The organism is Pseudomonas neuropathica (genome assembly GCF_015461835.1).
GTDB lineage: Bacteria > Pseudomonadota > Gammaproteobacteria > Pseudomonadales > Pseudomonadaceae > Aquipseudomonas > Aquipseudomonas neuropathica.
Window position 1 is genome coordinate 1 of record NZ_JACOPX010000019.1, and the last position, 114,442, is coordinate 114,442.

Annotated in this window: 106 protein-coding genes (1 of these 106 cut by a window edge); 40 read left to right on the forward strand and 66 right to left on the reverse strand. The window is 60.3% G+C overall.

The annotated features are described in order from the left end of the window. A partial coding sequence (locus tag H8F23_RS24450) for a DUF3392 family protein (RefSeq protein ID WP_194936103.1) occupies positions 1-219 on the forward strand: 219 nt, incomplete at its 5' end. Between the two features lie 118 nt (positions 220-337). Here H8F23_RS24450 and trmB read toward each other — a convergent pair. The 4 genes from trmB to H8F23_RS24470 all read right to left on the reverse strand — a co-directional run bounded on the left by trmB (position 338) and on the right by H8F23_RS24470 (position 2,580). After that, a complete protein-coding gene (trmB, locus tag H8F23_RS24455) occupies positions 338-1,063 on the reverse strand; it encodes a tRNA (guanosine(46)-N7)-methyltransferase TrmB (protein ID WP_194936104.1) in 726 nt (241 codons plus the stop codon). Positions 1,064-1,072: 9 nt separating this feature from the next. After that, entirely contained in the window at positions 1,073-1,867 is a 795-nt protein-coding gene (locus tag H8F23_RS24460; protein WP_007913621.1) for a thiazole synthase, read from the reverse strand. Positions 1,868-1,927: 60 nt separating this feature from the next. Further along, positions 1,928-2,128, reverse strand: a complete 201-nt coding sequence (gene thiS, locus H8F23_RS24465; RefSeq protein ID WP_122604433.1) for a sulfur carrier protein ThiS — start codon at positions 2,126-2,128, stop codon at positions 1,928-1,930. Positions 2,129-2,199: 71 nt separating this feature from the next. Continuing rightward, complete coding sequence (locus H8F23_RS24470; RefSeq protein WP_194936105.1) at positions 2,200-2,580, reverse strand: DUF423 domain-containing protein; 381 nt, start codon at positions 2,578-2,580, stop codon at positions 2,200-2,202. A gap of 74 nt (positions 2,581-2,654) precedes the next feature. Between H8F23_RS24470 and mtgA the strand changes: the two genes are divergently transcribed. Continuing rightward, positions 2,655-3,377, forward strand: a complete 723-nt coding sequence (gene mtgA, locus H8F23_RS24475; protein WP_007913618.1) for a monofunctional biosynthetic peptidoglycan transglycosylase — start codon at positions 2,655-2,657, stop codon at positions 3,375-3,377. 180 nt (positions 3,378-3,557) lie between these two features. Here the strand turns inward: mtgA and rpoH are convergent, their stop codons facing one another. The 4 genes from rpoH to ftsY form a co-directional block, all read right to left on the reverse strand. After that, positions 3,558-4,412, reverse strand: a complete 855-nt coding sequence (gene rpoH / locus H8F23_RS24480; RefSeq protein ID WP_003229146.1) for an RNA polymerase sigma factor RpoH — start codon at positions 4,410-4,412, stop codon at positions 3,558-3,560. 115 nt (positions 4,413-4,527) lie between these two features. Beyond that, positions 4,528-5,553 carry a permease-like cell division protein FtsX gene (gene ftsX, locus H8F23_RS24485; RefSeq protein ID WP_099757424.1) on the reverse strand — a complete coding sequence of 342 codons (1,026 nt, stop codon included), beginning with the start codon at positions 5,551-5,553 and terminating at the stop codon, positions 4,528-4,530. Further along, positions 5,550-6,221, reverse strand: coding sequence for a cell division ATP-binding protein FtsE (gene ftsE, locus H8F23_RS24490; RefSeq protein WP_008065082.1), 672 nt, complete (start codon positions 6,219-6,221; stop codon positions 5,550-5,552). Before ftsE ends, ftsX begins: the two co-directional genes overlap by 4 nt. After that, on the reverse strand, positions 6,218-7,744 hold the full coding sequence (ftsY, locus tag H8F23_RS24495; RefSeq protein WP_194936106.1) for a signal recognition particle-docking protein FtsY: 1,527 nt from the start codon (positions 7,742-7,744) through the stop codon (positions 6,218-6,220). The genes ftsE and ftsY overlap by 4 nt, the downstream gene beginning before the upstream one ends. 344 nt (positions 7,745-8,088) lie before the next feature. Between ftsY and H8F23_RS24500 the strand changes: the two genes are divergently transcribed. The 5 genes from H8F23_RS24500 to H8F23_RS24520 all read left to right on the forward strand — a co-directional run bounded on the left by H8F23_RS24500 (position 8,089) and on the right by H8F23_RS24520 (position 13,444). Further along, positions 8,089-9,444, forward strand: coding sequence for a M16 family metallopeptidase (locus H8F23_RS24500; protein ID WP_007913612.1), 1,356 nt, complete (start codon positions 8,089-8,091; stop codon positions 9,442-9,444). Further along, positions 9,437-10,924: a M16 family metallopeptidase gene (locus H8F23_RS24505; RefSeq protein ID WP_194936107.1), complete on the forward strand. Its 1,488-nt coding sequence runs from the start codon at positions 9,437-9,439 to the stop codon at positions 10,922-10,924. Before H8F23_RS24500 ends, H8F23_RS24505 begins: the two co-directional genes overlap by 8 nt. After that, positions 10,924-11,538, forward strand: a complete 615-nt coding sequence (gene rsmD / locus H8F23_RS24510; RefSeq protein ID WP_093429823.1) for a 16S rRNA (guanine(966)-N(2))-methyltransferase RsmD — start codon at positions 10,924-10,926, stop codon at positions 11,536-11,538. Before H8F23_RS24505 ends, rsmD begins: the two co-directional genes overlap by 1 nt. Positions 11,539-11,600: 62 nt before the next feature. Further along, a complete protein-coding gene (locus tag H8F23_RS24515) occupies positions 11,601-12,596 on the forward strand; it encodes a hydrolase (RefSeq protein ID WP_194936108.1) in 996 nt (331 codons plus the stop codon). Next, positions 12,593-13,444 (forward strand): AraC family transcriptional regulator, encoded by an 852-nt coding sequence (locus H8F23_RS24520; RefSeq protein ID WP_194936170.1) that lies wholly within the window; start codon positions 12,593-12,595, stop codon positions 13,442-13,444. The genes H8F23_RS24515 and H8F23_RS24520 overlap by 4 nt, the downstream gene beginning before the upstream one ends. 98 nt (positions 13,445-13,542) lie before the next feature. Here H8F23_RS24520 and H8F23_RS24525 read toward each other — a convergent pair whose 3' ends face one another. Then, entirely contained in the window at positions 13,543-14,397 is an 855-nt protein-coding gene (locus H8F23_RS24525) for a sulfurtransferase (RefSeq protein WP_194936109.1), read from the reverse strand. 32 nt (positions 14,398-14,429) lie between these two features. Continuing rightward, positions 14,430-15,101 carry a TetR/AcrR family transcriptional regulator gene (locus H8F23_RS24530; RefSeq protein ID WP_007913599.1) on the reverse strand — a complete coding sequence of 224 codons (672 nt, stop codon included), beginning with the start codon at positions 15,099-15,101 and terminating at the stop codon, positions 14,430-14,432. Positions 15,102-15,229: 128 nt separating this feature from the next. On the opposite strand from H8F23_RS24530, the gene H8F23_RS24535 reads away from it, so the two are divergent. The 5 genes from H8F23_RS24535 (at position 15,230) to H8F23_RS24555 (ending at position 19,962) form a co-directional block, all read left to right on the forward strand. Then, positions 15,230-16,678 (forward strand): coniferyl aldehyde dehydrogenase, encoded by a 1,449-nt coding sequence (locus H8F23_RS24535; protein ID WP_324187898.1) that lies wholly within the window; start codon positions 15,230-15,232, stop codon positions 16,676-16,678. A 29-nt stretch (positions 16,679-16,707) separates the two neighbouring features. Next, positions 16,708-17,253: a twin-arginine translocation pathway signal protein gene (locus H8F23_RS24540; RefSeq protein ID WP_194936111.1), complete on the forward strand. Its 546-nt coding sequence runs from the start codon at positions 16,708-16,710 to the stop codon at positions 17,251-17,253. Between the two features lie 119 nt (positions 17,254-17,372). Further along, complete coding sequence (locus H8F23_RS24545) at positions 17,373-18,968, forward strand: GMC family oxidoreductase (RefSeq protein ID WP_194936112.1); 1,596 nt, start codon at positions 17,373-17,375, stop codon at positions 18,966-18,968. 115 nt (positions 18,969-19,083) lie between these two features. Continuing rightward, positions 19,084-19,563 carry a pantetheine-phosphate adenylyltransferase gene (gene coaD / locus H8F23_RS24550; protein WP_003229157.1) on the forward strand — a complete coding sequence of 160 codons (480 nt, stop codon included), beginning with the start codon at positions 19,084-19,086 and terminating at the stop codon, positions 19,561-19,563. A 147-nt stretch (positions 19,564-19,710) separates the two neighbouring features. Next, positions 19,711-19,962: a YfhL family 4Fe-4S dicluster ferredoxin gene (locus H8F23_RS24555; protein WP_003195146.1), complete on the forward strand. Its 252-nt coding sequence runs from the start codon at positions 19,711-19,713 to the stop codon at positions 19,960-19,962. Positions 19,963-20,087: 125 nt separating this feature from the next. Here H8F23_RS24555 and H8F23_RS24560 read toward each other — a convergent pair whose 3' ends face one another. From H8F23_RS24560 to H8F23_RS24570, 3 genes are all read right to left on the reverse strand, one after another. Further along, positions 20,088-20,411 (reverse strand): multidrug transporter, encoded by a 324-nt coding sequence (locus H8F23_RS24560; protein WP_194936113.1) that lies wholly within the window; start codon positions 20,409-20,411, stop codon positions 20,088-20,090. 69 nt (positions 20,412-20,480) lie between these two features. Next, positions 20,481-21,293, reverse strand: a complete 813-nt coding sequence (gene mutM, locus H8F23_RS24565; RefSeq protein WP_095125836.1) for a bifunctional DNA-formamidopyrimidine glycosylase/DNA-(apurinic or apyrimidinic site) lyase — start codon at positions 21,291-21,293, stop codon at positions 20,481-20,483. A 12-nt stretch (positions 21,294-21,305) separates the two neighbouring features. Next, a complete protein-coding gene (locus H8F23_RS24570) occupies positions 21,306-22,118 on the reverse strand; it encodes an HDOD domain-containing protein (protein WP_177413922.1) in 813 nt (270 codons plus the stop codon). Between the two features lie 227 nt (positions 22,119-22,345). Here H8F23_RS24570 and H8F23_RS24575 point away from each other — a divergent pair, with 227 nt between their 5' ends. The 6 genes from H8F23_RS24575 (at position 22,346) to ilvD (ending at position 30,066) form a co-directional block, all read left to right on the forward strand. Continuing rightward, positions 22,346-22,885, forward strand: a complete 540-nt coding sequence (locus H8F23_RS24575; RefSeq protein WP_194936114.1) for a type 1 glutamine amidotransferase domain-containing protein — start codon at positions 22,346-22,348, stop codon at positions 22,883-22,885. Positions 22,886-23,057: 172 nt separating this feature from the next. Beyond that, entirely contained in the window at positions 23,058-24,254 is a 1,197-nt protein-coding gene (locus tag H8F23_RS24580; RefSeq protein WP_093429813.1) for a class I SAM-dependent rRNA methyltransferase, read from the forward strand. Positions 24,255-24,694: 440 nt separating this feature from the next. Then, positions 24,695-25,768 carry a SagB family peptide dehydrogenase gene (locus tag H8F23_RS24585; RefSeq protein WP_194936171.1) on the forward strand — a complete coding sequence of 358 codons (1,074 nt, stop codon included), beginning with the start codon at positions 24,695-24,697 and terminating at the stop codon, positions 25,766-25,768. Then, positions 25,765-26,742 carry a diiron oxygenase gene (locus H8F23_RS24590; protein ID WP_194936115.1) on the forward strand — a complete coding sequence of 326 codons (978 nt, stop codon included), beginning with the start codon at positions 25,765-25,767 and terminating at the stop codon, positions 26,740-26,742. The genes H8F23_RS24585 and H8F23_RS24590 overlap by 4 nt, the downstream gene beginning before the upstream one ends. Further along, entirely contained in the window at positions 26,735-27,967 is a 1,233-nt protein-coding gene (locus H8F23_RS24595; RefSeq protein WP_194936116.1) for a multidrug effflux MFS transporter, read from the forward strand. Before H8F23_RS24590 ends, H8F23_RS24595 begins: the two co-directional genes overlap by 8 nt. Positions 27,968-28,224: 257 nt before the next feature. Further along, on the forward strand, positions 28,225-30,066 hold the full coding sequence (ilvD, locus tag H8F23_RS24600; protein WP_099757433.1) for a dihydroxy-acid dehydratase: 1,842 nt from the start codon (positions 28,225-28,227) through the stop codon (positions 30,064-30,066). Positions 30,067-30,230: 164 nt separating this feature from the next. Here ilvD and H8F23_RS24605 read toward each other — a convergent pair whose 3' ends face one another. Then, positions 30,231-31,292 carry an HAD family hydrolase gene (locus tag H8F23_RS24605; RefSeq protein WP_064116295.1) on the reverse strand — a complete coding sequence of 354 codons (1,062 nt, stop codon included), beginning with the start codon at positions 31,290-31,292 and terminating at the stop codon, positions 30,231-30,233. Between the two features lie 241 nt (positions 31,293-31,533). On the opposite strand from H8F23_RS24605, the gene H8F23_RS24610 reads away from it, so the two are divergent. After that, positions 31,534-32,925: an L-cystine transporter gene (locus H8F23_RS24610; protein WP_095049438.1), complete on the forward strand. Its 1,392-nt coding sequence runs from the start codon at positions 31,534-31,536 to the stop codon at positions 32,923-32,925. 88 nt (positions 32,926-33,013) lie between these two features. Here the strand turns inward: H8F23_RS24610 and H8F23_RS24615 are convergent, their stop codons facing one another. Next, positions 33,014-33,526, reverse strand: coding sequence for a dihydrofolate reductase (locus tag H8F23_RS24615; RefSeq protein ID WP_194936117.1), 513 nt, complete (start codon positions 33,524-33,526; stop codon positions 33,014-33,016). Positions 33,527-33,611: 85 nt separating this feature from the next. On the opposite strand from H8F23_RS24615, the gene H8F23_RS24620 reads away from it, so the two are divergent. After that, on the forward strand, positions 33,612-34,991 hold the full coding sequence (locus H8F23_RS24620; RefSeq protein WP_194936118.1) for a DUF2868 domain-containing protein: 1,380 nt from the start codon (positions 33,612-33,614) through the stop codon (positions 34,989-34,991). Beyond that, positions 34,984-36,369, forward strand: a complete 1,386-nt coding sequence (locus tag H8F23_RS24625) for a GTPase/DUF3482 domain-containing protein (protein WP_194936119.1) — start codon at positions 34,984-34,986, stop codon at positions 36,367-36,369. Before H8F23_RS24620 ends, H8F23_RS24625 begins: the two co-directional genes overlap by 8 nt. A gap of 171 nt (positions 36,370-36,540) precedes the next feature. On the opposite strand, the gene H8F23_RS24630 is transcribed toward H8F23_RS24625, so the two are convergent. The 7 genes from H8F23_RS24630 to H8F23_RS24660 all read right to left on the reverse strand — a co-directional run bounded on the left by H8F23_RS24630 (position 36,541) and on the right by H8F23_RS24660 (position 45,594). Further along, positions 36,541-37,101: a phosphonate degradation HD-domain oxygenase gene (locus H8F23_RS24630; RefSeq protein WP_194936120.1), complete on the reverse strand. Its 561-nt coding sequence runs from the start codon at positions 37,099-37,101 to the stop codon at positions 36,541-36,543. Beyond that, positions 37,101-38,234 (reverse strand): TIGR03364 family FAD-dependent oxidoreductase, encoded by a 1,134-nt coding sequence (locus H8F23_RS24635; RefSeq protein ID WP_194936121.1) that lies wholly within the window; start codon positions 38,232-38,234, stop codon positions 37,101-37,103. Before H8F23_RS24635 ends, H8F23_RS24630 begins: the two co-directional genes overlap by 1 nt. A 118-nt stretch (positions 38,235-38,352) precedes the next feature. Then, positions 38,353-39,378 carry a putative 2-aminoethylphosphonate ABC transporter substrate-binding protein gene (locus H8F23_RS24640; protein WP_007912988.1) on the reverse strand — a complete coding sequence of 342 codons (1,026 nt, stop codon included), beginning with the start codon at positions 39,376-39,378 and terminating at the stop codon, positions 38,353-38,355. A 36-nt stretch (positions 39,379-39,414) separates the two neighbouring features. Continuing rightward, positions 39,415-41,139, reverse strand: a complete 1,725-nt coding sequence (locus H8F23_RS24645; protein ID WP_194936122.1) for a putative 2-aminoethylphosphonate ABC transporter permease subunit — start codon at positions 41,137-41,139, stop codon at positions 39,415-39,417. Next, positions 41,139-42,215, reverse strand: a complete 1,077-nt coding sequence (locus tag H8F23_RS24650) for a putative 2-aminoethylphosphonate ABC transporter ATP-binding protein (protein ID WP_194936123.1) — start codon at positions 42,213-42,215, stop codon at positions 41,139-41,141. The genes H8F23_RS24645 and H8F23_RS24650 overlap by 1 nt, the downstream gene beginning before the upstream one ends. Before the next feature lie 192 nt (positions 42,216-42,407). Beyond that, entirely contained in the window at positions 42,408-43,271 is an 864-nt protein-coding gene (locus H8F23_RS24655) for a LysR family transcriptional regulator (RefSeq protein WP_194936124.1), read from the reverse strand. Between the two features lie 13 nt (positions 43,272-43,284). Then, a complete protein-coding gene (locus tag H8F23_RS24660) occupies positions 43,285-45,594 on the reverse strand; it encodes a heavy metal translocating P-type ATPase (protein WP_194936125.1) in 2,310 nt (769 codons plus the stop codon). A gap of 84 nt (positions 45,595-45,678) precedes the next feature. On the opposite strand from H8F23_RS24660, the gene cadR reads away from it, so the two are divergent. Next, complete coding sequence (cadR, locus tag H8F23_RS24665; RefSeq protein ID WP_016983204.1) at positions 45,679-46,128, forward strand: Cd(II)/Pb(II)-responsive transcriptional regulator; 450 nt, start codon at positions 45,679-45,681, stop codon at positions 46,126-46,128. 126 nt (positions 46,129-46,254) lie between these two features. Here cadR and H8F23_RS24670 read toward each other — a convergent pair whose 3' ends face one another. From H8F23_RS24670 to H8F23_RS24680, 3 genes are all read right to left on the reverse strand, one after another. After that, positions 46,255-47,226, reverse strand: a complete 972-nt coding sequence (locus tag H8F23_RS24670; RefSeq protein ID WP_034153704.1) for a thymidylate synthase — start codon at positions 47,224-47,226, stop codon at positions 46,255-46,257. Positions 47,227-47,276: 50 nt separating this feature from the next. Next, positions 47,277-48,092 carry a prolipoprotein diacylglyceryl transferase gene (gene lgt, locus H8F23_RS24675; RefSeq protein ID WP_007913003.1) on the reverse strand — a complete coding sequence of 272 codons (816 nt, stop codon included), beginning with the start codon at positions 48,090-48,092 and terminating at the stop codon, positions 47,277-47,279. A gap of 79 nt (positions 48,093-48,171) precedes the next feature. Then, a complete protein-coding gene (locus H8F23_RS24680; protein ID WP_016983201.1) occupies positions 48,172-48,954 on the reverse strand; it encodes a sulfite exporter TauE/SafE family protein in 783 nt (260 codons plus the stop codon). 132 nt (positions 48,955-49,086) lie between these two features. On the opposite strand from H8F23_RS24680, the gene H8F23_RS24685 reads away from it, so the two are divergent. Further along, on the forward strand, positions 49,087-49,833 hold the full coding sequence (locus H8F23_RS24685; RefSeq protein WP_194936126.1) for an NRDE family protein: 747 nt from the start codon (positions 49,087-49,089) through the stop codon (positions 49,831-49,833). Positions 49,834-50,241: 408 nt separating this feature from the next. Here H8F23_RS24685 and ptsP read toward each other — a convergent pair whose 3' ends face one another. Both ptsP and H8F23_RS24695 read right to left on the reverse strand, forming a co-directional pair. Then, a complete protein-coding gene (ptsP, locus tag H8F23_RS24690; protein WP_194936127.1) occupies positions 50,242-52,521 on the reverse strand; it encodes a phosphoenolpyruvate--protein phosphotransferase in 2,280 nt (759 codons plus the stop codon). Between the two features lie 22 nt (positions 52,522-52,543). Continuing rightward, on the reverse strand, positions 52,544-53,023 hold the full coding sequence (locus tag H8F23_RS24695; protein WP_003229203.1) for an RNA pyrophosphohydrolase: 480 nt from the start codon (positions 53,021-53,023) through the stop codon (positions 52,544-52,546). Positions 53,024-53,166: 143 nt separating this feature from the next. Here H8F23_RS24695 and H8F23_RS24700 point away from each other — a divergent pair, with 143 nt between their 5' ends. Then, on the forward strand, positions 53,167-53,823 hold the full coding sequence (locus H8F23_RS24700) for a histidinol-phosphatase (RefSeq protein ID WP_194936128.1): 657 nt from the start codon (positions 53,167-53,169) through the stop codon (positions 53,821-53,823). Positions 53,824-53,928: 105 nt separating this feature from the next. Here the strand turns inward: H8F23_RS24700 and H8F23_RS24705 are convergent, their stop codons facing one another. Continuing rightward, positions 53,929-54,342, reverse strand: coding sequence for a DUF2269 family protein (locus H8F23_RS24705; protein ID WP_194936129.1), 414 nt, complete (start codon positions 54,340-54,342; stop codon positions 53,929-53,931). Between the two features lie 40 nt (positions 54,343-54,382). Continuing rightward, a complete protein-coding gene (ilvA, locus tag H8F23_RS24710; RefSeq protein ID WP_041072159.1) occupies positions 54,383-55,897 on the reverse strand; it encodes a threonine ammonia-lyase, biosynthetic in 1,515 nt (504 codons plus the stop codon). Positions 55,898-56,045: 148 nt separating this feature from the next. Here ilvA and rpiA point away from each other — a divergent pair, with 148 nt between their 5' ends. Then, the gene (gene rpiA, locus H8F23_RS24715; protein ID WP_007913886.1) at positions 56,046-56,720 is read left to right on the forward strand and encodes a ribose-5-phosphate isomerase RpiA; all 675 of its coding nucleotides are present in this window, start codon (positions 56,046-56,048) and stop codon (positions 56,718-56,720) included. A gap of 114 nt (positions 56,721-56,834) precedes the next feature. Here rpiA and H8F23_RS24720 read toward each other — a convergent pair whose 3' ends face one another. The 4 genes from H8F23_RS24720 to H8F23_RS24735 form a co-directional block, all read right to left on the reverse strand. Further along, positions 56,835-57,752: an SdiA-regulated domain-containing protein gene (locus H8F23_RS24720; RefSeq protein WP_194936130.1), complete on the reverse strand. Its 918-nt coding sequence runs from the start codon at positions 57,750-57,752 to the stop codon at positions 56,835-56,837. A 193-nt stretch (positions 57,753-57,945) separates the two neighbouring features. Next, a complete protein-coding gene (locus H8F23_RS24725; RefSeq protein WP_194936131.1) occupies positions 57,946-58,869 on the reverse strand; it encodes an SdiA-regulated domain-containing protein in 924 nt (307 codons plus the stop codon). Positions 58,870-59,137: 268 nt separating this feature from the next. Then, the gene (locus H8F23_RS24730; RefSeq protein WP_194936132.1) at positions 59,138-59,803 is read right to left on the reverse strand and encodes a fumarylacetoacetate hydrolase family protein; all 666 of its coding nucleotides are present in this window, start codon (positions 59,801-59,803) and stop codon (positions 59,138-59,140) included. A gap of 41 nt (positions 59,804-59,844) precedes the next feature. Next, the gene (locus H8F23_RS24735; RefSeq protein WP_194936133.1) at positions 59,845-61,239 is read right to left on the reverse strand and encodes an FAD-binding oxidoreductase; all 1,395 of its coding nucleotides are present in this window, start codon (positions 61,237-61,239) and stop codon (positions 59,845-59,847) included. Positions 61,240-61,445: 206 nt separating this feature from the next. On the opposite strand from H8F23_RS24735, the gene serA reads away from it, so the two are divergent. Then, a complete protein-coding gene (gene serA, locus H8F23_RS24740; protein ID WP_008085296.1) occupies positions 61,446-62,675 on the forward strand; it encodes a phosphoglycerate dehydrogenase in 1,230 nt (409 codons plus the stop codon). A gap of 63 nt (positions 62,676-62,738) precedes the next feature. Here serA and H8F23_RS24745 read toward each other — a convergent pair whose 3' ends face one another. Next, positions 62,739-63,164: a DUF4399 domain-containing protein gene (locus tag H8F23_RS24745; RefSeq protein ID WP_102901377.1), complete on the reverse strand. Its 426-nt coding sequence runs from the start codon at positions 63,162-63,164 to the stop codon at positions 62,739-62,741. 135 nt (positions 63,165-63,299) lie between these two features. Here H8F23_RS24745 and H8F23_RS24750 point away from each other — a divergent pair, with 135 nt between their 5' ends. Further along, on the forward strand, positions 63,300-63,863 hold the full coding sequence (locus H8F23_RS24750) for a transporter substrate-binding domain-containing protein (RefSeq protein WP_194936134.1): 564 nt from the start codon (positions 63,300-63,302) through the stop codon (positions 63,861-63,863). A gap of 255 nt (positions 63,864-64,118) precedes the next feature. Here the strand turns inward: H8F23_RS24750 and H8F23_RS24755 are convergent, their stop codons facing one another. Further along, complete coding sequence (locus H8F23_RS24755) at positions 64,119-64,604, reverse strand: DUF523 domain-containing protein (RefSeq protein WP_194936135.1); 486 nt, start codon at positions 64,602-64,604, stop codon at positions 64,119-64,121. A gap of 1 nt (position 64,605) precedes the next feature. Continuing rightward, positions 64,606-65,238 carry a 2OG-Fe(II) oxygenase gene (locus tag H8F23_RS24760; RefSeq protein WP_093429787.1) on the reverse strand — a complete coding sequence of 211 codons (633 nt, stop codon included), beginning with the start codon at positions 65,236-65,238 and terminating at the stop codon, positions 64,606-64,608. 108 nt (positions 65,239-65,346) lie between these two features. Here H8F23_RS24760 and H8F23_RS24765 point away from each other — a divergent pair, with 108 nt between their 5' ends. Further along, the gene (locus tag H8F23_RS24765; RefSeq protein ID WP_007913867.1) at positions 65,347-66,078 is read left to right on the forward strand and encodes a DUF2059 domain-containing protein; all 732 of its coding nucleotides are present in this window, start codon (positions 65,347-65,349) and stop codon (positions 66,076-66,078) included. Between the two features lie 133 nt (positions 66,079-66,211). Here the strand turns inward: H8F23_RS24765 and H8F23_RS24770 are convergent, their stop codons facing one another. Further along, positions 66,212-67,159 carry a phospholipase BipL gene (locus H8F23_RS24770; RefSeq protein WP_194936136.1) on the reverse strand — a complete coding sequence of 316 codons (948 nt, stop codon included), beginning with the start codon at positions 67,157-67,159 and terminating at the stop codon, positions 66,212-66,214. A gap of 99 nt (positions 67,160-67,258) precedes the next feature. Between H8F23_RS24770 and H8F23_RS24775 the strand changes: the two genes are divergently transcribed. Both H8F23_RS24775 and H8F23_RS24780 read left to right on the forward strand, forming a co-directional pair. Next, complete coding sequence (locus H8F23_RS24775) at positions 67,259-67,837, forward strand: DUF6436 domain-containing protein (protein WP_194936137.1); 579 nt, start codon at positions 67,259-67,261, stop codon at positions 67,835-67,837. Positions 67,838-67,939: 102 nt separating this feature from the next. Further along, positions 67,940-70,351 (forward strand): penicillin acylase family protein, encoded by a 2,412-nt coding sequence (locus H8F23_RS24780; RefSeq protein WP_194936138.1) that lies wholly within the window; start codon positions 67,940-67,942, stop codon positions 70,349-70,351. A gap of 194 nt (positions 70,352-70,545) precedes the next feature. Here the strand turns inward: H8F23_RS24780 and H8F23_RS24785 are convergent, their stop codons facing one another. Beyond that, positions 70,546-71,511, reverse strand: coding sequence for a GlxA family transcriptional regulator (locus tag H8F23_RS24785; protein ID WP_194936139.1), 966 nt, complete (start codon positions 71,509-71,511; stop codon positions 70,546-70,548). Between the two features lie 154 nt (positions 71,512-71,665). On the opposite strand from H8F23_RS24785, the gene H8F23_RS24790 reads away from it, so the two are divergent. Beyond that, positions 71,666-72,307: an HD domain-containing protein gene (locus H8F23_RS24790; protein ID WP_194936140.1), complete on the forward strand. Its 642-nt coding sequence runs from the start codon at positions 71,666-71,668 to the stop codon at positions 72,305-72,307. Positions 72,308-72,447: 140 nt separating this feature from the next. Here the strand turns inward: H8F23_RS24790 and H8F23_RS24795 are convergent, their stop codons facing one another. From H8F23_RS24795 to H8F23_RS24825, 7 genes are all read right to left on the reverse strand, one after another. Further along, positions 72,448-73,338 carry an ABC transporter permease subunit gene (locus tag H8F23_RS24795; RefSeq protein ID WP_093429780.1) on the reverse strand — a complete coding sequence of 297 codons (891 nt, stop codon included), beginning with the start codon at positions 73,336-73,338 and terminating at the stop codon, positions 72,448-72,450. Next, positions 73,335-74,216: an ABC transporter permease subunit gene (locus H8F23_RS24800; RefSeq protein ID WP_177413063.1), complete on the reverse strand. Its 882-nt coding sequence runs from the start codon at positions 74,214-74,216 to the stop codon at positions 73,335-73,337. Before H8F23_RS24800 ends, H8F23_RS24795 begins: the two co-directional genes overlap by 4 nt. A gap of 35 nt (positions 74,217-74,251) precedes the next feature. Further along, positions 74,252-75,394 carry an ABC transporter ATP-binding protein gene (locus tag H8F23_RS24805; protein ID WP_194936141.1) on the reverse strand — a complete coding sequence of 381 codons (1,143 nt, stop codon included), beginning with the start codon at positions 75,392-75,394 and terminating at the stop codon, positions 74,252-74,254. A 67-nt stretch (positions 75,395-75,461) separates the two neighbouring features. Next, positions 75,462-76,559 carry a polyamine ABC transporter substrate-binding protein gene (locus H8F23_RS24810; protein WP_099757457.1) on the reverse strand — a complete coding sequence of 366 codons (1,098 nt, stop codon included), beginning with the start codon at positions 76,557-76,559 and terminating at the stop codon, positions 75,462-75,464. Positions 76,560-76,746: 187 nt separating this feature from the next. Further along, entirely contained in the window at positions 76,747-77,856 is a 1,110-nt protein-coding gene (locus H8F23_RS24815; RefSeq protein WP_194936142.1) for a polyamine ABC transporter substrate-binding protein, read from the reverse strand. A gap of 171 nt (positions 77,857-78,027) precedes the next feature. Next, positions 78,028-79,392, reverse strand: coding sequence for an aspartate aminotransferase family protein (locus H8F23_RS24820; protein ID WP_194936143.1), 1,365 nt, complete (start codon positions 79,390-79,392; stop codon positions 78,028-78,030). 56 nt (positions 79,393-79,448) lie between these two features. Then, a complete protein-coding gene (locus H8F23_RS24825; protein ID WP_099757459.1) occupies positions 79,449-80,807 on the reverse strand; it encodes a glutamine synthetase family protein in 1,359 nt (452 codons plus the stop codon). A 729-nt stretch (positions 80,808-81,536) separates the two neighbouring features. Here H8F23_RS24825 and H8F23_RS24830 point away from each other — a divergent pair. Further along, a complete protein-coding gene (locus tag H8F23_RS24830; RefSeq protein ID WP_038358985.1) occupies positions 81,537-82,913 on the forward strand; it encodes a glutamine synthetase family protein in 1,377 nt (458 codons plus the stop codon). 134 nt (positions 82,914-83,047) lie between these two features. After that, a complete protein-coding gene (locus H8F23_RS24835) occupies positions 83,048-83,686 on the forward strand; it encodes a TetR/AcrR family transcriptional regulator (RefSeq protein WP_194936144.1) in 639 nt (212 codons plus the stop codon). A gap of 177 nt (positions 83,687-83,863) precedes the next feature. On the opposite strand, the gene H8F23_RS24840 is transcribed toward H8F23_RS24835, so the two are convergent. The 8 genes from H8F23_RS24840 to H8F23_RS24875 all read right to left on the reverse strand — a co-directional run bounded on the left by H8F23_RS24840 (position 83,864) and on the right by H8F23_RS24875 (position 91,144). Next, positions 83,864-84,079, reverse strand: coding sequence for a TOBE domain-containing protein (locus tag H8F23_RS24840; RefSeq protein WP_003229256.1), 216 nt, complete (start codon positions 84,077-84,079; stop codon positions 83,864-83,866). A gap of 27 nt (positions 84,080-84,106) precedes the next feature. Then, positions 84,107-84,913 (reverse strand): aliphatic sulfonates ABC transporter ATP-binding protein, encoded by an 807-nt coding sequence (gene ssuB, locus H8F23_RS24845; protein ID WP_007913838.1) that lies wholly within the window; start codon positions 84,911-84,913, stop codon positions 84,107-84,109. Continuing rightward, positions 84,910-85,692: an aliphatic sulfonate ABC transporter permease SsuC gene (gene ssuC, locus H8F23_RS24850; RefSeq protein WP_093429771.1), complete on the reverse strand. Its 783-nt coding sequence runs from the start codon at positions 85,690-85,692 to the stop codon at positions 84,910-84,912. Before ssuC ends, ssuB begins: the two co-directional genes overlap by 4 nt. Before the next feature lie 8 nt (positions 85,693-85,700). Continuing rightward, entirely contained in the window at positions 85,701-86,849 is a 1,149-nt protein-coding gene (gene ssuD / locus H8F23_RS24855; protein WP_018928626.1) for an FMNH2-dependent alkanesulfonate monooxygenase, read from the reverse strand. Between the two features lie 25 nt (positions 86,850-86,874). Beyond that, positions 86,875-87,840: a sulfonate ABC transporter substrate-binding protein gene (locus H8F23_RS24860; protein ID WP_194936145.1), complete on the reverse strand. Its 966-nt coding sequence runs from the start codon at positions 87,838-87,840 to the stop codon at positions 86,875-86,877. 89 nt (positions 87,841-87,929) lie between these two features. Next, a complete protein-coding gene (gene ssuE, locus H8F23_RS24865; protein WP_034151973.1) occupies positions 87,930-88,523 on the reverse strand; it encodes an NADPH-dependent FMN reductase in 594 nt (197 codons plus the stop codon). A 317-nt stretch (positions 88,524-88,840) separates the two neighbouring features. Continuing rightward, positions 88,841-89,479 carry a peroxiredoxin gene (locus H8F23_RS24870; RefSeq protein ID WP_077574963.1) on the reverse strand — a complete coding sequence of 213 codons (639 nt, stop codon included), beginning with the start codon at positions 89,477-89,479 and terminating at the stop codon, positions 88,841-88,843. Positions 89,480-89,776: 297 nt separating this feature from the next. Then, the gene (locus tag H8F23_RS24875; protein ID WP_194936146.1) at positions 89,777-91,144 is read right to left on the reverse strand and encodes an OprD family porin; all 1,368 of its coding nucleotides are present in this window, start codon (positions 91,142-91,144) and stop codon (positions 89,777-89,779) included. A gap of 418 nt (positions 91,145-91,562) precedes the next feature. On the opposite strand from H8F23_RS24875, the gene tauA reads away from it, so the two are divergent. After that, positions 91,563-92,495 (forward strand): taurine ABC transporter substrate-binding protein, encoded by a 933-nt coding sequence (tauA, locus tag H8F23_RS24880; RefSeq protein WP_401046535.1) that lies wholly within the window; start codon positions 91,563-91,565, stop codon positions 92,493-92,495. A gap of 131 nt (positions 92,496-92,626) precedes the next feature. On the opposite strand, the gene argA is transcribed toward tauA, so the two are convergent. Beyond that, positions 92,627-93,928, reverse strand: coding sequence for an amino-acid N-acetyltransferase (gene argA / locus H8F23_RS24885; RefSeq protein WP_194936147.1), 1,302 nt, complete (start codon positions 93,926-93,928; stop codon positions 92,627-92,629). A gap of 238 nt (positions 93,929-94,166) precedes the next feature. Further along, a complete protein-coding gene (gene argE, locus H8F23_RS24890; RefSeq protein WP_194936148.1) occupies positions 94,167-95,312 on the reverse strand; it encodes an acetylornithine deacetylase in 1,146 nt (381 codons plus the stop codon). Between the two features lie 156 nt (positions 95,313-95,468). Here argE and H8F23_RS24895 point away from each other — a divergent pair, with 156 nt between their 5' ends. Beyond that, positions 95,469-96,839, forward strand: a complete 1,371-nt coding sequence (locus H8F23_RS24895) for a CYTH domain-containing protein (protein ID WP_194936149.1) — start codon at positions 95,469-95,471, stop codon at positions 96,837-96,839. Between the two features lie 88 nt (positions 96,840-96,927). On the opposite strand, the gene H8F23_RS24900 is transcribed toward H8F23_RS24895, so the two are convergent. Next, positions 96,928-97,398, reverse strand: coding sequence for an Lrp/AsnC family transcriptional regulator (locus H8F23_RS24900; protein ID WP_007913818.1), 471 nt, complete (start codon positions 97,396-97,398; stop codon positions 96,928-96,930). 126 nt (positions 97,399-97,524) lie between these two features. Between H8F23_RS24900 and H8F23_RS24905 the strand changes: the two genes are divergently transcribed. The 3 genes from H8F23_RS24905 (at position 97,525) to H8F23_RS24915 (ending at position 100,127) form a co-directional block, all read left to right on the forward strand. Then, positions 97,525-97,863, forward strand: a complete 339-nt coding sequence (locus H8F23_RS24905) for a hypothetical protein (protein ID WP_194936150.1) — start codon at positions 97,525-97,527, stop codon at positions 97,861-97,863. Between the two features lie 92 nt (positions 97,864-97,955). Continuing rightward, positions 97,956-99,740 carry a GspE/PulE family protein gene (locus H8F23_RS24910; RefSeq protein WP_186620096.1) on the forward strand — a complete coding sequence of 595 codons (1,785 nt, stop codon included), beginning with the start codon at positions 97,956-97,958 and terminating at the stop codon, positions 99,738-99,740. Positions 99,741-99,806: 66 nt separating this feature from the next. Further along, a complete protein-coding gene (locus H8F23_RS24915) occupies positions 99,807-100,127 on the forward strand; it encodes a DUF2388 domain-containing protein (RefSeq protein ID WP_171057234.1) in 321 nt (106 codons plus the stop codon). A 187-nt stretch (positions 100,128-100,314) separates the two neighbouring features. On the opposite strand, the gene gcvP is transcribed toward H8F23_RS24915, so the two are convergent. Beyond that, positions 100,315-103,188 carry an aminomethyl-transferring glycine dehydrogenase gene (gene gcvP, locus H8F23_RS24920; protein ID WP_194936151.1) on the reverse strand — a complete coding sequence of 958 codons (2,874 nt, stop codon included), beginning with the start codon at positions 103,186-103,188 and terminating at the stop codon, positions 100,315-100,317. Positions 103,189-103,344: 156 nt separating this feature from the next. Between gcvP and H8F23_RS24925 the strand changes: the two genes are divergently transcribed. Further along, positions 103,345-104,484 (forward strand): DegT/DnrJ/EryC1/StrS family aminotransferase, encoded by a 1,140-nt coding sequence (locus tag H8F23_RS24925; RefSeq protein ID WP_194936152.1) that lies wholly within the window; start codon positions 103,345-103,347, stop codon positions 104,482-104,484. A gap of 93 nt (positions 104,485-104,577) precedes the next feature. Here the strand turns inward: H8F23_RS24925 and gcvH are convergent, their stop codons facing one another. The 9 genes from gcvH to H8F23_RS24970 all read right to left on the reverse strand — a co-directional run bounded on the left by gcvH (position 104,578) and on the right by H8F23_RS24970 (position 114,151). Beyond that, complete coding sequence (gene gcvH / locus H8F23_RS24930) at positions 104,578-104,961, reverse strand: glycine cleavage system protein GcvH (protein ID WP_194936153.1); 384 nt, start codon at positions 104,959-104,961, stop codon at positions 104,578-104,580. A 50-nt stretch (positions 104,962-105,011) separates the two neighbouring features. Continuing rightward, on the reverse strand, positions 105,012-106,094 hold the full coding sequence (gcvT, locus tag H8F23_RS24935) for a glycine cleavage system aminomethyltransferase GcvT (RefSeq protein ID WP_116254279.1): 1,083 nt from the start codon (positions 106,092-106,094) through the stop codon (positions 105,012-105,014). A gap of 156 nt (positions 106,095-106,250) precedes the next feature. Then, entirely contained in the window at positions 106,251-107,867 is a 1,617-nt protein-coding gene (locus tag H8F23_RS24940) for an ABC transporter permease (protein WP_194936154.1), read from the reverse strand. A 246-nt stretch (positions 107,868-108,113) separates the two neighbouring features. Then, positions 108,114-109,118: an extracellular solute-binding protein gene (locus tag H8F23_RS24945; protein WP_016772637.1), complete on the reverse strand. Its 1,005-nt coding sequence runs from the start codon at positions 109,116-109,118 to the stop codon at positions 108,114-108,116. Positions 109,119-109,339: 221 nt separating this feature from the next. Next, positions 109,340-110,557: a 2-octaprenyl-3-methyl-6-methoxy-1,4-benzoquinol hydroxylase gene (locus tag H8F23_RS24950; protein WP_194936173.1), complete on the reverse strand. Its 1,218-nt coding sequence runs from the start codon at positions 110,555-110,557 to the stop codon at positions 109,340-109,342. A gap of 9 nt (positions 110,558-110,566) precedes the next feature. Further along, positions 110,567-111,052, reverse strand: a complete 486-nt coding sequence (locus H8F23_RS24955) for a DUF4442 domain-containing protein (RefSeq protein WP_095049393.1) — start codon at positions 111,050-111,052, stop codon at positions 110,567-110,569. Further along, complete coding sequence (ubiH, locus tag H8F23_RS24960) at positions 111,045-112,232, reverse strand: 2-octaprenyl-6-methoxyphenyl hydroxylase (RefSeq protein WP_095049392.1); 1,188 nt, start codon at positions 112,230-112,232, stop codon at positions 111,045-111,047. Before ubiH ends, H8F23_RS24955 begins: the two co-directional genes overlap by 8 nt. After that, entirely contained in the window at positions 112,229-113,563 is a 1,335-nt protein-coding gene (gene pepP, locus H8F23_RS24965) for a Xaa-Pro aminopeptidase (protein ID WP_194936155.1), read from the reverse strand. Before pepP ends, ubiH begins: the two co-directional genes overlap by 4 nt. Before the next feature lie 27 nt (positions 113,564-113,590). Next, positions 113,591-114,151 (reverse strand): YecA/YgfB family protein, encoded by a 561-nt coding sequence (locus H8F23_RS24970; RefSeq protein WP_093429755.1) that lies wholly within the window; start codon positions 114,149-114,151, stop codon positions 113,591-113,593. A gap of 125 nt (positions 114,152-114,276) precedes the next feature. On the opposite strand from H8F23_RS24970, the gene H8F23_RS24975 reads away from it, so the two are divergent. Then, positions 114,277-114,442: the 5' portion of a TIGR02449 family protein gene (locus tag H8F23_RS24975; RefSeq protein ID WP_007911197.1), read on the forward strand. The gene runs 44 nt beyond the window's last position; the window shows 166 of its 210 coding nt (coding positions 1-166); its start codon is at positions 114,277-114,279; the stop codon falls past the right edge of the window.

Sequence of the window (114,442 nt, forward strand, 5' to 3'; positions counted from 1 at the left end):
GCTGACTTCAATGGCTGGGTCGAGCAGCGCCTGGGCAGCATAGCCGGCGCCTTGCGCATACCGCTGATGTCGCTACTGTGCGTGATCGGCAGCGGCGCCGCGCTGATCTACGCCACGCCTTGGGTGATCAAGGGTTTGAGCCAGTTCAACAACTACAGCCTGGCGCCAGTCCTGCTGGTAGTCCTTGTCCTCATCGGCGTAGTCGCCGACCGCCGCTGATCTTTCAGTACACCCAAAACGACTGTAGGAGCTGCGGCACGCTGCGATCTTTTGATCTTGATTTGAAGATCAAGAGATCGCAGCGTGCCGCAGCTCCTACAGGGGTATTGCGTGATGCTTAGGACTGCTTTTCGAACTTCAGGTCCCACACGCCATGGCCAAGACGTTCGCCGCGGCGTTCGAACTTGGTGATCGGGCGTTCGGCCGGGCGTGGTACGCACTTGCCGTCTTCGGCGAGGTTGCGATAGCCCGGGGCGACGTTCATCACTTCCAGCATGTATTCGGCGTACGGTTCCCAGTCGGTAGCCATGTGCAGAATGCCGCCAACCTTCAACTTGCTGCGCACCAGTTCAGCGAACGAGGCCTGAACGATGCGACGCTTGTGGTGACGGCTCTTGTGCCACGGGTCCGGGAAGAACAGCATCAGGCGATCGAGGCTGTTGTCGGCGATGCAGCGGTTGAGCACTTCGATCGCGTCGCAATCATAGACCCGCAGGTTGGTCAGGCCCTGCGTCAGCACGCCATTGAGCAGCGCGCCAACACCCGGACGGTGCACTTCAACACCGATGAAATCCTGCTCCGGGGCCGCCGCAGCCATTTCCAGCAGCGAGTGGCCCATGCCGAAACCGATCTCCAGCGAGCGCGGTGCCGAACGGCCGAACACTTGATCGTAATCCACCGGGGCGTCGGCCAGCGGCAGCACGTACAGCGGCGCGCCCTGATCCAGACCGCGTTGCTGGCCTTCGGTCATGCGCCCGGCGCGCATCACGAAGCTCTTGATGCGGCGGTGTTGGCGCTCGTCGCCTTCTTCCGTCTGGACAGGCGTGTCGTTCGATTCAGTCATCAATGGCTCTTACTTGATCAGACCATCCAGCGGCGAAGAGGCGCTGGCATAGAGTTTTTTCGGCATACGGCCAGCGAGGTAGGCCAGACGGCCTGCAACGATGGCGTGTTTCATGGCTTCAGCCATCATCACCGGCTGCTGGGCGTGGGCGATGGCCGAGTTCATCAGCACCGCATCACAACCCAGTTCCATGGCGATGGTTGCGTCGGAGGCAGTGCCGACACCGGCATCGACCAGCACAGGGATTTTGGCTTCTTCGAGGATGATCTGCAGGTTGTACGGGTTGCAGATCCCCAGACCGGAACCAATCAAACCGGCCAGCGGCATGACCGCGATGCAGCCGATTTCCGCCAGTTGGCGGGCGATGATCGGGTCATCGCTGGTGTACACCATCACGTCGAAGCCTTCCTTGACCAGCGTTTCTGCGGCCTTAAGGGTTTCGATGACGTTAGGGAACAGGGTCTTCTGGTCAGCCAGGACTTCCAGCTTCACCAGGTTGTGGCCGTCGAGCAGCTCACGGGCCAGGCGGCAGGTGCGCACGGCTTCGATGGCGTCGTAGCAACCGGCGGTGTTCGGCAGGAAGGTGTAGCGTTCCGGCGACAGCACGTCGAGCAGGTTCGGCTCGCCTTCGATCTGACCCAGGTTGGTGCGGCGCACGGCGAAGGTGACGATCTCGGCACCCGAGGCTTCGATGGCCTGACGGGTTTCTTCCATGTCACGGTACTTGCCGGTACCGACCAGCAAACGCGACTGGTAAGTACGACCGGCCAGCACAAAAGGCTTGTCGCTACGAACGATGCTCATGGGGAATCCTCTTTAGGAGTGAGGGTCTTGCAGAATTCTGTGCCCTCGCGGGCCGAACGATCAGCCGCCGCCGATGGCGTGCACCACTTCAACGTTGTCGCCATCGTTGAGCGTGGTGTCGGCATGCTGGCTGCGCGGGACGATATCCAGATTGAGTTCGACTGCCACCCGGCGTCCGGTCAGTTCCAGACGGGTGATCAGGGCCGCAACGGTCTCGCCGTCGGGCAGTTCAAGGGATTCGCCGTTCAACTGAATGCGCATGCGTAACGCCGCCATCATTTTTAGGGGCTGGCATTCTAGCCCGATCATGACCTAAAGGTCAGCACCAAGCGTCAAGCGGTTGGTTGCAAGCGCCAGGCGGCGAGGCCAAGGCACACCCAGCCGATCAGAAACGCCAGGCCACCGAACGGGGTAATGATGCCGAGCTTGCTGATGCCGGTGGTGGTCAGCACATACAGGCTGCCGGAGAACAGCAGAATACCAATGGTGAATGACACGCCGGCCCAAGTGACCAGTCGGCCCTGAATCTGTGTGGCGAGCAGCGCCACACCGAACAACGCCAGAGTGTGCACCAGTTGATAGGTCACGCCGGTATGGAAGATCGCCAGATACTCGGGCGTCAGGCGGTTTTTCAGGCCATGGGCAGCGAATGCGCCCAAAGCGACCCCGGTAAAACCGAAAAAAGCGGCCAGCATCAAAAAGCCACGCAGCATTGGGAACTCCAGTCAGACGCGATCGGCAGGGTCTGTATAATGGCCCGCTCCACCGGTTCGGCCAAGCCATCTCTATGCTGCGTACTATTTTCCGTCGTCTCACGAAGGCCCTGCTCTGGTTCGCCGGTGGCAGCGTCTTGCTGGTGCTGGTGTTTCGCTTCGTGCCGCCGCCGGGAACGGCGTTGATGGTCGAGCGCAAGGTCGAATCCTGGGTCGATGGCGAGCCGATTGACCTGCAACGCACGTGGAAGCCGTGGGACGAGATCTCCGATGACCTCAAAGTCGCGGTCATGGCCGGTGAGGATCAGAAGTTTCCCGAGCATTGGGGCTTTGATTTCAGTGCGATCCAGGCAGCGTTGGCCCACAACGAGCTTGGCGGGTCGATTCGCGGCGCCAGCACCTTGAGCCAGCAGGTGTCGAAAAACCTGTTTCTGTGGGCCGGCCGCAGCTATCTGCGTAAAGGCCTGGAGGCGTGGTTTACCGCGCTGATCGAGGTGTTCTGGCCCAAGCAGCGGATTCTTGAGGTGTACCTGAACAGCGTCGAGTGGGATGACGGGGTGTTTGGCGCCGAAGCCGCAGCCCGCCATCATTTTGGTGTCAGCGCCAAGTCGTTGTCGCGGCAGCAGGCGAGTTATCTGGCGGCTGTTCTGCCCAACCCTCGGGTGTGGAGCGCTAGCCATCCGACCGCTTATGTCTCGCGCCGGGCCGGGTGGATTCGCCAGCAGATGAGTCAGTTGGGTGGGGATAGCTATTTGCTGGGGCTCAATGATTCGCGCCGGGCGCCTTGGTCTCGATGACACCGAGGATCTAAATGTAGGAGTGAGCCTGCTCGCGATAGCGGTACATCAGTGACGGCAATGCTGACTGTCACACCGCTATCGCGAGCAGGCTCACTCCTACATTGGTTTGTGGCGAAGCAGAAATGAAAACGCCCCGATCATCGCTGATCGGGGCGTTTTTTATTGCCGAGGCGCCGGTTATGCGGCGATCGACAACTTGAGCTTGTTCATCGCGCTCTTCTCGAGCTGACGGATCCGCTCGGCCGACACGTTGTACTTCTGCGCCAGATCGTGCAGCGTGGCTTTCTCTTCTGCCAGCCAGCGCTGGTAGAGGATGTCGCGGCTACGTTCATCCAGCACTTCCAGCGCTTCGTGCAGGTTGTGGTTGGAGTTGTCGCTCCAGTCGGCATCTTCCAGTTGACGCGCCGGGTCGTACCGGTGGTCTTCCAGATAGTTGGCCGGCGACTGGAAAGCGCTGTCGTCGTCGGCTTCAGCAGCCGGGTCGAAAGCCATGTCATGGCCGGTCAGGCGACTTTCCATCTCGCGCACTTCACGCGGTTCAACGCCGAGGCTTTCCGCCACACGGTGGACTTCCTCGTTGTTCAGCCACGCCAGACGTTTCTTCTGGCTGCGCAGATTGAAGAACAGCTTGCGCTGGGCCTTGGTGGTCGCGACTTTCACAATGCGCCAGTTGCGCAGGATGAACTCGTGAATTTCCGCCTTGATCCAGTGCACGGCGAACGACACCAGACGCACACCCATTTCCGGGTTGAAGCGCTTCACCGCCTTCATCAGGCCGACGTTACCTTCCTGGATCAGGTCAGCCTGAGCCAGACCGTAGCCGGAATAGCTACGGGCGATATGTACAACAAAACGCAGGTGGGCGAGCACCATCTGCCGAGCCGCCCCCAAATCCTGCTCATAGTAGAGACTCTCGGCCAGTTCACGCTCCTGCTCCGGCGTCAGCAATGGAATGCTGTTGACGGTGTGCACGTAGGCTTCCAGGTTCGCACCCGGAACCAACGCATACGCAGGTTGCAAAGAATTGGTCATACGAAAAAACCTCCCACTTACATACTCGTGCCTCTCGGCACTGCGAAAAATTGACCGGGAATTCAAGTGCAAGTTCCCAAAAAAACCGCGAGGTCAATCACGCGCAAAAAAGATTCTACTTCGGCGCCAGCTCCCTGAGATGGCGTGCGACTGCAATCCATGCACCGATATAACCCAACAGCACCGCGCCAAGCAAGAGCGACAGACCGTCGGCAACTGGCACTCCGGCCAGCGCGAAATCACTGCCGTACAAGCCGGCCAGTCCAACCACCGCATCGTTCAGCCAGTTCAGGCCGAACGCCAATACACCCCAGGACAGTAGCCCCGCACCGAAGCCATACAACGCGCCCATATAAAGGAAGGGACGACGCACATAGCTGTCAGTGCCGCCGACGAGTTTAATCACTTCTATCTCGGTGCGGCGGTTTTCAATATGAAGACGAATGGTATTGCCTATCACCAAAAGTAATGCAGAAACCAGCAGCACCGTCAGACCGAAGACAAAACGATCGCCAAGCTTGAGGATCGCGGCCAAACGCTCGACCCAGACTAGATCAAGTTGCGCCTGTTGTACCTTGGGCAATTCGGAAAGTTTTTGTCTTAATGCTTCCAGCGTCGGCTTGTCGACCTCGTTCGGGGTGACCAGCACCACGCCCGGCAACGGGTTCTCCGGCAGCTCGCGCAGGGCTTCGCCCAACCCGGATTGTTGCTGAAACTCTTCCAGCGCCTGATCGCGGCCGACATATTCAGCATCCGCTACGCCGGGCATGCCTTTGATCTGCTCGCGCAACGATTCGCCCTGCTCCGGGCTGGCGTCGAGTTGCAGATACAGCGAAATCTGCGCCGCACGCTGCCACGAACCGCCAAGACGCTCGACGTTGTTGAGCAACAGGGACAAGCCCATTGGCAGACTCAGCGCGACCGCCATCACCATGCAGGTGAAGAAGCTGCCGATCGGCTGCTTGCCGAGACGACGCAGGCTGTCGAGCAGGCTGGCGCGATGGCTTTCGATCCACGCGCGGAACAGCGTGGCGAAGTCCGGGCCATCGTCTTCGTCGTGTTTTTTCTTCTTCGGTGGCTGCGGATCGGCGGCTTTCGGGGCCACGCGCTCGGAAACCTTGGGACTGCGTGTCGCACTCATTCTCCGGCCTCCCCGTCGCCAATCAATCGGCCGCGTTGCAGGGTCAGCATGCGGTGACGCATGCGTGCGATCAGCGCCAGGTCGTGACTGGCGATCAGCACGCTGGTGCCCAGGCGATTGATGTCTTCGAACACGCCCATGATTTCAGCCGCCAGACGCGGGTCAAGGTTACCGGTCGGTTCGTCGGCCAGCAGCAAGGCCGGGCGGTGCACGATGGCGCGGGCAATGCCGACACGCTGTTGTTGACCGGTGGACAGATCGCCGGGGTACAGATCGGTTTTATCCGACAGCGCCACGCGCTCCAGCGCCGAATCGACACGCTTGGCGATTTCGGCCTTGGACAGCCCGAGAATCTGCAGCGGCAAGGCGACGTTGTTGAACACCGTGCGATCGAACAGCAGCTGGTGATTCTGGAACACCACGCCGATCTGCCGACGCAGGAACGGAATCTGCGCGTTGCTGATGGTGCTCAGGTCTTGCCCGGCCAGCAGCAGTTTGCCGCTGGTCGGACGCTCCATCGCCAGCAACAGGCGCAACAACGTGGATTTACCGGCGCCGGAGTGGCCGGTGACAAACAAGAACTCGCCACGACGGACTCGAAAGCTCAGCTCATGCAAGCCGACGTGACCGTTCGGGTAGCGTTTACCGACCTGTTCGAAACGAATCATGAACGCTCCCGCTCGGCAAACAGTGCCTGGACAAAGGGTTCGGCTTCAAAAGTGCGCAAGTCGTCGATGCCTTCACCGACGCCGATGTAGCGGATCGGCAGGCCGAACTGCTTGGCCAGGGCGAAAATCACGCCGCCCTTGGCGGTACCATCGAGCTTGGTCAGCGCCAGGCCGGTCAGTTCGACGGTCTGGTTGAATTGCTTGGCCTGGTTGATGGCGTTCTGGCCGGTGCCGGCGTCGAGCACCAGCAGCACTTCGTGCGGCGCGTCGGCGTCGAGCTTGCCGATCACCCGGCGAACTTTTTTCAGTTCTTCCATCAGGTTGTCTTTGGTGTGCAGACGACCGGCAGTGTCAGCGATCAATACATCGATACCACGGGCCTTGGCGGCCTGCACGGCGTCGAAGATCACCGAAGCCGAGTCGGCGCCGGTGTGCTGGGCGATCACTGGAATCTTGTTGCGCTCGCCCCAGACTTGCAGCTGTTCCACGGCAGCGGCGCGGAAGGTGTCACCGGCGGCGAGCATGACTTTCTTGCCTTCCAGTTGCAGCTTCTTCGCCAGCTTGCCAATGGTGGTGGTCTTGCCAGCGCCGTTGACGCCCACCACCAGAATCACGAACGGCTTGTTCTGCGAAACGATTTTCAGCGGTTGTTCGACCGGTTTGAGCATCGCGGCCAGCTCGGCCTGCAGGGATTTGTACAGCGCGTCGGCGTCGGCCAGCTCTTTACGGGCAACCTTCTGGGTCAGACGCTGGATGATCTGCGTGGTGGCTTCGACACCGACGTCGGCGGTGAGCAGACGGGTTTCGAGGTCATCGAGCAGATCGTCATCGATGGTTTTGCGGCCGAGGAACAGGCTGGCCATGCCCTCGCCGATGCTGGCGCTGGTTTTCGACAGGCCTTGCTTGAGGCGGGCGAAGAAACCGGCTTTGGTTTCTTCGGTGCGCGGGGCTTCGACTGGGGCCTCGGTAACCACTTCAACCGGCACAACTGGCGCAGCGACGACCGATGCAGGTGCAGGTGCAGGTGCAGGTGCAGGTGCAGGTGCAGGCTCGGGTTGTTGAACGACCGGAGCAACAGGCTCAGCAACAACCGGCGCAGGCTCGACAACCGGCTCAACCACAGGCGCCAGAGCCACCTCGGGCACCAACGCAGCAGGCGCTGGAATTTCCGGGGTGATGTGTGGCGCAGCTTCTTCAACCAACGCCACCGGCTCTTCCGCCACCGGCAAGGTCAGCCACGGTTCAGCTGCAGGAGTCAGCGGTAGCTCAGCCGCCACAGGCGCTTCAGGCTCTGGCTCTGGCTCTGGCTCAGGCTCAACCGGTTGCAACACCGGCTCGGCAATCGGCAGCACAATCGGTGCCGGCTCTTCTTCTATGACTGGAGCCGGCGCAGGCGCTGGCTCAGGAATCACCGGCGGCTGTTCGACGACGGGTTCCTGCGGTTTCTTACGCAGCCATCCGAACAGGCTTTTCTTCTCGCCAGCCGCAGCTGGGGTCTTCTTGTCGTCGTTGGAACCAAACATGGAGGACGGCTATCTCACGGTAGCGACGCGCCATAAGGGCGCCCCGGCAAATAAATATTCGATGCAGAACAGACTGTGTTTCATCCAGCTTGTTCACGCGCAACATTTTGTCGAGGCGCCAGCGGCACCTCAAAGAATCGTATAAACGAAGGACTAAACCGGCAAATTCGGCGAAACAGCGAAGTTTAGTCGATAAACCGTAGCTTTCTGCCGCAAACCCATTCAGCCAGATCAGGTCTGAAAACCTGATAGGCGTGGTCGCCGGTAAAACGGATCAGTATCCTAGCACCCTCTCGCCCGCCGACGCTAAGACCAAGCGGGCAGCCCAACAGGTTAAAAAACGAATGAATGCTCTAGCCCGCCGCGCTGCAGGCCTGCTGCTCAGCACAGTCTGCCTGCCCCTTTCGGCCCTGGCGGCCGACCCGCAACCGACCCACGAGTTCACCCTCGACAACGGCCTCAAGGTCGTCGTGCGCGAAGACCATCGCGCGCCAGTGGTGGTGTCGCAGGTCTGGTACAAGGTCGGCTCCAGCTACGAAACCCCGGGCCAGACCGGTCTGTCCCACGCGCTTGAGCACATGATGTTCAAGGGCAGTGAAAAAGTCGGTCCCGGCGAAGCCTCGCTGATCCTGCGTGACCTCGGCGCCGAAGAGAACGCTTTCACCAGCGACGATTTCACCGCTTATTACCAGGTGCTGGCCCGCGACCGTCTGGGCGTCGCCTTTGAACTGGAAGCCGACCGCATGGCCAATCTGCGCCTGCCGGCCGATGAGTTCGCCAAGGAAATCGAAGTCATCAAGGAAGAGCGCCGCTTGCGCACCGATGACAAGCCGATGTCCAAGGCCTACGAACGCTATAAAGCCATGGCCTACCCGGCCAGCGGTTACCACACGCCGACCATCGGCTGGATGGCCGACCTCGACCGCATGAAGGTCGAAGAGCTGCGCCACTGGTACCAGTCCTGGTACGTGCCGAACAACGCCACACTCGTCGTAGTCGGCGATGTGACCCCGGACGAAGTGAAAACCTTGGCCCAGCGCTATTTCGGCCCGATCGCCAAGCGCGACGTGCCGCCGGCGAAAAAACCGCTGGAGCTGGCCGAACCCGGCGAACGCCAGATCACCCTGCACGTGCAGACGCAATTGCCTAGCCTGATGCTCGGTTTCAACGTACCAAGCATTGCCACGGCTGAAGACAAACGCTCGGTCAACGCCTTGCGCCTGATCTCGGCGTTGCTCGACGGCGGTTACAGCGGGCGTATCCCGACGCAACTGGAGCGCGGCGAAGAGCTGGTCTCCGGCGGTTCGTCGAGCTACGACGCCTATACCCGTGGCGACAGCCTGTTCACCCTGTCGGCAACCCCGAACACCCAGAAGAAAAAGACCATCGCGCAAGCCGAGGCCGGTCTGTGGAAGCTGTTGGAACAGCTGAAAACCACCGCGCCGTCCGCTGAAGAACTGGAGCGCGTGCGAGCACAAGTGATTGCCGGTCTGGTCTTCGAACGTGATTCGATCACCAGTCAGGCCACCGCCATCGGTCAACTTGAGACCGTCGGTCTGTCGTGGAAACTGATGGACACCGAACTCGCCGATCTGGAAAGCGTGACCCCGCAAGACATCCAGAACGCCGCCAAGCTGTATTTCACCCGCGAACGTCTCAGCGTCGCCCACGTCCTGCCACTGGAGACGACTCATGAGTAAGCGCAAATCCCCACGCCTGCTGCTCGGCCTGATCGCCGTGACGGTGATCGGCTCTGCCGCGCTCTACCTGTCGCCGGGCGCTGACAGCAATGCCAGCGAAGCCCTCGACAACGCCAAAACCAGCCAGAAGCTGCAATCACTGACCGAACTCGACGGCAAGGCCCCGGCCAGCCGCAAACTCGACGTGCAAACCTGGAACACCGCCGAAGGCGCCAAAGTATTGTTCGTCGAAGCCCATGAGCTGCCGATGTTCGACATGCGCCTGATCTTCGCCGCCGGCAGCAGCCAGGACGGCAGCGCGTCGGGTCTGGCGGTGCTGACCAACGCAATGCTCAACGAAGGTGTCGCCGGTAAAGACGTCGGCGCCATCGCGCAAGGCTTCGAAGGCCTCGGTGCGGATTTCGGCAACGGTGCTTTCAAGGACATGGCGCTGGCTTCGCTACGCAGCTTGAGTGCCACCGACAAGCGTGAACCGGCGCTGAAGCTGTTTTCGGAAGTGGTTGGCAAACCGACCTTCCCGGCCGATTCGTTCGCACGCATCAAGAACCAGCTGCTCGCCGGTTTCGAATACCAGAAACAGAACCCCGGCAAACTCGCCAGCCTTGAGCTGATGAAGCGCTTGTACGGCGATCATCCGTACGCGCATTCGAGTGACGGTAACCCGCAGAGCGTGCCGAAGATCACCCTCGCGCAGTTGCGTGAGTTCCACGCCAGGGCCTACGCCGCTGGCAACGTGGTGATCGCGCTGGTCGGCGACCTGTCGCGGGCGGATGCCGAGGCGATTGCCAATCAGGTCTCTTCTGCCCTGCCGAAAGGCCCGGCGCTGGCGAAGATCGCTCAGCCACAGGAACCGAAGGCCAGCACAGGCCATATCGAGTTCCCGTCGAAGCAGACCAATCTGATGATCGCGCAACTGGGTATCGACCGTGACGATCCGGATTACGCCGCGCTGTCGATGGGCAACCAGATCCTCGGTGGCGGCGGTTTCGGCACGCGCCTGATGAGCGAAGTGCGCGAAAAGCGCGGCCTGACCTACGGCGTGTACTCGGCGTTCAGCCCGATGCAAGCGCGTGGCCCGTTCATGATCAACCTGCAGACTCGCGCGGAAATGAGCGAAGGCACCCTGAAACTGGTGCAGGACGTGCTTGCCGATTACCTGAAAACCGGGCCGACGCAGAAGGAACTCGACGACGCCAAACGCGAACTGGCCGGCAGTTTCCCGCTGTCCACCGCGAGCAATGCCGATATCGTCGGCCAACTCGGCGCGATGGGCTTCTATAATCTGCCGCTGAGCTACCTGGATGACTTCATGCGTCAGTCGCAAAGCCTGACCGTGGAACAAGTCCGCGACGCTCTGAACAAACACCTGAGCACGGACAAAATGGTCATCGTCACCGCTGGCCCGACCGTGCCGCAAAAGCCGTTACCGGCCCCATCTGATAAACCTGCCGAGCAACCGCTCGGGGTTCCGGAGCATTAATGGCGACTCGAGCACCCAAGAAACCTGCGCAAAACGTTCACAACGGTGTGAACCAGTTGCGCATCATTGGCGGCCAATGGCGCAGCCGCAAGCTGAGCTTCCCCGACGCACCGGGCCTGCGCCCGACGCCGGATCGCGTGCGTGAAACCTTGTTCAACTGGCTCGCACCGTACGTTGAAGGGGCCAAGGTGCTCGACCCGTTCGCCGGCAGTGGCGCGCTGTTTCTCGAAGCGCTGTCCCGTGGCGCGGCCATGGGTCAGGCGCTGGATGCCAGCAACATTGCGGTGTCCAGCCTGAAAGAACACCTCGGCACCCTGCGCTGCACCAACGGTCAGGTGCAGACCGCCGACGCCCTGCGTTATCTGGAAACCCAGACCGCGACACCGTTCGACCTGGTGTTCCTCGACCCGCCGTTCAACCAGAACCTGCTGCCTGCCGTCTGCACCTTGCTCGAAGAGCGCCAGTGGCTGGCGCCGGACTCGTGGATCTACACTGAAAGCGAAACGGCGCCATCGACGCTGGGCCTGCCGGGCAACTGGCGCCTGCACCGCGAGCAGAAATCCGGCCGGGTTTACTACGCGCTGTGGCAACGTACGGCAGAGATCGCCGGTTAACCGACCGGCCTGAACAAGCGGCGCGCCTCGACCGAGGCCGCCGCGCTGCATCGAGAACCATCGTGTCCGCCTCTTCAGAACGCTTCAACCCCGCCTTCGGCCTCGGCAATCCGCACCTGCAAACCCTGTGGGGGCCGCTGTGGCGTAAAACCGTGCATATCGAACGTGAACGCGAACGCCTGTGGCTTGAGGATGGCGACTTTCTCGATCTCGACTGGCACGGCCCGCACACCGCCGATGCGCCATTGGTGCTGGTACTGCACGGGTTAACCGGTTCCTCCAATTCACCCTACGTGGCGGGCATCCAGAAGGCGTTGGCCGATCAAGGTTGGGCCAGTGTTGCGCTGAACTGGCGCGGCTGCTCGGGCGAACCGAATCTGCTGCCGCGCAGTTATCACTCCGGCGCCAGCGAAGACCTCGCCGAAACTGTCAGACACCTGCGCGCCAAGCGACCGCTGGCACCGCTGTATGCCGTCGGCTACTCCCTGGGCGGCAACGTGCTGCTCAAACACCTCGGAGAAACCGGCAGCGCCAGCGGTGTGCTCGGCGCGGTGGCGGTGTCGGTGCCGTTTCGCCTCGACCAATGCGCCGACCGCATCGGCCAGGGATTTTCCAAGGTCTATCAGGCGCACTTCATGCGCGAGATGGTCGCCTACATCAAGAACAAGCAACGCCAGTTTCAGCATGACGGTCGCGAAGACGGACTCGCCGCGCTGGCCGCCCTCGGCTCGCTGGAAAACATGCGCACCTTCTGGGATTTCGATGGCCGAGTAACCGCGCCGTTGCACGGGTTCGAGGATGCCGAGGATTACTATCGCCGCGCTTCTAGCCGCTATTTCCTCGGCGAGATCCGCACGCCGACCCTGATCATTCAGGCGGCGGACGATCCTTTCGTGTTCCCGCACAGTTTGCCGCAGGCCAATGAGCTATCGGCGTCAACCGTCTTCGAATTGCAGGCACGCGGTGGGCATGTCGGCTTTGTCGACGGTTCGATTCGTCAGCCCGGCTACTACCTGGAACGGCGCATCCCGCAATGGCTGGCGCGCGTGCCCACATGAGCGATCAGGGCGAGTCGATCCGCTTCTGGCAAACCGCGCCGCTGGCCGGGGTCGAGTTGCTGTCGGCGCGCTACATCGATCATCGTTTCGCCCCGCATGTGCATGACGGCTATGTGATCGGCATGATCATGGCCGGCGCCCAGCGTTATCGTTATCGCGGCGCCGAGCATCTGGCTGGCAGCGGTACGCTGGTGTTGATCAATCCCGACGAACTGCACACCGGACACAAGGGCACCGAGGATGGCTGGCTGTATCGGGCGTTTTATCCCGATAGTTCACAGATCGTTTCGTTGCTGGATGAGCTGGAACTGTCCACCACGAATCTGCCGGCGTTCGGCGCCACGTTGTATCGCGATGCGGATCTGGTCAACGGCTTTGCGCAGTTGCACCGTTTGCTCGAAAGCCCGGCCACCGCGCTGCAACAGCAAACGGTGTGGCGCGAGATGATGTTGCGGCTGTTGCAGCGCCATGCCGCAGTGCCCGTGCCCGGCCGAGCCGGCAAGGAACACCGCGCGGTGCTGTTGGGCAAAGAACTGCTGCGCGCGCAACTGGCGGCGCCGCCATCGCTGGAAGAGCTCGCGGCGGCGGTGAATCTGTCGCCCTTCCATTTCGCCCGAGTATTCCGTCGCGCCACCGGCATGCCGCCGCACACCTGGCTGATGCAGCAGCGCATCGCCCAGGCCCGCGCACTCCTGCAGCACGGCTGCTTGCCGGTTGAAGTCGCCACGCAACTGGGCTTTGCCGATCAGAGCCATTTGAGCCGGCAGTTCAAGCAGGCTTATGGTGTCGGACCCGCCGCCTACCGTAGCGCCCGACAGCTTCCTTCAGATACCGCCGTTCCCTTGTAGGAATGAGCCTGCTCGCGATAGCGGTGTGTCAGTAACGGTAAAGGTGACTGACACACCGCTATCGCGAGCAGGCTCACTCCTACAGGGATGTGTGGTGGTTATTCGCCGGTGGCGATACCGCGCGAAGGCTCGTTGATCCACTCGCTCCACGACCCGGCATACAACGATCCCAACGGATAACCCGCCAGACACAAGGCAAACAGGTTGTGACACGCCGTCACGCCGGACCCGCAATACGCAACCAGATCCGCTGGCGAACGCTCACCGAGCTTCGCGGCAAAACGCTGCTTGAGTTGATCCACCGGCAGGAATCGTCCATCGCCGCCGAGGTTGTCGGTGAACGCCGCGCATTGCGCACCGGGAATATGCCCGGCAACCGGATCAATCGGCTCGACCTCACCTTTGAAACGCGGCAAAGCCCGGGCATCGATCAACGTCAGCGCCGGTTGACCAAGCCGCTGTTGCAGTTGCTCGGCGCTGAGCAGCAGGCGGGTGTCCGGCTGGCCACTGAAATTGCCACGGGTAACCGTCTGCGCATCCAGGCTCAACGGGAGCCCCGCCGCATGCCACGCCTTGAGCCCGCCATCGAGAATGAACACACCGTCGCGCTTGCCCAGCCACGCCAGCAACCACCACGCCCGCGCCGCGTAGGCACCGGGACCGTCGTCGTACAAAACCACGTCGCTGTCGTTGTTGATGCCCCACGCCTGCAGCCGCTCGATCAACGCCGCAGGTTCGGGCAACGGGTGACGGCCAGTCACGCCTTTGACCACTTTACCGCTGAGGTCACGCTCTAGGTCAGCAAAGCTCGCCCCGGCAATGTGCCCTTCGGCATAGCTGCGCTGACCGTAGTCCGGGTCTTCGAGGGCAAAACGACAATCGAGAATCACCAGCCCTGACTGTTCCTTGCGGTTATCCAGCGTTTGCGGGCTGATCAGTTGCGCAATCGGCATAACGGGCTCCTGAGGTATTTCAACAGAACGGTTTATTTCACGTCTTCGAGGGCCTGGGCCAGCGGCACGTAGAATTCCTCGAACAACGCATTGACCTCGTCACGCGCCTGCTCGGTGACAAACCCGGCTTCAAGCACCAGCACCTGATACACGCCACGTTTAATAGCTTGTTCACTGAGGTGGTTGGAGTTCTCGCGGGTGGTGCACAGGAAGCGCACCCAGGACGTCAGGATGATCCAGGCATTGAGGGTCAGGGACTCGATCTGCACGCGATCCATATCAAGGATCCCGGCGGCAACAAAACCTTCGTAGATCGCCGCGCCCTGAATCACGCAGCGCTGTGAAAAGCGCCGATAGCGGGCGGCCAGTTCCGGATCGCTGTCGAGCAGATGCTCCAGATCGCGGTGCAGAAAGCGGTAGCGCCACATCGCCGAGAGCAATTCCTTGAGATAGAAACGCTTGTCCTCGACCGTCGCCGCGCGCCCCTGCGGCGGACGCAGAAAGCTGTCCACGAGGCTTTCATACTCACTGAACAACACGGCGATGATCGCCTGCTTGTTGGGGAAGTGGTAGTACAGATTGCCCGGAGAAATCTCCATGTGGGCGGCAATATGATTGGTGCTGATGCTGCGCTCGCCCTGCTGATTGAACAGCTCAAGGCTGTTCAGCACGATACGCTCGCTGGTTTTTATTCGTGGGGCCATGGCTTGAGCTTTAATTCAGAGTGCGTTGGGGGGCATCTTACGACCTAACCGGAAATGGATAAAACACTGCCGTGCAAGGAAGTCATTTGACTTTCTAGAGCATAGACTCTAAAAAGTTCATCACTACAATAAATCCGGAGCAGACCATGACTGCCGACATTGCCTACCTGCAAACGCTGCAACAACCGCTAGCCGAACTGGACCGGTTGTTCGAGGCGCAGCGGGCTGCGTATGCCGCCAATCCGATGCCACCCGCCGCCCAGCGCCAGCAATGGCTCAAGGCCCTGAGTGATTTGCTCAGCAACGAGCGTCAGGCCTTGATCGAGGCGATCAGCTCCGATTTCAGCCATCGCAGCGCCGACGAAACCTTGCTCGCCGAACTGATGCCGAGCCTGCACGGCATTCATTACGCCAGCCGCCATCTCAAAGGCTGGATGAAAGCCTCGCGGCGCAAGGTTGGTGTGGCATTCCAGCCGGCCTCGGCGAAAGTGGTGTATCAACCATTGGGCGTGGTTGGCGTCATCGTGCCGTGGAACTACCCGTTGTATCTGGCCGTCGGCCCACTGGTCGGCGCCTTGGCGGCGGGTAACCGGGTGATGCTCAAACTCAGTGAATCAACCCCTGCCACCGGCCTATTGCTCAAGGAACTGCTGGCGCGGATCTTCCCCGAAGACCTGGTCTGCGTGGTGCTCGGTGAAGCCGACATCGGCGTGGCGTTCTCGCGCTTGCGCTTCGACCACTTGCTGTTTACCGGCGCCACCAGCATCGGCAAACACGTGATGCGCGCCGCCGCCGAAAACCTGACCCCGGTCACCCTGGAACTGGGCGGCAAGTCGCCGGCCATCGTCTCCCGCGATGTGCCGCTCAAAGATGCCGCCGAGCGCATAGCCTTCGGTAAAACCCTCAACGCCGGTCAGACCTGCGTTGCCCCGGATTACGTGCTGGTGCCGGAAGACCGGGTCGGTGCTTTTGTCGAAGCCTATCGCCAGGCGGTGCAGGGCTTTTACCCGACACTCACCGACAATCCGGACTACACGGCGATCATCAACGAACGCCAACTGGCGCGGCTCAACGGCTATGTAAGCGACGCCACCAGCAAGGGCGCGCTGTTGATTCCGCTGTTCGAGCAGGGCCAGGGCCGGCGCATGCCGCACAGCGTGCTGCTGAATGTCAGCGATGAGATGACGGTGATGCAGGACGAAATCTTCGGCCCGCTGCTACCGATCGTGCCGTATCAGGACCTGGAGCAGGCATTTGCTTACATCAATCAGCGGCCACGTCCTCTGGCTCTTTACTACTTTGGCTACGACAAACGCGAACAGAACCGGGTGCTACACGAAACTCATTCCGGCGGTGTGTGCCTGAACGACACCTTGCTGCATGTGGCTCAGGACGATATGCCGTTCGGTGGCATCGGCGCTTCGGGCATGGGCCACTACCACGGTCACGAAGGCTTCCTGACCTTCAGCAAAGCCAAAGGCGTGCTGATTAAACAGCGCTTCAACGCAGCCCGACTGATTTACCCGCCCTACGGCACATCGATTCAGAAACTGATCCAGAAGCTGTTCATTCGCTAAACCTTTGTCACCGCCGGGTAATAACAACAATGCACCCAAGCCTGACCGAAACACCTGCACTGTCGCGCCGTAGCCTGCTGAAATTCAGCCTCGGCGCCACGGCGTTTCTCGCCACCGCCGGACTCGGCGCCAGCCTCAGCGGCTGTTCGTCGAGCGTCGCGGCCAACGGCTTTGTCTCATTGCGCGACGGCGATCTGCTGTTCCTGCGCGCACTGATTCCGGTGATGCTCGACGGCGCCGTGGCAGCCGAGAGGATGCCAGGCGCGGTTGATGGCACGCTCAAGTCGCTGGACTACAGCCTCGATCACCTGTCGCCGGAAATGCTCAAGCTCACCCGGCAACTGTTCGATGTACTCGGCATGGCCGTGACGCGCGGGCCACTCACCGGGATCTGGGGCAGTTGGGAGAACGCCAGTGCCGAGGCCATGCGGCATTTCCTTGATCGCTGGGAAAACAGCTCATTGAGTTTGTTGCGCATGGGACATAGCTCGTTGCAGCAGATGGTGATGATGGCTTGGTACACCCGCGCCGAATCCTGGGCGCATTGCGGTTATCCCGGGCCGCCTTCGGTCTGAGACCGAGTCGCGCCTATCGCGAACAAGCTCACTCCTACAGGGGATCGCATTTCAAATGTAGGAGCGAGCCTGTTCGCGATGAGGCCCGCCAGAACAACAAAAACAAGAGAACCTGATCGATGCCCGTACCCGACCCGTTCCGCGAAGGCCTCGCCCGAGGCTGGAAAACCTACAACGGCGCACAGCTGAGCGACGACCTCACCCTTGAGGCCGACGTCGCCATCATCGGCAGCGGCGCCGGTGGCGGCACCACGGCAGAAATCCTCAGCGCCGCCGGCTACAAAGTGTTGCTGATCGAAGAAGGCCCGCTGAAAACGAGCTCCGACTTCAAAATGCTCGAAGACAAGGCCTACAGCAGCCTTTATCAGGAAGGCATCGGGCGCATGAGCAAGGACGGCGCGATCACCATTCTTCAGGGCCGCGCGGTCGGCGGCACGACGCTGATCAACTGGACCTCGAGCTTTCGCACCCCAGAGCCGACCCTCGAACACTGGGCCAAGGAACACAACGTCAAAGGCCACAGCCCTGCCGAGATGGCGCCGTGGTTCGAGAAAATGGAGCAGCGCCTCGGCGTCGCCCCGTGGAGGGTGCCACCCAATGCCAACAACGACGTGATCCGTAAAGGCTGCGAGCAACTGGGCTATAGCTGGCACGTGATCCCACGTAACGTGCGCGGCTGCTGGAACCTTGGTTACTGCGGCATGGGCTGCCCGACCAACGCCAAGCAATCGATGATGGTCACGACCATTCCAGCGACCCTGGAAAAGGGCGGCGAGCTGCTTTATCTGGCCCGCGCGGAGAAGCTGCTGATCAACGGCGACAAGGTCACTGGCCTGCAATGCGTGGCGATGGACGAACGTTGCGTCACGCCGACCGGACGCAAAATCACGGTCAAGGCGCGGCATTACGTGCTCGCCGGCGGCGGCATCAACAGCCCGGCACTGCTGCTGCGTTCGGATGCTGCGGACCCACATAAAACCCTGGGAAAACGTACCTTCCTGCACCCGGTGAACATGTCCGCAGCGCGCTTCGACGAAGTCATCAACCCGTTTTACGGGGCGCCGCAGTCGATCTACTCCGACCATTTCCAGTGGAAGGACGGCACCAGCGGGCCGATGGCCTTCAAGCTCGAAGTGCCGCCGTTGCATCCGGCCTTGGCTGCCACCCTGCTCGGCGGCTTTGGCGCAGAGAGCGCGCAACACATGGCGGACCTGCCGCACACCCACGCCATGCTGGCCTTGCTGCGTGACGGTTTTCACCCGGACAGCACGGGCGGTGCAGTCGAGCTGCGTGGCGATGGTTCGCCGGTACTCGACTATCAGGTGTCACCCTATGCCTGGGAAGGCCTGCGCCGGGCCTTTCACGTCATGGCCGAAATCCAGTTTGCCGGCGGCGCAAAAGCGGTGATGCCGATGCACGCCGACGCCCGTTACGTGAAAACCCTGGCCGAAGCGCGCCCGCTGATCGATGGTTTGAGCCTCGAGTTGTATCGCACGCGACTCGGCAGCGCTCACGTCATGGGCGGTTGCGCAATGGGCGAAGAGCCGAAAAGTGCAGTCACCGACAGTCTCGGCCGGCATCATCAACTGGCTAATCTGTCGATTCACGACGGCTCGCTGTTCCCTACCAGCATCGGCGCCAACCCGCAGCTATCGGTGTATGGCCTGACCGCGCAACTGGCGACTTCCCTCGCCGATCGGCTGAGAAACCCGTGAAAAAACCGATTAATCGCCTCGTCTATAGTGCTTTCTTACCCAACAGGCGACTTGGCCGACCGGGACGGCTGCGATACCATCCGACTCCCCAACGGACTCCCGCCAGGACGACGCGATGAACCGAGTGTTGTACCCAGGTACCTTCGACCCTATTACCAAGGGCCATGGCGATCTGGTCGAACGCGCCTCGCGCCTGTTCGACCACGTGATTATTGCAGTCGCTGCCAGCCCGAAGAAAAACCCGCTGTTCCCGCTGGAACAACGGGTAGAACTGGCTCGCGAAGTGACCAAACACCTGCCGAACGTGGAAGTGGTCGGTTTCTCGACACTGCTGGCGCATTTCGCCAAAGAGCAGAATGCCAACGTGTTCCTGCGCGGTCTGCGTGCGGTGTCGGACTTCGAATACGAATTCCAGCTGGCCAACATGAACCGTCAGTTGGCCCCGGATGTGGAGAGCCTGTTTCTCACGCCGTCCGAGCGTTATTCGTTCATTTCCTCGACGCTCGTGCGGGAAATTGCCGCGCTGGGCGGCGATATCAGCAAGTTCGTCCACCCGGCCGTGGCTGATGCGTTGACCCTACGCTTCAAGAAGTAGGAGCTGCCGAAGGCTGTGATCTTTTGCTTTTAAAAGATTGCAGTCTCGTGCCCTTGATCGCAGCCGCGTGCACTGCGCTCGCCAATGCGGCACAATTGCGCGCATTGATTTATAGCGCCCGGGCCTGCCGCCCCGGCTGGAGTTAGCATGTCCCTGATCATCACCGACGATTGCATCAACTGCGACGTCTGCGAACCCGAGTGCCCGAACGCCGCCATCTCCCAAGGCGAAGAGATCTACGTGATCGACCCGAACCTGTGCACCCAGTGCGTCGGCCACTACGACGAACCACAATGCCAGCAGGTCTGCCCGGTGGATTGCATTCCGCTGGACGAAGCGCATCCGGAGACTGAAGAACAGTTGATGGAGAAATACCGCAAGATTACCGGCAAGGCTTGAGTCTTCCAGCGCCTGTACAGACGCCATCGCGAGCAGGCTCACTCCTACATTGGAACGCATTTCAACTGTAGGAGTGAGCCTGCTCGCGATGAGGCCGTCAGCCACACAGGAAATCCCTGATCAGCTTACTCGCGCTGCTCAAACCCCTCCCCGATACACCCCAGGCACCGCACAAAAGCGGCTTTAGCCGGATCAACTACCAGCGCCTGCCCGGCATCGCCCACCCCGCCGCCCAGTGCGGTAAACGGCAACGACACGACGAACGCCCCCGCACCGATCACCGTCGCCACCACCAATAAAGGTCGGGCAATCAGCAAGTCGCCGATCATCGCGTAGGCCGGTGGATTCTGGATGGTGTAGCGCGGGTCACCGCTGCCGTTTTCCGTGGCCTGAACAGCCAGACTGGAACACAGCAGCAGCGCAACAAAGAGGATTTGCAAGGATTTCATGGCACGATCCTTCGGGCTGAACAGTGAGAGCACTCACTATAGACCGTAGGACTTTTTCAGCCTGTTGTCTCAGGTCTGGCAGCGCGGGCAGAACACACTGGCACGCTGGCCGAGCTTCACTTCACGCAAACCGGTACCGCAGACCTTGCAGTGTTCACCGCCACGGCCATAGACAAACAGTTCCTGTTGGAAATACCCCGGCTGACCGTCGCCGCCAATGAAATCGCGCAGCGTCGTACCTCCGCGCTCGATGGCAGCGGCCAGAATGCGTTTGATCTCGATCGCCAGCTTCAGATAGCGCCCCCGGGAAATGCCCCCGGCCTCGCGGCGCGGATCAATCCCGGCGGCGAACAGCGCTTCGGTCGCGTAAATATTGCCGACCCCGACCACCACTGCGTTGTCCATGATGAACGGCTTGACCGCCATCGACCGCCCGCGTGATAGCTGAAACAAGCGCTCGCCATCGAACAGATCGGTCAGTGGCTCAGGCCCCAAGCGAATCAGCAGTTCATGGTTGAGCGGGTCGTTGCTCCACAGCATCGCGCCGAACCGGCGCGGATCGGTGTAGCGCAGCGCCAGCCCTGACTCCAGCTCGATATCGACATGTTCATGCTTGAGCGCCGGCAAACCGGCTTCGACCAGACGCAAATTACCCGACATGCCCAAGTGGCTGATCAGCGTGCCGACTTCGGCGTTGATCAGCAGATACTTGGCGCGACGCTCGACCAGCACGATGCGCTGCCCCGACAGGCGCACATCAAGGTCTTCGGGGATCGGCCAGCGCAACCGCCGGTCACGCACGATTACCCGACTGACACGCTGGCCTTCCAGGTGCGGAGCAATCCCGCGACGGGTGGTTTCGACTTCCGGCAGTTCAGGCATAGCGTCCTCGAATCAATGCGCGCCGAGGTCGCGGATCGTTTGTTTGAGGGTTTCGAAGTCGTAATCCGACAGCCCTACATAATCGAGTACCAACGGCCCGACGGCGTTCCATTCGAAATCTTCGGTCTGGTTGCCCAACACGCGGTAAGACGCACAAATGTGCTCGGCCATTTTCAGGATTGCCAGCAGGTTTTTCAGCTGACTGTTGCGCGACGACTCATCACTGAAGATCGCCAGGGCATTGTGGTGATTGGCAATCGCCGCACTGACATGCTCCGGCAGACGCCAGGACTTGGCGGTGTAGTAGCCGACCACGGCGTGGTTGGTGTTGAACTCGCTGTTCTCGGTGTCGACGACACGACATTCGGCGCTGGCATTGGCGTAGGCGGTTTCCAGCACCGACATGTAGTTAGGAAAGCGCTGCAGCATCAGCGGCACGCCACAGTCGTGGAACAGGCCCAAGGCATACGCCTCATCGCCGGCCTGAGTGCCGACACGCTTGGCCAGCGTCAGGCAGGTCATCGCCACGTCCTGGGCGGTGTCCCAGAAACGGTTGAGGGTGACGATGGTGTCGTCGTTCATCTCGCCCTTGATCGACTGCGCGTTGATCAGGTTGATGATCGAGCGGCTGCCCAACAGGTTCACCGCACGCTGGATCGAGGTGATCTTGTTGCTCAAGCCGTAATACGGCGAATTGACGATCTTCAGCAACGAGCCGGACAGGCCAGGATCCTGGGCGATCAGCTTGGCGATCACCTCCAGGTCCGGGTCGGGCATGTACTGCTCCATTTGCAGATCCACCATGATCTGCGGTTGCGCAGGCACGCTGATGCCTTGCAGCGATTGTTGAATCTGTTCGGTGGTCAGCTCTTGGGACATAAGTACACACTCTGGGACAGGCGGCGATTCTAACCGCTGAAACCGCAGGGCGACACACCGATGGGCACATCGCAGGAACTTTCATTCAAGCTCAGGCTTCGGATTTTGTAAGGCCCGCTGGACAGTTTCTGTCCGACGCGGCAACAAATTCCCGCAGACTCAGGAGCTTATCGATGGCCACTTCCCTAAACGGCAAGCGCGTCGCTTTTTTGGTAACCGATGGTTTCGAACAAGTTGAATTGACAGGTCCCAAGCAAGCGCTGGAACAGGCTGGCGCGCAGGTCGACATCCTTTCGGCCGAGGCTGGCAAGGTCAAAAGCTGGAATCACGACAAACCGGCAGACGATTTCAAGGTCGACCAGACCTTCCAGGCCGCCAGCAGCGAGCAGTACGACGCGATCGTCCTGCCGGGCGGCGTGCAGAACTCCGACACCATCCGCATTGATCAGGACGCCCAGCACCTGGTCAAGACCGGCGCCTCTGCCGGCAAACCGATTGCGGTGATTTGCCATGGCGGATGGCTGCTGATTTCCGCCGGGCTGGTCAACGGCAAGACCATGACCAGTTACAAGACACTCAAGGATGATCTGGTGAATGCCGGGGCCAACTGGGTCGATAAAGAAGTGGTCAAGGATGGTCACCTGATCAGCAGCCGTCAGCCGGATGATATTCCGGCGTTCAGCAAGGAGCTGATCACCGCGCTGTCGGCGTAGCATTCGAGGCCGCCTCGCGTGCAAGCTCGCTCACACATTAGATGTTGGATCGACACAAGGTCCCTGTGGGAGCGAGCTTGCTCGCGAAGAGGCCATCAGCGTTTCATCGCTCATCAAACCCGGCACAAGTCGCAACACGCTATACTCCCGCTCTTTTTTCCGGAGCGACGTCATGTCCCTGCCTAGCTTGCGCCTCAAAGCCAACGCCGACCGTCGCCTGCGCGCCGGTCACTTGTGGGTCTACAGCAACGAAATCGATGTAGCCGCCACCCCGCTGCACGGCTTCAATGCCGGCGACCAGGCCATCCTCGAAGCCGCTGGCGGCAAGCCGTTGGGCATCGTGGCGATGAGCCCGAACAACCTGATCTGCGCCCGCCTGCTGTCGCGCGATATTAAAGTTGCGCTGGACAAGTCGCTGCTGGTGCACCGTCTGAACGTGGCCCTGTCACTGCGCGAGCGCCTGTTCGACAAACCGTTCTATCGTCTGGTCTACGGTGACTCCGACCTGTTGCCAGGCCTGGTCGTTGACCGTTTCGGCGACATCCTTGTGGTGCAGATTGCCTCGGCGACCATGGAAGCGCACAAAGATGACGTGATCGCGGCCCTGACCCAAGTGCTCAAGCCAAGCGGCATCCTGTTCAAGAACGACTCCGCCGCCCGTGATGCCGAAGGCCTCAACCGCTACGTCGAAACCGTGTTCGGCCTGGTGCCGGAGTGGGTGGCGCTGGAAGAGAACGGCGTGAAATTCGAAGCCCCGGTCATTCAGGGGCAGAAAACCGGCTGGTTCTACGACCACCGCATGAACCGTGCACGCCTGGCCCCTTATGCCAAAGGCAAACGCGTTCTCGACCTCTATAGCTACATCGGTGGCTGGGGTGTGCAGGCTGCGGCATTCGGCGCCAGCGAAGTGTTCTGCGTCGATGCTTCGGCTTTCGCTCTCGACGGTGTTGAGCGCAACGCTGCGCTGAACGGTTTCGCCGACAAAATGACCTGCATCGAAGGCGACGTCTTCGAAGCCTTGAAAGAGCTGAAAGCCAGCGAAGAGCGCTTCGACGTGATCGTGGCTGACCCGCCAGCGTTCATCAAACGCAAGAAAGACATGAAAAACGGCGAAGGCGCCTACCGTCGCCTGAACGAGCAAGCCATGCGCCTGCTCAACAAGGACGGCATCCTGGTCAGCGCGTCGTGCTCGATGCACCTGCCGGAAGATGACCTGCAGAACATCCTGCTGACCAGCGCCCGTCACCTGGATCGCAACATCCAGTTGCTCGAGCGTGGTGGCCAGGGTCCGGATCACCCGGTGCACCCTGCCATCGCCGAAACACGCTACATCAAGAGCATCACCTGCCGCCTGCTGCCAAACAGCTGATTTTATGCGGATAACGGGGAGCCAGCAGGCTCTCCGTTCTGGTTTCTGGCATCGCCCTTCCCTTCGCTATCTTCCTGGACTTCCTACAACTATATTCCCGCAGACATGCAGGACATTTCCTTACGTCTTTTAATTACTGAAACTTGCCCTACAAGTTTATTTCCAGCTAAAGATTGCTCCGACAAAATTACTGGAAATTTCCTACCTAATATCCCCTTGCCAATAATCCATTACAAACTATTATGAAGTTGTCACCACGAGGTGACTTCAACTATCAATGAACAAGGAGTTCACATCATGAAAAGTATTTCTCTGGAAAGTAAAAAAATCGCAAACCTGGCTTTTCTGGTTGCCCCTAAAGCCCGTTAAGTAAGTCAGGACGCTGGGGAGTGCCGGCAACCCGGCGTCCTTTTGACTTCTTCCAGAGTGAAACGATCAATATGCACATCAATCCTTACTTGTTTATATTGCCGCGCCAGACCGGACAAGTTGTGTGGAATTATAAAAACCATACACAACACGAACTTGATCTGAACTATGCAACTCGCCTTGCGCAACTAATCAACGACCCTCAACTTTTCGACGCGCACAACATAATAGACACACAACTATTGAGCGCAGATATTCTGACCGTTTCAAAAATAGACAATCCGCCATGGGGCTGGGATGAGTTGTCGAAGATTTATCACATCGGCACACAAAATATTCCCTGCGAACATACCCCACAGAATATTCACGAGTGGTCCAGGCAATATCTGGCGCACTGCAACGAAGTACTGGCCACCCCACAGCCTGCTGCAGACCGCCCGACGCCAGCACCCGAGCAGCGTATCGCCCTGCCTGCGCCGTGCGCTTTGAATAACGACCGCCTGGGAAATGTTCTGCTCCAGCGCAAAACCTGCCGCTCCTATACAGGTGCAGCGATAACGCTGAAGGACGTCGGCACCCTGCTTTACCTTTCCCTCGGTTATCTCCATGAACGAGACAATGATCGCGACGACAGCATCGCCCAAGGACTAAGCGCACGGCGAAGCAGTCCTTCCGCGGGGGGCCTGAACGCTTGCGAAGGCTTCCTCCTGGTGCAGAACGTCGATGGCCTGGAGCCCGGCATCTATGCCTATCATCCGGCCGACCACACCCTGAGCCGGATCAATCCGCTGCCTCAACCAGCGCTGGGCCAATTGCTCGGCGGTCAGCACTTCATCAACAACCTGCCGCTAGGGTTGTTCATCACCGCCCGTTTTGACCGGCTCTGGTGGAAGTACGAACATTCGCGGGCCTATCGCATGGCCTTCGTTGAAGCGGGCCACTTGTCGCAAACCTTTCAACTGGTCGCCACGGCACTGGGCCTCAACACCTGGCTGACCGGCGCATTTGCCGACCAGCAGGTCGAAGCACTGCTCAATCTCGAGGGCAGCGCTGAACAACCGCTGTTCTTTGTTGGCTGTGGACAAAGCGACGGGCAAGTGATGTGCCACGAGATGCGCGAGCTGTTGCGCGAGGGACAGGCATGACCCTGTCGATGGCCGACTCTGATCAAGCGCCGGTCTCCTGGGCGCTCAAATTCACCTTGGGAGACTGGGAAAGCCGGGCCTCGGTGCGCAGCAGTACCCATGACTATCAATTGCCCGACGATGTGCCGCTGCAACTGCAAACCCGCCACTGGTTCCCGCCGGCATTTCTGCCTTATCTGGCACATCCGGCCATCCAGGCGGCGGGGCGCGACGTACAGCATCGACTGGCAGCCAACCATCTGGTGCATTTTCTCGATTACACCACCTTGCTTGAACACCGCATCGTCAATCGTGCAGTGGAAGTCATCGTGCACCGGGAACTGCCTCTTTATGTGCCTCTGCCGATGAAGCACGCCGCGCTGCAGCTCTACACCGACGAGGGTTATCACGCGCTGTTCTCCAATCGCCTCGCCGAACAGATCGCCGCGTTCTACGGGTTCACCGGACGTCCGACGATTCCGAAGCGCATCAGCCGCCTCAACGCACTGATCGCCCGCACCCCGGAAAACAACCGGCCACTGGCATGGTTTCTGCTCGGTTTCGTCTCGGAAACCATCATTGCCCGCGAACTGCTGGACGTCTGCCGCGACAGCCTGGTGTCCAGCGTCAACGACATGCTGCGCGACCACCTGACTGACGAAGCCCGCCACAGCCGCTACTTCAGCGAGGTGTTCCATTATTTCTGGCTGTCGATGAACAGCCGCCAGCGTGCGTTTGTGAGCCGGACACTGCTGGAGATCATCGGGATTTTTTTCGAGGCCGACGAACGCTGGCTGCAACAGAGCCTGCGAGGGGCAGGCATCGCCGACAGTGACGTGAAACAAATCGTCGGCGGCATGGCAACGGTGCAAGCCAACCGGGCCCGTGCACGATCAGGCGCCATCGCAACGCTGGACGCACTACGCAAGGCCGGTTTTTTCGCACTTCCCCATAACCAGAAACTTTTCGCCAAGGCGGGACTGATCGATGGATAAAGGACAATCCTTGGCAACCACCAGGCAGCGCCGCGCCGCTGTCAGCCTGTTGCTGGCCATGGTGCTGCTGGGTGTGTTTCCACTGGACGTGCTGCTGCCCTCCTTTCCGGCAATGGCGACGCACTTTCTCCGTTCACCGGCAGACATCGCACTGTCCATCAGCCTGTTCGCCGTGGGGATCGCGTTTGCCCAGCTCTTGATCGGCCCCCTCTCGGACGTGATCGGGCGCAAGGGCCTGTTACTCGCCGGCATGAGCGTATCGATGCTGGGTGCGTTCGGTTGCGTGATGACCTCCGATTACACGCTATTCCTGGTGTTTCGGGTGATGCAGGCCTTGGGCTGTGGATGTTTCGTGCTGTCGCAGGCACTGGTGCAGGATCTGTTCGAAGGTGAAGAGCGCGACCGGTTACGGATCCTGATGGTCACGGCGACCGGGATATTCATTTCGGTATCGCCGCTGGCCGGGACTTTTCTCCAGGCGACACTTGGTTGGCGCGGCAGCTTCTGGATCTTTTCCGCACTGTCCGCCATGGTGCTGATCAAGGCCTGGCTGTTTTTACCGAGCAGCCGTCCGGCCTCAGGTGGTCCGCCGACCGGCTTCATTCAATCCTACCGGCGCGTGCTGGGGGACTTCGAGTTTGTCGGCTACTGGCTGATTTCGGCGTTTGCCTTCGCCTGCCACTTCTCGTTCATCGTGATTTCGCCGCTGATTTTCATGGACCAACTGCAACTCGCGCCTTACGACTTTTCGCTGATCCTGCTGGTTTACGGTGCGGCATATGTTGTCGGCGGGATCATCGCCGCGGTACTCAATCGACGCATCACCCCGGTTCAGCAAATCTTCACCGGGCTGAGTCTGATACTGCTGTCGGGACTGGCAATGCTGTACCTGGCAGCCAATCATGTGTTGGCGCCGGCCACGGTGTTGATCCCGATGCTGATCTGCACCGCCGGCACCACCATTGCCCGCCCAGCCGCCACCTCTAGGGCCATGGGCCTGTTTCCTGAGAACGCCGGCACATCGGCCTCGGCGGGCAGTACGATCATCTTTATTTGTGGCGGCCTGATCAGCGCATTGATCAGCCTCAGTCCGGCCAATCTGCAATTGACGCTGGGCTACAGCTTTGTGCTGCTGAGCGCGATCGCGCTGGTGCTCAACAACCGGCTCAGCCGTCGCGCGAAAAACCTTGAAGGCAACGTCATGGCGCAGACCGGCGGTGATTAAACCCGCCGATCGTCATCCCATACACGCCGTCGGCACTGGAACAACGCTTTGCGCCATTCCCTCCAGACGCCAGCGGTGTAGAATCGGCTGATTCATCGCCATTCATCCCCCGGCGGGTTTATGAGCTCAGGCTGAGACCAGCGGCGATCCCGCAACGTCATCGGCAACTTCACGGACACACGGCCATTTCTGAGTGTTCCAGACGTCAATAGAAGCTCACTCCCCTTTGATACCTGATTAGCCGCCCGGAGTGCTCCATGCCAGATTACCGCTCGAAAACATCCACCCACGGCCGCAACATGGCCGGTGCCCGCGCACTGTGGCGCGCCACGGGGATGAAAGATGACGACTTCAAAAAGCCGATCATCGCCATTGCCAACTCGTTTACCCAGTTCGTACCGGGCCACGTGCACCTGAAGGACCTCGGTCAATTGGTCGCCCGTGAAATCGAACGCGCCGGTGGCGTGGCCAAGGAATTCAACACCATCGCCGTGGATGACGGCATCGCCATGGGCCACGACGGCATGCTGTATTCGCTGCCGAGTCGCGAAATCATCGCCGACTCCGTCGAGTACATGGTCAACGCCCACTGCGCCGACGCCATCGTCTGCATCTCCAACTGCGACAAGATCACCCCGGGCATGCTGATGGCTGCCTTGCGCCTGAACATTCCGGTGATCTTCGTTTCCGGCGGCCCGATGGAAGCCGGCAAGACCAAACTCGCTTCCCACGGCCTCGACCTTGTCGATGCCATGGTGATCGCCGCCGACGCCAGCGCTTCTGACGAGAAAGTCGCTGAGTACGAGCGCAGCGCCTGCCCGACCTGCGGTTCGTGCTCCGGCATGTTCACCGCCAACTCGATGAACTGTCTGACCGAAGCACTGGGTCTGGCATTGCCCGGCAACGGTTCGACCCTCGCCACCCACAGCGACCGCGAACAACTGTTCCTGCAGGCCGGCCGCACCATCGTCGAGCTGTGCAAACGCTACTACGGCGAGAACGATGAGTCGGTATTGCCGCGCAACATCGCCAACTTCAAGGCGTTCGAGAACGCGATGATGCTCGACATCGCCATGGGCGGCTCGACCAATACCATCCTGCACTTGCTCGCTGCCGCTCAGGAAGCCGAGATCGATTTCGACCTGCGCGACATCGACCGTCTCTCGCGCAGCGTCCCGCAACTGTGCAAAGTGGCGCCGAACATCCAGAAGTACCACATGGAAGACGTGCACCGCGCTGGCGGTATCTTCAGCATCCTCGGTTCGCTGGCCCGTGGTGGCCTGCTGCACACCGACCTGCCGACCGTGCACAGCCGCAGCATGGAAGAAGCCATCGCCAAGTGGGACATCACCCAGACCGACGATGAAGCCGTGCACCACTTCTTCAAGGCCGGCCCTGCCGGTATTCCGACACAGACGGCGTTCAGCCAGTCGACCCGTTGGGAAACCCTCGATGACGACCGTGAGAACGGCTGCATCCGCAGCTTCGAACACGCCTATTCGCAAGAAGGTGGTTTGGCCGTGCTGTACGGCAACATCGCGCTCGATGGCTGCGTGGTGAAAACCGCCGGCGTTGACGAGTCGATCCACGTCTTCGAAGGCAACGCGAAGATCTTTGAAAGCCAGGACAGCGCCGTACGCGGCATCCTCGCTGACGAAGTGAAGGAAGGCGACATCGTCATCATTCGCTACGAAGGCCCGAAAGGCGGCCCGGGCATGCAGGAAATGCTCTACCCGACGTCGTACCTGAAATCCAAAGGTCTGGGCAAAGCCTGTGCGCTGCTCACCGACGGTCGTTTCTCCGGCGGCACGTCGGGTCTGTCGATCGGCCACGCTTCGCCAGAAGCAGCAGCCGGCGGCGCGATCGGTCTGGTGCAGGACGGCGACAAGGTGCTGATCGACATTCCGAACCGCTCGATCAACCTGTTGGTCAGCGACGAAGAACTGGCCGCACGCCGTGCCGAACAGGACAAGAAAGGCTGGAAACCGGTCGAGGTGCGTCCACGCAAAGTGACCACCGCCCTCAAGGCCTACGCCCTGCTGGCGACCAGTGCCGACAAGGGTGCTGTGCGTAACAAAGCGATGCTCGACGGGCTGTAAGCGTCAAATCGCCGAAACAAAAATGCCCCGCCAAGTGCGGGGCATTTTTTTGTTTGAAGAATGAAAACCCGATCCCTGTAGGAGCTGCCGAAGGCTGCGATCTTTTGATCTTGCCCTTAAAACAAGATCAAAAGATCGCAGCCTTCGGCAGCTCCTACAGGGGATTATTGGATTTCCTCAGGCTTGACGATCACCCAGTTCTTGTCCGCCGTCACCGGCAAACCTTCCTTGGCCTGCGCCGCCGCATGCTTGGCCATCATGCCGTTCAACTGCGTCATGTACTTGTCCTTGCGGTTGATCCACAAGTGAATACCGCCCTTGGCCACATCGACATCGTGGAACAGCATGTAACCGTCGCTGGTCGGGGTATCGCCACCGACCAATACCGGTTTTTTCCATTCATCGATGTAGGTCAGAATCGCTGCGTGCTTGCCGGCCATCCACGTCGCCGGCGTCCACAGATACGGCGTCAGTTCGAGCCCAAGGTTGGCCTTCTCGTCATATTTGCCGGCGGTGATCTGCTTGCGTGCCGTGGTCAGTTCGTTGGTTTCGCGGTTCTTCAGCAGCGTGGTCACGCCAATGACGTTCTGCGGTTTGACGTTGTAGCCATACTTCGGATCCGCCGCGACCATACGCACCAGCTCCTCAGAGGCGGCGGTCATCACATAGACCTCGATGCCGTTCTCCATCAGCTTGTTGTACAGCTCTTGCTGGCCGGTGAAGATCTTCGGCGGATTGACGTCGAGTTTCTTGACCACATCGCCTTCGTAGTAAGTCGCTGGCACCGGCTTGCCCGAAGCCATCAGCTCATCGACGTAGCCTTTGAGTTCCTTGAGGGTGAAACCGGAGAACACCTGCGCCACCCACGGGTAGCAGACCATGTCGTCGACTTCGCAGAGGCGATAGTAGTAACTGAACAGGCTTTCCTTGTGGTCGGCGGTGTCCTTGAACGGCATCAGTTTCAGGGAAGGGTCGAGTTTGTCGCGGGTGATCAGGCCCTTGTTTTCCATGAACGGCAACAAGGATTCTTCGAGGTCGTAGCGGTAACTGGTGTTGTCCATGTCGAACACCGCGTAGTTACCCTTGTTGGCGTTGGCGGCGATCATCGCGTCCAGCGCCTTGGCCTGATCGGCCGGCCAGTGTTTCAGGTCAGTAGCGAACGCCTGAGTGGCCAGACCCATGCCCACAGTCAGTGCGACAGCCAGAAATTTCGGTGCGAACTTCATAAGCCTCTTCTCCCTGATTCAAAGAGATCGACGCTAACAAATTAGTGTGACAGTCCTCGTCTGACAGCGACCGTCCGCGTCCCTATCGCGCCAGATGCATTGCCGAGAGCGACACGGGCTTATTCCAAAAACGACGGTTGCCCTAAGATTTCGGTATTAAATCATTGCAAATCAAGCTGTTAGGCTTGCCGGTTCGCAGCAGCCCCGGAAGGCTGTTGGCACAGTCTTTCCTGGAGATATCATGAATCTACCGTTGATTCTCAACCTGCTGGTGTTCCTCGCCCTGCTCTTCGGTCTGGCACAAACCCGCCACACCACGTGGAGCCTGGCGAAAAAAGTCCTGCTCGCGCTGGTGCTGGGTGTTGCGTTCGGCGTAGCCCTGCACACCGTTTACGGTGCCGGCAACCCGGTGCTGAAAGCGTCGATCGGCTGGTTCGATCTGGTCGGCAACGGCTACGTGCAGTTGCTGCAAATGATCGTCATCCCGTTGGTGTTCGCCTCGATCCTCAGCGCCGTGGCACGCCTGCACAATGCTTCGTCGCTGGGCAAGATCAGCTTCCTGACCATCGGCACCCTGCTGTTCACCACTGCGATCGCGGCGCTGATCGGCATCGGCCTGACCAACCTGTTCGGCCTCACCGCTGAAGGTCTGGTCGCCGGCACCCAGGAAATGGCCCGTCTGCAAACCATTCAGACCGACTACGCCGGCAAGGTCGCCGACCTGAATGTGCCGCAACTGCTGCTGTCGTTCATCCCGCAAAACCCGTTTGCCGACCTTGCACGGGCCAAGCCAACCTCGATCATCAGCGTGGTGATTTTCGCCGCGTTCCTCGGAGTCGCAGCGCTGCAACTGCTCAAGGATGACGTTGAGAAAGGTCAGAAAGTGATCAACGCCATCGACACCCTGCAAGCCTGGGTGATGCGTCTGGTGCGTCTGGTGATGAAACTGACCCCGTACGGCGTGCTGGCGCTGATGACCAAAGTAGTCGCCGGTTCCAACCTGCAAGACATCATCAAACTCGGCAGTTTTGTGGTGGTGTCGTACCTCGGTCTGGGCCTGATGTTCGTCGTGCACGGTTTGCTGGTTTCCGCGGCGGGTATCAACCCGTTGCGCTTCTTCCGCAAGATCTGGCCGGTGCTGACGTTCGCGTTCACCAGCCGTTCCAGCGCCGCGAGCATTCCGCTGAGCATTGAAGCGCAGACCCGTCGTCTGGGCATTCCACAATCGGTGGCGAGTTTTGCTGCGTCGTTTGGTGCGACGATTGGCCAGAACGGTTGCGCCGGTCTGTACCCGGCGATGCTGGCAGTGATGGTTGCGCCGACAGTTGGTATCAACCCGCTGGATCCGCTGTGGATTGCGACGCTGGTGGCGATTGTGACCTTGAGTTCGGCGGGTGTTGCCGGTGTCGGTGGCGGCGCGACGTTCGCGGCGCTGATCGTGCTGCCGGCGATGGGCTTGCCGGTGTCACTGGTGGCGTTGCTGATTTCGGTTGAGCCGCTGATCGATATGGGCCGCACGGCGTTGAACGTGAGTGGTTCGATTACCGCTGGGGCGATTACCAGTCAGGTGATGCAACAGACTGATAAAGAATTGCTGGATGCGGATGAGCATGCGGAGCTGGCTCAAGCGTAATGTAAAGCAAGATCAAAAGATCGCAGCCTTCGGCAGCTCCTACAGGGAACGCGGATACCGTGTAGGAGCTGCCGCAGGCTGCGATCTTTTAAGCTTTTTCCCAGACTTCGAAGTTGTACGCGGGTTTGTCGCCTTCAGCCGGATTCGGCAGATTCGACACCAGTTTCCACTGCTCCAAATCAAACTCTGGAAACCACGCATCCCCTTCCGGGCTCAACGCGACACGGGTCAGATACAGACGATCCGCCTGCGCCAGCCCTTGCGCGTACAACTGCGCGCCGCCAATCAGCATCAGCTCATCAACGCCCTGTTCCTTCGCCCATTCCTCGGCGCGAACCACGGCAGCTTCCAGCGACGGATAAACTTCCGCACCTTCGAGCACCAGACCGGTCTGACGGCTGACCACGATGTTCAAGCGCCCCGGCAATGGCCGGCCGAGCGAATCCCAGGTCTTGCGACCCATGATGATCGGCTTGCCCAAGGTGGTGGCCTTGAAGTATTTGAAGTCCCCCGGCAGGTGCCAGGGCATGCTGTTGTCGACGCCGATCACGCGGTTTTCACCGAGGGCTGCGATCAGGCTGAGGGGGAGTGATTTAGTCATGCCGGCGAGGATACCAGAGCCTCGCTTACCCGGATAAGCGCCACAGCGGTTATGCTCTTCAATCAATTAAGCGACGGGATGCCGCGTGACTGAACTGACTCCACTGCAAAATCTCTGGCTCACCGAGACCGTGCGCCTGCGCGAAGAACACGCAGGCCCATTGGATGATCTGGAAGCCAACCGACAGGCGCGCACGGCCGGCGGCGATCTGCCGAGCCGCATTCAGCGCCGGGCTTTATGGCTGGCCGAGCGTGACGGGCTGACGGCGGCCCTCAAACACTGGCTGCAAGGTGCGCGTCTGGCGCTGGTGCTGATGGCGCTACTGGCCTGCGTCACTGGTGCAGGTATGGCATTTTCTGCGCTCGGCGACGGCACACGAGCGGTCAATATTTTCTGGGCGCTGGGCACCTTGCTCGGGGTCAATCTGATCCTCCTGCTGAGCTGGGCGCTGGGCCTGCTTTTCGCTGGCGAACACGGAGCAGCGCTCGGCCGCCTGTGGCTGTGGCTCAGCGAAAAATTTGCCCGGGACGCCAAAGCCGCGCAATTACCCCCCGCATTACTGGTCTTGCTGCAACGCCACAAACTCAATCGCTGGGCGATTGGCACGCTGGTCAATGGCCTGTGGCTGCTGATCATGTTCAGCGCGCTAAGCATGCTGATATTGATGATGGCCACTCGGCAATATGACTTCATCTGGGAAAGCACGCTGCTGGGCGCGGACTTCTTCGCGGCACTGACTGATGCGTTGACCGTCATTCCCCATGCGCTGGGCTGGAGTGCGCCGAGCGTGGACATGATTCGCGTGACGCTGGACACCGATTACAACCGCGTCCTGGTTCGCCAGATGTGGGCGATATGGCTGGTCGGCGCGGTGCTGATCTATGGCGTGCTACCCCGTCTGCTGCTGATGCTGTTCTGCCGTTGGCGCTGGAAGCGTGGTCGGGATCGCTTGCGTCTGGAGCTGAATCTGCCCGGCTACGCGCAACTGCGCGAACGTCTGATGCCGACCAGCGAACGCCTCGGCGTCAACGACCCGGAGCCGGCACAATTGCACCGCGTCGAAAGCGCCGTCGGCGAATTCGCCAGTGAAGGCGCATTGCTGGTGGCCATCGAACTTGACGAACAACGCCCATGGCCGCCCGCGCTGCCAAAGAATGTCAGCAACGCCGGCATCCTCGACAGCCGCGAATCACGCCACAAACTCCTCGAACAACTCAGCCGCTTCCCGCCGGCACGTCTGGCGATTGCCTGCGACCCACGGCGTTCACCGGATCGCGGCAGCCTCGCCTTGATCGCTGAACTGGCGCGTAGCGCGGGCGAGACTCGCGTCTGGCTGCTGCAAGCACCGCCCGGTGAAGCGCTGGATGCCGAGCGCCTCGGCGACTGGCACATCGCGCTGCAACAGCTGGATCTGCAGTTTGCCGATTGCGCACCGTTGAACTGGCTGGAGAGTGGCCATGACTGATGCCTGGAAAGCGCCGCTGAAACTCGCGGTAGTCGGCCACACCAACGTCGGCAAAACCTCGCTGCTACGCACGCTGACCCGCGATGTCGGCTTCGGCGAAGTCTCCCATCGCCCGAGTACCACGCGGCATGTCGAAGGTGCGCGGTTGTCGGTGGACGGCGAGCCGTTGCTCGATCTCTACGACACGCCAGGGCTGGAAGATGCCATCGCTCTGCTCGACTTCCTCGAACGACTGGAGCGGCCCGGCGAACGCCTCGATGGCCCGGCGCGGCTGGCGCGGTTTCTCGACGGCAGCGAAGCGCGCCAGCGTTTCGAGCAGGAGGCGAAAGTGCTACGGCAACTGCTCGCCTCCGACGCCGGTTTGTATGTGATCGACGCCCGCGAACCGGTGTTGGCCAAGTATCGCGATGAGCTGGAAGTACTCGCCAGTTGCGGCAAACCGCTGCTGCCGGTACTGAATTTTGTCAGCAGCGCCAACCATCGCGAGCCAGATTGGCGTGAAGCGCTGGCGCGGCTTGGGCTGCATGCGCTGGTGCGTTTCGACAGCGTGGCGCCGCCGGAGGATGGCGAGCGGCGGCTGTATGAAAGCCTCGCGCTGCTACTGGAAAATGCCCGACCGCAACTGGAACGCTTGATTGCTGATCAACAGGCTCAGCGCCTCGCGCGTCAGCAAAGTGCGGCGCGATTGATTGCTGAATTGTTGATCGACTGTGCCGCGTGCCGGCGCAGTGTGGTCAGCGACGTTGAGCAGGAACAGCAAGCGATCAGCGAGCTGCGCAAGGCTGTGCGCCAGCGTGAGCAGAAGTGTGTTGAGGCGCTGCTCAAGCTGTATGCGTTCCGCCCGCAAGATGCGGCGGCGAGTGATTTGCCGCTGCTGGATGGGCGCTGGGGCGATGACTTGTTCAATCCGGAAACCTTGAAGCAACTCGGCGTGCGCGTGGGTGGCGGCATTGCTGCCGGTGCGGCGGCAGGGGCTGGTGTGGATTTGCTGGTCGGCGGGATTACCCTTGGCGCGGCGGCGCTGGCGGGTGCAATTGCCGGTGGTGCGCTACAAACGGCGCGCAGTTATGGCAGCCGGTTGCTGGGCAAGATCAAAGGGCAACGCGAGCTGACAGTGAATGACGGGGTGTTGCGGCTGCTGGCGTTGCGTCAGCGGCAGTTGGTGTTGGCGCTGGATCAGCGTGGGCATGCGGCGATGGATGCGGTTCAGGTGGCAACGCCGCAAGATAAAACCTGGCGTGAGGGCAAGTTGCCTGAAGCGCTGAACAAGGCGCGGGCGCATCCGCAGTGGTCGTCGCTCAATCCGCAGGCGAAATTGAATCAAGCGGAAAGGCAGGAGCAGATTGAGGCGTTGGTTGATCGGGTGCTTGAGCTTTAGATCGCTACCCCCTCACCCCAGCCCTCTCCCCCAAGGGGTAGAGGGGGAAGGGAGCAGATCTCCAGGCTTTTCAAACCTGAGTTCGACTGGATATTTCAGGTCGGCGTATGACAGAAGATCACTCGGTCGGCCCCCTCTCCCTCCGGGAGAGGGCTGGGGTGAGGGTTGCAATCACCCGGCCGACAACAAAACTTCAGCCTTACGCTTGAGCACCGCCAGATCAATCACCGGCACCGCCCTCTCCTTCGCCAACTCATCCCACTGCCGCATCCGCAGGCTGACCGCACACAACGGATCCCGCGCAAACGCATCCGCCTCAGCCTCGGTCATCACCCCGCCCTGATATTCCAGGGTCCGCCGACTCGCCTCACTCAAGCGTTCGTAATACCCCGGCTCACGCAACGTCAAATACCGCTTGGCCTGCACGTGATATTCCACCAACCGCGCCATACGCTCGCTGAACCCGGCCTCACGCAAATAATCCGCACCCAGTCGCTCATGACTGACCACGCCATACCCGCCCATGTTCTCCGCCCCCTCGGCACACAAATGGCCGATGTCATGGAAGAACGCCGCGAGCACCACTTCATCATCGAAGCCTTCGGCCATCGCCAGCTCGGCAGCCTGGGACATGTGCTCGATCTGCGACACCGGCTCGCCGATGTAATCGCTAGTGCCAAAGCGTTCATACAACCCGAACACCCGGGCGACGACTTGCCCGTGACCTGTCATCAAGCTTCCTCCAGCAACTGCGCGATATTGCGCTCAGCCAACGCCGGGCCGACGCTCATGCCGACGCCGGTGTGCATCAGCGCCACACTTAGCCCCGCTGCCGGGCGCAGGAACGAGAACGGCCCCGGCCCCCGGGAACCATAGACGCCCTGCCAGCGCTCGACCACTTGCACCTTGCAGCCCAGCGTCTGCTCGGCCAGTTCGAGCATCCAGTTGTCCACTTGCTCGGCGTTGAACGGGGAAGGATCGCTGCCGTAATGGTGCGAGTCGCCGATGATCAGTTCGCCGTAAGGCGTCGGGCTGATCAGCAGGTGGATGCCGTTGTCGTGCAGGTGCGGTTGCTCACGGAGGATTTGCGCCTGCACCGCCGCCGCTTCCGGCAGATCGGCGAAGGCGCCGTAGTGCACGCAGCTGAGGCCGGTGAGCAAGGCGTGTTGCAGATTCAGGTTGATCTGCGGTTTGGCGCGGAGCATTTGCAGACGGCAGATTTGCGGGTCGAGTGCGGCAATCGGCTCGGCCAGCAAAGTCTGATAATCGTGGCCGGAGCAGACGATAATCTGCTTCGCCGTGAAACTGCCGACGGTGCTGCGCAGACGTCCCGGTTCGACATCGCGCACCAGCGTGGAGAAATGAAACTCCACACCAAGGTCGCGGTGCAGATAATCGATCAGTGCCGGAATCGCTTCGCGCGAATACAGCTGTTGATCGTCCATACCGTGCAAGGCGGCACGGTGGTGGCTGAACTGACCGTGATACAGATCGCGCAAGGCAGCGCCGCGCAGCAACTGGATGTTGTAACCGTGTTCCACGGCGCGACCGTTGCAGAAGGTTTCGAGCAGGTGTTCTTCGGCTTCGGTTCTTGCGAACAGGTAGGAGCCATTGCGCTTGATTTGCAGGCCGGCGAGTTGCGCCCAATCGCCCCAGATGTCGCGGCTGGCCTTGGCCAGTTCGAGCATGGTGCCCGGTGGCTGGCCGGTGACCAGCGCCTGGCCGAAGTTGCGCACCGAGGCGCCAAGGGGCGTGGCGGTACGTTCGAAGACGGCGACCTTGAGGCCGCGTTTGGCAGCGGCGTAGGCGTGCGATAAGCCGAGAATGCCGGCGCCGACGATCAGCAGGTCTTTGTGTTGTGTCATCTGGATGCTGTCCTGCATGGGAGACCGCTTTCGCGAGCAGGCTCGCTCCTACAGTTGGAATGCGTTCCCCTGTAGGAGTGAGCCTGCTCGCGATGAGGCCCGGTCAGACTACGAAGATTTACTTGGCAGCCACTTTCTCGGACTTGCCGTCATAACGCTTGCGCCACTCGGTCAGGATCTCGTCGCGGTTCTTCGACGCCCAGGCAAAGTCGTTCTTGATCAAGCGCTGCTCGTAATCTGCCGGTAATTCGGTCTGCGGCTTGGCGATCCCTGGCTGCGCAAGGACGGCGAAGTTCTCCTTGTACAGATCCATCGCCTCAGCGCTGGCAGAGAAGTCAGCCAGTTTCTTGGCTGCCTCTTCATGCGGCGTACCTTTGATCACCGCCGTCGCTTCGATCTCCCAACCCAGGCCTTCCTTCGGCAGGATGATGTCCAGCGGCGCGCCCTGACGCTTGAGCTGTACCGCCGGGTATTCAAAGGAAATACCAATCGGGAACTCGCCCGCCGCTGCCAGTTTGCAAGGCTTGGAACCGGAGTGAACGTACTGCCCGATGTTCTGGTGCAGACCGTCCATGTAGGCCCAGCCCTGCTTCTCGCCGAAGGTTTGCAGCCAGGCGCTGACGTCAAGGAAACCGGTGCCGGACGACGCCGGATTCGGCATGACGATCTTGCCCTTGTACTCAGGTTTGGTCAGGTCCTGCCAGCTCACGGGCTTGGTCAGGCCCTGCTTCTCGGCCTCGACGGTGTTGAAGCAAATGGTCGCGGCCCAGACATCCATGCCGACCCAGGCTGGCGGGTTGGCGGCGTCGCGGTAGTTCGCGCCGATCTTGCCGAGGTCCTTTGGTGCGTAGCTCTGCAACATGCCTTGCTGATCGAGGATCGCCAGGCTCGAAGCCGCGAGGCCCCACACCGCATCAGCCTGCGGACGAGCCTTCTCGGCGAGCAGTTTGGCAGTGATGATCCCGGTTGAATCGCGCACCCACTTGATTTCGACGTCCGGATTGGCCTTTTCGAACGCTTCCTTGTAGGACTTCAGTTGCTCGGCTTCGAGGGCGGTGTACACCGTCAACTCGGTTTTTGCCGCGAAGGCATTCAGGCTGAAAGTAGCGAGCACAGCAGCGGCCAGGGCCATAGGCTTGAACATGATCGTTTTCCTGTAATGAGTTGAACGGGGTTGGAATCAGTGACCGGGCGCGGTTTGCCGCCAGGCTTGAGAACGGCGCAGCAAGCCGCGCGAAGCCCACGCCAGCAGCAAGGACACGCCCGCCGAGGTGAACAGAATCAGGGTCGACATCGCTGCCGCACCGCCAACGTTGCCAGCGTCATCCATGTTCAGCACTGCCACCGCCGCAAGGATGGTGTCGGGGCTGTAGAGGAAGATCGCCGCCGACACCGTGGTCATCGCCGAGACGAACAGGTAGCGCACGATATCCAGCAGCGCTGGAAGGCAGATCGGTACGGTGACACGCAGGTAGTGGCGGTACAGCGGCGCTTTGAGCGACAGCGCGGCGGCTTCGAACTCGGCATCGAGTTGGCGCAGCGCGGTGGTCGCGGTCATTTGTGCGGTGGTCAGGTAGTGCGCAATCGTGCAGACGATCAGCAGCGTCATCGTCCCGTAGAGCACATGCAGCGGGTTACCCGTGAGGTTGAAGAAGAAGACGTAACCCAGACCGAGCACCAGCCCCGGCACCGCCATCGGCACAAAACTGAGCATGCGCAGGGCCAGGTTGAGTCCGCGTTGGCTGCGGGTTTTCTCCATCAGGTAAGCGCCGGTGAAGATCAGCACGCTGCCGATCAGCGCCGTGCCCAACGCCATTTTCAAACTGTTGCTGTAGGCCAGCCAGCCACCGCCAGCAGTTTCGTTGAACTGGTAATGATTGAGTGACAGCGACAGGTTGTACGGCCAGAACTTCACCAGCGAGGAAAACACCGCCATGCCGAACACCAGAATCAACGCAGCGCTGATCAATAAGACGATCGCCAGATAGCAGCCATCGCGCAGCTTCGACGGCGCCGGTTTGAACACCTGCGCCCGACCGCTCATGGAGTCACCGTGACGGCGGCGCAGCCACGCATCGACGCCGAAGCTGAACAGTGCCGGCAGCAACAGCACCATGCCGATCAACGCGCCGCGACCAAATTGTTGTTGGCCGACCACGGCTTTGTAGGCCTCCAGCGCCAGCACTTGATAGTCGCCACCGACCACCACCGGCACGCCGAAATCGGTGATGGTCAGGGTGAACACCAGACAGAACGCGGCGAATACTGCTTGCCGAGTGGCCGGCCAGGTGATGCTGCGGAAAGCCTTGGCGGGACTGGCGCCCATGCTCGACGCGGCATCAAACAGACGCGCATCGGCCAGCGACAGCGCCGAGAGCAAAATCATCAATGCATGCGGGAAGGTGTAAATCACCTCACCCAGCACAATCCCCCAGAACCCGTAGATGTTGTCCGAGAGCAGGCCGCGCAACATACCCTGGTTGCCGAACAGATAAACCAGCGCAATCCCCGGCAGCATCGACGGCGCCATCAGCGGCAGCAGGGAAATCCCGCGCCAGATGCCCTTGGCCGGAATCAGCGTGCGTTGCAACGCATAGGCAAACAGGTAAGCCAGCGGTACGACGATGGCCGCGACGCTGAGGGAAACTTTCAGGCTGTTGCCGAGCAGCCAGTGGAAATTCTCGCTGGTCACCAGCTCCTTCGCCGCGACCCAGCCACCGCCCTGCCCGGCTTCACTGCTGAAGCCACGCCAGAAGATCGCCAGCAACGGCAGCAACACCGCGATACCGAGCAGCACCAGCAAGAGGACTTTGCCGCCGACGACAAAAATGCGATCGCCGATCTCGGCTTTCGAAGTCTGGCGCACCTGCTTGTGCGGTAGCGGCAGCGCGAGGTTGCTGTTCATCAGGCAAACACCTGCAGGCTGCGCGGCGGCAAGGCGACCATGATTTGCTGGGCGCCGAGGCGCGGCATGGCTTCCGGGGCGAGTTCGGCGAGCAAGGCGTGGCCAGGCAATTGATCGAGTTCGAAGCTCATGCGACAGCGGTTGCCGAGGAAGGTGATTTCGCGGACTTTGGCCGGGAACAGGTTTTCTTCGTGCACCGGCGGGTTGACGTTGATCGCTTCCGGGCGGCAGAACAGACGGCCCGAGGCGCCGCTCACACTGCCATCCGCCAGACGCACATCCATCCCGCCAACCCTGGCGTGGCTGTCGCTGCTGCGCTGGAATGGCAACCAGTTGCCCTGCCCGACGAACTCGGCCACAAACGGCGTGGCCGGACGGTTGTAGATTTCCTGCGGGGTGGCGTACTGCTCGACGCGGCCGTTGTTCATCACGGCGATGCGGTCGGCCATCAGCATGGCTTCGTCCTGATTGTGCGTAACCATCAGGGTGGTGATGCCGAGGTTGCGCTGCAGTTGCCGCAGTTCGGTGCACAGATGCTCGCGGACGCGGGCGTCGAGGGCGGACATCGGTTCATCGAGCAACAGCAGCGAGGGTGCGGGTGCCAAGGCCCGAGCCAGAGCAACGCGCTGTTGCTGGCCGCCGGACAACTGGCCGGGGTACTTTTTCTCGCTGCCGGTGAGGCCGACCAGTTCCAGCATCTGGCCGACGCGACGGCGCACTTCATCACGGCCGCTGCCGGCGAGGCCGTAGGCAATATTCGCTTCGACGGTCAGATTGGGAAACAGCGCGTAGGACTGAAACAGAATCCCATAGTCGCGGGCTTGTGGGGCGAGGTGCGAAACGTCGCGGTCGCCGAGGTACAGCTCGCCACTGTCCTGCTTCTCCAGACCGGCGATGCAGCGCAGCAACGTGGTCTTGCCGCAGCCCGACGGGCCAAGCAGGCACACCAGCTCACCGGCGGCGACGTCGAGGGAGACGTTATCCAGCGCAGTGAACGCGCCGAAGCGTTTCTGCACGCCGCGCACTTTCATGGGGGCGCCGGGGTTGGTCAGGGCAGTTGCGATGGCAGGATTCATGGACAGACCTCATCAAGCGGATGAGGCCAATCCTAGAGTTGTAATGCGTCCGTCATGTGGCAGTGAGGCAAAAACGGCCGATAGTGGTATTCGGGGATTTTGGTTGGAAGTCAAAAGATCGCAGCCTTCGGCAGCTCCTACACTGGAATGCGTCCCCTGTAGGAGCTGCCGAAGGCTGCGATCTTTTGATCTTCAGGCCGGAGACATTTCCTGCGCCAACCCAAGAAACGCCGCCGGCAACCGCGCGCCCTTCCTTTCTTTAAGGCAATAAAGGTACTCAGGAATCTGCGGCGCATTCTCGATCGTCAGCACCCGCAACTGCGGATCATGCGGCACTTCCTGCCGGGCAATAATACTGATGCCGATATTGCGCAACACCGCCTCCCGAATCGACTCACGACTACCAATCTCCAGCAACGGCCCAAAACTTACCCCGGCGCTGGCCAGCAACTCTTCCGTCAGCCGCCGCGTCGTTGAGCCGGTTTCGCGCATCAACAAGGTATGCCCGGCCAGTGCGCTCAATGTCACATGATCATAGGCCGCCAGCGGATGGTTGCGATGCACCGCCAGCACCAGTGGATCAGTGCCGAGCACCCGGCGAATCAATCGCGCATCGTCGAGCAACTGTGACGAAGCGGCGACGTCCACTCGGTAATCCTCCAGCGCTTCGAGCACCTGCTGCGAGTTACCGATTTCCACCGACACTTCCACCTGTGGCAAGCGCTCGCGGAAGGTCTTCACCAGATCGAGGATGTAATACGGCGCCGTCGCGGCAATGCGCAAAGTACCCTGCACCTGACCGCTGTTGCGCAGGAAGAACTCGATGTCGGCCTCCTGCTGCAACAGCGTCTTGACCATCGGCAGCAACCGCGCACCTTCGTCGCTGACGCTCAGACGCCGGCCGCCACGGTAGAACAGTTCCACCGAATACTGGCTTTCCAGATTGCGGATCTGCGTGGTCACGGTCGGTTGGCTGAGACCGAGTTTTTTCGCCGCCAGCGTGATGCTGCCCAGGCGGGCGACCATGTAAAACGCTTTCAGCTCGGCACTCAGCACAACCTTTCCTCATCTATTTGCGCAGCAGGCGCAAACCGTTGAACACCACCAACAGACTCACGCCCATGTCGGCAAACACCGCCATCCACATGGTGGCGAGTCCAGCGAAGGTTACCGCAAGAAAGATAGCCTTGATCACCAGCGCCAGCGCGATGTTCTGTTTCAGGATGCTGGCGGTGTTGCGCGACAAGCTGATGAACGCCGGGATTTTGCGCAGATCGTCGTCCATCAGGGCGACATCGGCGGTTTCGATGGCGGTGTCGGTACCAGCAGCGGCCATGGCGAAACCGATCTCGGCGCGGGCCAGTGCCGGCGCATCGTTAATGCCGTCGCCGACCATGCCGACACGATGGCCCTGCTTGTACAGGTCTTCAATGGCTTGCAGCTTGTCAGTCGGCAGCAAATCGCCCCGAGCTTCATCGATGCCAACCTGCGCGGCAATTGCTTGGGCGGTGTGGACGTTGTCGCCGGTGAGCATCAGGGTTTTCACCCCGAGTTCGTGCAACTGGCGGATCGCTTCGCGGCTGGTCTCCTTAACGGTGTCGGCCACAGCAAACAGCGCCAGCGGGCCGGAGCTGTCGAGCAGCAGCACCACGGATTTACCCTGTTTCTCCAGCGCGAAGAGTTTTTCTTCCAGCGCTGGCGAGCACAGACCGAGTTCTTCGACCAGACGATGGTTACCCAAGTGGTAGGTCTGGCCGTTGATCTCGCCTTTGACGCCACGCCCGCCCAACGCTTCGAAGTTATCCACAATCAGCGCATCGAAGTTTTTATCCACAGCGGCGTTGGCGATGGCCAACGATACCGGGTGATCGGAACGTCCGGCCAACGCCGCAGCGATTGCTGGTGCGGTGGCATCGGCGGTTGGATCGAGCGACAGGTAATCGGTCTGCACCGGTTTGCCGTGGGTGATCGTCCCGGTTTTATCCAGCGCCAGATAGTCGAGCTTGAAACCGCCCTCCAGGTACACGCCACCCTTGACCAGAATGCCTTTGCGCGCCGCTGCCGCGAGGCCGCTGACGATGGTCACCGGAGTGGAAATCACCAGTGCACATGGGCACGCGACCACCAGCAACACCAGCGCACGGTAGATCCAGTCAAACCACACAGCGCCCATGAACAGCGGCGGAATGATCGCCACGGCCAAGGCAAAGACGAACACCACCGGCGTGTAGATTTTCGAAAACTGATCGACGAAGCGCTGGGTCGGTGCGCGCGCCCCTTGGGCTTGTTCGACGGCGTGGATGATCCGCGCCAAGGTCGAATTGTTCGCCGCAGCGGTGACCGCGTATTCCAGCGAACCGGCCTGGTTGATGGTGCCGGCGAAAACTTTGTCGCCGACGGTTTTCTCGACTGGCAGGCTTTCACCGGTGATCGGCGCCTGGTCGATGGTCGAACTGCCGCTGACCACTTCGCCGTCCAGCGCGATACGCTCGCCGGGTTTCACTCGCACGCGGGCACCGAGTTCGACGCTTTTCACGTCCTGTTCGACCCACGAACCGTCAGCCTGCAACACCGTGGCTTGCTCCGGCGTCATTTGCATCAGGCCGCTGATCGCGTTGCGCGCACGGTCCAGCGAGCGCGCCTCGATCAGCTCGGCAACGGTGAACAGGAACATCACCATTGCCGCTTCCGGCCACTGGCCGATGAGGATGGCACCGGTGACGGCGATGCTCATCAGCGCATTGATGTTGAGGTTGCGGTTCTTCAGGGCGATCCAGCCCTTTTTGTAGGTGCTCAAGCCACCGCTGAGGATCGACACCAGCGCGATGATCGCCACCACCCAGGTCGGTGCGGCGTTGGTGAAGTGAATGACTTCGGCAGCGAGGGCGCCGACACCGGACAGCGCCAAGGGCCACCAGTGCTTTTTCACTGGCGCCGGGGCCGGTGCTTCGACGCCCGCCTCCAGGGGCTCGGCGTGCATGCCGAGGGATTTGATCGCTTCGGTGATCGGCTCGGTGCCCGGCAGGTTATGGGTCACGCCGAGTACGCGGTTGATCAGATTGAATTCCAGTTGCTGCACGCCGGCGAGTTTGCCGAGCTTGTTCTGGATCAGCGTCTGCTCGGTCGGGCAGTCCATCGCCTCGATGCGGAAACTGCTCAGCCGCGCGTCGGCGGTGGTCTTTTCGCTCAGTTGCACCAACGCAGGCGCTGCAGCTTTCGACGAGCAGCAGGAATCTTCGTGCGCATGAACCGGTGCCGGCGCAGCGACTTTCGACCCGCAGCAAGCATCGCCACCCTGTGAATGTTTATGCACTGGCTGCAATTTATGACTGTGATCGTGCCCGTCGCCGGGCTTATGGGTGTGCTGGGAATCGCTCATTGGTCGCGTCCATGAAGGTGCCTGTTGCCAAGTAAAGACCCTGTAGCCACTATAGGGTCAAGCACCCTTTTGGAGATTGTCGTCATGAAGATCGGAGAACTGGCCAAACTCACCGACTGCGCCGTGGAAACCATCCGCTACTACGAACGCGAAAACCTCCTGCCGGAACCGGCTCGCAGCGACGGCAACTACCGCGTCTACACCCAGGCCCACGCCGAACGCCTGACCTTCATCCGCAACTGCCGCACCCTCGACATGACCCTCGAAGAAATCCGTAGCCTGCTGGCCATGCGTGACAGCCCGCAGGATCAGTGTGAAAGCGTGAATACGCTGATCGATGAACACATCCAGCATGTGAAGGCGCGGATTGATGGCTTGTTGGCGTTGCAGACACAACTGCTCGACCTGCGCCAACGTTGTGGCGAAGGGCCGATGGCCGATCAGTGCGGAATTTTGCAGCGCCTGGAAGTGAGTGGCGGGGTTGTCGCAACCGAAGTCGAACATTCACACGTAGGCCGCAGCCACGGCCATTAAGAACACCACAAAACACTGTGGGAGCGAGCTTGCTCGCGAAAGCGGTGGTTCAGTCGACACTTCTATCAACTGAAACTCCACTTTCGCGAGCAAGCTCGCTCCCACAGGGCTGTTGCGTACTACTTGTCAGACCGCCATCGGCGCGGTCATTGGCGCGTGGTGTTCATAGCCTTCCAGCGAGAAATCGCTCGGCTCGACCAGCTCCAGCCACTCCGGCTGATAAACACCGGTCTTGGCAAACTCGGGCACACGATCCGAGATCTTCAGCTTAGGCATGGCGAACGGCTCGCGCTTGAGCTGTTCGTTGAGCATGTCCAGGTGGTTCTCGTAGACGTGCGCATCACCGATGAAATAGGTGAACCAGCGCGGCGTGTAGCCGGTCAGGCGACCGATCAGGCTCAGCAACGCAGCGCCTTCGGTGAGGTTGAACGGCGTGCCCAGACCCAGGTCATTGGAGCGGATATACAGGGTCAGGGAGATCTCTTTGGTCTCGACGTTCGGGTGGAACTGGTACAGCAGATGGCACGGCGGCAGGGCCATTTCATCCAGCTGCGCGACGTTCCAGCCGTGGAACAGAATACGGCGGCTGCCTGGATCGTTGATGATCGTGTCGACGCACTGGCGCACCTGATCAATGGCTTTGTACAGCACCACGTAGGCCTGGCCGTCTTCTTCGCCCTGAGCGATCTGCTTGTAGCCGTTGCTCAAGGTTTGTTCGATGGCAGCGGTGTTGCTCAGCGGGATCTGCTTGTACGCCGGCCATTTGCGCCATTGCACACCGTAGATTTCGCCGAGGTCGTCGTCGCCCTGACGGAACGGGTTGGCCAGCCACTGCGCGTTTTCGTTGGCGTTCTGGTCCCAGACCTTGCAGCCCAGCGCCCGGAATTCAGCGGCGTTGTTCACGCCACGCAAAAATCCGCACATCTCGCCGATGGCCGATTTGAAGGCCATTTTGCGCGTGGTGATCGCCGGAAAACCTTCCTGCAGATCGAAACGCAGCATCGCACCCGGGAAGCTGATGGTGTTGATACCGGTGCGGTTGGCCTGTTTGGTGCCGTTCTGAATGACGTGCGAGACCAGTTCGAGATATTGCTTCATGAGTTACCTGTGTCCTTTGAGCCCCGGCGTCGCGCGCCGGGGTTCGTAGTTTAAGCCGTCGGTGCGAGCGGTGCTGCCGGCGCGCGACGATAGGCCAGCCAGATCAGGAACAACCCGCCGACGATCATCGGCACGCAGAGCACCTGGCCCATGGTCAGCCAGTTCCAGGCCAGATAGCCCAGTTGCGCATCCGGGACGCGGACGAACTCGACGATGAACCGGAAGATGCCGTAGAACAGTGCGAACATGCCGGAAACGGCCATGGTCGGACGCGGTTTGCGCGAGAAAATCCACAGGATCAGGAACAGCGCCACGCCTTCAAGCGCGAACTGATACAGCTGCGACGGGTGGCGCGGCAGTTGCGCCGGATCGCTGAACGGCGGGAAAACCATCGCCCATGGCACGTCGGTGGCTTTACCCCACAACTCGGCGTTGATGAAGTTACCGATGCGCCCAGCGCCCAGGCCGATCGGCACCATTGGTGCGACGAAGTCCATCAGCTGAAAGAACGACTTGCCGTTACGCTTACCGAACCACAGGGCCGCGAGCATCACACCGATGAACCCGCCGTGGAACGACATGCCGCCCTTCCACACTTCGAAAATCAGCGTCGGGTTGGCCAGGTAGGCACTCAGATCGTAGAACAGCACGTAACCCAGACGGCCGCCGACGATCACGCCCATCGACATCCAGAAGACCATGTCGGAGAGTTTCTCCTTGGTCCAGGTCGGGTCGAAACGGTTGAGCCGGCGCGACGCCAGCAGCCACGCACCGCCAATGCCGATCAGGTACATCAGACCGTACCAGTGGATTTTCAGCGGACCGATGGCCAAGGCCACCGGGTCGATCTGCGGGTAAGGCAGCATTGCGACTCCTCGTTAGAGTTGAAACCAAAATTCCCGGGCGACGCTGCCACCTCAGGATTAAGCCAGGATTGCGACGCGGTTAAAGCAGGAAGCTCAGACCCACGCTGAACAGCAAAGCGGCGAACAGCCGTTTCAGCAAGCGCGGCGACAATCTGTGCGCCAATCGCGCGCCGATGCGGGCGAAAACCATGCTGGTCAGGGCGATGCCCAACAACGCCGGCAAATACACAAAACCGAGACTATGCGGTGGCAACAACGGATCGTGCCACCCCAGAATCATGAAACTTAATGCACTGACCAGGGCGATCGGCAGGCCGCAGGCCGACGAGGTCGCCACGGCTTGCTGCATCGGCACGCTGCGCCAGGTCAGGAACGGCACGGTCAGCGAACCGCCGCCCACGCCAAAAATCGCCGAGGCCCAACCGATCACACTGCCGGCCACGGTCAGACCGAGTTTACCCGGCACCGTTCGGCTGGCCTTGGGTTTGATGTCCAGCGCCAGTTGCACCGAGATGATCAAGGCAAACACGCCGATGATCTTTTGCAGGTGCGGCCCGGAAATCGCTTCCGCAGTCAGCGCGCCGAAACCTGCACCGAGCAGAATGCCGACGGCCATCCACATGAAGATCGGCCAGCGCACTGCACCTCGACGGTGATGCTCACGCACGGCGTTGACCGAGGTGAAGATGATCGTCGCCAGCGACGTCCCGACCGCCAGATGCGTAAGAATCGACTGATCAAAGCCCTGCAAGGTGAAACTGAACACCAGCACCGGCACGATGATGATCCCGCCGCCAACCCCGAACAGCCCGGCCAGCACGCCCGCACAGGCGCCCAGCGCCAGATAGAGCAGAAATTCCATGACCGTCTCCCCAGACCGCATCCGCAAAACCGGAGCAGCATGGTAACGGATGCACACCCTTTGGCTCCACTGGCGATGGATGCACGGACGCCGGATGCGTAGAGTGAGCAAAAAACACACAAGGACCACCTTATGTGCCTGATTGTTTTCGCCTGGCGCCCGGGCCATGCCCAGCCGCTGATCGTCGCGGCCAACCGCGACGAGTTCTACGCCCGGCCGAGCCTGCCACTGACGCAGTGGCCGGAGGCGCCGCATGTGCATGCCGGACGTGATCTTGAGGCCGGCGGGAGTTGGCTGGGGATTGGCGCCAACGGGCGCTTTGCCGCGCTGACCAATATTCGCGATCCGCATCAACCGCCAGCGCGCAAGTCGCGCGGTGAGCTGGTGGCGCGGTTTCTGACCGGCGATGCGTCGATTGATGATTATTTGAGCGATGTGGTCGGGCGTTCGGCGGAATATGCCGGGTTTAATCTGTTGCTCGGCAATAGTCATGAGCTGTGGCATTTCAATGCGCGGATGTCGGAGCCGGTGATGCTGGAGCCGGGGATTTATGGATTATCCAATGCCGGGCTGGATACGCCGTGGCCGAAGTTGCTCAAGGCCAAGGCAGCTTTGAGTGCGGTACTGGAGGATCCGCAGCCACAGCACTTGCTCGATTTGCTAAGCGATGCCCAGACCGCGCCGGATGTGGAATTGCCGGATACCGGGGTGGGTCTGGCGACGGAGTCATTGTTGTCGAGTGTGTTTATTGCCAGCCAGAGTTACGGGACGCGGGCGAGTACGGCGTTGATCGTGAAGGCGAATGGGTCGCGGCGGATGGTCGAGCGGAGTTTCGGGCCGTATGGCGGGCATTTGGGTGAGGTGGAGATAACAGCTTAAAAAGCTACCCTCACCCCAGCCCTCTCCCAAAGGGAGAGGGAGCCGACCGAGGTGTCTTAAGCCGTACATCGACCTGAAAGACCGAGTTGATTATGGATTCGGCAGCACCTTCAGTCGCTGTGAGACGAATACGGCTTCAACCCAGCACCTTCGTCGGTGTGGGTCGATTATGGATTCAACACAGCACTTTCAGGTCGGTGCGCTTCGATTATGGATTCAGCACAGCACTATCAGGTCGGTGCGCTTCGATTATGGATTCAGCACAGCACTATCAGGTCGGTGCGCTTCGATTATGGATTCAGCACAGCACTTTCAGGTCGGCGGAGTTTTGCAGCATCCCCCAATCAGTCCCCTCTCCCTTTGGGAGAGGGATAGGCGGGCGGCGTTCCGATGAGGGGCTTTTGATCTTTAGACGGCCTTGATAACCGCCGGCGGATGCATCTTCGACAACCCAAGGTTCTTCAGCGCCAATTGCAGCGAACTGTGGATAACTTGCGGGTTGTCGATAGTCATCAGCTCCGCCAGCAATTCCTGAGCCTTGCTCAGATTGACCTGACGCAGCATCCACTTCACCTTCGGCAAGTTGGTGGCGTTCATCGACAGGCTGTCGAAGCCCATCGCCATCAACAGCACTGCCGCCGCCGGATCACCGGCCATCTCGCCGCAGATACTCACCGGTTTGCCTTCGGCATGGGCATCGCGCACCACGGTTTGCAGGGCTTGCAGCACCGCCGGATGCAGGTAGTCGTAGAGATCGGCCACACGCGGGTTGTTACGATCGACCGCCAGCAAATACTGGGTCAAGTCGTTGGAACCGACGGACAGGAAGTCGACCATCCGCGCCAGCTCCTTGGTCTGGTACACCGCTGCCGGGATCTCGATCATCACGCCGATCGGCGGCATCGGCACGTCGGTGCCTTCGTCGCGCACTTCGCCCCAGGCCCGGTGGATCAGGTGCAGGGCTTCTTCGAGTTCGTGGGTGCCGGAGATCATCGGCAGCAGAATCCGCAGATTGTTCAGGCCTTCGCTGGCCTTGAGCATCGCGCGGGTCTGCACCAGGAAGATTTCCGGGTGGTCGAGAGTGACACGAATGCCGCGCCAGCCGAGGAACGGGTTATCTTCCTTGATCGGGAAGTACGACAGCGACTTGTCACCGCCGATGTCGAGGCTGCGCATGGTCACCGGTTGCGGGTGGAACGCGGCGAGCTGCTCGCGGTAGATCGCCAGTTGCTCCTTCTCGCTCGGGAAGCGCTGGTTGATCATGAACGGCACTTCGGTGCGGTACAGGCCGACACCTTCGGCGCCACGCTTCTGCGCCCGCGCCACATCGGCGAGCAAACCGGTGTTGACCCACAGCGGCATGCGGTGGCCATCGAGGGTCACGCACGGCAGGTCACGCAGGGTGTCGAGGCCCAGCGCCAGTTGTTTCTCTTCTTCGACGACTTCAGCGAACTGCTTGCGCAGCACTTCGCTCGGGTTGGTGTAGACCTCGCCGCGTGTGCCGTCGACGATCATTTCGATGCCGTCGACCTTGGCGTACGGCAGATCGACCAGACCCATCACCGTCGGAATGCCCATGGCCCGGGCCAGGATCGCGACGTGGGAGTTACCCGAACCGAGTACCGAGACCAGACCGACCAGCGTGCCTTCCGGCACCTCGCCGAGCATCGCCGGCGTCAGTTCTTCGCTGACCAGAATGGTTTTTTCCGGGTAGACCAGGTTCTGCTGGCGCTCTTCCTGCAAATAGGCGAGCAGACGGCGACCAAGGTCTTTGACGTCCGACGCACGCTCACGCAGGTAGGCGTCGTCCATCAGTTCGAAACGGTTGACGTGTTCCGTGACCACCTGACGCAGCGCGCCCTGCGCCCACTGGCCAGTCTTGATCACGGTGGTGATTTCGCTGCCCAGCGAGGCATCGTCGAGCATCATCAGGTAGACGTCGAACAGTGCGCGCTCTTCCGGGCGCAGTTGGGTCGCGAGTTTGGCGGACAATGCGCGCATGTCGGCGCGCACGCCTTCGATGGCGGTCTTGAACAGCGCCAGTTCAGCGTCGATGTCGGTGATGGTCTTGTCGGGCACCACGTCGAGATCGGCCGGCGGCAGCATGACCACCGCGGTACCGACCGCCGCACCCGGCGAGCCCGGCACGCCGACGAACTTGGCTTCCTGAATGCCTTTGCCCTGACGGCCCAGACCACGGATCGAACCGGTGGCCTCGGCATGGGCGATAACGCCTGCAAGCTGTGCGCTCATGGTCACGAGGAAGGCTTCTTCACCCTCGTCGAACTGGCGGCGTTCTTTTTGCTGGATGACCAACACGCCGACGACGCGGCGGTGGTGAATGATCGGTGCACCGAGGAACGAGGCATAACGCTCTTCACCGGTTTCGGCGAAGTAGCGGTAGCGCGGGTGATCCGCAGCGTTTTCGAGGTTCAGGGGTTCTTCACGCGTGCCGACCAGACCGACCAGACCTTCGTTGGGCGCCATGCTGACCTTGCCGATCGAGCGCTTGTTCAAGCCCTCGGTGGCCATCAGGACGAAGCGGTTGGTCTCGGGATCAAGCAGGTAGACCGAGCAGACCTGGCTGCCCATGGCCTCTTTGACGCGCAACACAATAATCCCCAACGCCGCCTTGAGATCCTTGGCGGAGTTAACTTCCTGGACGATCTTGCGCAGCGTATTGAGCATGGCTCGGGGTCGAACTCCGTCGTCAGTCGCGCGCTAAAAGGCGCGGGGCAAGCTCTTTGAGGGCGCGGCGATACACCTCGCGCTTGAATGTCACCACCTGGCCCAACGGATACCAATAGCTGACCCAGCGCCAGCCATCGAACTCCGGTTTACCGGTCAAATCCATCCGCACCCGCTGCTCGTTGGAGATCAGGCGCAGGAGAAACCATTTCTGTTTCTGGCCGATGCACAGCGGTTGGCTGTGCGTACGCACCAGACGTTGCGGCAAACGATAGCGCAACCAGCCCCGGGTACAGGCCAGTATTTCAACATCTTCACGTTCCAGGCCAACTTCTTCGTTCAGCTCGCGGTACAAGGCGTCTTCCGGCGTCTCTTCAGGGTTGATTCCCCCTTGCGGAAACTGCCAGGCATCTTGATTGATACGGCGAGCCCATAGCACCTGGCCGGCGTCATTCGTCAGAATGATCCCGACATTGGGGCGGAAACCATCGGGGTCGATCACGGCAACAACCTCGCAAACGCATGTCGCCGCATTGTTCCACAAAGGTTGATAAGGCGGCAACGAGGCTTCCTACCTTATGTGCACTCTTGTGAAAAGACCGTATTCTTGTCGCCTTTTTACTGACTTTTCAGCGGGTAACTGCAATGCGCCTGGCTCTATTCGATTTGGACAACACCCTTCTGGGCGGCGACAGCGATCACGCCTGGGGCGACTATCTGTGTGAACGCGGCTTCCTCGACCCGATTGCGTACAAGGCGCGCAACGACGAGTTCTATCAGGATTACCTGGCCGGCCAACTGGATAACGCCGCGTACCTGAACTTCTGCCTGGAGATCCTCGGTCGCACCGAAATGGCCGTGCTTGAGCAATGGCACAACGATTACATGCGCGACTGCATCGAACCGATCGTGCTGCCGAAGGCACTGGACCTGCTGAAAAAACATCGTGATGCCGGCGACAAACTGGTGATCATCACCGCGACCAACCGCTTCGTGACCGCACCGATTGCCGTGCGCCTGGGCGTTGAAACCCTGATCGCCACCGAATGCGAGATGGTTGATGGCCGCTACAGCGGGCGCAGCACTGATATTCCGTGCTTCCGCGAAGGCAAGGTGACACGCCTGAATCGTTGGCTGGAAGAGACTGGTTATTCGCTGGACGACAGTTATTTCTATAGCGATTCGATGAATGATTTGCCGTTGCTGGAGCAGGTGGCGAATCCGGTCGCGGTGGATCCGGATCCGAATCTGCGTGCTGAAGCCGAGAAGCGTGGCTGGCCGGTTATTACTCTGCGCGACTGATTATGCCTTCGCGAGCAGGCTCGCTCCCACATTGGATCTGTGTCGTTCACAAATCCCCTGTAGGAGCGAGCCTGCTCGCGAATGAGGTCGACACGGCCTCAAGCCTTAAACAGGCTTGGCACCCATCAATGCCGCAATGGCAAGAAAGCCGACGCCGCTGACAATCGCCAGCGCCAACGTGAATTTCCAGTTACCAACCCCGCTAGTCCACAGCCGATTAAGCCGCACCAACAACCACACTGCACTCAACGTGGCCACGGCATAAATCACGCTGGACCCCAAAATCCACAACTGCCCCAATGGCCAGCCAATCAGATGCACCAACCACCAGCCGGTGAAGGGCATGCTGAACATGCCGATCAGCATCAAACACCAGATAAACAGCCAGGGACGCTGCATCGTGCTCGCCGGCCCTTCGCTGCGATTACGCCAGGTCAGGGCGGCAAGCCCCAGCCCGCTCGCGAGTATGACCACGGTCGCCGCGACGTGAAGGACTTTCAGGGTGGTCAGGGTTTCCATGTATTTCTCTTCCTTGGGCCATGCCCATCAGCGTAGCCGCTCAGCCAAGAAACAGCTGATAGGCCGGGTTCTCGCTTTCGTCCCAGTACGGGTAGCCGATTTCCTCAAGCGCTGCAGGCACCAGATGACGCTCATCGTGCGGGACTTGCAGACCGGCGACCACGCGACCATCGGCAGCGCCGTGGTTGCGGTAGTGGAACATCGAGATGTTCCAGCGCCCACCGAGCTTATTGAGGAAATTGAACAGCGCGCCCGGACGCTCCGGGAACTCGAAGCGGAACACCACTTCATCAATCACGTGCGCCGCGTGGCCACCGACCATGTGGCGGATGTGCAGCTTGGCCAGTTCGTTGTCGGTCAGGTCGAGTACCGGGAAACCCTGCTCGGTCAGGCTCGCCAGCAATGCACTGCGCGGGTCGTTTTCCGGGTGGGTCTGCACGCCAACGAAAATGTGCGCTTCGCTGCCGGTGTTGTAGCGGTAGTTGAATTCGGTGATCTGGCGCTTGCCGATCGCTTCGCAGAACGCCTTGAAGCTGCCGGCCTTCTCGGGGATGGTCACGGCGATTATCGCCTCGCGCCCTTCACCCAGTTCGGCGCGCTCGGCGACGTGGCGCAGGCGGTCGAAGTTGACGTTGGCGCCGGAGTCGATGGCCACAAAGGTCTGGCCGCTGACGCCGCGCAACTCGACGTATTTCTTGATCCCGGCCACGCCCAATGCGCCGGCAGGTTCGGTGATCGAGCGGGTATCGTCGTAGATATCCTTGATAGCCGCACATATCTCGTCAGTGCTGACGGTGATCACTTCATCGACGTAGTCTTTGCAGATGTCGAAGGTGTGCTGGCCGATCTGCGCCACCGCCACGCCGTCGGCAAAGATGCCCACGGTCGGCAATACGACGCGCTCACCGGCAGCCATTGCCGCTTGCAGGCAGTTGGAGTCGTCCGGCTCGACACCGATGACTTTGATGTCCGGGCGCAGGTATTTCACGTAGGCAGCGATGCCGGCGATCAGGCCGCCGCCGCCGACCGGAACGAAAATCGCGTCCAGTGGCTGTGGGTGCTGGCGCAGAATTTCCATCGCCACGGTGCCCTGCCCGGCAATGGTGTGCGGATCATCGTACGGGTGAATGTAGACGTAGCCTTTTTCATCGACCAGTTTCAGCGAATAAGCCAGCGCTTCCGGGAACGAATCCCCGTGCAGCACTACTTTGCCGCCACGCGAGCGCACGCCTTCGACTTTGATCTCGGGGGTGGTCTTGGGCATGACGATGGTGGCTTTGACGCCCAGCACTTTCGCCGCCAGGGCCAGACCTTGCGCATGGTTGCCCGCCGACGCGGTGACCACGCCACGGGCGCGCTCTTCGTCAGTCAGCTGGGTGAGTTTGTTGTAGGCGCCGCGAATCTTGAACGAGAACACCGGCTGCAAGTCTTCACGCTTGAGCCAGATGTCATTGCCCAGCCGCTCGGAGAGCTGGCGAGCGTTCTGCAAAGGGGTTTCTACGGCAACGTCATAAACGCGCGAGGTGAGGATCTTCTTGACGTACTGTTCGAGCATCGGAAAGCATCACTGAGCGGGTTGGGCAGGGCCAAGGAGTCTAACCCGGCTTTTGCCCGGACGACCACACGAATCCAGAGGTTTTAGCCTCGCTTGCGGCTATAATGCCGGCCTTTCCGTTCTCACCTTGCCCGCTTCCGGAGCCCGCATGACCCAGGATCAACTCAAACAGGCAGTGGCTCAGGCCGCCGTCGACTTCATCCTTCCGAAACTCGACGACAAGAGCATCGTCGGGGTCGGCACCGGCTCCACCGCCAACTGCTTCATCGACGCCCTGGCCCAGCATAAGGGCGCCTTCGATGGCGCCGTGGCCAGTTCCGAAGCTACCGCCGCGCGCCTCAAGGGCCACGGGATTCCGGTGTATGAGCTGAACACCGTCAGCGACCTGGAGTTCTACGTCGACGGCGCCGATGAAAGCGACGCGCACCTGAACCTGATCAAGGGCGGCGGCGCAGCGCTGACCCGCGAGAAGATCGTTGCCGCTGTGGCCAAGACCTTCATCTGCATCGCCGACGCCAGCAAACTGGTGCCGGTGCTGGGCGAGTTCCCGCTGCCGGTCGAAGTGATCCCGATGGCCCGCAGCCACGTCGCCCGCCAACTGGTGAAACTGGGCGGCGACCCGGTTTACCGCGAAGGCGTTTTGACCGACAACGGCAACATCATTCTCGATGTGTTCAACCTGCAGATCACCAACCCGGTGGAGCTGGAAGCGCAGATCAATGCGATCGTCGGCGTGGTCACCAACGGCTTGTTCGCGGCGCGTCCGGCGGATCTGTTGCTGCTGGGTACTAGCGAAGGCGTGAAAACCCTGAAGGCTGAGTAATCCCCCTGTAGGAGTGAGCCTGCTCGCGATAGCGGTCTGTCAGTTGCTATTGTTGTCGACTGACACACCGCTATCGCGAGCAGGCTCACTCCTACAATGGTTTTGGGGTGTTGGTTAGGGCTGTGCAGGTTTTTTGAAGACGTAAAACAGGTTCGGCTCGCTCACCAGATACAACGTTCCGTCATCATCCATCGCAATGCCTTCCGCCTGCGGCACGGTTTTCTTCAAACCCTGTCGGCCGCCACTGATGGACATGGTGCTCAACGGCCGCCCGCCGACATCCAGCTCCAGAATCAGCCGCGACTCATCCGACAGCGCCAGCAAATGCCCGCTGCGCTCGTCGTATTGCAAACTCGACAGATCGCGCACAAACATCCCGGCGTCACGCTTGGGGTCGTTGATCACATGCACCGCGTAAGACTTCTCCGGATTGAAGTGCGGAAAACCGTGCACTTCGTAGATAAGCATTGGATTACGTTCTTTCGCGACAAACAGGCGCTTGCCCACGGAGTCATACGCCAGGCCTTCAAAACCTTTGTTGCTGGCCATATGCACGCCGAGGGTCATCTGCTCGGCGTCCGCCGCGTCGAGGAATGTGGTGCCTGCCTCCAAGTGAATCTTGATCAACCGCTGTTGGCGCTCGTCGGTGATCACGTAGGTGTCGGCGCTGATGTACTCGACGGCTTCCGGGTCGCCAAAACCAACCAGTGCGATGCGGCGCAAGATCTTGCCTTCGAGCGACAGTTCGACCAGTTCGGAATTCTTGTTGGTCACGGTGAACAGGCTTTTGCGCACCGGATCGAAGGTGAGCGCCGAAACATCGTCGTCCAGCCCGTCAATCACTCGCGCTTCAATCTCGACGCGATACTGGTCCAACGCAATGGATTCACTGCTCAGCGGCTGCCATAACGTGTGCAGATTGAACCAGGCGCGTTCGAACAGGCGCATGTATTGGCCGATCGCAATCAACGCGATCAGGGCAATCACCGACAGGAAGATAATCAGAGGCTTGGGGCGGGCAAGTCGACGCATGTGGATGGCTCGGGATCAAAACAGGCGGATGAAATACCACGCCCGTCTGAACTGAAGCTTAATGGCCACTTGCCTCAAACCACAAGACAACCCGTGTAGGAGCTGCCGCAGGCTGCGATCTTTTGATCTTGCTGTTCATAAGATCAAGAGATCGCAGCCTTCGGCAGCTCCTACATTGAATCGGTAAAGGTTGCTATTTCTGTTTCTCGAAGCGATAGAACAGGTTTGGCTCGCTGACCATGTACAGCGTACCCGCTTCGTCCATGGTCACGCCTTCGGCGCGCGGGATGGTGTTTTTCAATCCGTTGAAGCCGCCAAGCAGGGTCATGAAGCTGACCTGCTCGCCCTTCTCGTCCAATTCCAGCAGCAGGTGCGAATCAGCGGACAGCACCAGTGTGTGCTGAGTGCGCGGGTCAATCGCCAAGGCCGAGAGGTTGCGAATATCCAGTTCATCACTGGCAAGTTTCTGCTTGTCGCCCTTGAGGGTCTGGCTGCCATCGCTTTTCCAGGTGAACAGCGCTGGTGGCCGTTCCTCGCCCAGCAACAGTTGCTGATTGCGAGCGTCCCAAGTGATGGCTTCGAAGGCTTTGTTCTGGTCTTTCGACGGTCCGAGGTCGTATTTCGGGAAGTCGGCGATATTCAGCTCGCGAGTATCGGCATCGACTTTGACGATCGACAGCATGTGCTGACGCTCGTCGACGATGGCCATCAAGCCGTTTTCCATCATCGTCAGGCCTTCCGGATTGCTCCAGCCCACCAGCGGCATTTTGCGCAGTACATCGCCCTGTAACGTCAGTTCAGCGAGAAACGGGTTCTTGCCCATCACCGAGAACAGCGTTTTGGTCTGCGGGTTGTAAGCCAGATCCGAAGCCTCGTCCTTCTCCATACCCTTCAGCGGTTTGGCATCGATGACCACCCGATAGTCCGGCAGCCAGATGCTTTCCTTTTGCTCGGCCTGGCTTTCAAAGCGCTCCTGCAGCCAAAGCACACCGCGATCATCCCAATGCATGGCAAACGCCAAGGCATATGCCGCGGCAAGCACCAGCAACAGCCAGACATACCAGCGCAGGGCGAAACGTGAACGGCGGGTGGGTTTGAGCTGAGTTTGAGATGACATCGAGGGACGCTTTCCGAAAATTCAGGCTATGGGTAATAGCACAAAGAGGCCGGCTCAGACGCCAGAATGAGAGGAATTATCCGTACAGGATGTGAAAAAAACGGCAAATGGCGGGATTGTCGTGTGTTGTCAGCGATCTCCAGGGCACCACAAAACAATGTGGGAGCGAGCTTGCTCGCGAAGGCGCAGTGTCAGTCGACATCTTTGTTGACTGACAAAATGCTTTCGCGAGCAAGCTCGCTCCCACAGGGGATTTGCAGTGTTGCGGTTAGCGCACGCTGCTGTTGAAGCTGCTCGCGCCGACCAGTTCGAGGACGATGTCATCGCCAACGTTCAGCGGGCCAACGCCCACTGGCGTGCCAGTGAGGATCACGTCACCGGCCTGCAGCGAGAAGCAGCCGGCCATGTGCTGGATCATCGGCACGATCGGGTTGAGCATCGCGCTGCTGTTGCCGTCCTGACGCACTTCGCCGTTGATCGTCAGGCGAATGCCGATGTCGGTCAGGTCAGCAAAGGTGCTGCCGACCACAAACGGAGCGATCACCGCCGCACCGTCGAACGATTTGGCGATTTCCCACGGCAGCCCCTTGGCTTTCAGCTCAGCCTGCTTGTCGCGCAGGGTCAGGTCCAGCGCCGGGGCGAAACCGGAGATGGCGTCGAGCACTTCTTCACGGCTCGGCTTGGTCGACAACGGCTTGCCGATCAACACAGCGATTTCCGCTTCGTAATGCACCGAACCGCGCTCGGTCGGAATGCTGAAACCGCCTTCCAGCTCAACCACGCAACTGCCCGGCTTGATGAACAGCAACGGCTCGGTAGGCACCGGGTTGTCCAGCTCCTTGGCGTGTTCGGCGTAATTGCGGCCAATGCACACGACTTTCCCGATCGGGAAGTGGATGCGCGTGCCGTCGACGTACTGGTGCTGATAGCTCATTTACCGACTCCTGCCTTCATTGATTCATCAAAGATTACAGATCAAACCGCGAAGATCTTGCCCGGGTTCATGATGCCGTTCGGGTCGAACACCGCTTTCACCGCTTTCATGTACTCGATCTCAACCGGCGAGCGGCTGTAGGTCAAGTAGTCGCGTTTGGTCATGCCCACGCCGTGCTCGGCGGAGATCGAACCGTTGTACTTCTCGACGGTTTCGAACACCCACTTGTTGACGGTCGCGCATTTGGCGAAGAACTCGTCCTTGCTCAGGTTATCCGGCTTGAGAATGTTCAAGTGCAGGTTGCCGTCGCCGATGTGGCCGAACCAGACAATTTCGAAGTCTGGATAGTGTTCGCCGACGATCGCGTCGATTTCCTTCAGGAACGCTGGCACTTTCGACACGGTGACCGAGATGTCGTTCTTGTACGGCGTCCAGTGCGAGATGGTTTCGGAGATGTACTCGCGCAGTTTCCACAGGTTCTGCAGCTGGGTTTCGCTCTGGCTCATCACACCGTCCAGCACCCAGCCCTGCTCGACGCAATGCTCGAAGGTTTCCAGTGCGCTGTTGGCCACTTCTTCAGTAGTCGCTTCAAACTCCAGCAACGCATAGAACGGACAGTCGGTTTCGAATGGCGCCGGTACGTCGCCACGGCCCATGACCTTGGCCAGGGCCTTATCGGAGAAGAATTCGAACGCGGTCAGATCGAGCTTGCCCTGGAAAGCGTGCAGCACCGGCATGATCGAGTCGAAATCGGCGGTGCCGAGAACCATCGCGGTGAGATTCTTCGGCGCACGATCCAGACGCATGGTCGCTTCGACGACGAAACCGAGGGTGCCTTCAGCGCCGATGAACAACTGGCGCAAGTCATAGCCGGTGGCGTTCTTGATCAGGTCTTTATTCAGTTCGAGCACGTCGCCCTTGCCGGTGACGACTTTCATGCCGGCTACCCAGTTACGAGTCATGCCGTAGCGAATAACCTTGATCCCGCCGGCATTGGTGCCGATATTGCCGCCAATCTGGCTGGAACCTGCCGAAGCGAAATCGACCGGGTAGTACAGGCCCTTTTCTTCGGCGACGTTCTGCAAATGCTCGGTGACCACGCCCGGCTGACAAACGGCGGTGCGGTCGGTGAGGTTCACGTCAAGAATCTGATTCATGTAGTCGAACGAGACGACCACTTCGCCATTCGCGGCCACCGCAGCGGCAGAAAGCCCGGTGCGCCCGCCCGATGGCACCAGCGCCACCTTGTGCGTGTTGGCCCAACGGACCACCGCCTGCACCTGCTCGATGGACTTGGGAAACACGATGGCGCTTGGCGCCGGGGCGAAGTGCTTGGTCCAATCCTTGCCGTACGCATTCAGGGAGTCGGCGTCGGTCAGGACCTTGCCAGGCTCGACCAGGGTCTTCAGTTCATCAATCAGGGCAGGATTGGTCATCGACAGAACTCTCGAACAATTCATGGTCATCCTGAGAACGCTTCACGTCGCAGGAATGAGTGTTTAGCGGGGAGGCTATGCTAGCATACCGACCCCGCAGGCCAGTGCCCAAGGCCAGTTCTGCGGTAACGGCTTTCCTGCCGTTTGGGTCAGCTCCAGGCTGCTCCCCTCCCTGCCATTTTTCTCCGGGATACAGGTTTACGCAGATGAGCAAGACTTCTCTCGATAAGAGCAAGATCAAGTTCCTTCTTCTCGAAGGCGTCCACCAATCGGCTGTCGACGTCCTCAAGGCGGCGGGCTACACCAGCATCGAATACCTGACAGGTTCCTTGCCGGAAGCCCAGCTCAAGGAAAAGATCGCTGACGCTCACTTCATCGGCATTCGTTCGCGCACCCAACTGACCGAAGAGATCTTCGATCATGCGAAGAAGCTGGTCGCGGTCGGCTGTTTCTGCATCGGCACCAACCAGGTTGACCTGAGTGCTGCCCGCGAGCGCGGTATCGCCGTGTTCAACGCGCCGTACTCCAACACCCGCTCCGTTGCCGAGCTGGTGCTGGCCGAAGCAATCCTGCTGCTGCGCGGCATCCCTGAGAAAAACGCTTCCTGCCACCGTGGCGGCTGGATCAAGTCCGCAGCCAACTCCTTCGAGATCCGTGGCAAGAAACTCGGCATCGTCGGCTACGGCTCGATCGGTACGCAGCTGTCGGTTCTGGCTGAAGGTCTGGGCATGCAGGTGTACTTCTATGACACCGTGACCAAGCTGCCACTGGGCAACGCTACTCAGATCGGCAGCCTGACCGAGCTGCTGGGCATGTCCGACATCGTCACCCTGCACGTTCCGGAAACCGCTGCGACCCAGTGGATGATCGGCGAGAAGGAAATCCGCGCCATCAAGAAGGGCGGCATCCTGATCAACGCCGCGCGCGGCACCGTGGTCGAACTGGACGCCCTGGCGGACGCGATCAAGGACAAGCACCTGATCGGCGCGGCCATCGACGTATTCCCGGTGGAGCCTCGCTCCAACGACGAAGAGTTCGAAAGCCCGCTGCGTGGCCTCGACAACGTGATCCTGACTCCGCACATCGGTGGTTCGACCGCCGAAGCGCAAGCCAACATCGGTCTGGAAGTGGCAGAGAAACTGGTCAAGTACAGCGACAACGGTACTTCGGTATCGTCGGTGAACTTCCCGGAAGTGGCCCTGCCGGCTCACCCTGGCAAACACCGCCTGCTGCACATCCACGAGAACATCCCGGGTGTGATGAGCGAGATCAACAAGGTCTTCGCCGAAAACGGCATCAACATCTCCGGTCAGTTCCTGCAGACCAACGAAAAGGTTGGCTACGTGGTAATCGACGTCGACGCCGAGTACTCGGACCTGGCGCAAGAGAAGCTGCAGCACATCAACGGCACCATCCGTAGCCGCGTGTTGTTCTGATTTAGCGTTGAGCGATAAAAAAAGGGAGCCTTCGGGCTCCCTTTTTCATGCACGGCGAAAAGGTTATTCGACGTTGATGGTGATTTTCTTCGAGACGATTGGCGGGTCGAATGCCATGTGACCGCTGTCGCCAAGTTCCAGCTGCAAGGTGTGTTTGCCCGGGGCGAGCTTGATGTCAGCCTGGGTCTGCGCCTTGCCGAAGTGCATATGGTTGGCATCGGTAGGGACGACCGAACCGGCAGGAACAATTTCCTTGGCGTCGATCAGCAGGTGATGGTGACCGGTGTTCTTGGTGACATCACCGGCCGGCGCCAGTGCGACGTCCTTGGTACCGAATTTGACGGTGAAGGTCTGCGAAACCGTGGCCCCGTCTTCGGGAGAAACGATGAACACTTCGGCGCCTTTGGGGGCCGGTGTGGCAGCACTGGCCAGCACCGAAACGCCCATCAGCACACCCGCGAACGCTGCACGTGACATAAAGCTTTTCATTTTCTTCTCCAGTTTTTCCGTAAAATCCGCACGGTCATGACAACTTCATGACCATTCGTTGTCGAAGGCACTCGACAACCATAGCAAAGCGAGCCTGAATCAGAGCGTCGCGATAATGATTTCAAAGGAGTGACCATGCGCTTTCTGCCTGGCCTGATCTGCCTGCTACCCCTTCTGAGCCCTTTGGCTCACGCCGAACTGATTGATGACGTCAACGACCGTGGCGAGCTGCGCATAGCCCTTGAGGCTAATACACCGCCCTTCAATTTCAAGGAAGGCGACACACTCACGGGGTTCGAGGTCGAGCTTGGGCAACTGCTGGCCAACGAGCTGGATGTGCGCGCCGACTTCATTGTCACTGACGAAGCCGACCTGCTCCAGGGCGTTGAAAGCGGCAAGTACGACGTTGCGCTCAACCACATAGCACTGACACCGGAGCTCAAGGATCGTTTCGACTTCAGCGCGCCTTACGGCGAGGTCGATTCGCAGTTGCTGGCGAAGAAGGATGAGCAGCCACGGCCGATGGTGCTGGTGCAGGCATTGACTGAAGAGAAGCCGAAAGCGGCAGCGCCGGTGGAGTTGGCGATTCCGTTTCAGAAGGGCAATCCGGCGTTTCAGGCCAGTCTTGCGAGTGCGATGGAGCGGATCAGGGCGGATGGGCGTTTGGCGGCGTTGACCGAGAAGTGGTTGAAGCCTTAAAGGCCCCTCACCCTAGCCCTCTCCCAGAGGGAGAGGGGACTGAATGGGGGATGCTTTAGAGGTACGCCGACCTGGGATTGCTATACCGAATCCGAAATCGACCGGTCATGGCATTGTCGAGTCCATAATCGATCGGTCATGGCTGTGTTGAATCCATAATCGACTAGGTGTTTCAGGTCGATGGACAACGCCAGACACCACGGTCGGCCCCCTCTCCCTCCGGGAGAGGGCTGGGGTGAGGGCAACGATTCAGGATCAGTCCAAAGCAGCCAGTGCCAGCGCGGCCTGCGGCAATTCCAGTTCACTGAAAACCTGCACACCATGACGCTTGAGCAACGCGGCCGTCACGCCTTCGCCACTGACTTTGACCCCACTGAACGTCCCGTCGTAAGTCAGCAAATTCCCGCAAGAAGGACTATTGGCCTTCAGCACTGCCACGCGGATGCCATATTTCTGCACCAGCGCCAGCGCCTGCCGCGCGCCATCCAGAAACTGCGCACTGACATCCTCGCCCTCGGTAGTGATCACCGCCGCGACACCATCGAGCACTTCACCACCCTGCCCGCCCGGAATCTCTGCCGCCGCCCGTGGCGTCGGCAAACCACCCGCGACCTCCGGACACAGCGGCACCACCCGCCCTTCAGCGATCCACTGCTCGAGCAGATCGAACGGCCCGCTCGCGCCACCGTCGTAACGCACGCGATGGCCCAACAGGCAGCGGCTGACCAGAATCTTTTCCATCTCAGAACGGCTCGTTGCCACGGCGGCGGAACCAGCCGGTCAGCGACAGGCGCTCGCGGTTCGCCGGCAGCACTTCATGAGGCACTTCACCGGAAAGGAACACCACCAGGCAACCGCCGGTAGGTTGCACGTCGTGCACGCGCTCATCGCTCAGGTACATTCGCAATTGACCCCCATCCTCCGGCAGCCAGGCATCATTGAGGTAGACCACCACTGAGACCATGCGCTTGTCATCGTCGCGAAAACGGTCGACATGCCTGCGATAGAACGCGCCCGGCGGATACAGCGCGAAATGGCATTCAAAATCCTCAAGCCCGAGAAACAGGCCACGGTTAAGCGCCTCACGCAGGCTTTCCATCAAGTTCAGATAACGGTCGCTGGCCTCGGCCTGGCCGGGGTCGATCCACTGAATGTGGTCGCCCCGAATCCCTTCGCGGATCTCTGAAAACGGCCCGCGACCGACAGCCGCCGGCGCCAGCTCACCCTCGGCCTCACGTTTACGGCACTCGGCCGCCAGCTCGCGGGTCAAACCGGCGGGCAGGAATATGTTCTGCTGCGACCAGCCGTGTTCCGCCAGGTCGTCGACGATGCGTAACAGCAGTGGGTGTTCAGAGGATATTTGCATGGCGCGCATAGTATGTCGGCGGCAAGAAATCCGACAGAGCCACGCGGCGGCTTGCTACGAATTCTCGACAAGTACCGGCACCGCACGGAGAATAGTCCGCTGCTGACAGGAGTCCCTATGCGCCGTTTGCTTTTTTCACTGTTGATGTTCTGCGTTTTGCCCGCTTGGGCGGACGGCCACGATCAGTTGTACAAGGTCGCCGGCTGGCCAGATCAACGTGCGCATTTCAATGACGCCCTGACCGCCGCGCAGCAGCGCTACCAGAACAGCCTGCCGCCCGCCGTGTTTCAGGCACTGGTGAACAACAGCAACCAGCGCTTCGCCCCGCAAGCTGTGGATCAACGCGCCGAGGCGCAATTGCGGCAGAAGCTCGCTGATCCAAAACCGGCCCTGACTTTCTTTCAATCGCCGCTGGGCAAGAAAATTGTCGCGGCTGAATTGCTCGCCACCCGTCGCGATCAACTGGCGAAAAATGCCAAGGGCTTGCCGAAGATGCAGGCCAGCGACAGCCGTCTGCTGATCATTGGCCACCTCGCTCAGGCCTTGCCGGCGCGTGAGGCCGGCGCCGAAGTGAGCCTGGCGATTGCCGGCGTGGCGGCGGACAGTTTGAGTTCGATGATCCCGGGATTGCTCGGTGGCGGTCAGGCGCAGGGCATGCTCAATGGTCAGCGCCAGCGTTTGATGGATCAGATTGGCGCGGACATGAATAACACGCTGCTCTATGTCTATCGCGACTTGTCTGATGAAGAGCTGGAAGAGTTTGCGACATTTGCCGAATCGACTGAAGGCAAGGCGTATTACCAAGCGGCGCTGGCGGCGATTCGGGCGGGGTTGGCGGTCGGGCAGTGATCCTTGTTGCCTGACAAACCGCCTTCGCGAGCAAGCTCGCTCCCACATTTTGGATCTTCAGCGAACACAAAATTGTGAACATCCCCAAGCCCCTGTGGGAGCGAGCTTGCTCGCGAAAGGGCCCTCACAGACGCTACAGATTCCTGCCCCTTATCCGCTTGCTCAGAAATTCGAAATACTCCTCACGCATCTCCACCGTCTCATTCGCCAGATGATGCCGCGCCTCGGCCAATAGCAGAATCTGCGGCCGGTCGAACTTCCACTTCATCACCTGCAAATTGTGTTGCCAGTCCACCGTCATGTCCGCCTGCCCCTGAATGATCAGCGGCCGTCGCGGACTTTTTTTCGCGTGCTCGACGCGGATGATCCAGCGTGACAGCGCGCCCACCCATTTGGTCGGCAAGCGCCGTGGCTGCAACGGATCGGCCTGGAGAAACGGCAGGAAATCCGGGTCATTGGAATTCTCGCTAAAGCGTCGCGTGACACCCCGAACGAAAGGCCGGAGCAGGTAATAACTAAATTGCGACCAGCCCCATGCCCTTGGACGCACCAGCGGCGCCAGCAAAATCACCTGGCCCTGCGCCGGGCTGTTTTCACCATGGTTGAGCAGGTGATCAACCACAATCGCCCCGCCGGTGCTTTGCCCGCACAAGTGCCACGGCTGCGGCAACGCGATCGACTGCGCTTCGGCGAACAACGCTTGCAGGACGTCCTGGTATTCAGAGAAATCGCGGATGCTCGCGCGCGGCCCGCTCGACAGACCATGCCCCGGCAAATCACAGGCGATTACCGCAAAATCCTGATCCAGCGCCCACTCGATCACATGCCGATACAGCCCGGTGTGATCGTAGTAACCGTGCAGCAGAAACAGCGTCGCCTTGACCTTCTCCGGCCACCAGCAATGGCTGACCACTTCATAGCCATCGACTTCGAAACGGCCCATGCCACGCCAGACATCGCGATGGGGAAAGTCGGTCTGGTAGAAGCGCTGGTAGGCCTTGGCCTCGTCCGACAACGCCTGCCACTCGGCCAAAGGCTTGAGGCTGGCGCGGATTTGATCGGGATCGAAAGTGGCAGGCATGCGGGAATTCCAAAGCGGTAAACAGACTTTATCGGCCTGCGATATTCATCTGTAGTGACAGACATGGCAAGCTAGCCGACCTTCCGAGGATCGAAAACCATGCGTTCGCCCTACCGCACCGCACTGTTTGCCAGCCTGCTCGCGCTGATTTGCGCCGGGGTACTGTGGGCGGCGTACGACTGGTTTCAGGGGCGTTATCTGCGCGCGTTCAGCGAACACACGGCGGTGTTTTCCGGTGATCCGCTGCGCCTGCCGGACAACCTCGCCGGTCCTGGCAAGATTCGCCTGGTACATTTCTGGGACCCGGCCTGCCCGTGCAACGTCGGCAATCAACAGCACCTGACCGAGATGGTCGAGCAGTTCGGCGGCAAAGGCGTGGAGTTCTTCGCCGTGCAGAAAACCGGCAGCCACGGACAGTTGCCCGCGACCCTCAGCAGTCTGAAAACCATCACGATATTGCCCGGCTCCGAACAGGTTCCGGCCAGCCCGGCCGTGGCGATCTGGGATCGCAGCGGCAAACTGGCGTACTTCGGCCCGTACAGTGAAGGCCTGACCTGCAATTCCAGCAACAGCTTTATCGAACCGATTTTGAATGCCCTGACGGAAGATCGCCCGGTCAACGCCACGCACACCTTGGCGGTCGGGTGTTACTGCCCGTGGCCGGTGGAAACGCCGTAAGGCATTCCGGACTTTTCAAGGACAGCGCTGCACGGCACAGAAGGTCTGTGCTAATTGTTTGCAGCCCGACGGGCGGCATTCCCGCATGCACAAGGAGTCACCATGAAGCGCGTGTTCACCGTTCTTGCCTTGCTCATCGTTGTGCTGCTTGCCGGCGTCGGCGGATATATCTACAGCAAACAACCCACGCGCCAGGGCCAGGTCGAACTGCGCAATCTGCAGGGATCGGTGACCGTGCGCTACGACGAGCGCGGCGTGCCACACCTGCGTGCCGAGAACGAAACCGACCTCTATCGCGCCCTCGGTTATGTGCATGCCCAGGACCGGCTGTTCCAGATGGAAGCCATGCGCCGCCTCGCCCGTGGCGAACTGGCCGAAGTGCTCGGGCCGAAACTGCTCGACACCGACAAACTGTTCCGCAGCCTGCGCATCCGCGAACGCGCGGCCAGTTACGTCGCCAATCTCGATAAACAGTCACCGGCGTGGAAGGGCCTGCAAGCCTATCTGGATGGCATTAACCAATATCAGGACACCCACGCCGCACCGATCGAGTTTGACGTGCTGGGCATCCCCAAGCGGCCGTTCACCGCGGAAGACAGCATCAGCGTCGCCGGCTACATGGCCTACAGCTTTGCGGCGGCGTTTCGCACCGAGCCGTTGCTGACCTATGTGCGCGATCAACTCGGCGCTGATTACCTCAAGGTCTTCGATCTCGACTGGCAACCCAATGGTGTGCTGGCCAACGGTCACGCCAAACCTGCGCCGGTCCTCGCCGCCGGCGACTGGAAAGACCTCAACGCCCTCGCCCGCCTCAGCGAACAAGCGCTGATCGACCATGGCCTGCCGCAGTTCGAAGGTAGCAACGCCTGGGTCATCGCCGGTAGCCGCAGTCAGAGTGGCAAACCTCTGCTGGCGGGTGATCCGCACATTCGCTTCTCGGTGCCGTCGGTGTGGTACGAGGCGCAATTGTCGGCGCCGGGCTTCGAGCTGTACGGCCATCATCAGGCGCTGGTGCCGTTCGCGTTTCTGGGGCACAACCTGGATTTCGGCTGGAGCCTGACCATGTTCCAGAACGACGATCTGGATCTGATCGCCGAGAAGGTCAATCCGGATAACCCGAATCAAGTCTGGTATCGCGGCCAGTGGACCGACATGGTCGTCACGCAGCAGCAGATCAATGTAAAGGGCCAGCCGCCGGTCACCCTCACCCTGCGCCAATCGCCCCACGGCCCGATCGTCAATGATGCCCTCGGCACTGCTGCCGGCAAAACGCCGATCGCCATGTGGTGGGCGTTTCTCGAAACGCCGAACCCGATCCTCGAAGGCTTCTACCAGCTCAACCGCGCCGACACGCTGGCCAAGGCCCGCGCCGCTGCAGCCAAGGTGCAGGCACCAGGGCTGAACCTCGTCTACGCCAACGCCAAAGGCGATATCGCCTGGTGGGCTTCAGCGTTGCTGCCCAAGCGCCCCGCTGGGGTGAAGCCGGAATTCATTCTCGACGGCAGCAGCAATCAGGCGGACAAGGACGGTTTCTACCCGTTCAGCGCCAACCCACAGGAAGAGAACCCGGCGCGCGGCTATATCGTCTCGGCCAACTTCCAACCGCTGTCGCCGACCGGCATGGAGATTCCCGGTTACTACAACCTTGCCGATCGCGGGCAGCAACTCAATCGACAGCTCAGCGACAAGAGCGTGAAGTGGACCAACGAGGCCAATCAGAAACTGCAATTGGGCTCGGCGACCGGTTATGGCCCGCGTTTGCTCGCGCCGTTGCTGCCGGTGCTGCGTGAGGTGGTGAGCGATCCGGCACAACTGAAACTGGTCGAGCAACTGGCGCAATGGCCGGGCGACTATCCGCTGGATTCCGTCAGTGCGACGGTGTTCAACCAGTTCCTCTACGACCTGGCCGATGCGGCGATGCGTGATGAGTTGGGCAATGACTTTTTCGACACCTTGCTGTCGACGCGGGTGATTGATGCGGCGCTGCCGAAGCTGGCGGCGAATGCCGATTCACCGTGGTGGGACAACCGCAGCACACCGAACAAGGAGACCCGTGCCGATGTCGTGCGCGCGGCGTGGCAGGCGAGCATGCAGCACTTGAAGCTGACCCTCGGCGATAACTCTGCCGAGTGGAAATGGGGCGCGGCGCACACGCTGACTCACGGCCATCCGTTGGGACAGCAAAAGCCGCTGGATCGAATATTCAACGTCGGGCCGTTTGCGGCGCCGGGCAGCCATGAAGTGCCGAACAACCTGTCGGCGAAGATCGGCCCGGCGCCATGGCCGGTGACTTACGGGCCGTCGACACGGCGCCTGGTGGATTTTGCCGATCCGGCGCATGGGCTGACGATCAACCCGGTCGGTCAGAGTGGCGTGCCGTTCGACAGTCACTATGACGATCAGGCTGAGGCATATGTCGACGGGATGTATGTGCAGGCGCATTTCAATGCCGAAGAGGTGACGGCGAATACGCGCAGTACGTTGAAGCTGTTGCCGGCGCGGGCAGCGCCTTAAAAGCCCCTCACCCTAGCCCTCTCCCAGAGGGAGAGGGGACTGACCGAGGTGTCTTTCGCTATGCACCGACCTGAGAGATCGAGTCGATTATGGATTCGGTACAGCAACATCACGTCGGCGTATCTCCCCAATATCCCCGAATCGGCCCCCTCTCCCTCTGGGAGAGGGCTGGGAGGGCGGCGTTCCGATGAGGGTCAAACCATCGCCGCAAAATTCAGCCGAAACTGCTGCGGCGTCACCCCCAGCCGCCGGTTAAACACCCCGCGCATATGTTGCGCATCGCGAAACCCGCACTGATACGCCACAGTCTTCAACGGCGCCGCCGTGCTTTCCAGCATCACCCGCGCCGCATCCACCCGCGCCCGCTCGACGAACTCCGCCGGGGTGACTTTGGCTTCCCGGGCAAACACCCGCGAGAAATTGCGCGCACTCATGTTCGCCGCATTGGCCAGATCGGCAATCGTCAGATCGCCCGTGAGATTGGCCAGCACATACAACTGCACCATCGCCACCGCCGAGGTCGGCTCCGCGTGCGGTGTGAGGAACGGGCTGAACTGTGACTGCCCACCGGAACGCTGGGTGAACACCACCAGCCGCTTGGCCACGCTCAACGCCACCTCAGCGCCGTGATCCCGCGCCAGCAGGTACAGCGACAGATCGATTCCCGCCGTGACCCCGGCCGAGGTGTAGAGCGTGTCGTCCTCGACATACAAGCGATCAGCTTCGACCTGCGTTGTCGGACACAACTGCGCCAACGCCTCGGCATCGTTCCAGTGCGTGGTGACGGTGCGCGCCTCCAGCAATCCGGCCCGCGCCAGCATAAACGCGCCGTTGCAGATTGAGCCGAAACGCTGTGCCCGTGCGCAGGCCCCGCGCAGCCAACCGTCGAACGTCGCGCCGAAATCCATGAAGGGCAGTTGCGGCCCACCAGCGACCAGCAGCAGGTCGTAGACGTCGAGTGCTTCGCTGAAATGCCGATGGGCATTCAGGGTCAAACCGTTGGAACAGGCCATCGGCCCGTGCTCGACGCCGATTACTTCGAGCCGATAGTGATCCTCGGGCGCCAGGAATCGATTAGCCTCGGCGAACACATCCATCGGGCCGCTGACGTCCAGCGACTGCACGCCGGGGAACACGACGATGGCGACGGTTTTGCTCATGGCTGTGAGGCTCCTTTTTGGTCTCTGAGCCGAGTTGGCACGATTCACAGGTGGATTGGCAAGGATCGCAGCCATGCATCGATTGTTCGCTTCCAGCGCCGGGAACAGACTTTCCTCATCAGCGCCACGACGGCGTTCACTGAGGAAACTCCCCATGAGCACGACCATTGCCGGCATCAAAATCCCTGACAGCGCCCTCGCCCGGGCCACCACCGAGTACATCCGCGACATCGAGTCCGACCTGCTCTACCACCACTCGCGTCGGGTCTTTCTGTTCGGCGCGTTGAGCGGCGAGCGCCAGCAACTGGCTTACAACCCGGAGCTGCTGTACGTCGGCGCAATGTTCCATGACCTCGGTCTGGTCGAAGGTCACCGCAGTGATGATGAGCGCTTCGAAGTGGACGGTGCCAACGCAGCGGCGGCGTTTCTCAAACCGTACGGGTTGAGCGATGACGACATCGAGCAGGTCTGGCTGTCGATTGCCCTGCACACCACGCCGGGCGTGCCCAAGCATCTGCGTCCAACCGTGGCGCTGGTGACCGCTGGTGTGGAAATGGACGTGCTGGGTATGGATTACGCGGCGTTCAGCACCGTGCAGCGTGAAGCGGTGGTGCATGCGCACCCGCGTGGGGAAGGCTTCAAGGAATGCATCATCTGCGCGTTTGCCGATGGCTTGCGGCATCGTCCGCAGACGACGTTTGGCAATGTGAAGACGGATGTGCTGAAGGATCAGCAGCCGGGGTTCAAGCCGATGAACTTTGTTGAAGTCATCCGCCAATCTCCGTGGACTGCGTAAATCCCCTGTAGGAGTGAGCCTGCTCGCGATGGCGTCCTGTCAGTTGGAAATTTCCTGACTGACACTCCGCTATCGCGAGCAGGCTCACTCCTACAGTTTGAATTGGGTTGGCCTCGAGAATGAGGCCAACCCATTAGTGCTTACGCCGCTTCCGGCGCCGGGGCGCGACGCACGTCCGGCTGCTTCCACGAATCGGCTGCGCTTTCTTCGATGGCTTGCTGGATGGCTTTCTTGCGCGCTTCTTCGGCACGGCGGCTGAAGAACCAGACCATGAAGGTCACGATCGACACCGCCAGCAGAATCAGACTGGCCACCGCGTTGATCTCGGGCTTCACGCCCAGACGCACCGCCGAGAACACTTCCATCGGCAGGGTCGTCGACCCCGGACCCGAGACGAAGCTCGCCAGCACCAGATCATCCAGCGACAGCGCGAACGACATCATGCCGCCCGCCGCCAGCGACGGCGCGATCATCGGGATGGTGATCAGGAAGAACACCTTCCACGGCCGTGCACCGAGGTCCATGGCCGCTTCTTCGATCGACAGGTCCAGCTCACGCAGACGCGCCGACACCACCACCGCCACATACGCCGCACAGAATGTGGTGTGGGCGATCCAGATGGTGACGATGCCACGTTCCTGCGGCCAGCCGATCATCTGCGCCATGGCCACGAACAGCAGCAACAGCGACAGACCGGTGATCACTTCCGGCATCACCAACGGCGCTGTGACCAGACCGCCGAACAGCGTGCGACCCTTGAAGCGGGTGATACGGGTCAGCACGAACGCTGCCAGCGTACCCAGCGCCACCGCGGCGACCGCGGTGTAGCAGGCGATTTCCAGCGAGCGCAGCACCGAGCCCATCAGTTGCGTGTTGTCGAGCAGGCCGACGTACCACTTGATCGACCAGCCGCCCCACACCGTCACCAGTTTCGAGGCGTTGAACGAGTAGATCACCAGGATCAGCATCGGCAGGTAGATAAACAACAAACCCAGGACCAGCATCAGGCTGGAGAAACGGAAGCGCTTCATTCTTTACCCTCCATTTCCTTGGCCTGACTGCGGTTGAACAGAATGATCGGCACAATCAGGATCGCCAGCATCACCACCGCCAGCGCGGACGCCACCGGCCAGTCACGGTTATTGAAGAACTCTTGCCAGAGCACTTTACCGATCATCAGGGTTTCCGGACCGCCAAGCAGTTCCGGGATCACGAACTCACCGACCACCGGGATGAACACCAGCATGCAGCCGGCAATGATCCCGTTCTTGGACAGTGGAATGGTGATTTTCCAGAAGCTGTTGAAGGTGCTCGAACCGAGGTCGGAAGCGGCTTCCAGCAGGCTGTGATCGTGCTTCACCAGGTTGGCGTACAGCGGCAGGATCATGAACGGCAGGTACGAATAAACAACACCGATGTACACCGCAAGGTTGGTGTTGAGGATCTGCAGCGGCTCGTCGATGAAGCCCATGCTCATCAGGAAACCATTGAGCAAACCGTTGTTGCTGAGGATGCCCATCCACGCGTAAACGCGGATCAGGATCGCGGTCCAGGTCGGCATCATGATCAGCAATACCAACACCGTTTGCATTTCTTTACGGGCGGTGGCGATAGCGTAGGCCATCGGGTAGCCGATCAGCAGACAGAGGACGGTGCTGATGAACGCCATCTTCAACGAGCCGAGGTAAGCGGCGATGTACAACTCGTCGCCCGCCAGCATCGCGTAGTTGCCCAGGTTCAGCAGCAGTTGCAGCTTCTGCTCGGCGTACGTGTAAATCTCGGTGTACGGCGGAATGGCCACGTCGGCTTCGGCGAAGCTGATCTTCAGGACGATGAAGAACGGCAACATGAAGAACAGAAACAGCCAGATGAACGGAACCCCGATGACCAGTTGCCGGCCATTGGGGATTATTCGGTTGATGCGACGTTTGAATTTGCGCATGTTCATGAGCGGAGTACCACGCCGCTGTCGTCTTCCCACCACACGTAGACCTGATCACCCCAGGTCGGACGCGCGCCGCGACGTTCAGCGTTGGCCACAAACGACTGCACCAGTTTGCCGCTCGGCAATTCGACGTAGAACACCGAGTGACCGCCAAGGTAGGCGATGTCGTGGACCTTGCCGCTCGACCAGTTGTATTCGCAGGTCGGTTGATCGGCGGTGACCAGCAGCTTCTCCGGACGGATCGCGTAGGTGACGGACTTGTCCTGCACCGAGGTGCTGATGCCGTGGCCGACGTAGATCTGCCGGTCGAGGTCTTTGCAGGTGATGGTCGCGTGGCCTTCGGCATCGTCGATCACTTCGCCTTCGAAGATGTTGACGTTACCGATGAATTCGCAGACCAGACGGCTGGTCGGGGTTTCGTAGATGTCGATCGGGCTGCCGATCTGGGCGATCCAGCCCAGGTGCATGATCGCGATGCGCTCGGCCATGGTCATGGCCTCTTCCTGGTCGTGGGTCACCATCACGCAAGTCACGCCGACGCGCTCGATGATCTCGACCAGTTCCAACTGCATCTGCGAACGCAGTTTCTTGTCGAGTGCGCCCATCGGCTCATCAAGTAACAGCAGCTTCGGTCGCTTGGCCAGCGAACGCGCCAGCGCCACACGCTGACGCTGACCGCCAGACAGTTGATGCGGCTTACGTTTGGCGTACTGACTCATCTGCACCAGCTTGAGCATCTCGGCCACGCGGGCATCAACTTCAGCCGTCGGGATCTTGTCCTGCTTAAGGCCGAAGGCGATGTTCTGCGCCACGGTCATGTGCGGGAACAAGGCGTACGACTGGAACATCATGTTGATCGGACGTTCGTACGGCGGCATGTCGGTGATGTCGACGCCGTCGAGAAAAATGCGCCCCTCCGTGGGCCGTTCGAACCCTGCCAGCATCCGCAGCAGAGTGGATTTGCCCGATCCCGAACCGCCGAGCAGGGCGAAAATTTCGCCTTTCTTGATTTCCAGGGACACATCGTCCACGGCAATCGTCTCGTCGAACTTCTTCGTGACCCGGTCGATTTTGACCAACACCTGTTTCGGTGTCTGGTCGCCCTCGAGGGCTTTCTTATAGGCGCCGGAGGCAACTGCCATTTACGAAACTCCCAGAAAAAAACAATGCAGTTCGCCCAATGCAGACGAACCCAGGATAGTTTGTGCCTTACTTGCCCGACTTGACCTTGGTCCAGCTGCGGGTCATCAAACGTTGAATATTGGGCGGCAACTCGGTCGACACGTAGGTCTTGTCGAGTACTGCTTGCGGTGGATAAACCGCTTCATCGGTGCGAATGGACTGTTCCATCAGCTTGTCCGAACCCGGGTTGGGGTTGGCGTAACCGACGTAATCACTGACCTGGGCAATCACCTCAGGTTTCAGCAAATAGTTGATAAAGGCGTGGGCTTCTTTGACGTTGGACGAATCCTTCGGAATCGCCAGCATGTCGAACCACAGCGCGCCGCCTTCTTTCGGGATCGAGTAGGCGATGTTCACGCCCTTCTTGGCTTCCTCGGCGCGGTGCTTGGCCTGGAAGATGTCCCCGGAGAAACCGATGGCCACGCAGATATCGCCGTTGGCCAGGTCGCCGATGTACTTGGACGAGTGGAAATAGGTCACGTACGGACGCACGGCGAGCAATTTGGCCGTGGCCTTTTCGTAGTCCTTGGTGTTGGTGCTGTTGGCGTTCAGGCCCATGTAGTTGAGCACGGTCGGCATCATTTCATCGGCCGAATCGAGGAACGCGACGCCGCAGCTGTGCAGTTTCTTGATGTTCTCGGGTTCGAACAGCACGCTCCAGGAATCGATCTTGTCGATACCGAGCACTGCCTTGACCTTGTCGACGTTGTAACCGATGCCGTTGGTGCCCCACAGGTACGGCACGGCGTACAGGTTGCCCGGATCGTTTTGCTCCAGACGCTTGAGCAGCACCGGGTCGAGGTTGGCATAGTTGGGCAGCTGCGACTTGTCGAGTTTCTGGAACGCGCCCGCCTTGATCTGCTTGCCGAGGAAGTGGTTCGACGGCACGACCACGTCGTAACCGGTACGCCCGGCCAGCAGCTTGCCTTCCAGGGTTTCGTTGGAGTCGAAGACGTCGTAGACCGGTTTGATCCCGGTTTCTTTCTGGAAATCGGCCAGCGTGGTCTCGCCGATGTAATCGGACCAGTTATAAATATGTACCGTACCGGCGGCCTGGGCTCCGACGGCGATCGTCAGGCCGGCAGTGGCCAGCAGGGCTTTGCGCAAAGAAGAAAAAATAGGCAAGTGGAGGTCCTCTAAATTAGTTGGGCCCAAGTTGCCCCGCACTGCATGACAGCCATGGCTGCCCGGCAACAAAACCGGCGCGCAACTTACCCTCGAAAAACCGTTCCTGCAAAACTTCCTGTCATTTAATTAATCCACTGGCCGCCTTCGCGGGGACGACGGCCAGCGGTTGTCGCTTAAAACCGGCTTATTTACCGGATTTGATCTTGGTCCAGCTGCGGGTCATTTCACGCTGGGTCGCGGCCGGCAAGTCGGCGATCGCATACAACTTGGCCTGCACGTCGGCTGGCGGGTAGATGCCTGGATCGCTGGTGATGTCTTTTTCCACCAGTGCGGTTGCAGCGGCGTTACCGTTCGGGAAACGTACGGCGTTGGTGATGCCGGCCATGACTTCAGGCTTCTGCAGGAAGGTCATGAACTTGTAGGCGCCTTCAACGTTTTCGGCATCTTTAGGGATGGCGACCATGTCGAAGAAGCTGCCCGCGCCTTCTTTCGGAATGGCGTAGCTGACTTTCACCTTGTCACCGGCCTCGGCGGCACGCGACTTGGCCTGCTGCACGTCACCCGAGTAGCCGACCGCTACGCAGATGTTGCCGTTGGCCAGGTCCGAGATGTACTTGGAGGAGTGGAAGTAGGTGATCGAAGGACGAATCTTGAGGAACAGTTCCTCGGCTTTCTTGATGTCTTCTTTCTTCTGGCTGTCGGTTGGCAGGCCCAGGTAGTGCAGCGCGACCGGGAGCATTTCGGTCGGCGAATCGAGGAAGCTCACGCCGCAGCCCTTGAGTTTGGCGATGTTCTCCGGCTTGAGCAGCACGTCCCACGAATCGATGGTGTCGACGCCCAGCGCAGCCTTGACCTTCTCCGCGTTGTAACCGATGCCGATCGAGCCCCACATGTACGGGAAGGCGTGCTTGTTGCCCGGGTCGCTGACCGACACGGCCTTGAGCAGCTCCTGGTTGAGGTTCTTCCAGTTAGGCAGCTTGGACTGGTCCAGCTCCTGGTAAACGCCAGCCTTGATCTGCTTGGCCAGGAAGTTGTTCGACGGTACGACCACGTCATAGCCGGACTTGCCCGCGAGCAGTTTGGCTTCCAGGGTTTCGTTACTGTCGAATACGTCGTAGACCACCTTGATCCCCGACTCTTTCTCGAAGTTGGCGATGGTGTCCGGCGCGATGTAATCGGACCAGTTGTAGACGTGCAGTACTTTGTCGTCCGCGTGAACCGCACCCGCCATCATGCCCGCCACGGACAGCGCGAGAAGTGTCTTGCCAGCAAGCTTTTTACCTAATGCCTTCATGCGTCATGCTCCAAATTTTTCTTTTTTGAACCACTTTGTTCAGCGGCCGAACCCGGACAACTGGAACCGCGGTTAGTCTGGCAAGATCCGAGGCGGTCTTTCAAGAAAAGACCGGCCTTTCTGACAGCTTTGAGCGAGAGCGCCGCAGCTCCCCCGCTCAGAGCCTAGCACTTAGCCTTGCAACGCACTGAGGGTCAGGTCCAGACACTTGCGTGCCTTGGTCACCAGCTCATCGATCTCGGCTTTGCTGATCACCAGCGGCGGCGCGATGATCATGGTGTCGCCCACAGCGCGCATGATCAGGCCATTGTCGAAGCAGAACTGGCGGCAGATCATGCCGACGCCCTTACCTTCATAACGCTTGCGCGTGGCCTTGTCCTGCACCAGCTCGATCGCGCCCAACAGACCAACCCCGCGAACTTCACCCACCAACGGGTGATCGCTCAGTTCCCGCAGACGTTTCTGCAAATACGGTGCCGTTTCGTTGCGGGCGTTCTCGATAATTTTTTCGTCGCGCAGAATGCGGATGTTTTCCAGGCCCACCGCTGCTGCCACCGGGTGACCGGAGTAAGTAAAGCCGTGGTTGAAATCGCCGCCTTCGTTGAGCACCGCAACCACGCTGTCACGGACGATCAGGCCACCCATCGGGATGTAGCCGGAGGTCAGGCCTTTGGCGATGGTCATCATGTCGGGTTTGAGGTCGTAGAAATCGCTACCGAACCACTCACCGGTACGGCCGAAACCACAAATCACTTCGTCGGCGACGAAGAGGATGTCGTACTTGGCGAGGATTTCCTTGATGCGCGGCCAGTAGGTATCGGGCGGAATGATCACGCCGCCGGCGCCCTGGATCGGCTCGGCAATAAAGGCACCGACGTTGTCGACGCCGACTTCGAGAATCTTCTCTTCCAGCTGGTTGGCCGCCCAGATGCCGAACTCTTCCGGGGACATGTCGCCACCCTCGGCGAACCAGTACGGCTGCGCGATGTGGACGATGCCTGGAATCGGCAAATCGCCCTGCTCGTGCATATACGTCATGCCACCGAGGCTCGCGCCGGCCACGGTCGAACCGTGATAACCGTTCTTGCGGCTGATGATGACTTTCTTGTTCGGCTGGCCTTTGATCGCCCAGTAGTGGCGAACCATGCGCAGCATGGTGTCGTTGCCTTCGGAGCCAGAGCCGGTGAAGAACACGTGGTTCATGCCTTCCGGCGCCACGTCGGCAATCGCCTTGGCCAGTTCCAGTGCCGGCGGGTGCGCGGTCTGGAAGAACAGGTTGTAGTACGGCAGTTCGCGCATCTGTTTGGCGGCCGCGTCGGCCAGCTCATCGCGACCATAACCGATGGCCACACACCACAGACCGGCCATGCCGTCGAGAATCTTGTTGCCTTCGCTGTCCCACAGGTAAACGCCCTTGGCGTTGGTAATGATCCGCGGGCCCTTCTCTTTCAGTTGCTTGAAGTCACTGAACGGGGCCAGGTGGTGATCATTGCTGAGTGCTTGCCACTCGCGGGTTTGCGGGTTGTTGCTGGTCATGCCAATTCTCCTTGTTATCGGTGAAGGCGCGGCTGCTGCCAGCCGCGCCCGGCGTATCAGACGGCGAAGAGCAGGTACTCACGCTCCCAGGAACTGATCACGCGCTTGAAGTTTTCATGCTCGGCCCGTTTTACCGCGACGTAGCCAGTGATGAAGGTTTTGCCCAGGTACTTCTCGATGGTGGCGCTGTTTTCCATGCGCTCCAGCGCGTCTTCGATGGTCAACGGCAGGCGCAGGTTGCGGCGTTCATAACCACGACCCACCACTGGCGCGCTCGGGTTGAGGCCTTCGATCATGCCGATGTAGCCGCAGAGCAGGCTCGCGGCAATCGCCAGGTACGGGTTGGCGTCGGCGCCCGGCAGACGGTTTTCCACGCGGCGGTTCTGCGGGCCGGCATCGGGTACGCGCAGGCCCACGGTGCGGTTCTCTTCGCCCCACTCGACGTTCACCGGTGCCGAGGTATCTGGCAGGAAGCGGCGGAACGAGTTGACGTTCGGCGCGAACAGCGGCAACAACTCAGGAATCAGTTTCTGCAAACCACCGATGTGATGCAGGAACAACTGGCTCATGGTCCCGTCTTCATTAGAGAAGACGTTCTTGCCGGTCTCGATGTCGATGATGCTCTGGTGCAAGTGCATCGCACTGCCCGGCTCGCCGGTCATTGGCTTGGCCATGAAAGTCGCGGCCACGTCGTGCTTGAGTGCGGCTTCGCGCATGGTGCGTTTGAACACCAGAATCTGGTCGGCCAGCGACAGCGCGTCACCGTGACGGAAGTTGATTTCCATCTGCGCCGTGCCGTCTTCGTGGATCAGCGTGTCGAGGTCCAGCTCCTGCAGTTCGCACCAGTCGTAGACGTCTTCGAACAGCGGATCGAATTCGTTCGCCGCTTCAATGGAGAACGACTGACGCCCGATTTCCGGACGGCCCGAGCGGCCAATCGGAGGCTGCAACGGATAGTCAGGGTCGTCGCTGCGCTTGGTCAGGTAGAACTCCATTTCCGGCGCGACGATCGGCTGCCAGCCCTTGTCGGCATAGAGCTTGAGAACTTTCTTGAGGACGTTGCGCGGCGACAGCTCGATCGGGTTGCCCTGCTTGTCGTAGGTGTCGTGGATCACCTGGGCGGTCGGCTCGATGGCCCACGGCACCAGGTACACGGCGTTCTGGTCGGGGCGGCAGATCATGTCGATGTCGGCCGGATCGAGCAGTTCGTAATAGATGTCGTCTTCGACGTAGTCGCCGGTTACGGTCTGCAACAGCACGCTTTCTGGCAGGCGCATGCCTTTTTCGGCGATGAACTTGTTGGTCGGCGAAATCTTGCCCCGGGTGATACCGGTCAAGTCGGCGATCATGCATTCGACTTCTGTGATCTTGTGGTCTTTCAACCAATCGGTGAGCTGGTCGAGGTTGTTACTCATAAATGCCTCTGGGCTGAGTCTCCTGACAGGATGTCAGGCAAAGTTTGACGCTTTGAGCGTCGCGTTAAAGGGGGCTTGCTCGCGCAGTACCGGCTTACGCCTGGCACCGCGCATAGACAATGAAAGAGGAGCTTACCTGCCCTTTACGCTGGCGTTGCATTTCCTGTGCACAGTTCAAGCGTGCAGAATCGTGAGCACGGCTTGAAAGACGGCACAGGCTTTGGGAGTGAAAGAGATCTATATTGGAAGGAGACGCCATAAACGGGATGCTTCGCCGTACGTCCAGAATATCGGACGCTATGGTTTCGACTGCTGCTGACGAGAACAACGTCGATGGACCGCGAGCCTTGCTGGCTGCGCTACGGACGGATTTGTCGCCACTGATGTGATGAGCATGCAGACCGGACTGTTGCGAGCAGTCGGTGATGCCGATTAACGGCAGGCGAGACATGAAGCACCCCGGTATTATTGCTGTTATGGGTTTGATCGGAGCTTAGCCTTGTTCATTTTTTTACACAACACCCCCGTAAAAAATACAACACGGCCTGCTCAAGCCCGCGGCTGGCAAGCTTCCTCAGGACAGAAAACTGCCCAAAAATGCCCCATAAATGCCCTCACAGCGCTTTTTTAGGGCAAAAAAGGCCTCGCTTGACTTCGGCAGGCCGTTCGGGTTGACTGAAACCAGAAAAGATCAATGATTGATATTTTTAACAACAAAGGTGTTGCATCATGTCGGTACCCCCGCGTGCCGTTCAGCTTAACGAAGCGAACGCGTTCCTTAAGGAACATCCTGAGGTTCTGTACGTTGACCTTCTGATTGCGGATATGAATGGTGTGGTGCGCGGCAAGCGCATTGAACGCACCAGCCTCCACAAGGTTTACGAGAAAGGCATCAACCTGCCGGCCTCTCTATTTGCTCTGGATATCAATGGTTCTACGGTGGAAAGCACCGGCCTGGGCCTGGACATCGGCGATGCCGATCGTATCTGCTATCCAATCCCCGATACCCTGTGCAACGAGCCATGGCAGAAGCGCCCGACTGCGCAACTGTTGATGACCATGCACGAACTCGAAGGCGACCCGTTCTTCGCCGATCCGCGCGAAGTGCTCCGTCAAGTTGTTGCAAAGTTTGACGAGCTGGGCCTGACCATTTGCGCCGCATTCGAACTCGAGTTCTACCTGATCGACCAGGAAAACGTGAACGGCCGTCCTCAGCCGCCACGCTCGCCGATCTCAGGTAAACGTCCGCACTCGACGCAGGTCTACCTGATCGACGACCTCGACGAATACGTCGACTGCCTCCAGGACATTCTGGAAGGTGCCAAAGAGCAAGGCATCCCGGCCGACGCTATCGTCAAGGAAAGTGCTCCGGCGCAGTTCGAAGTGAACCTGCACCACGTCGCCGACCCGATCAAGGCATGCGACTACGCGGTACTGCTCAAGCGTCTGATCAAGAACATCGCCTACGACCATGAAATGGATACCACCTTCATGGCCAAGCCGTATCCGGGCCAGGCAGGTAATGGTCTGCACGTACACATTTCGATTCTGGATAAAGAAGGCAAAAACATTTTTGCCAGCGAGGATCCCGAGCAGAACGCCGCGCTGCGTCACGCGATCGGCGGTGTGCTCGAGACCCTGCCCGCGCAGATGGCTTTCCTCTGCCCGAACGTCAACTCCTACCGTCGTTTCGGCGCGCAGTTCTATGTACCGAACTCGCCGTGCTGGGGTCTGGACAACCGCACCGTAGCGATTCGCGTACCGACCGGCTCTGCCGATGCCGTGCGTATCGAACACCGCGTGGCCGGTGCCGACGCCAACCCGTACCTGCTGATGGCTTCGGTACTGGCCGGCGTGCACCACGGTCTGACCAACAAGATCGAACCGGGCGCACCAGTCGAAGGCAACAGCTACGAGCAGAACGAGCAAAGCCTGCCGAACAACTTGCGCGATGCCCTGCGTGAGCTGGACGACAGCGAGGTGATGGCCAAGTACATCGATCCGAAGTACATCGATATCTTCGTCGCCTGCAAGGAAAGCGAGCTGGAGGAGTTCGAACACTCCATCTCCGACCTTGAGTACAACTGGTATCTGCATACCGTTTAAGCGGTTGCAGTAATAAAAAGCGCTGCCGGCTATTTCAGCCCGCAGCGCTTTTTTATGGCCGCCTGCGGCGGATCGCTGACAAGACAACACACAGCCCGGCTCGTACAATGCCCGCTGCCCCGCAGGAGACTTCCATGACGCGACCCGCCCCCGTCCGCAAACCCCGTGCCCGCAGTCAGGCGCGCATCGATTCGATACTCGACGCCGCGCGTACACTGCTGGCCGCTGAGGGTGTGGCGAGTCTGTCGATCTACAGCGTCGCCGAGCGCGCGCAGATCCCGCCCTCTTCCGTGTACCACTTCTTCGCCAGCGTCCCGGCGTTGCTTGAGGCACTGACGGCGGATGTGCACGCTGCATTTCGTGCCTGCCTGCAAGCGCCGATTGATCATGACGCCTTGCGCGACTGGCGCGATCTGTCGCGGCTGGTTGAGCAACGGATGCTGGAGATCTACGATGAAGACGCGGCGGCACGGCAGTTGATCCTTGCCCAGCATGGTCTGACCGAAGTAACCCAGGCTGACCGTCAGCACGATATTGAGTTGGGCGACCTGATGCACAAGCTGTTCGATCATCACTTCGAATTGCCTAGGCTGCCGAAGGATGTCGATGTGTTCGCCCTGGCGATGGAGCTGGGCGACCGCGTGTATGCGCGTTCGGTGCAGCAGCATGGGCAGATCACGCCGCGCATGGCCGAGGAAGGCATGCGGGTGTTTGATGCCTACATTGGGTTGTATTTGCCGCCCTATCTACCCAAAAGATCTCTAGTGATCTGACTGGCCTCTTCGCGAGCAAGCTCGCTCCCACAGTGATTTGTAGTGAATACAACATCTGTGGGCAACACCGAACCTGTGGGAGCGAGCTTGCTCGCGAAGGCCGCACCGCAGTTTTCAGATCAGGCACAAAAACCCCGCAGGGCTCACGCCCTCCGGGGTTGTTTTTTACTCACCGGCTTACAACTTGGCGATCGACACCTCGGTGGATTTCACAAAGGCGATCACTTCGCTGCCGACCACCAGTTCCAGCTCTTTGACCGAGCGGGTGGTGATCACCGAAGTGACGATGCCCGAAGCGGTCTGCACGTCGATTTCCGACAGCACGTCGCCGAGGACGATTTCCTTGATCGAGCCTTTGAACTGGTTGCGGACGTTGATGGCTTTGATAGTCATGGCAATGATTCCTGTCGTTTGCTTGAGTTATTGAGCCCAACGCAGTTGCGTAGGCAGTGGTGAAACAGGTTCCGGCGCCGGCGGTTCGCCGGGCAGGGAGAGAACACGGTTAAGTACTTCGGTTTCCAGCGCTGCCAGTCTGTGCGAACCACGCACTCGCGGCCGCGGCAGTTCGACATGCAGATCGAGGCCGACTTCGCCGTCCTCGATCAGAATCACCCGGTCGGCAATCGCCACCGCTTCACTGACGTCGTGGGTCACCAGCAGCACGGTGAAGCCGTGTTGCTGCCAGAGACGTTCGATCAGTTGCTGCATTTCAATCCGGGTCAGCGCGTCCAGTGCGCCCAGCGGTTCGTCAAGCAACAGCAGACGCGGTTGATGGATCAGCGCACGGGCCAGCGCAACGCGCTGCTTTTGTCCGCCCGACAACGCTGCCGGCCATTCATTGGCGCGATCCGCCAGCCCCACCGCGTCCAGTGCTTCGAGAGCTTTCGGCCGCCAGTTGCCTTTAAGGCCCAAGCCGACGTTGTCGATGATCTTTTTCCACGGCAGCAGACGTGCTTCCTGGAACATCAGTCGAGTGTCTTCCCGCGCATCGCTGAGCGGCGCAGAACCGGCGAGCAAGTCGCCGCCAGTCGGTTGATCGAGCCCGGCGAGCAAGCGCAGCAAGGTACTTTTGCCACAGCCGCTGCGCCCGACCACGGCGACGAATTGCCCCGCCGGAATGTGCAGATCGATGTCACGCAACACCTGCCGCGCGCCGAAGGTTTTCTGCAGATTGCGCACCGCCAGCGGAATCCCGCGCAGCAGGCGTGGAGGTTGTTGAGCGGTCATGCTGCACCTCCTTTGGCAACCTGATAGGCCGGGTGCCAACGCAACCACACACGTTCAAGTCCACGAGCGGCGAGGTCGGCAAGCTTGCCGAGCACTGCGTAAAGCAGGATCGCCAGCACCACCACGTCGGTCTGCAAGAACTCGCGGGCATTCATCGCCAGATAGCCGATGCCCGAGCTGGCGGAAATGGTTTCGGCGACGATCAGCGTCAACCACATAAAGCCCAGCGCGAAGCGCACGCCGACCAGAATCGAAGGCAGCGCACCCGGCAGAATCACCTGCCAGAACAGGCTGAAACCGCTCAAGCCATAGCTGCGCGCCATCTCCACCAGCGCCGGGTCGACGTTGCGGATGCCGTGATAAGTGTTGAGGTAGATCGGGAACAGCGTGCCCAGCGCCACCAGAAAAATCTTCGCCGACTCGTCGATGCCGAACCACAGGATCACCAGCGGAATCAGCGCCAGGTGCGGCACGTTGCGGATCATCTGCACCGAGCTGTCGAGCAGGCGTTCGCCCCACTTCGACAGACCGGTGATGAAACCCAAGGCAAGACCGATGCTGCCGCCGATGGTGAAACCGAGCGCTGCACGCCAGCCACTGATGGCCAGGTGCGTCCAGATCTCGCCGCTGCGCACCAGGCTCACGCCGGCCTCGATCACCGCCACCGGTGCCGGCAGAATCCGTGTCGACAACCAACCCGCCGACACCGACAACTGCCACACCGCCAGCAACAACACCGGCAACGCCCATGGCGCGAGGCTGTGGATGATTTTCTTCATGGCGCGCCTCAGCTCTGCGACGCGGCTTTGGGAAGAATGTCGTTGGCGACCATCTCGCCGAACGGGCTGACATAACCGGCGCTTTTCGGCAGTTCCGGGCGCTCGATGTCGAGGTGCGGAAACAGCAGTTCAGCGACGCGATACGACTCTTCGAGGTGTGGATAACCGGAGAAGATAAAGGTGTCGATGCCGAGATCGGCGTATTCCTTCACGCGAGCGGCCACGGTCGGGCCATCGCCGACCAGCGCCGTCCCGGCACCGCCGCGCACCAGACCGACGCCGGCCCAGAGGTTCGGACTAACTTCGAGGTTGTCGCGACTGCCGCCGTGCAGGGCGGCCATGCGTTGCTGGCCGACCGAATCGAAACGCGCCAGCGAAGCCTGAGCGCGAGCGATGGTGTCGTCGTCCAGGTGTGAGATCAGCCGATCCGCCGCTTGCCACGCTTCAGCGTTGGTTTCGCGGACGATCACGTGCAGACGAATACCGAAGCGCACGGTGCGGCCGAGCTTGGCGGCTTTGGCGCGGACTTGAGCGATCTTCTCGGCGACGGCTGCTGGTGGCTCACCCCAGGTCAGGACCATTTCCACTTGTTCAGCAGCCAGATCCTGCGCCGCTTCCGACGAGCCACCGAAGTACAGCGGTGGACGCGGTTGCTGGATTGGCGGATAGAGCAACTTCGCGCCTTTCACGCTGATGTGCTGACCGTCGTAATCGACGGTTTCGCCTTCCAGCACACGACGCCAGATGCGGGTGAATTCCACCGAAGCCTGATAGCGTTCTTCGTGGCTGAGGAACAGACCGTCGCCAGCCAATTCTTCCGGATCACCGCCAGTCACCAGATTGAACAGCGCACGGCCGCCGGACAAACGATCAAGCGTGGCCGCCTGCCGCGCCGCGACCGTCGGGGAAATGATCCCGGGGCGCAGAGCCACGAGGAATTTCAAACGCTGGGTCACCGGGATCAGCGACGCTGCCACCAGCCACGAGTCTTCGCAGGAGCGGCCGGTGGGAATCAGCACACCGCCGAAACCCAGACGATCCGCCGCTTGCGCGACCTGTTGCAGATAACCGTGGTCGACGGCGCGAGCGCCTTCGGCGGTGCCAAGGTAATGGCCGTCGCCGTGGGTAGGCAGGAACCAGAAGATATTGAGGCTCATGGAGTGGTCTCCTTGGGGATTCGAATTACTGCGCTTTAGCCACAGCGGCCGGTGGTGTCCAGATCACATCCTTGATGCTCAATGGCTTGGGAATCAGCTTGAGCTGGAAGAACGTGTCGGCGATTTTCTGCTGCGCGGCGACCACTTCCGGGGTCAGGAACAACGCGCCGTAGCCCTGGCGTTTCACCGAGGTCAGGGTGATGTCCGCCGGCAGACCGAGCAGTGGCGCAACCTGTTGGGTCACGTCTTCAGGGTTGGCTTTGGACCACTCGCCGACTGCGCGCACTTCTTCCACGAGGGTCTTGATCACCTGAGGATTTTTCTCGGCGTAAGGCTTGGTCGCGAGGTAAAACTGGTGGTTGTCGACGATGCCTTTACCGTCGCGCAGGGTGTGCGCTTGCAGCTGTTTTTCAGCAGCAGCCTGGTATGGATCCCAGATGACCCAAGCGTCGACGCTGCCACGTTCGAACGCAGCGCGAGCATCGGCTGGCGGCAGGAAGACGGTTTGAATATCGGCGTACTTGAGACCGGCGTCTTCCAGTGCACGCACCAGCAGGTAGTGGACGTTGGAGCCTTTGTTCAGCGCAACTTTCTTGCCCTTGAGATCAGCCACCGATTTGATCGGCGAGTCTTTCGGCACAAGGATCGCTTCGCTGTTCGGCGCTGGTGGTTCATAAGCGACATAAAGCAAATCCGCGCCGGCAGCCTGGGCGAAGACTGGCGGGGTTTCGCCAGTGACACCGAAGTCGATCGAGCCGACGTTCAGGCCTTCCAGCAGCTGCGGGCCGCCGGGGAATTCAGTCCATTGCACGTCGACGCCTTGGGCGGCCAGACGTTTTTCCAGAGTGCCTTTGGCTTTGAGCAGCACCAGCGTGCCGTACTTCTGATAACCGATCCGAAGAGTCTCGGCTTGAGCTTGAGTGATGGCGCCGAAGGTGACAGCCGCAGCAAACAGAGCGACCAGACCACGACGCAAAAATACAGTGCGCATAGCGCTCTCCTTTTTGCTGTTGGGTTTTGGCTGCACCTGCTTGCCCGTTAGCGGGCGAGTAAGGCGAGTACTTCAAATTTCGATGAGGCTTAAATGCTCCAGCGAGCACTCAACAAACGTTCGTTCAACAGGCCCGGTTCCAGCGGTTTCGGTCGGCGCGCCATGGCGCCAACAAACTGATCCAGCGCTTCATGCAGCCGCTGCTCCAGCGCCGGAGCCAGTTGCGCCGCAGCACTGCCTTCGCCGTAAGCGATCTGGCTGTCCTCGGCGAAAATCCCCTGGAGCATTTCCTGGGCTTTCAGCGCCGACAACACAGGCTTGAGCGCGTAGTCGACCACCAGCATGTGGGCGATGCTGCCGCCGGTAGCCATCGGCAAAACAATCTTGTGGTTCAGGGCGCGCTCGGGCAGCAGATCCAGCAGCGTTTTCAACGCGCCGGAGAACGACGCTTTGTAAACCGGTGTGGCGATCAGCAGGCCGTCGGCGTTTTCAATCTGTTGCAGCAGGTCGAGCACCTTCGGGCTGTCGAAGCGGGCATGGAGCAAATCTTCGGCCGGGAAGTCCCGCACCTGATAACTCACCACTTCTACGCCTTGCTGCTGCAACCAACGTTGCGAGCGCTCCAGCAGCACCCCGGAACGGGAGCGCAAGCTGGGGCTGCCACCGAGTGAGACGACCAGCATCGAGACAATTCCTTAAGCGTTACAGGCGATTCGCGGGTTGCGATCTCGCTTCGATGGAGTGACCTTACCAGCTGATTTATATATCCATAAATCATATTTATTCATTTGGTTATGCGTTTTGGAGATATGCGAATCAGGTTATTCAAGATGAAAAAAAAGGCCGTCGAAACGGCCTGAAATTCCCTGCATCGTGGTTCCGTGCTGACTGGACTAGCGCTATCGCGAGCAGGCTCACTCCTACATTTGGAATGCGCTCCCCTGTAGGAGTGAGCCTGCTCGCGAAGGCGCCGGTAGCTACAACAAATATCTCACTGGATTCACTTATTCGGCTGCGGCGTCAGGCGCAGGTACGGTTTCACCGCGCGATAGCCCTTCGGAAAGCGCTGCTTGATCTCTTCCTCATCCTTGAGCGAAGGCACGATCACCACTTCTTCACCGTCCTGCCAGTTGGCCGGGGTGGCCACCTTGTAGTTGTCGGTGAGCTGCAGCGAATCGATCACCCGCAGAATCTCGTGGAAGTTGCGCCCGGTGCTCGCCGGATACGTGATGGTCAGACGAATCTTCTTGTTCGGATCGATCACGAACAGCGAGCGCACGGTCAGCGTGTCGTTGGCATTCGGGTGGATCAGGTCATACAGATCCGAGACCTTGCGATCAGCGTCCGCCAGGATCGGGAAGTTGACGATGGTGTTCTGGGTTTCGTTGATGTCTTCGATCCACTTGTGGTGCGAGTCCACCGGGTCGACCGACAGCGCGATGGCTTTGACGCCGCGTTTGCTGAACTCATCCTTGAGCTTGGCGGTGAAGCCCAACTCAGTGGTGCACACCGGGGTGAAATCCGCCGGATGGGAGAAAAGCACGCCCCAGCTATCGCCCAGCCATTCGTGGAAACGAATCTTGCCGGCGCTGGAATCCTGTTCGAAATCGGGGGCGATGTCGCCGAGTCTGAGGCTCATGGTGCTGCTCCTGATGAGTTGTTCGAGACCTCAACTGTAGCTCGGGATTTGCCATCGTGAAAAAGAATAAATAATCAGATATCTAGATCATAAGTGAATATTAAACATCTGTTCACTGGACGTTGGCAGGCATCCCGACGAACATCGGCCGCAAGGTTCGAGAAGGCCTTGAGTTGCTGTAAAGAGGGATGTTTCGGGGAGGGCTTACGGGGGTGAGCCTGACTCGAAAATGCAAAAGCCCCGTCCGGCGCGATGCCGGACGGGGCTTTTTTTACATCAACGAATCGAAACGCGCTATTACAGCAGCGGGATCGAGTAGCTGACGATCAGGCGGTTTTCATCCTGGTCACGCTGACCTGGGATGTCGTTGCGCCACATGGCGTTTTTCCACATCACGCCAACGTTTTTCAGCGGGCCTTCCGGTACGACATAACCGATGGTCAGGTCGCGTTCCCACTCGGAACGGCCGGTCGCGTTGGTGCTGACTTGGCGGTCGCCGACTTTACCGGTGGTGTCGATGTTATCGCCACGCAGGTAAACCACACCGGCGGTCAGGCCAGGTACGCCAACTTTGGCGAAGTCGTACGAGTAGCGAGCTTGCCAGGTACGCTCGCCAGCGCGGGCGAATTTGGCAATCTGCATGTCGGTAGTGATGTAAGCCGACGAGCCGTCACCCTGGTTCAGCCAAGGGAAGTCGCTGTTGCCGTTGCTGACCTGATAACCGCCACCGAAGGTGTGACCTTCAACGGTGTACAGGAACAAGCCGCTGTACAGGTTGTTGTCGACTTTACCTTTGGTGATGCCAGTGCCGTAGTCACCGGTGGTGTAGTAGGCAGGGTCGTTACCGTTGGCGCCATCGTCACGGCTGTTGAAGTAACGGAAGTCAGACTTCAATACACCCGGGCCGATTGCCCAGTTGTGTACCAGACCCAGGAAGTGCTGCTTGTAGTAATCCTGCAGATTGCCGTAGTAGTACTGGGCAGTCAGGTCTTTGGTGATTTTGTAGTCGCCACCACCGTAGATGAACTTGTTGCTGTCACGACCGGCAGCGGTGTGAGCGTTGGAGCCAGCAATCGACAACTCTTCGTTGTTGCTGGAGTTACGGCCCTTGGCGTGCTCGATTTGACCAGCAACCAGCGTCAGATCCTTGATCTCGCTCGAAGTGATCTGGCCACCCTGGAAGGTTTGCGGCAGCAGACGACCGTCGTTGGTCACGATGACCGGCAGTTTTGGCTGCAGGGTGCCGAGCTTCAGCTCGGTCTGGGAGATCTTGGCTTTGGCAGTCAGACCCAGGCTGGAGTAGTTGTCGACCGCTTCACCGTTGGACTTGCTCGGGAATACAGTGCCGCCATAGGAAGTCGACGTGGCACCGTTGGTGCCGCCACCGGAGTCCAGACGCACGCCCAGCAGGCCGATGGCATCGATACCGAAGCCTACGGTGCCTTGGGTGTAACCGGAGATGAAGCGCAGATCGAAGCCTTGGCCCCATTCTTCTTGCTTGTTCTGAGCCTTGGCAGCTTTGGTATCGCCATCACGGTTATCAGTGTTGATGTAGAAGTTACGCAGCCCCAAAGTAGCTTTGCTGTCTTCGATGAAACCGGCGGCGCCTGCCTGCTGCGCCATAACCCCTACGGCCACAGCCAGGGCCAAGGTGGACTTGTTCATGTAAAGCTCCTCTCGTTTCTAATTCTTGTGTTCCTGGCCCTGGGTCTGATGCCCCGGGTCCTAAGATGCGCGATTAGCGCCAGACCGTGACTGACAAGTCAATCGTAACCTTGTGTGTCTACGACCAAGGTCTAATCGCAGTGATTTGGTCCGTGCAGAGTAAAGATTTCCTGATAAACCCAAAAAGAATTTATTCATTCTTTTTCATACCATTTCGGAATATGGCCAGTATCGTGCCACCTCCGCCGGGAAACAGCGTATCGGCGACTAAGCTCATTCCTAAATGGTATTTGTTAGCCTTTTTTTATATCGATTAGCTTTGGCGCAACCCCGAATCGTCAAACCCTATCGAAAAGGCGACGCCATGATGGCCAAACGCGCACTATCTAGTCAATTTGTTACAGTTTGTGTGTCGGCGATGATTAGTTTTTCCGCCCACGCCGCCAACCTCACGGTCGGCTATCAAACCGGTATCGACCCGAGCAAAGTTCCCCAGGCCGACGGCGTCTACGAGAAAACCATCGGCGAGAAAATCGACTGGCGCCGCTTCAACAGCGGCCCGGAAGTTGTGACAGCCATTGCTTCCGGTGACGTGCAGATCGGCAACCTCGGTTCCAGCCCATTGGCCGCTGCCGCTTCGCGCAATCTGCCGATTGTGGCGTTCATCGTCTCGGCGCAGATCAATGCCGCCGAGGCCTTGGTGGTGCGCAATGGCAGCGGTATCAACACGCCGCAGGATCTGGTCGGCAAGACCATCGCTACGCCCTTCGTTTCCACCTCCCACTACAGCCTGCTCGGCGCACTCAAGCATTGGGGGCTGGATAGTTCGAAAGTCAAAGTGGTGAACCTGCAACCAGCAGAGATCGCAGCGGCGTGGAAACGTGGCGATATCGATGGCGCATTTGTCTGGTCGCCGGCGCTGGGGGAAATCCGCAAGACCGGCAAGACCCTGACCGATGCCGCGCAGGTTGGTCAGTGGGGCGCGCCAACCTTCGAGGTTTGGGTCGCGCGCAAGGATTTTGCTGAGAAGCATCCTGAGGTTGTCGCGAAGTTCGCCAAGGTTACGCTGGATTCATTTGCCGATTATGCAGCGCATAAAGACAGCTGGACGGCTGACTCGGTGCCGGTACAGAAAATCGCCAAACTGACCGGTGCCAATGCCGCCGATGTGCCGGAATTGCTCGCAGGTTCAGCGTTCCCGGATGCCAAGGCGCAGCAAACCACGGCGCTGCTGGATGGCGGCACGGCGAAGGCGATTGGCGAGACGGCGAAGTTTTTGAAGGAACAGGGCAAGGTCGAGACAGTGCTGCCGGACTACTCGCCGTATGTCAGCGCGAAGTTTGTGCAGTAACGCATAACCCAATGTAGGAGCTGCCGAAGGCTGCGATCTTTTGATTTTGGTCTCAAAAACAAGATCAAAAGATCGCAGCCTTCGGCAGCTCCTACACAGGTCCCATTCAGCCCCCGCACCGGGGCTTTTTCTTAAAGGGTCTTTTCGAAGATCTTCGAATTACGCTGAAAGTTGTACAGCGAAGCCCGCGCCGCTGGCAGGCGTTCAACGCTGCTCGGCTCGAACCCGCGCTCACGGAACCAGTGCGCGGTGCGCGTGGTGAGGACGAACAAGGTCTTCAAACCCTGCGCCCGCGCCCGGGTTTCGATGCGCTCCAGCAGTTCATCGCCGCGACCGCCATGACGGTACTCCGGATTCACCGCCAGGCACGCCAGCTCACCGGCATCGGAATCGGCAATCTGATACAGCGCCGCGCAGGCGATGATCATGCCTTCACGCTCGACCACGCTGAACTGCTCGATCTCACGCTCCAGCACTTCGCGCGAACGACGCACCAGAATCCCCTGCTCTTCCAGCGGGCTGATCAAGTCGAGCAAACCGCCGACGTCTTCAATCGCAGCCTCACGCACCAGTTCGAATTGCTCTTGCGCAACCAGCGTACCGCCACCGTCACGGGTGAACAGCTCGGTCAGCAGCGCGCCGTCCTCGGCGTAACTGACGATATGGCTGCGCGCCACGCCGCCACGGCAAGCCTCGGCAGCGGCATCCAGCAGTTCCGCCTGATAATTGCTGTTGCCCAAACGCTGTAAATGCGCCGGCACTTGCTGTGGACGCAACTCACGCACCAGTTTGCCGTTCTCGTCGATCAGACCGAGATCAGCACCGAACAGCAGCAGCTTGTCAGCGCCAAGGTCGATAGCGGCGCGGGTGGCGACGTCTTCGCAGGCGAGGTTGAAGATTTCACCGGTCGGCGAGTAGCCCAACGGCGACAGCAACACGATCGAACGCTCGTCGAGCAGGCGATTGATGCCCTTGCGGTCGACCCGGCGCACTTCGCCGGTGTGGTGATAGTCGACGCCTTCCAGCACACCGATCGGCCGCGCGGTAACGAGGTTGCCGCTGGCCACGCGCAGACGCGAGCCCTGCATCGGCGACGACGCCATGTCCATCGACAAACGTGCTTCGATGGCGATGCGCAATTGGCCGACCGCATCGATTACACACTCCAGGGTTGCGGCATCGGTGATGCGCATGCCGTGGTGGTAATGCGGGGTCAGGCCACGAGCGGCGAGGCGGGTTTCAATCTGCGGGCGCGAACCGTGCACCAGCACCAAGCGCACGCCGAGGCTGTGCAGCAGGACGATGTCGTGGACGATGTTGCCGAAATTGGGATGCTCCACGCCGTCGCCAGGCAGCATGACGACGAAGGTGCAGTCGCGGTGGGCATTGATGTAAGGAGACGCGTGACGAAGCCAATTGACGTATTCGGGCATGAACCTGGGCCTGTAATAAATAGCAGCCGAAAAAGGGGCGAAACGGAAAACGCACAGCGGGCTGATGGTTATCGTCGGAACAGGCTTGGCGACACGCGCGCTCTCCTCATGAATACGGGTTGGGTAACCGCTAATTTAACGGCTTGCCCCTGTAGGAGCTGCCGCAGGCTGCGATCTTTTGATCTTCAAAACAAAATCAAAAGATCGCAGCCTTCGGCAGCTCCTACAAGGGATGCGTTCAATTCTTCAGGCAGTAATGTTCAATCAGTTGCCGTAATAGATGCACGGTAGGCTGCAAACGTGACATTTCGAGGTACTCGCCGGGCTGATGCGCACAGGCAATGTCGCCGGGGCCGAGCACAATGGTTTCGCAACCAAGGCGCTGAAGATAAGGTGCTTCGGTGCCAAACGCTACTGCTTCGGCGCTGTGGCCGGTGAGCTTTTCAGCAATGCGCACCAGTTCAGCGTCTTCGGCCTGCTCGAACGACGGCACTTCCGGAAACAAGGGTTTGTAGTCGATCTTCACCTGGTGGCGTTCGGCGACCGGGTTGAGCTTGCGCAGAATCTCCGCGCGCAGGACTTTCGGGTCCATGCCCGGCAATGGCCGCAGGTCGAATTCCAGCGAACACTGGCCGCAGATACGGTTGGGATTGTCGCCGCCGTGGATGCAGCCGAAGTTCATCGTCGGTTGCGGCACGCTGAACTGCGGATTGTTGAATTCGCGCTGCCACAGCAGGCGCAGGCCGCGCAGTTCGCCGATCGCATCGTGCATCGCTTCGAGAGCGCTGTGGCCCAGACGCGGATCCGACGAATGGCCGCTCTGCCCGAGAATGTCGATGCGCTCCATCATGATGCCTTTGTGCATGCGGATCGGTTTAAGCCCGGTCGGCTCGCCGATCACCGCCGCGCGGCCGATCGGACGCCCGGCCTCGGCCAGTGCGCGGGCACCGGACATCGAGCTCTCTTCATCGCAAGTGGCGAGGATCAGCAGCGGCTGCTTGAACGGCTGCTCAAGCAGTGGTTGCACCGCTTCAATGATCAACGCGAAGAAGCCCTTCATGTCGCAACTGCCCAAGCCGACCCAACGGCCATCGACTTCAGTCAGCTTCAGCGGATCGGTCTGCCACAACGCATCGTCGTACGGCACCGTGTCGCTGTGCCCGGCCAGCACCAGCCCGCCGGGGCCGCTGCCGAAACTGGCGAGCAGGTTGAATTTGCCGGGGCTGACCTGCTGGATATCGCAGTTGAAACCCAGATCCCCCAGCCAGCCGGCGAGCAAATCGATCACCGCGCGGTTGGACTGATCGAGGTTCGGTTGGGTACAGCTGACCGATGGCGCGGCGATCAGCGCAGCGAACTGGTCTTGCATGGACGGCAAAGGCATCGCTGACTCCAACTCCCGATTTGAAGTCCATCATAGAACCATCCGGCGTCAGGAATAAACCGCCGCAGGGCGTAGGACGAATCAGTCCTGTACACTGCACGGCCTTGGCAGCCACACATTCCCCCGGCTGCGCTCCCGATCCTGGATTTTCCGGCCATGCAGAAAGAAACCGAAATCAAACTCCGCGTCAGCCGCGAAACCCTCGCCGCCCTGCGCGAGCACCCGCTACTGAAAAAACGCAACAAAAGTGGCTGGGAACGCCGTGAGTTGATGAACCAGTACTTCGACACCCCTGAGCGCGATCTGGCACAGGCCAAAGTCGCCCTGCGCCTGCGCAAGGACGGTGACGAAGTGATTCAGACCCTCAAGACCCGTGGCCAGAGCGTCGCCGGTCTGTCCGAGCGCAATGAATACGACTGGAAGTTGCCGAAAGCCAAACTCGACGTGAAGAAACTCGACGGCGAATGCTGGCCCGAGTCGCTGGCCGAGCTGGACAAGAAAACCCTCAAGCCGATCTTCACCACCGACTTCGTCCGCGAGCGCGCCGAAATCGCTTGGGGCCGTGGCAAGACCAAAGTGGTCATCGAAGCCGCGCTGGATCTCGGCCACGTTGTGGTCGGCAAACAGAAAGAAGAAATCTGCGAGCTGGAACTGGAACTGCGCGAAGGCGAGCCTGCCGCGCTGCTGGAACTGGCGGCCGAACTGGCTGAAACCCTGGCGCTGATGCCGTGCGATATCAGCAAGGCTGAACGCGGCTATCGTCTGTACGACGCCAACAGCTATTCGCTGAGCCTGCCGGCGCCGGAGCTGACCCCGGAAACCCAACTCGACGACGCCTTCGCCGCGCTGAGCTGGCATTTGCTCGGCAGCAGCCAGCGTCTGGCTGAACAGTATCGCTTCAACGGCCACTGGCGCCTGTTGCTCGACTGGGTCGAGAACCTCGCGGAAATGCGCGCCCTGCTCAGCAGCCTCGGCCAGGCCGCGCCGCGTCAGTCGACTCACGATTTGCGTGTGGCGCTGGATGCGTTGCTGGAAGACTGGCGTCCGCTGGTGCAGGCCGGTATCGAAGACGAAGACGTGCGCAAAGCCGCGCCGGAGCAGTTCCTTGAAGAACTCGAAGACCCGCGCTGGGGCATGTTCTCGCTGACCACGTCACGCTGGTTGCTGGCTCGTACCTGGACCGCCGAGCGTAACGTGCGTGGCAATCGTCAGGGCGGTGCGCAGTTGCACAGTTGGTTGCCGCGTCTGCTGGGCGAAGAAGCCACGGCTCTGCAACTGCAGCGTTATCAGCAGCAGCCAGAAGATCTGGCTGAGCAACTGCCGCGTATCGAGCGCATTCAGGTCTGGCTGCACCACGCGCGCAACGTGCTGGAAATCCCGGAAATGGATCGCTTGTACGGCGAACTGAATAAACTGGCGCAACTGGCCAACGAGCCGACGATCACTGACGAACTGCTCGACGCGCGCAAGCAACAGGCGATTGCGGTTTACCAGAATCGCGCGTGGAAAATGCTCCTGCGCATGTGATACCGCTAAAAGATCGCAGCCTTCGGTAGCTCCTACAGGGTGTACACCCGCCCCATGTAGGAGCTGCCGCAGGCTGCGATCTTTTGCTTTATCGCAAGACAGGCAAACTCGTGGTGGACTTGATCTCCGACAACGCCACAATCGAATTCACTTCCTGAATCCCCGGCACCAGCGACAGCTTCTCGAAAAAGAATCGCTCATACGCCTCGATGTCCGCCGCAACAATCCGCAGCAAAAAATCCACCGCACCCATCAGCACATAACACTCCAGCACCTCCGGAAAGCCGCGAATCGCTTCGGTGAACTCAGTGAAGTTCGAACGCCCGTGGGCGTTGAGTTTGATCTCGGCAAAGATCTGCGTATTCAGGCCGATCTTTTTGCGATCAAGCAAGGTCACCTGGCCACGAATGATGCCCTCCTCCTTCATCCGCTGAATCCGCCGCCAGCACGGCGATTGCGACAGGCCGACCTGCTCGGCGATCTGCGCACTCGACAGTGAGGCGTCCTCTTGCAGGAGGGCGAGAATCTTGCGGTCGTAGCTGTCCAGCTCACTGTGCATAGAAAAACCCCTAATCGAACATATTACGAATTGATTCTTTCGATCAATCGTCAATAACGACGATCATAGCCAAGAAATACCCGGCGTCGAATGTAAAAATTCCTCCAGAGATTTTGGAGACTCGCCATGCCACACCTCGAAGCCGTGACCACCTCGCCTACCCGCGCCGACGTCTGGAACGTCAGCAACGCCCATTGCCTGGCGCAGTATCAGATCCTCGCCGAGGCCGAGCCGGATCTGCTGGTGCGGGTGCTCAACCTGTTCGCACTGCAGTTCCTCACGCCCGAGCAGGTCAATGTGCAGCGCATGGATGATCTGCTGTCGATCGACCTGGTCATGGGTGGCCTCAGTTGGCATCGCGCGCAAGTGATCGCGGAAAAACTTCGTAACCTGATCAGCGTCTGCTCGGTCAATCTGCAAAACGCCAACAGTGCTTGGGATGCCCCCGCGCAAGCCGCTGGCTGACAAATCCGGCAACGGCTTCATCGGGTAGTGGCCCAACGGTCTGCGGGGCCGCGACTATCCTTTTGCGCACTGTCGCTCAAAAGGAAGCCCGCATGTCCGTTCAACTTGCCACTCAGGACCGCTGGCTGGAACTCAACGAGGTGCTGCGTGAACTGGTCGCCCAAGGCTTTATCGGCCAGGACGCGGCCGAGCAGGCGCTGAATGCCCGTCGTCGCCACGCCGTCCATGGCCAGATGCATCCACTGGAATTCATCGCCAGCCAGCAACTGGACGACCTCAGCCGTCCGGGCAAACACCTCGACCTGGAAAGCCTGACCCTGTGGCTGGCGCAACAGGCCGGCCAGCCGTACTTGCGTATTGACCCGTTGAAGATCAACGTCGCCGCGATCACGCCGTTGATGTCCTATGCCTTTGCACAACGGCACAAGATTCTCGCCGTGGCGGTCGACCGCGATTCGGTGACCGTGGCCAGTGCCCAGCCTTATGTCACCGGCTGGGAGGCCGATCTCACCCACGTATTGAAGCTGCCGATCAAACGGGTGGTGGCCAACCCGGCGGATATCCAGCGCTTCAGTGTCGAGTTCTTCCGCTTGGCCAAATCGGTCAGCGGCGCCAGCAATGCCGATCAGCAGAGCGGTAACCTCGGCAACTTCGAACAGCTGCTCAACCTCGGCGCCAGCGATCAGGAGCCGGATGCCAACGATGCGCACATCGTCAACATCGTCGATTGGCTGTTCCAGTACGCCTTCCAGCAGCGCGCCAGCGATATCCACATCGAGCCTCGGCGTGAACACGGCACGGTGCGCTTTCGCATCGACGGCGTGCTGCACAACGTCTATCAATTCCCGCCGCAGGTGACCATGGCGATTGTCAGTCGTTTGAAAAGCCTCGGGCGGATGAATGTCGCCGAGAAGCGCAAACCCCAGGACGGCCGGGTCAAGACCAAGACCCCGGACGGCGGTGAAGTCGAACTGCGCCTTTCGACCCTGCCTACAGCGTTCGGCGAAAAGATGGTCATGCGGATTTTCGACCCGGAAGTGCTGCTCAAGGATTTCGACCAGTTGGGCTTCAGCGCCGATGACCTGCGCCGCTGGCAGGACATGACCCGCCAGCCCAACGGCATCATTCTGGTCACCGGGCCGACCGGTTCAGGCAAGACCACCACGCTGTACACCACACTGAAAAAACTGGCGACGCCGGAGGTCAACCTGTGCACCATCGAAGACCCGATCGAGATGGTCGAGCCGGCGTTCAACCAGATGCAGGTGCAGCACAACATCGACTTGAGCTTCGCCGCCGGGGTGCGTGCGCTGATGCGGCAGGACCCGGACATCATCATGATCGGCGAGATCCGTGACCTGGAAACCGCTGAAATGGCGATTCAGGCGGCGCTCACCGGGCACCTGGTCTTGTCGACGCTGCACACCAATGACGCCCCCAGCGCAATCAGCCGCCTGCTCGAGCTCGGCGTGCCGCACTACCTGATCAAAGCCACCGTGCTCGGCGTCATGGCCCAGCGTCTGGTGCGCACCCTGTGCCCCCACTGCAAAGCGCCGCTAACGCTGGAAGAAGAGGATTGGCAAACCCTGACCCGCCCGTGGCAAGCGCCGCTACCGGGCAACGCACAACGCGCCATCGGTTGCGTGGAATGCCGCGATACCGGCTATCGAGGCCGCGCCGGGGTCTACGAAATCATGCAACTGAGCGACAGCCTCAAGGCGTTCATCACCCCGGACGCCGACCTCACCGCGATTCGCCGGCAGGCATTCAAGGAAGGCATGCGCAGTTTGCGGCTGTCCGGGGCACAGAAAGTCGCGGCGGGGCTGACGACGGTGGAAGAAGTGCTGCGGGTGACGCCGCAAAGCGAGCAGAAATAAGCCGCCACGGAACCGGATCGGGGAAATGGCGATCCAAGGCCCTAGTTAACCCCCAGGAGTCATCTCATCATGCGTCTCAAACTTGCTGTCGCCACTCTGGCCTTGCTATCCCTTCCCGTTGGTTCGGCCATGGCGGACAGCTTTTGGCGTAACGTCATCTCGTCCGGTGCCACTACCGGTTCGACCTACCTGACCTTCAAGGATCACAAGCTGATCATCGCCGCGCAGGACGATGCCGGCAGCTTCGTTGCCAGTGATGGCGGCATTCGCGGGCCGTATCTGGAAGCGGCGATGCAGAAAGTCCGCGCCGACAATCCAGGCCTGCAGGCGACCGATATGGAATTGGCGAATGCGATCCTGGCGAAAAACGCCGTGGCTTCGGAGTAAGCCTTTCGCACACCAAGATGCCGCTCAACAGAGCGGCATTTTTTTGCCCGGATTTCAGACTTACCACAATCCCTTGTAGGAGTGAGCCTGCTCGCGATAGCGGTGAATCAGTCACCGGAGAATTTGCCTGATACACCGCTATCGCGAGCAGGCTCACTCCTACAGGGGAACTGTGTGAACCTACATGTCAGCGGTAATCATCCACCGGGACGCAGGCGCAGAACAGGTTTCGGTCACCGTAAACGTTATCCACTCGATTCACCGCCGGCCAATACTTGTGTGCCTTGGTGTGCGCATCCGGGGTGATGCCCTGCTCGATGCTGTACGGCCGTTCCCACACCCCGGTGACATCCGCCAGGGTATGCGGCGCCCGTTTCAACGGGTTGTCCTCGGCCGGCCAGTTGCCGTTTTGCACTTCGGTGATTTCTGCACGAATGCTCAGCATCGCACCGATAAAACGATCCAGTTCAGCTTTGGATTCACTCTCGGTCGGCTCGACCATCAATGTGCCTGGCACCGGGAAGGACATGGTCGGCGCATGGAAGCCGTAATCCATCAGGCGCTTGGCGACGTCTTCTTCGCTGATCCCGGTCAGCGCCTTCAAGGGCCGCAAATCCAGAATGCATTCGTGTGCCACTCGCCCGTTGCGCCCGGTGTACAACACCGGGAACGCGCCGGATAAATGCTGCGCCAGATAGTTCGCCGCCAGAATCGCCACCTCGCTGGCGTCCGCCAATTGCGGCCCCATCATGGCGATGTACATCCAACTGATCGGCAGAATGCTCGCGCTGCCCCAGGGCGCCGCGCTGACCGCGCCGTTCTGCGCCAGTGGCCCGTCGATCGGCACCACTGGATGATTGGCGACGAACGGCGCCAGATGCGCACGAATACCGATCGGCCCCATGCCCGGGCCGCCACCGCCGTGTGGGATGCAGAAGGTCTTGTGCAAATTCATGTGCGACACGTCGGCGCCAATGTCCGCCGGCCGCGCCAGCCCGACCTGCGCATTGAGGTTGGCGCCGTCCATGTACACCTGACCGCCGTGTTTGTGGATAACTTCGCAGATCTCGCTGATGCCCTCCTCGTACACACCATGGGTCGACGGATAAGTCGCCATCAGGCACGACAACTTATCCCCAGCCTCGGCGGCTTTCGCTTGCAGATCCTCAAGATCGACGTTGCCCGCTTCATCGCACTCGACGATTACCACACGCATCCCGGCCATTTGCGCCGAAGCCGGGTTGGTGCCATGGGCCGAGGACGGAATCAGGCAGATCTCCCGCGCTCCCTGCTGACGGCTCTCGTGGTATTTGCGGATCGCCAGCAGCCCGGCGTACTCGCCCTGAGCGCCAGAGTTGGGCTGCATGCAGATCGCATCGAACCCGGTGATTGCGCACAACCAGCGCTCCAGCTCCGCGATCATCAGCGTATAACCGACCGCCTGCTCACGCGGCACGAACGGATGCAGGTTGGCGAATTGCGGCCAGGTAATCGGGATCATTTCGCTGGTGGCGTTGAGTTTCATGGTGCAGGAGCCCAGCGGGATCATCGACTGATTGAGCGCCAGATCCTTGCTTTCCAGTTGTTTGAGATAGCGCAGCATCTCGGTTTCGCTGTGATGGGCGTTGAACACCGGGTGGCGCAAGTACGGTGTGTTGCGCTGGAGGTTGTCGGGGATGCCCGAACTTAGGGGCTCCGCGTCAAGTTCATCGACGTTCAACCCATGATCGGCGCCAAGCAGGACATCGAACAGCTTGGCCACGGTACTCTCATCGCAGGTCTCATCGAGACTCAGCCCGACCCGACCGCGCCCGAGAATCCGCAGATTGATCTGTGCGGCTTGAGCGCTTTCGATGATCGCCGTTTGCGCACCGCCGACGTCCAGCGTCAGTGTGTCGAAGAACTGCGCATTGACCCGACTGATTCCTTTGCGCTCAAGCCCTGCGGCCAGAATGCAGGTCAGCCGATGCACGCGCTGGGCGATATGTTTCAGGCCTTCCGGCCCGTGATACACCGCGTAGAAGCTGGCGATGTTGGCCAGCAACACCTGAGCCGTGCAGATGTTCGAGTTGGCCTTCTCGCGGCGGATATGTTGTTCGCGCGTTTGCAACGCCATGCGCAACGCAACGTTGCCCCGGGCATCTTTCGACACGCCGATGATCCGCCCCGGAATCGCCCGTTTGTATTCCTCGCGACTGGCAAAGAACGCCGCGTGCGGGCCGCCATAACCCATCGGCACACCGAAACGTTGCGATGAGCCGAACACCACATCGGCGCCCAACTCACCCGGCGGCGTCAGCAACAGCAAACTCAGCAGGTCCGTGGCGACGCAGGCCAGCGCTTGCTGCGCATGCAAATGGTCGATCAGCGGGCGCAGGTCACGCACCTCGCCATGGGTGTCGGGATATTGCAGCAGCGCACCGAACACTTGGTGCTGTTTGAGATTATCCACAGCATCGACGATCAATTCGAAGCCGAAACCTTCGGCGCGGGTCTGCACCACCGAAATGGTTTGTGGATGACAGTTCTCATCAATGAAGAACAGATGGCTCTTCGATTTGGCTACGCGTTTGGCCAACGCCATGGCTTCCGCCGCCGCCGTGGCCTCATCGAGCAAAGACGCGTTGGCCAGTTCCAGACCGGTGAGGTCGATGGTCAGTTGCTGGAAGTTCAGCAACGCTTCGAGCCGGCCCTGGGCGATCTCCGGTTGATACGGGGTGTACGCGGTGTACCAGCCGGGATTTTCCAGGACGTTGCGCAAGATGACCGTGGGCGTGAGGGTGCCGTGATAGCCCATGCCGATCAGGCTGGTCCAGACCTGATTCTGCTCGGCGTAACCGCGCAGTCTGGCCAGCGCCGCTTGTTCGTCGAGGGCCGGCGGCAGATCCAGTGCGCGGTTAAGGCGGATGGCCGGCGGTACAGTCTGTTCGATCAGTTCGACCCGGCTGCCGAGGCCGAGGCTGTCGAGCATCGCCTGTTGTTCGGCAGCATCGGGGCCGAGGTGACGGCGCAAAAAAGCGTCGGGGTCGCGTAACTGGCTCAGGGACGGCAACTGGGACATGACGGGCTCTCTCTTGGCTGGCGCTCGGCGTCAATGCAACACGGTCAAACCAGCATAGCAGTCGATATCGTCGCGCACGGCTTGGCGGCCGAGGGCGTTCCGGGCCATGCTGTGGCGCCTGCGTCAGGCGTTCAACTCGCGGATGATCAAAGCCTCATGAGCACACTGCCGTTTCTGCCGTTTTCCAAACCTGTCATCGACGAGGCGACGATTGCCGCTGTGGGCGAAGTCTTGCGCTCCGGCTGGATCACCAGCGGGCCGAAGGTTCAGGCCTTCGAAGCACAGTTGTCGGAATATTTTGGCGGGCGCCCGGTGCGCACCTTCAATTCCGGTACCTGCACCATGGAAATCGCCTTGCGCATCGCCGGCATCGGGCCCGGAGACGAAGTGATTACCACGCCGATTTCCTGGGTGGCCACAGCCAACGTGATCCTTGAAGTCGGCGCCACACCCGTGTTTGCCGACATCGATCCGCAGACCCGCAATATCGACCTGGACCAACTGGAAGCGGCCATTACCCCACGCACCAAAGCAGTGATTCCGGTGTACCTCGCCGGTCTGCCCGTAGACATGGATCGCCTGTACGCCATCGCGCGCAAACACAATCTGCGCATCGTCGAAGACGCCGCCCAAGCGCTGGGCTCGAGCTGGAACGGCCAGCGCATCGGCGCCACCGGTGACTTCGTGTCGTTCAGTTTTCAGGCGAACAAGAACGTCACTTGCGCCGAGGGGGGTTGTCTGGTGCTGAACACACCTGAGGAAGCGCGGCTAGCGGAGAAGTACCGCTTGCAGGGCGTAACCCGCAACGGTTTCGATGGCCTGGACGTCGATGTGCTGGGCGGCAAGTTCAACATGACTGATGTTGCGGCCACCATCGGTCTTGGGCAGTTCGCGCATATCCAGAGCCTGACCGCTCATCGACGCGAACTGGCTCGCCATTACTTCAGATGTTTTGGTGATGACTTCGAAGCCGTTTATGGCGCACAACTCCCGCCGGCGGACTTCAGCAACAGCAACTGGCACCTGTTCCAACTGGTACTGCCGGAGCGCAAGGACGGCTTGCCTGCGCGGGCGACGTTCATGGAGCAGATGCAGGCGCATGGTATCGGCATCGGCTATCACTATCCGCCGATTCACTTGCTGAGTTTGTACCGCGAGCGCGGTTTCAAAGAGGGGATGTTGCCGGTGGCCGAGCGTGTCGGTCGGCTGATCGTGTCACTGCCGATGTTCACTGCGATGAGCAAAGAGGATGTCGAGCGTTCGGTAGCGGCCGTAAAAGCAGTCCTGCAGCCATAACCATCCTGTAGGAGCCGCCGAAGGCTGCGATCTTTTGATTTTGTCTTTGAAGATCAAAAGATCGCAACCTTCGGCAGCTCCTACACGGAAGCGTTATTCGCCGATGGCAGCCTTGTAGGCAGCAGCGTCGAGCAGCTTGTCCAGCTCAGCCTTGTCGCTTGGCTTGATCTTGAAGATCCACGCGCCGTACGGGTCAGAGTTCAGCAGTTCAGGCGAACCGCCCAGTTCTTCATTGATGGCAATCACTTCACCGCCAATCGGGGCGTAGATGTCGGAAGCGGCTTTCACCGACTCAACCACACCGGATTGATCACCGGCAGTGAAGACCTTGCCCACTTCAGTCAACTCGACGAACACCACATCGCCCAGCGCTTCCTGCGCGTGATCGCTGATGCCCACGGTGACGGTGCCGTCGGCTTCCAGACGTGCCCATTCATGACTTTCGGCAAAACGCAGTTCAGCGGGAATATTGCTCATCTTCGGTGTCCTCAGGAATTGGGTCAGCGGTCATGCCCGCCGGAAAAAGGTTAGATCAAAGTTTTGCCATGGCGTACGAAGGTCGGTTTGACCACCCGTACCGGGTACCACTTGCCACGGATTTCCACTTCGGCGCGGTCGGCGGTTGCCATCGGAACGCGCGCCAGGGCAATCGATTTGCTCAGCGTAGGAGAGAAACTACCACTGGTGATCTCCCCTTCGCCAACATCGGCGATGCGAACCACTTGATGAGCGCGCAAAACACCACGTTCTTCCAGGACCAGACCAACCAGTTTGTGCGCAATGCCGGCAGCTTTTTCCGCCTCCAGCGCAGCACGGCCGATGAATTGGCGGGTGGCCGGTTCCCAGGCAATGCTCCAGGCCATGTTCGAGGCCAGTGGCGAAACGTCTTGGTGAATGTCCTGACCGTAGAGGTTCATCCCGGCTTCAACCCGCAGGGTATCGCGGGCACCGAGGCCGATCGGGGAAATGCCGGCACCGACCAGATCGTTGAAGAACCCCGGCGCCTGATTGGCCGGCAGGCAGATTTCCAGCCCATCTTCACCGGTATAACCGGTACGCGCGATGAACCAGTCACCGTCGGTATAGCCTTCGAAGGGTTTGAGGTGCTGGATCAGTGTGGCGCGAGACTGGGTCACCAGTTCGGCAATCTTGTGCCGGGCCTGTGGGCCTTGGATGGCGAGCATCGCCAGCTCGGAGCGCTCGTGCAGTTGCACGTCGTAATCGCCGCGCTGCGCGTTCATCCAGGCCAGATCCTGATCGCGGGTCGAAGCGTTGAACACCAGTCGATAAGCGTCGTCGAGGCGGTAGACGATCATGTCATCGACGATGCCGCCACGCTCGTTGAGCATGGTGCTGTACAACGCACGGCCAGGGCGGTGCAGGCGGTCGACATCATTGGCGAGCAAATGCTGCAGCCAGGCCTTGGCCTGGGTGCCGGTGACATCGATCACGGTCATGTGGGAAACATCGAACACCCCGCAATCGCGGCGCACTTCGTGATGCTCCTCGACCTGCGAGCCGTAATGCAGTGGCATGTCCCAACCGCCAAAATCGACCATCTTCGCGCCGAGGGCGAGATGCAGGTCATACAGAGGCGTACGCTGTCCCATGGGTTTCTCCTTCCGGGCGTGGCGAAGGTGCGGACAGCCGCTGTACGGGATGAAAGCCGCGAAATAGAAGGCTTTCAGCCGATTTCAGCGAACGGGTCTGTCAGACGAACCGCACCGAATGCCGCGCATTGTAGCCGCATGATTCAGGACTGACGACTAAGTGTTTCGGTGCGCCGAGCGGCGGATCAGTCCGATGACCGGCAATAGACCGACCAGAACCAGGGTCAGCGCTGGCAAAGACGCCCTCGCCCATTCACCTTCACTGGTCATTTCAAAGATCCGCACCGCCAGCGTGTCCCAGCCAAACGGGCGCATCAGCAGGGTCGCGGGCATTTCCTTGAGCACATCGACGAACACCAGCAGTGCCGCGCTCAGCGCGCCGGGCAGCAACAGCGGCAGATACACTTTGAAAAACAGTCGCGGCCCACTGACACCCAGGCTACGTGCTGCTTCGGGCAAAGAGGGCCGTATACGCGCCAGACTGCTTTCCAGCGGCCCGTACGCCACCGCAATAAAACGCACCAGATAGGCCATCAGCAACGCCGCCAGACTGCCAAGCAGCAGCGGTTTGCCCGCGCCGCCGAGCCAACCGGAGAGTGGAATCACCAGCTCGCGATCCAGGTAACTGAACGCCAGCATGATCGACACCGCCAGCACCGAACCCGGCAAGGCGTAACCGAGATTGGCCAGGCCAACGCCGGAGTTGATCGCGGGCGTCGGCGCCAGTCGCCGAGCGAAGGCCAGCAGCAACGCGACGCTTACGGTAATCAGCGCCGCCATGCCGCCCAGATACAAGGTGTGCAGGATCAGCCCGGCGTAGCGCTCGTCCAGATCGAAACGGCCGCGCTGCCAGAACCAGACGATCAGTTGCAGCAGCGGAATGACGAAGGCGCAGGCGAACACCAGTGCGCACCAGCTCGTCGCCGCGAACGCCTTGAGCCCGCGCAAGTGATACAGGGCTTTCACCCGTGGCCGCTCGTTGCTCGCCCGATTGGCGCCACGCGCGCGACGTTCGCCGTAGAGCACCAGCATCACCACCAGCAGCAACAGACTGGCCAGCTGCGCCGCACTCGACAGGCTGAAGAAGCCGTACCAGGTCTTGTAGATGGCGGTGGTGAAGGTGTCGAAGTTGAACACCGAGACCGCGCCGAAATCGGCCAGGGTTTCCATCAGTGCCAATGCCACGCCGGCGCCAATGGCCGGACGCGCCATCGGCAACGCCACACGCCAGAACGCTTGCCACGGCGATTGACCAAGCACCCGCGCCGCTTCCATCAGGCCTTTGCCCTGAGCGAGGAATGCGGTGCGCGCCAACAGGTAAACGTAGGGATAAAAGACCAGCACCAGCACGATGATCACCCCGCCGGTGGAGCGCACGCGCGGCAGCCGCAGGCCGCTGCCGAACCATTCGCGCAGCAGGCTCTGTACGGGACCGGCGAAGTCGAGCAGGCCGACGAAAACGAACGCCAGCACGTACGCGGGGATGGCGAATGGCAGCATCAGCGCCCAGTCGAGCCAGCGCCGACCAGGGAATTCGCAGAGGCTGGTGAGCCAGGCGAGGCTGACACCCAGCAGCGTCACACCGACACCGACGCCAACGACCAGCGTCAGGGTATTTCCCAGCAGGCGCGGCATCTGGGTTTGCCACAGGTGCGACCAGATTTGCTGATCGATGGTCTGCCAGGAGAGCAGCAGAACGCTCAGGGGCAACAGCACCAGCGCGGCGATGGTGAAGACGATGGGGTACCAGCGGCGTTGGGCGGGGTGGGCCACTTTTGGGTCTCTGGGGGGATTGGGGGTGTTCTTGAGATTAAGGTTTCAGGTTGAGATTGTTGCCCTCTCCCTAGCCCTCTCCCGGAGGGAGAGGGGACTGACCGAGGTGCTCATGCAAGCTACATCGACTTGAGAAATCGAGTCGAACTCAGGTTTCGAAAACACTACAAGTCGGCTCCCTCTCCCTCCGGGAGAGAGCTGGGGTGAGGGAGCGATCTTGAAGGATGAACAGTTATACGAAAAGACTCAGTTCCAACCCGCCCGATCCATCATCCGGATCGCTTCAGCCTGACGCTTGCCCGCCACTTCCACCGGCAAGGTATCAGCGATGAACTTGCCCCACGCCGCCACTTCTTCCGAAGGTGCCACCGCCGGGTTGGCCGGGAATTCCTGGTTCACGTCAGCAAAAATCTTCTGCGCTTCAGGGGTGGTCATCCACTCGACCAAAGCCTTGGCCGCTTCCGGGTGCGGCGCATGCTTGGTCAGGCCGATGCCCGACAGGTTCACGTGCACGCCACGATCGGCCTGATTCGGCCAGAACAGTTTCACCGGCAGTTCCGGCTTCTGCTTGTGCAGGCGGCCATAGTAGTAAGTGTTGACGATGCCGACATCGCATTGCCCGGCGTTGATCGCTTCGAGCACCGCGACATCATCGGAGAACACGTCGGTGGAGAGGTTGTTGACCCAGCCCTTGAGGATCTTTTCGGTTTTCTCGGCGCCATGGACTTCGATCATGGTCGCGGTCAGCGACTGGTTGTAGACCTTCTTCGCCGTACGCAGGCACAGGCGCCCTTCCCAGTTCTTGTCGGCCAGTGCTTCGTAGGTGGTCAGCTCGCCCGGCTTCACCCGTTCGGTGGAGTAGGCGATGGTCCGCGCGCGCAGGCTCAGGCCGGTCCAGGCGTGAGTGGACGAGCGATATTGCAGTGGAATGTTGGCGTCGATGGTTTTCGAGGTGAACGGCTGGAGGATGCCCATCTGCTCGGCCTGCCAGAGGTTGCCGGCGTCAACGGTCAGCAGCAGGTCGGCGGTGGCGTTCTCACCTTCGGCCTTGATGCGCTGCATCAGCGGCGCTTCCTTGTCGGTGATGAACTTGATTTTCACCCCGGTCTTGGCGGTGTAGGCATCGAAGACCGGTTTGATCAGCTCATCGATGCGCGACGAGTAAACCACCACCTCATCAGCGGCCTGGGCCGTTGTGCTGCCGATCAGGGTCAGGGCCAGTGCGGTCAGAAGACGCTTGGGTGCCAACATGGGAGTGGTCTCTCGGTCGGAAAATGTGGGCCAAATGATAAGGACTCACATTTACCACCTCAATCGAACTCTTTTTGAAGGAGTTACCAGATGTTGCACAGCTTGAAAATTGTGGTGCCTGGATAGGCGCCATCGCGAGCAGGCTCACTCCTACATTTGAAATGCGTTCCCCTGTAGGAGTGAGCCTGCTCGCGATGAGGCCATCAGCAGCAACGAAAAGATCAGGGCTTGGCCAGCGCCGGAAGATCCCCGGTCAGCCCGAGTGCCTCTCGCACAAACAGCGCCTTCGCCTCCGGCATCTGCTCCACCAGCTTCAACCCTGCATTCCTTAACCAACGCACCGGCAACGGATCAGCCTGAAACAACCGCTCAAACCCTTCCATCGCCGCCATCAACGCCAGGTTATGCGGCATGCGCCGACGCTCGTAACGACTCAGCACTTTGACATCGGCCAGACGCTCACCGCGTTCCGCCGCCTGCAACAGCACCTCCGCCAACACCGCCGCATCAAGGAAACCCAGGTTCACACCCTGCCCCGCCAACGGGTGAATGGTGTGCGCCGCATCGCCGATCAGCGCCAGCCCTTCGGCCACATAGCGCTTGGCATGGCGCTGACGCAGCGGCACGCACAGTCGCGGATCGGCACTGACGACTGTGCCGAGGCGACCTTCAAAGGCGCGCTCCAGCTCTCGGCAGAACGCCGCTTCATCCAGCGTCATCAAGCGCTCGGCTTCGCTCGGCGTGGTCGACCAGACGATCGAACACCAATCCTGCTGCCCGTCACGCTCAAGCGGCAGAAACGCCAATGGCCCGTGATCGGTAAAGCGCTGCCACGCGGTCATCTGGTGCGACTTGCTGCTGCGCACGCTGGTGACGATCGCGTGGTGCATGTAATCCCACTCGCGCGTGGCCACCCCGGTGAGGCGGCGAACGGCCGAGTTGGCACCGTCAGCGGCAATCACCAATGGCGCGCGCAACTGACGACCGTCAGCCAGCGTCAGCAACCAGCCATCGCCCGAGCGGCGCATCTGTTCCAGCCGCGCATTAGCGAGCATGCCCAGATCGCAATCGTGCAAACGGTCGAGCAAGGCGTCCTGCACCACACGGTTTTCGACGATATGACCCAGCACCTCGGCGTGCACACTGCTCGCCGAGAAATGGATCTGCCCGGTGCCGCTGCCGTCCCAGACGTGCATGTCGGTGTACGGGCTGCTGCGGCGCTTGGCGATGCCGTCCCACACGCCGAGGCGTTCGAGGATGCGTTGGCTGGCTGCCGACAGCGCGCTCACACGCGGTTCAAATGCCGCGTCGGCATCGAACGGCTTGACGCTCAGCGGGCTGCCATCGAGCAGCAGGACTTCCAGCCCGCTGTCCTGCAACGCCAACGCCAGGGCGCTGCCGACCATTCCGGCTCCGACAATCAGCAGATCTGCGCGCATTTCCATGCTTTAAGCCTGTCTCGCTTGCGGCTTGAGCCGCACGTAAAGGGTTTTACCGACCCGCGCCACCAGATTGCCGGCGCCGTCATGAATGTCGACCTGCAACTGCGGCAGGTATTTCTCGCCATTGGCGGTTTGCCGGCGAATCTCGGCGAGCAAGGTCTCGTCGATATTGAAGCGGGCGAATACCGGGCCTTTGCCCGGCGCAATGAAATCGATGTCGGCAGCCTTGTCCCAGACAATGTACTTCGAGCCAAGGTTTTCCATGAGCATCAACATGAAGAACGGGTCGACCATCGAATACAGACTGCCGCCAAACTGAGTGCCGACGTAGTTGCGGTTGTACCAGCCCAGCCCCATCGACACCTGAACGTCGCGGAAATCATCGCTGATATGCCGAACCCGTACACCGGCGCCAAGATACGGCGGGTAGAACGTCATCACCCAGCGCATCAGCCGCGCCTTGCCGAATTTAGCGGTCAACCACTTAAGCATCCGGACGTGTTCCCAAACCCATGGCCTGACGGGCAAACCAGCGCTTGGCCGGCGGCAACAGATCGAGGCCGAGCAGGCCGATGTTACGGCCCAGCGAAACCAATGGCTGCGTGCTGCCGAACAGCCGCGTGACCTGATCGGAAAAGCCGACGGTGAGGTCCTGATCGAGACGCTGACGCTCGCGATAAGCCTGCAATGTGGCGAAGTCGCCCAGCGGCTTTTCACTGGACAACAATGCGGCGGCCAGGGCATCGGCATCACGCAGTGACAAGTTGAAACCCTGACCGGCAATCGGGTGCAGGCTGTGCGCCGCGTTGCCGAGCACAGCCAGATGCGAGCGCACCTGCTCTTCGGCCTCGACCAACGTCAGCGGATACAAATGCCGTGCGCCAACCTGTTTCAACGTGCCGAGGCGATAACCGAATACGCCCTGCAATTCGCTGAGGAAATCACGCTCGCTCAAATCGGCCAGACGCTGCGCGTCCATGCCCAAACGGGTCCAGACCAGAGCACAGCGGTTTTCCGGCAGCGGCAGCAAGGCCATCGGCCCTTCGTCGGTGAAACGCTCGAAGGCCATGCCGTTGTGCGCTTCGCTCGGGGTAATGTTGGCGATCAGTGCGCTCTGGTTGTACGGACGCTTGCGCACGTTAATGCCCAGCTGCTCGCGCAGACCGGAACGACCGCCATCGGCGAGCACCGCCAGGTCGCATTCCAGCGTGGTTTCATCGTTGAGGGTCAGGCGATAGCCATCGGGCAGCGGTTCCATGCGTGTGACCTCCGCCGGGCAACGCCAGCTGATCACGTCTTTGTCGATGTGCTGCCACAGGCACTGGCCGAGCCAGGCATTTTCCACCACGTAACCGAGCGCTGGTACGCCCTCTTCCATCGCCGACAGACGCGCGGTGGAGAAGCGGCCACGGTCAGAAACATGAATCTGCTTGATCGGCTCGGCGCGACGGGAGATTTCCTGCCACACGCCCAGCCGTTGATAAATCTGCCGCGAGCCGAAGGACAGCGCCGACGAACGTGCGTCGTAGCTCGGCTGCCAGCTGTCGCCCGGTGCAAACGGTTCGATCAGGACGATCTTCCAGCCGCGCGCCTTGGCTCCGGCCTGCAAGGCCAACGCCAGACTGGCGCCGACCAGACCGCCACCGATGATTGCCAGATTGACTCGACTCATGCCGCGTGGGTCCTTGCTTGCGCCATCAGCGCTTCGATTTCAGCGACGGTTTTCGGCACGCCGCTGGTGAGGATTTCACAACCTGTTTTGGTCACGACCACGTCGTCCTCGATACGCACACCAATGCCGCGCCATTTCTTCGCGACGTTCTGATTGTCCGGGGCGATGTAGATGCCCGGCTCTACGGTCAGCGCCATGCCGACCTCGAGCACTCGCCATTCGCCGCCGACCTTGTACTCACCAACGTCATGCACATCCATACCCAGCCAGTGACCGGCGCGGTGCATGTAAAAGGCTTTATAGGCTTCGCTGGCGATCAACTCGTCGACCTCGCCATGCAGCAATCCCAATTTCACCAGCCCCGTGGTAATCACTCGAACCGTGGCTTCGTGCGCTTGATTCCAGTGCTTGTTCGGGGCGATTTCGGCGAACGCGGCTTCCTGCGAGGCCAGCACCAACTCATAGATCGCTTTCTGCTCGGGCGAAAACTTGCCGTTGACCGGCCAGGTGCGGGTGATGTCGCTGGCGTAGCAGTCAATCTCGCAACCGGCATCGATCAATACCAGGTCGCCGTCCTTGAGCAGCGCGTCATTCTGCTGGTAATGCAGGATGCAGCTGTTACGCCCGGCGGCGACGATCGAGCCGTAGGCCGGCATCTTCGCCCCGCCCTTGCGGAATTCGTAGTCGAGTTCGGCTTCGAGGCTGTACTCGTAGAGCCCGGCCCGACTGGCCTGCATCGCACGGATGTGGGCTTGCGCCGAGATCCGTGCGGCTTCGCGCATCACCTTCACTTCTGCCGCCGATTTATACAGACGCATGTCGTGCAGCAGATGATCCAGGGCAACGAATTCGTTCGGCGGCTGGGCGCCGAGGTGCGCCTTGGAGCGGATCACATTGATCCAGTCCATCAGGTGACGGTCGAATTCAGGGTTGCTGCCCATCGCCGAATACACCCGGTCGCGGCCTTCGATCAGGCCCGGGAGGATGTCGTCGATGTCAGTAACAGGGAAAGCGTCATCGGCACCGAAGTCGCGGATCGCGCCTTCTTGCCCGGCGCGCAAACCGTCCCACAGTTCGCGTTCGGCGTTGCGCTCACGGCAGAACAGCACGTATTCGCCATGCTCACGGCCGGGCATCAAAACGATGACGGCTTGCGGTTCGGGAAATCCGCTGAGGTATTGGAAATCACTGTCCTGACGGTAGACATGCTCGACGTCGCGGTTGCGAATGGCGACCGCGGCGGCGGGCAGGATCGCGATGCTGTTGGGTTCCATCTGCGCCATCAGGGCCTTGCGGCGACGGCTGTATTCCGCTTTCGGGATATGGATCATGGGCAGATGGCTTTCCCTGGCACGCGATTAATGCAGCGACGGCTTGGCGGCTGGCGGCACGTCGGCTTTCTTGGTTTCCGAGAACAGGAGCAGCGGCGCAACGCGCAGGTACTCCATGACTTCCATGTAGTCGGTTTCGCCGTCTTCGGATTCTTCGAGAGCATCCTGCACTTGGGAAATGGCGGCCAGATCCTGCAGCACTTCGGTGGCTTCAGTGCTGAGCATGCTGCTGTCGCGGCAGTTCAGGCCGAAACCGCTGAGGAAGCCCTGGCACCATTGGCCCAGTGCAGCGGCGCGGTCAGCCAGCGGTGCGTCATCGGTCGGCAGCAGCAGAACGACAGTGACGTCGTCGCCGGTCAGCTCGCCTTTGACCATCTCTTGCAGGCCGATCAAGGCGTTGCGGACATTGTCCTGCGGTTCGCTTTCGAGCAACTCGGCAGCATCGATCAGCCACTCTTCGGCATTGAAGCCGGCACCGGCGCAGCTACGGCCAAGCAGCAGGCCATGCAGTTCGGCAGGCGAGACGTTGTGGCCGCTGGAAGTCAGCAGGGTGGCAAAGGCTTGGTACGGGGAATTCGCATTGGTCATGGGCAGCTAGGCGCCAGACGGCGCTATGTCTAGAATGAAGGCCTTGTATCCTACATCGACAGACTCGCCAAGACTATTAAAGGCTGTCCGCCAGCTACCTCCCATCAGACGAACACGTGGACACAATGGAAGACACCGACCTGCAAGCGCTGATGGCCAGACTCGAACTGTTGATTGGCCGAGTCGAGCAACTAAAGAGTCAAAATGCACTCTTACTAGCTCAGGAAAAGACCTGGCGCGAGGAACGCGCTCACCTCATTGAAAAAAACGAAATCGCCCGGCGTAAGGTCG

Coding starts and splice junctions, on each gene's coding strand:
- H8F23_RS24680 (WP_016983201.1), bottom strand. CDS start 48,954: ATGGAATTTCTGCTCTATCTGGCGCTGGGCGCCTGTGCGGGCGTGCTG.
- ftsY (WP_194936106.1), bottom strand. CDS start 7,744: ATGTTTGGTTCCAACGACGACAAGAAGACCCCAGCTGCGGCTGGCGAG.
- H8F23_RS24545 (WP_194936112.1), top strand. CDS start 17,373: ATGCCCGTACCCGACCCGTTCCGCGAAGGCCTCGCCCGAGGCTGGAAA.
- ilvA (WP_041072159.1), bottom strand. CDS start 55,897: ATGCTCGAACAGTACGTCAAGAAGATCCTCACCTCGCGCGTTTATGAC.
- H8F23_RS24705 (WP_194936129.1), bottom strand. CDS start 54,342: ATGGAAACCCTGACCACCCTGAAAGTCCTTCACGTCGCGGCGACCGTG.
- mutM (WP_095125836.1), bottom strand. CDS start 21,293: ATGCCTGAACTGCCGGAAGTCGAAACCACCCGTCGCGGGATTGCTCCG.
- H8F23_RS24760 (WP_093429787.1), bottom strand. CDS start 65,238: ATGCGCGCCATGCAAATATCCTCTGAACACCCACTGCTGTTACGCATC.
- rpoH (WP_003229146.1), bottom strand. CDS start 4,412: ATGACCAATTCTTTGCAACCTGCGTATGCGTTGGTTCCGGGTGCGAAC.
- H8F23_RS24875 (WP_194936146.1), bottom strand. CDS start 91,144: ATGAACAAGTCCACCTTGGCCCTGGCTGTGGCCGTAGGGGTTATGGCG.
- ssuE (WP_034151973.1), bottom strand. CDS start 88,523: ATGCTGGTCGTCTCACTCGGTGGCAGCCCCAGCTTGCGCTCCCGTTCC.
- H8F23_RS24840 (WP_003229256.1), bottom strand. CDS start 84,079: ATGACTATCAAAGCCATCAACGTCCGCAACCAGTTCAAAGGCTCGATC.
- argE (WP_194936148.1), bottom strand. CDS start 95,312: ATGCCTTTGCCGTCCATGCAAGACCAGTTCGCTGCGCTGATCGCCGCG.
- H8F23_RS24895 (WP_194936149.1), top strand. CDS start 95,469: ATGCAGAAAGAAACCGAAATCAAACTCCGCGTCAGCCGCGAAACCCTC.
- H8F23_RS24520 (WP_194936170.1), top strand. CDS start 12,593: ATGAGCGATCAGGGCGAGTCGATCCGCTTCTGGCAAACCGCGCCGCTG.
- trmB (WP_194936104.1), bottom strand. CDS start 1,063: ATGACTGAATCGAACGACACGCCTGTCCAGACGGAAGAAGGCGACGAG.
- H8F23_RS24670 (WP_034153704.1), bottom strand. CDS start 47,226: ATGAAGCAATATCTCGAACTGGTCTCGCACGTCATTCAGAACGGCACC.
- H8F23_RS24595 (WP_194936116.1), top strand. CDS start 26,735: ATGGATAAAGGACAATCCTTGGCAACCACCAGGCAGCGCCGCGCCGCT.
- H8F23_RS24970 (WP_093429755.1), bottom strand. CDS start 114,151: ATGACCAATGCGAATTCCCCGTACCAAGCCTTTGCCACCCTGCTGACT.
- H8F23_RS24805 (WP_194936141.1), bottom strand. CDS start 75,394: ATGGCAGTTGCCTCCGGCGCCTATAAGAAAGCCCTCGAGGGCGACCAG.
- H8F23_RS24870 (WP_077574963.1), bottom strand. CDS start 89,479: ATGAGCCTCAGACTCGGCGACATCGCCCCCGATTTCGAACAGGATTCC.
- thiS (WP_122604433.1), bottom strand. CDS start 2,128: ATGCGCATTCAGTTGAACGGCGAATCCCTTGAACTGCCCGACGGCGAG.
- H8F23_RS24825 (WP_099757459.1), bottom strand. CDS start 80,807: ATGAGTAACAACCTCGACCAGCTCACCGATTGGTTGAAAGACCACAAG.
- H8F23_RS24700 (WP_194936128.1), top strand. CDS start 53,167: ATGCGCCTGGCTCTATTCGATTTGGACAACACCCTTCTGGGCGGCGAC.
- H8F23_RS24735 (WP_194936133.1), bottom strand. CDS start 61,239: ATGACCAATCCTGCCCTGATTGATGAACTGAAGACCCTGGTCGAGCCT.
- H8F23_RS24860 (WP_194936145.1), bottom strand. CDS start 87,840: ATGCGCACTGTATTTTTGCGTCGTGGTCTGGTCGCTCTGTTTGCTGCG.
- ftsE (WP_008065082.1), bottom strand. CDS start 6,221: ATGATTCGTTTCGAACAGGTCGGTAAACGCTACCCGAACGGTCACGTC.
- H8F23_RS24955 (WP_095049393.1), bottom strand. CDS start 111,052: ATGCTTAAGTGGTTGACCGCTAAATTCGGCAAGGCGCGGCTGATGCGC.
- H8F23_RS24720 (WP_194936130.1), bottom strand. CDS start 57,752: ATGCGTCGACTTGCCCGCCCCAAGCCTCTGATTATCTTCCTGTCGGTG.
- H8F23_RS24835 (WP_194936144.1), top strand. CDS start 83,048: ATGACGCGACCCGCCCCCGTCCGCAAACCCCGTGCCCGCAGTCAGGCG.
- ssuB (WP_007913838.1), bottom strand. CDS start 84,913: ATGACCGCTCAACAACCTCCACGCCTGCTGCGCGGGATTCCGCTGGCG.
- ubiH (WP_095049392.1), bottom strand. CDS start 112,232: ATGAGTCGAGTCAATCTGGCAATCATCGGTGGCGGTCTGGTCGGCGCC.
- H8F23_RS24575 (WP_194936114.1), top strand. CDS start 22,346: ATGGCCACTTCCCTAAACGGCAAGCGCGTCGCTTTTTTGGTAACCGAT.
- H8F23_RS24910 (WP_186620096.1), top strand. CDS start 97,956: ATGTCCGTTCAACTTGCCACTCAGGACCGCTGGCTGGAACTCAACGAG.
- H8F23_RS24460 (WP_007913621.1), bottom strand. CDS start 1,867: ATGAGCATCGTTCGTAGCGACAAGCCTTTTGTGCTGGCCGGTCGTACT.
- H8F23_RS24730 (WP_194936132.1), bottom strand. CDS start 59,803: ATGAGCTATCAGCACCAGTACGTCGACGGCACGCGCATCCACTTCCCG.
- H8F23_RS24790 (WP_194936140.1), top strand. CDS start 71,666: ATGAGCACGACCATTGCCGGCATCAAAATCCCTGACAGCGCCCTCGCC.
- gcvT (WP_116254279.1), bottom strand. CDS start 106,094: ATGGGACAGCGTACGCCTCTGTATGACCTGCATCTCGCCCTCGGCGCG.
- argA (WP_194936147.1), bottom strand. CDS start 93,928: ATGCCCGAATACGTCAATTGGCTTCGTCACGCGTCTCCTTACATCAAT.
- gcvH (WP_194936153.1), bottom strand. CDS start 104,961: ATGAGCAATATTCCCGCTGAACTGCGTTTTGCCGAAAGTCATGAATGG.
- H8F23_RS24630 (WP_194936120.1), bottom strand. CDS start 37,101: ATGACAGGTCACGGGCAAGTCGTCGCCCGGGTGTTCGGGTTGTATGAA.
- H8F23_RS24950 (WP_194936173.1), bottom strand. CDS start 110,557: ATGCGCGCAGATCTGCTGATTGTCGGAGCCGGAATGGTCGGCAGCGCC.
- H8F23_RS24905 (WP_194936150.1), top strand. CDS start 97,525: ATGCCACACCTCGAAGCCGTGACCACCTCGCCTACCCGCGCCGACGTC.
- H8F23_RS24770 (WP_194936136.1), bottom strand. CDS start 67,159: ATGCCTGCCACTTTCGATCCCGATCAAATCCGCGCCAGCCTCAAGCCT.
- H8F23_RS24780 (WP_194936138.1), top strand. CDS start 67,940: ATGAAGCGCGTGTTCACCGTTCTTGCCTTGCTCATCGTTGTGCTGCTT.
- H8F23_RS24580 (WP_093429813.1), top strand. CDS start 23,058: ATGTCCCTGCCTAGCTTGCGCCTCAAAGCCAACGCCGACCGTCGCCTG.
- H8F23_RS24470 (WP_194936105.1), bottom strand. CDS start 2,580: ATGCTGCGTGGCTTTTTGATGCTGGCCGCTTTTTTCGGTTTTACCGGG.
- H8F23_RS24660 (WP_194936125.1), bottom strand. CDS start 45,594: ATGAGCGATTCCCAGCACACCCATAAGCCCGGCGACGGGCACGATCAC.
- H8F23_RS24830 (WP_038358985.1), top strand. CDS start 81,537: ATGTCGGTACCCCCGCGTGCCGTTCAGCTTAACGAAGCGAACGCGTTC.
- H8F23_RS24765 (WP_007913867.1), top strand. CDS start 65,347: ATGCGCCGTTTGCTTTTTTCACTGTTGATGTTCTGCGTTTTGCCCGCT.
- ptsP (WP_194936127.1), bottom strand. CDS start 52,521: ATGCTCAATACGCTGCGCAAGATCGTCCAGGAAGTTAACTCCGCCAAG.
- rsmD (WP_093429823.1), top strand. CDS start 10,924: ATGGCGACTCGAGCACCCAAGAAACCTGCGCAAAACGTTCACAACGGT.
- pepP (WP_194936155.1), bottom strand. CDS start 113,563: ATGATCCATATCCCGAAAGCGGAATACAGCCGTCGCCGCAAGGCCCTG.
- coaD (WP_003229157.1), top strand. CDS start 19,084: ATGAACCGAGTGTTGTACCCAGGTACCTTCGACCCTATTACCAAGGGC.
- cadR (WP_016983204.1), top strand. CDS start 45,679: ATGAAGATCGGAGAACTGGCCAAACTCACCGACTGCGCCGTGGAAACC.
- H8F23_RS24785 (WP_194936139.1), bottom strand. CDS start 71,511: ATGAGCAAAACCGTCGCCATCGTCGTGTTCCCCGGCGTGCAGTCGCTG.
- H8F23_RS24650 (WP_194936123.1), bottom strand. CDS start 42,215: ATGAATCCTGCCATCGCAACTGCCCTGACCAACCCCGGCGCCCCCATG.
- H8F23_RS24540 (WP_194936111.1), top strand. CDS start 16,708: ATGCACCCAAGCCTGACCGAAACACCTGCACTGTCGCGCCGTAGCCTG.
- H8F23_RS24530 (WP_007913599.1), bottom strand. CDS start 15,101: ATGGCCCCACGAATAAAAACCAGCGAGCGTATCGTGCTGAACAGCCTT.
- mtgA (WP_007913618.1), top strand. CDS start 2,655: ATGCTGCGTACTATTTTCCGTCGTCTCACGAAGGCCCTGCTCTGGTTC.
- H8F23_RS24685 (WP_194936126.1), top strand. CDS start 49,087: ATGTGCCTGATTGTTTTCGCCTGGCGCCCGGGCCATGCCCAGCCGCTG.
- H8F23_RS24820 (WP_194936143.1), bottom strand. CDS start 79,392: ATGACCAGCAACAACCCGCAAACCCGCGAGTGGCAAGCACTCAGCAAT.
- H8F23_RS24615 (WP_194936117.1), bottom strand. CDS start 33,526: ATGACTAAATCACTCCCCCTCAGCCTGATCGCAGCCCTCGGTGAAAAC.
- rpiA (WP_007913886.1), top strand. CDS start 56,046: ATGACCCAGGATCAACTCAAACAGGCAGTGGCTCAGGCCGCCGTCGAC.
- ftsX (WP_099757424.1), bottom strand. CDS start 5,553: ATGAGTGCGACACGCAGTCCCAAGGTTTCCGAGCGCGTGGCCCCGAAA.
- ssuD (WP_018928626.1), bottom strand. CDS start 86,849: ATGAGCCTCAATATCTTCTGGTTCCTGCCTACCCACGGCGACGGCCAT.
- ilvD (WP_099757433.1), top strand. CDS start 28,225: ATGCCAGATTACCGCTCGAAAACATCCACCCACGGCCGCAACATGGCC.
- tauA (WP_401046535.1), top strand. CDS start 91,563: ATGATTAGTTTTTCCGCCCACGCCGCCAACCTCACGGTCGGCTATCAA.
- H8F23_RS24590 (WP_194936115.1), top strand. CDS start 25,765: ATGACCCTGTCGATGGCCGACTCTGATCAAGCGCCGGTCTCCTGGGCG.
- H8F23_RS24640 (WP_007912988.1), bottom strand. CDS start 39,378: ATGTTCAAGCCTATGGCCCTGGCCGCTGCTGTGCTCGCTACTTTCAGC.
- gcvP (WP_194936151.1), bottom strand. CDS start 103,188: ATGTCCCAGTTGCCGTCCCTGAGCCAGTTACGCGACCCCGACGCTTTT.
- H8F23_RS24900 (WP_007913818.1), bottom strand. CDS start 97,398: ATGCACAGTGAGCTGGACAGCTACGACCGCAAGATTCTCGCCCTCCTG.
- H8F23_RS24945 (WP_016772637.1), bottom strand. CDS start 109,118: ATGTTGGCACCCAAGCGTCTTCTGACCGCACTGGCCCTGACCCTGATC.
- ssuC (WP_093429771.1), bottom strand. CDS start 85,692: ATGAAGAAAATCATCCACAGCCTCGCGCCATGGGCGTTGCCGGTGTTG.
- H8F23_RS24605 (WP_064116295.1), bottom strand. CDS start 31,292: ATGAAGTTCGCACCGAAATTTCTGGCTGTCGCACTGACTGTGGGCATG.
- H8F23_RS24750 (WP_194936134.1), top strand. CDS start 63,300: ATGCGCTTTCTGCCTGGCCTGATCTGCCTGCTACCCCTTCTGAGCCCT.
- H8F23_RS24645 (WP_194936122.1), bottom strand. CDS start 41,139: ATGAACAGCAACCTCGCGCTGCCGCTACCGCACAAGCAGGTGCGCCAG.
- H8F23_RS24555 (WP_003195146.1), top strand. CDS start 19,711: ATGTCCCTGATCATCACCGACGATTGCATCAACTGCGACGTCTGCGAA.
- H8F23_RS24635 (WP_194936121.1), bottom strand. CDS start 38,234: ATGACACAACACAAAGACCTGCTGATCGTCGGCGCCGGCATTCTCGGC.
- H8F23_RS24610 (WP_095049438.1), top strand. CDS start 31,534: ATGAATCTACCGTTGATTCTCAACCTGCTGGTGTTCCTCGCCCTGCTC.
- H8F23_RS24745 (WP_102901377.1), bottom strand. CDS start 63,164: ATGAAAAGCTTTATGTCACGTGCAGCGTTCGCGGGTGTGCTGATGGGC.
- H8F23_RS24560 (WP_194936113.1), bottom strand. CDS start 20,411: ATGAAATCCTTGCAAATCCTCTTTGTTGCGCTGCTGCTGTGTTCCAGT.
- H8F23_RS24725 (WP_194936131.1), bottom strand. CDS start 58,869: ATGTCATCTCAAACTCAGCTCAAACCCACCCGCCGTTCACGTTTCGCC.
- H8F23_RS24505 (WP_194936107.1), top strand. CDS start 9,437: ATGAGTAAGCGCAAATCCCCACGCCTGCTGCTCGGCCTGATCGCCGTG.
- H8F23_RS24775 (WP_194936137.1), top strand. CDS start 67,259: ATGCGTTCGCCCTACCGCACCGCACTGTTTGCCAGCCTGCTCGCGCTG.
- H8F23_RS24925 (WP_194936152.1), top strand. CDS start 103,345: ATGAGCACACTGCCGTTTCTGCCGTTTTCCAAACCTGTCATCGACGAG.
- H8F23_RS24815 (WP_194936142.1), bottom strand. CDS start 77,856: ATGAAGGCATTAGGTAAAAAGCTTGCTGGCAAGACACTTCTCGCGCTG.
- serA (WP_008085296.1), top strand. CDS start 61,446: ATGAGCAAGACTTCTCTCGATAAGAGCAAGATCAAGTTCCTTCTTCTC.
- lgt (WP_007913003.1), bottom strand. CDS start 48,092: ATGCTGCCTTACCCGCAGATCGACCCGGTGGCCTTGGCCATCGGTCCG.
- H8F23_RS24500 (WP_007913612.1), top strand. CDS start 8,089: ATGAATGCTCTAGCCCGCCGCGCTGCAGGCCTGCTGCTCAGCACAGTC.
- H8F23_RS24795 (WP_093429780.1), bottom strand. CDS start 73,338: ATGAAGCGCTTCCGTTTCTCCAGCCTGATGCTGGTCCTGGGTTTGTTG.
- H8F23_RS24585 (WP_194936171.1), top strand. CDS start 24,695: ATGCACATCAATCCTTACTTGTTTATATTGCCGCGCCAGACCGGACAA.
- H8F23_RS24525 (WP_194936109.1), bottom strand. CDS start 14,397: ATGCCGATTGCGCAACTGATCAGCCCGCAAACGCTGGATAACCGCAAG.
- H8F23_RS24755 (WP_194936135.1), bottom strand. CDS start 64,604: ATGGAAAAGATTCTGGTCAGCCGCTGCCTGTTGGGCCATCGCGTGCGT.
- H8F23_RS24625 (WP_194936119.1), top strand. CDS start 34,984: ATGACTGATGCCTGGAAAGCGCCGCTGAAACTCGCGGTAGTCGGCCAC.